Source organism: Ignisphaera sp. (assembly GCA_038831005.1).
In the GTDB taxonomy this organism is placed as follows: Archaea; Thermoproteota; Thermoprotei_A; order Sulfolobales; family Ignisphaeraceae; genus Ignisphaera.
Genome location: JAWBKZ010000004.1, coordinates 115,343 through 230,685 on the forward strand (window position 1 = coordinate 115,343; position 115,343 = coordinate 230,685).

Annotated in this window: 112 protein-coding genes, 10 tRNA genes, 2 rRNA genes and 1 other RNA gene (2 of these 125 running past the window's edge); 69 read left to right on the forward strand and 56 right to left on the reverse strand. The window is 38.1% G+C overall.

Annotated elements, in window-relative coordinates:
• Nucleotides 1-209, reverse strand: partial view of a hypothetical protein gene (locus tag QXK50_05505; GenBank protein MEM2008620.1) — the 5' portion only. Its footprint begins 394 nt before the window's first position; 209 of the gene's 603 nt are visible here — the first part of the coding sequence; its start codon is at nt 207-209; the stop codon falls past the left edge of the window.
• A 43-nt stretch (nt 210-252) separates the two neighbouring features.
• Here QXK50_05505 and QXK50_05510 point away from each other — a divergent pair, with 43 nt between their 5' ends.
• Entirely contained in the window at nt 253-1,098 is an 846-nt protein-coding gene (locus QXK50_05510) for a TIM barrel protein (GenBank protein MEM2008621.1), read from the forward strand.
• A gap of 56 nt (nt 1,099-1,154) precedes the next feature.
• Nucleotides 1,155-1,232, forward strand: a tRNA-Arg gene (locus tag QXK50_05515).
• A gap of 197 nt (nt 1,233-1,429) precedes the next feature.
• Here QXK50_05515 and QXK50_05520 read toward each other — a convergent pair.
• A tRNA-Lys gene (locus tag QXK50_05520) sits at nt 1,430-1,521 on the reverse strand.
• A gap of 144 nt (nt 1,522-1,665) precedes the next feature.
• Here QXK50_05520 and QXK50_05525 point away from each other — a divergent pair.
• The 5 genes from QXK50_05525 (at nt 1,666) to QXK50_05545 (ending at nt 7,558) form a co-directional block, all read left to right on the forward strand.
• Entirely contained in the window at nt 1,666-2,127 is a 462-nt protein-coding gene (locus tag QXK50_05525; protein ID MEM2008622.1) for a hypothetical protein, read from the forward strand.
• Between the two features lie 161 nt (nt 2,128-2,288).
• Nucleotides 2,289-2,933 (forward strand): DUF4443 domain-containing protein, encoded by a 645-nt coding sequence (locus tag QXK50_05530; protein MEM2008623.1) that lies wholly within the window; start codon nt 2,289-2,291, stop codon nt 2,931-2,933.
• A 41-nt stretch (nt 2,934-2,974) separates the two neighbouring features.
• A complete protein-coding gene (locus QXK50_05535) occupies nt 2,975-4,252 on the forward strand; it encodes a hydroxymethylglutaryl-CoA reductase, degradative (GenBank protein ID MEM2008624.1) in 1,278 nt (425 codons plus the stop codon).
• A gap of 353 nt (nt 4,253-4,605) precedes the next feature.
• On the forward strand, nt 4,606-5,508 hold the full coding sequence (locus QXK50_05540; GenBank protein MEM2008625.1) for an RIO1 family regulatory kinase/ATPase: 903 nt from the start codon (nt 4,606-4,608) through the stop codon (nt 5,506-5,508).
• Between the two features lie 67 nt (nt 5,509-5,575).
• Nucleotides 5,576-7,558 carry a DUF460 domain-containing protein gene (locus tag QXK50_05545; GenBank protein ID MEM2008626.1) on the forward strand — a complete coding sequence of 661 codons (1,983 nt, stop codon included), beginning with the start codon at nt 5,576-5,578 and terminating at the stop codon, nt 7,556-7,558.
• 43 nt (nt 7,559-7,601) lie between these two features.
• On the opposite strand, the gene QXK50_05550 is transcribed toward QXK50_05545, so the two are convergent.
• Both QXK50_05550 and QXK50_05555 read right to left on the reverse strand, forming a co-directional pair.
• Nucleotides 7,602-8,816 carry a methionine adenosyltransferase gene (locus QXK50_05550; GenBank protein MEM2008627.1) on the reverse strand — a complete coding sequence of 405 codons (1,215 nt, stop codon included), beginning with the start codon at nt 8,814-8,816 and terminating at the stop codon, nt 7,602-7,604.
• Nucleotides 8,817-9,080: 264 nt separating this feature from the next.
• Nucleotides 9,081-9,374 (reverse strand): U6 snRNA-associated Sm-like protein LSm6, encoded by a 294-nt coding sequence (locus tag QXK50_05555; protein ID MEM2008628.1) that lies wholly within the window; start codon nt 9,372-9,374, stop codon nt 9,081-9,083.
• Between the two features lie 66 nt (nt 9,375-9,440).
• Between QXK50_05555 and QXK50_05560 the strand changes: the two genes are divergently transcribed.
• The 3 genes from QXK50_05560 (at nt 9,441) to QXK50_05570 (ending at nt 12,854) form a co-directional block, all read left to right on the forward strand.
• Entirely contained in the window at nt 9,441-10,160 is a 720-nt protein-coding gene (locus QXK50_05560; protein ID MEM2008629.1) for an RNA methyltransferase, read from the forward strand.
• Nucleotides 10,161-10,441: 281 nt separating this feature from the next.
• Nucleotides 10,442-12,430, forward strand: coding sequence for a ribosome rescue protein RqcH (rqcH, locus tag QXK50_05565; protein MEM2008630.1), 1,989 nt, complete (start codon nt 10,442-10,444; stop codon nt 12,428-12,430).
• A gap of 16 nt (nt 12,431-12,446) precedes the next feature.
• Nucleotides 12,447-12,854, forward strand: coding sequence for a CBS domain-containing protein (locus QXK50_05570; protein ID MEM2008631.1), 408 nt, complete (start codon nt 12,447-12,449; stop codon nt 12,852-12,854).
• A 179-nt stretch (nt 12,855-13,033) separates the two neighbouring features.
• On the opposite strand, the gene QXK50_05575 is transcribed toward QXK50_05570, so the two are convergent.
• From QXK50_05575 to QXK50_05590, 4 genes are all read right to left on the reverse strand, one after another.
• The gene (locus QXK50_05575) at nt 13,034-14,167 is read right to left on the reverse strand and encodes an AAA family ATPase (GenBank protein MEM2008632.1); all 1,134 of its coding nucleotides are present in this window, start codon (nt 14,165-14,167) and stop codon (nt 13,034-13,036) included.
• A gap of 72 nt (nt 14,168-14,239) precedes the next feature.
• The gene (locus tag QXK50_05580) at nt 14,240-15,106 is read right to left on the reverse strand and encodes a hypothetical protein (GenBank protein MEM2008633.1); all 867 of its coding nucleotides are present in this window, start codon (nt 15,104-15,106) and stop codon (nt 14,240-14,242) included.
• 38 nt (nt 15,107-15,144) lie between these two features.
• Nucleotides 15,145-15,843, reverse strand: coding sequence for a CdvA-like protein (locus tag QXK50_05585; GenBank protein MEM2008634.1), 699 nt, complete (start codon nt 15,841-15,843; stop codon nt 15,145-15,147).
• Between the two features lie 96 nt (nt 15,844-15,939).
• Nucleotides 15,940-17,649, reverse strand: a complete 1,710-nt coding sequence (locus tag QXK50_05590) for a DUF2070 family protein (GenBank protein ID MEM2008635.1) — start codon at nt 17,647-17,649, stop codon at nt 15,940-15,942.
• A 146-nt stretch (nt 17,650-17,795) separates the two neighbouring features.
• Between QXK50_05590 and QXK50_05595 the strand changes: the two genes are divergently transcribed.
• Complete coding sequence (locus QXK50_05595; GenBank protein ID MEM2008636.1) at nt 17,796-18,143, forward strand: hypothetical protein; 348 nt, start codon at nt 17,796-17,798, stop codon at nt 18,141-18,143.
• A gap of 27 nt (nt 18,144-18,170) precedes the next feature.
• Here QXK50_05595 and QXK50_05600 read toward each other — a convergent pair whose 3' ends face one another.
• Nucleotides 18,171-19,112, reverse strand: a complete 942-nt coding sequence (locus QXK50_05600) for a KaiC domain-containing protein (protein MEM2008637.1) — start codon at nt 19,110-19,112, stop codon at nt 18,171-18,173.
• 188 nt (nt 19,113-19,300) lie between these two features.
• Between QXK50_05600 and QXK50_05605 the strand changes: the two genes are divergently transcribed.
• Together QXK50_05605 and QXK50_05610 are read left to right on the forward strand one after the other, a co-directional pair.
• Nucleotides 19,301-20,047, forward strand: a complete 747-nt coding sequence (locus tag QXK50_05605; protein MEM2008638.1) for a DUF434 domain-containing protein — start codon at nt 19,301-19,303, stop codon at nt 20,045-20,047.
• Nucleotides 20,040-20,243, forward strand: coding sequence for a hypothetical protein (locus QXK50_05610; GenBank protein MEM2008639.1), 204 nt, complete (start codon nt 20,040-20,042; stop codon nt 20,241-20,243). Before QXK50_05605 ends, QXK50_05610 begins: the two co-directional genes overlap by 8 nt.
• Before the next feature lie 366 nt (nt 20,244-20,609).
• Here QXK50_05610 and QXK50_05615 read toward each other — a convergent pair.
• A tRNA-Ile gene (locus QXK50_05615) sits at nt 20,610-20,683 on the reverse strand.
• A gap of 218 nt (nt 20,684-20,901) precedes the next feature.
• Here QXK50_05615 and QXK50_05620 point away from each other — a divergent pair.
• Nucleotides 20,902-21,708 (forward strand): PAC2 family protein, encoded by an 807-nt coding sequence (locus QXK50_05620; GenBank protein MEM2008640.1) that lies wholly within the window; start codon nt 20,902-20,904, stop codon nt 21,706-21,708.
• 44 nt (nt 21,709-21,752) lie between these two features.
• Here the strand turns inward: QXK50_05620 and QXK50_05625 are convergent, their stop codons facing one another.
• Complete coding sequence (locus QXK50_05625) at nt 21,753-22,082, reverse strand: hypothetical protein (protein ID MEM2008641.1); 330 nt, start codon at nt 22,080-22,082, stop codon at nt 21,753-21,755.
• 109 nt (nt 22,083-22,191) lie between these two features.
• Here QXK50_05625 and QXK50_05630 point away from each other — a divergent pair, with 109 nt between their 5' ends.
• From QXK50_05630 to QXK50_05640, 3 genes are read left to right on the forward strand one after another with little or no spacing between them, the layout of a single operon-like run.
• Entirely contained in the window at nt 22,192-24,606 is a 2,415-nt protein-coding gene (locus tag QXK50_05630; GenBank protein MEM2008642.1) for a hypothetical protein, read from the forward strand.
• Nucleotides 24,599-25,162 (forward strand): hypothetical protein, encoded by a 564-nt coding sequence (locus tag QXK50_05635; GenBank protein ID MEM2008643.1) that lies wholly within the window; start codon nt 24,599-24,601, stop codon nt 25,160-25,162. Before QXK50_05630 ends, QXK50_05635 begins: the two co-directional genes overlap by 8 nt.
• A 1-nt stretch (nt 25,163) precedes the next feature.
• Nucleotides 25,164-26,258: a DUF87 domain-containing protein gene (locus QXK50_05640; GenBank protein MEM2008644.1), complete on the forward strand. Its 1,095-nt coding sequence runs from the start codon at nt 25,164-25,166 to the stop codon at nt 26,256-26,258.
• Between the two features lie 28 nt (nt 26,259-26,286).
• Here QXK50_05640 and QXK50_05645 read toward each other — a convergent pair whose 3' ends face one another.
• On the reverse strand, nt 26,287-26,955 hold the full coding sequence (locus tag QXK50_05645) for a 50S ribosomal protein L15e (GenBank protein MEM2008645.1): 669 nt from the start codon (nt 26,953-26,955) through the stop codon (nt 26,287-26,289).
• A gap of 89 nt (nt 26,956-27,044) precedes the next feature.
• Between QXK50_05645 and QXK50_05650 the strand changes: the two genes are divergently transcribed.
• Genes QXK50_05650 through QXK50_05665 form a run of 4 tightly spaced genes read left to right on the forward strand, consistent with a single transcriptional unit; the run spans nt 27,045 to nt 29,868 of the window.
• A complete protein-coding gene (locus QXK50_05650) occupies nt 27,045-28,262 on the forward strand; it encodes a redox-regulated ATPase YchF (protein MEM2008646.1) in 1,218 nt (405 codons plus the stop codon).
• A gap of 9 nt (nt 28,263-28,271) precedes the next feature.
• The gene (locus tag QXK50_05655; protein ID MEM2008647.1) at nt 28,272-28,739 is read left to right on the forward strand and encodes an RNA-binding domain-containing protein; all 468 of its coding nucleotides are present in this window, start codon (nt 28,272-28,274) and stop codon (nt 28,737-28,739) included.
• A complete protein-coding gene (locus tag QXK50_05660; protein ID MEM2008648.1) occupies nt 28,732-29,373 on the forward strand; it encodes a hypothetical protein in 642 nt (213 codons plus the stop codon). Before QXK50_05655 ends, QXK50_05660 begins: the two co-directional genes overlap by 8 nt.
• Before the next feature lie 15 nt (nt 29,374-29,388).
• Nucleotides 29,389-29,868 carry an Rpp14/Pop5 family protein gene (locus tag QXK50_05665; protein MEM2008649.1) on the forward strand — a complete coding sequence of 160 codons (480 nt, stop codon included), beginning with the start codon at nt 29,389-29,391 and terminating at the stop codon, nt 29,866-29,868.
• 30 nt (nt 29,869-29,898) lie between these two features.
• On the opposite strand, the gene QXK50_05670 is transcribed toward QXK50_05665, so the two are convergent.
• Entirely contained in the window at nt 29,899-30,228 is a 330-nt protein-coding gene (locus QXK50_05670; protein ID MEM2008650.1) for a PadR family transcriptional regulator, read from the reverse strand.
• Between the two features lie 73 nt (nt 30,229-30,301).
• On the opposite strand from QXK50_05670, the gene QXK50_05675 reads away from it, so the two are divergent.
• The 6 genes from QXK50_05675 to QXK50_05700 all read left to right on the forward strand — a co-directional run bounded on the left by QXK50_05675 (nt 30,302) and on the right by QXK50_05700 (nt 38,242).
• Nucleotides 30,302-31,423, forward strand: a complete 1,122-nt coding sequence (locus QXK50_05675) for an inositol-3-phosphate synthase (protein ID MEM2008651.1) — start codon at nt 30,302-30,304, stop codon at nt 31,421-31,423.
• Between the two features lie 470 nt (nt 31,424-31,893).
• The gene (locus tag QXK50_05680) at nt 31,894-32,970 is read left to right on the forward strand and encodes an ATP-binding protein (protein MEM2008652.1); all 1,077 of its coding nucleotides are present in this window, start codon (nt 31,894-31,896) and stop codon (nt 32,968-32,970) included.
• A 382-nt stretch (nt 32,971-33,352) separates the two neighbouring features.
• Complete coding sequence (gene pyrH / locus QXK50_05685) at nt 33,353-34,030, forward strand: UMP kinase (protein ID MEM2008653.1); 678 nt, start codon at nt 33,353-33,355, stop codon at nt 34,028-34,030.
• A gap of 921 nt (nt 34,031-34,951) precedes the next feature.
• On the forward strand, nt 34,952-35,125 hold the full coding sequence (locus tag QXK50_05690) for a hypothetical protein (GenBank protein ID MEM2008654.1): 174 nt from the start codon (nt 34,952-34,954) through the stop codon (nt 35,123-35,125).
• 567 nt (nt 35,126-35,692) lie between these two features.
• Nucleotides 35,693-37,072 carry an ATPase domain-containing protein gene (locus QXK50_05695; GenBank protein MEM2008655.1) on the forward strand — a complete coding sequence of 460 codons (1,380 nt, stop codon included), beginning with the start codon at nt 35,693-35,695 and terminating at the stop codon, nt 37,070-37,072.
• A gap of 21 nt (nt 37,073-37,093) precedes the next feature.
• Nucleotides 37,094-38,242, forward strand: a complete 1,149-nt coding sequence (locus QXK50_05700) for a glycoside hydrolase family 5 protein (protein ID MEM2008656.1) — start codon at nt 37,094-37,096, stop codon at nt 38,240-38,242.
• Nucleotides 38,243-38,302: 60 nt separating this feature from the next.
• On the opposite strand, the gene QXK50_05705 is transcribed toward QXK50_05700, so the two are convergent.
• The gene (locus QXK50_05705; protein ID MEM2008657.1) at nt 38,303-39,376 is read right to left on the reverse strand and encodes an mRNA surveillance protein Pelota; all 1,074 of its coding nucleotides are present in this window, start codon (nt 39,374-39,376) and stop codon (nt 38,303-38,305) included.
• A 24-nt stretch (nt 39,377-39,400) separates the two neighbouring features.
• Nucleotides 39,401-39,710, reverse strand: an RNA gene (gene ffs / locus QXK50_05710) — signal recognition particle sRNA.
• Nucleotides 39,711-39,938: 228 nt separating this feature from the next.
• Here ffs and QXK50_05715 point away from each other — a divergent pair.
• Both QXK50_05715 and glyA read left to right on the forward strand, forming a co-directional pair.
• Entirely contained in the window at nt 39,939-40,127 is a 189-nt protein-coding gene (locus QXK50_05715; protein MEM2008658.1) for a chromatin protein Cren7, read from the forward strand.
• A 116-nt stretch (nt 40,128-40,243) separates the two neighbouring features.
• A complete protein-coding gene (glyA, locus tag QXK50_05720; protein ID MEM2008659.1) occupies nt 40,244-41,527 on the forward strand; it encodes a serine hydroxymethyltransferase in 1,284 nt (427 codons plus the stop codon).
• Nucleotides 41,528-41,548: 21 nt separating this feature from the next.
• Here glyA and QXK50_05725 read toward each other — a convergent pair.
• Nucleotides 41,549-41,635 (reverse strand) — tRNA-Ser (locus tag QXK50_05725).
• 97 nt (nt 41,636-41,732) lie between these two features.
• On the opposite strand from QXK50_05725, the gene QXK50_05730 reads away from it, so the two are divergent.
• Entirely contained in the window at nt 41,733-42,896 is a 1,164-nt protein-coding gene (locus QXK50_05730; protein MEM2008660.1) for an RsmB/NOP family class I SAM-dependent RNA methyltransferase, read from the forward strand.
• On the opposite strand, the gene QXK50_05735 is transcribed toward QXK50_05730, so the two are convergent.
• The 3 genes from QXK50_05735 to QXK50_05745 form a co-directional block, all read right to left on the reverse strand.
• Nucleotides 42,893-43,300, reverse strand: a complete 408-nt coding sequence (locus tag QXK50_05735; GenBank protein MEM2008661.1) for a DNA-binding protein — start codon at nt 43,298-43,300, stop codon at nt 42,893-42,895. The genes QXK50_05730 and QXK50_05735 overlap by 4 nt on opposite strands.
• The gene (locus QXK50_05740; protein ID MEM2008662.1) at nt 43,290-44,126 is read right to left on the reverse strand and encodes an NAD(+)/NADH kinase; all 837 of its coding nucleotides are present in this window, start codon (nt 44,124-44,126) and stop codon (nt 43,290-43,292) included. The genes QXK50_05735 and QXK50_05740 overlap by 11 nt, the downstream gene beginning before the upstream one ends.
• A gap of 156 nt (nt 44,127-44,282) precedes the next feature.
• Complete coding sequence (locus QXK50_05745; GenBank protein MEM2008663.1) at nt 44,283-44,741, reverse strand: DUF371 domain-containing protein; 459 nt, start codon at nt 44,739-44,741, stop codon at nt 44,283-44,285.
• Nucleotides 44,742-44,811: 70 nt separating this feature from the next.
• On the opposite strand from QXK50_05745, the gene QXK50_05750 reads away from it, so the two are divergent.
• Nucleotides 44,812-45,486, forward strand: coding sequence for a protein-L-isoaspartate(D-aspartate) O-methyltransferase (locus QXK50_05750; protein MEM2008664.1), 675 nt, complete (start codon nt 44,812-44,814; stop codon nt 45,484-45,486).
• A gap of 214 nt (nt 45,487-45,700) precedes the next feature.
• Here the strand turns inward: QXK50_05750 and QXK50_05755 are convergent, their stop codons facing one another.
• Nucleotides 45,701-46,534 (reverse strand): hypothetical protein, encoded by an 834-nt coding sequence (locus tag QXK50_05755; protein ID MEM2008665.1) that lies wholly within the window; start codon nt 46,532-46,534, stop codon nt 45,701-45,703.
• Nucleotides 46,535-46,696: 162 nt separating this feature from the next.
• Between QXK50_05755 and prf1 the strand changes: the two genes are divergently transcribed.
• Nucleotides 46,697-47,770, forward strand: a complete 1,074-nt coding sequence (prf1, locus tag QXK50_05760) for a peptide chain release factor aRF-1 (GenBank protein MEM2008666.1) — start codon at nt 46,697-46,699, stop codon at nt 47,768-47,770.
• 3 nt (nt 47,771-47,773) lie between these two features.
• Here the strand turns inward: prf1 and QXK50_05765 are convergent, their stop codons facing one another.
• Entirely contained in the window at nt 47,774-48,154 is a 381-nt protein-coding gene (locus QXK50_05765) for a hypothetical protein (GenBank protein ID MEM2008667.1), read from the reverse strand.
• 203 nt (nt 48,155-48,357) lie between these two features.
• Between QXK50_05765 and QXK50_05770 the strand changes: the two genes are divergently transcribed.
• On the forward strand, nt 48,358-48,678 hold the full coding sequence (locus QXK50_05770; protein ID MEM2008668.1) for an ArsR family transcriptional regulator: 321 nt from the start codon (nt 48,358-48,360) through the stop codon (nt 48,676-48,678).
• A 213-nt stretch (nt 48,679-48,891) separates the two neighbouring features.
• Here QXK50_05770 and QXK50_05775 read toward each other — a convergent pair whose 3' ends face one another.
• Nucleotides 48,892-49,983, reverse strand: a complete 1,092-nt coding sequence (locus tag QXK50_05775; GenBank protein ID MEM2008669.1) for a tyrosine-type recombinase/integrase — start codon at nt 49,981-49,983, stop codon at nt 48,892-48,894.
• Nucleotides 49,984-50,098: 115 nt separating this feature from the next.
• Here QXK50_05775 and QXK50_05780 point away from each other — a divergent pair.
• A tRNA-Ser gene (locus QXK50_05780) sits at nt 50,099-50,186 on the forward strand.
• 249 nt (nt 50,187-50,435) lie between these two features.
• Nucleotides 50,436-50,594: a hypothetical protein gene (locus tag QXK50_05785; protein MEM2008670.1), complete on the forward strand. Its 159-nt coding sequence runs from the start codon at nt 50,436-50,438 to the stop codon at nt 50,592-50,594.
• A 209-nt stretch (nt 50,595-50,803) separates the two neighbouring features.
• On the opposite strand, the gene QXK50_05790 is transcribed toward QXK50_05785, so the two are convergent.
• From QXK50_05790 to QXK50_05800, 3 genes are all read right to left on the reverse strand, one after another.
• A complete protein-coding gene (locus QXK50_05790; protein ID MEM2008671.1) occupies nt 50,804-51,223 on the reverse strand; it encodes a type II toxin-antitoxin system VapC family toxin in 420 nt (139 codons plus the stop codon).
• 26 nt (nt 51,224-51,249) lie between these two features.
• Complete coding sequence (locus tag QXK50_05795; protein MEM2008672.1) at nt 51,250-51,501, reverse strand: hypothetical protein; 252 nt, start codon at nt 51,499-51,501, stop codon at nt 51,250-51,252.
• Nucleotides 51,502-52,272: 771 nt separating this feature from the next.
• The gene (locus QXK50_05800; protein ID MEM2008673.1) at nt 52,273-53,214 is read right to left on the reverse strand and encodes a DUF1295 domain-containing protein; all 942 of its coding nucleotides are present in this window, start codon (nt 53,212-53,214) and stop codon (nt 52,273-52,275) included.
• A gap of 572 nt (nt 53,215-53,786) precedes the next feature.
• On the opposite strand from QXK50_05800, the gene QXK50_05805 reads away from it, so the two are divergent.
• Nucleotides 53,787-54,182 carry a hypothetical protein gene (locus tag QXK50_05805; protein MEM2008674.1) on the forward strand — a complete coding sequence of 132 codons (396 nt, stop codon included), beginning with the start codon at nt 53,787-53,789 and terminating at the stop codon, nt 54,180-54,182.
• 1,163 nt (nt 54,183-55,345) lie between these two features.
• On the opposite strand, the gene QXK50_05810 is transcribed toward QXK50_05805, so the two are convergent.
• Entirely contained in the window at nt 55,346-56,260 is a 915-nt protein-coding gene (locus tag QXK50_05810) for a hypothetical protein (protein MEM2008675.1), read from the reverse strand.
• A gap of 348 nt (nt 56,261-56,608) precedes the next feature.
• On the opposite strand from QXK50_05810, the gene QXK50_05815 reads away from it, so the two are divergent.
• Nucleotides 56,609-57,538, forward strand: a complete 930-nt coding sequence (locus tag QXK50_05815; protein MEM2008676.1) for an NAD-dependent epimerase/dehydratase family protein — start codon at nt 56,609-56,611, stop codon at nt 57,536-57,538.
• 767 nt (nt 57,539-58,305) lie between these two features.
• Here QXK50_05815 and QXK50_05820 read toward each other — a convergent pair.
• The 17 genes from QXK50_05820 to QXK50_05900 all read right to left on the reverse strand — a co-directional run bounded on the left by QXK50_05820 (nt 58,306) and on the right by QXK50_05900 (nt 74,562).
• On the reverse strand, nt 58,306-59,205 hold the full coding sequence (locus QXK50_05820; GenBank protein MEM2008677.1) for a hypothetical protein: 900 nt from the start codon (nt 59,203-59,205) through the stop codon (nt 58,306-58,308).
• A gap of 730 nt (nt 59,206-59,935) precedes the next feature.
• Nucleotides 59,936-60,508 carry a hypothetical protein gene (locus QXK50_05825; GenBank protein ID MEM2008678.1) on the reverse strand — a complete coding sequence of 191 codons (573 nt, stop codon included), beginning with the start codon at nt 60,506-60,508 and terminating at the stop codon, nt 59,936-59,938.
• A 17-nt stretch (nt 60,509-60,525) separates the two neighbouring features.
• The gene (locus QXK50_05830) at nt 60,526-61,170 is read right to left on the reverse strand and encodes a hypothetical protein (GenBank protein MEM2008679.1); all 645 of its coding nucleotides are present in this window, start codon (nt 61,168-61,170) and stop codon (nt 60,526-60,528) included.
• A complete protein-coding gene (locus QXK50_05835) occupies nt 61,164-62,192 on the reverse strand; it encodes a glycosyltransferase family 4 protein (GenBank protein ID MEM2008680.1) in 1,029 nt (342 codons plus the stop codon). The genes QXK50_05830 and QXK50_05835 overlap by 7 nt, the downstream gene beginning before the upstream one ends.
• 10 nt (nt 62,193-62,202) lie before the next feature.
• The gene (locus QXK50_05840) at nt 62,203-63,402 is read right to left on the reverse strand and encodes a glycosyltransferase family 4 protein (GenBank protein MEM2008681.1); all 1,200 of its coding nucleotides are present in this window, start codon (nt 63,400-63,402) and stop codon (nt 62,203-62,205) included.
• A 45-nt stretch (nt 63,403-63,447) separates the two neighbouring features.
• Nucleotides 63,448-64,566, reverse strand: a complete 1,119-nt coding sequence (locus tag QXK50_05845; GenBank protein MEM2008682.1) for a glycosyltransferase family 4 protein — start codon at nt 64,564-64,566, stop codon at nt 63,448-63,450.
• Nucleotides 64,567-64,729: 163 nt separating this feature from the next.
• Nucleotides 64,730-64,942: a hypothetical protein gene (locus QXK50_05850; protein MEM2008683.1), complete on the reverse strand. Its 213-nt coding sequence runs from the start codon at nt 64,940-64,942 to the stop codon at nt 64,730-64,732.
• A gap of 159 nt (nt 64,943-65,101) precedes the next feature.
• Nucleotides 65,102-66,160, reverse strand: coding sequence for a glycosyltransferase family 4 protein (locus tag QXK50_05855; GenBank protein ID MEM2008684.1), 1,059 nt, complete (start codon nt 66,158-66,160; stop codon nt 65,102-65,104).
• 5 nt (nt 66,161-66,165) lie between these two features.
• Nucleotides 66,166-67,371, reverse strand: coding sequence for a glycosyltransferase (locus QXK50_05860; GenBank protein ID MEM2008685.1), 1,206 nt, complete (start codon nt 67,369-67,371; stop codon nt 66,166-66,168).
• An 85-nt stretch (nt 67,372-67,456) separates the two neighbouring features.
• Nucleotides 67,457-68,344 carry a hypothetical protein gene (locus tag QXK50_05865; GenBank protein MEM2008686.1) on the reverse strand — a complete coding sequence of 296 codons (888 nt, stop codon included), beginning with the start codon at nt 68,342-68,344 and terminating at the stop codon, nt 67,457-67,459.
• Complete coding sequence (locus tag QXK50_05870) at nt 68,337-69,377, reverse strand: Gfo/Idh/MocA family oxidoreductase (protein ID MEM2008687.1); 1,041 nt, start codon at nt 69,375-69,377, stop codon at nt 68,337-68,339. Before QXK50_05870 ends, QXK50_05865 begins: the two co-directional genes overlap by 8 nt.
• 398 nt (nt 69,378-69,775) lie before the next feature.
• Nucleotides 69,776-70,465: an FkbM family methyltransferase gene (locus QXK50_05875; GenBank protein ID MEM2008688.1), complete on the reverse strand. Its 690-nt coding sequence runs from the start codon at nt 70,463-70,465 to the stop codon at nt 69,776-69,778.
• Nucleotides 70,466-70,853: 388 nt separating this feature from the next.
• Nucleotides 70,854-71,759, reverse strand: coding sequence for a glycosyltransferase family 2 protein (locus QXK50_05880; GenBank protein MEM2008689.1), 906 nt, complete (start codon nt 71,757-71,759; stop codon nt 70,854-70,856).
• A 41-nt stretch (nt 71,760-71,800) separates the two neighbouring features.
• Entirely contained in the window at nt 71,801-72,250 is a 450-nt protein-coding gene (locus QXK50_05885; protein MEM2008690.1) for a hypothetical protein, read from the reverse strand.
• Nucleotides 72,251-73,059: 809 nt separating this feature from the next.
• Nucleotides 73,060-73,344 (reverse strand): hypothetical protein, encoded by a 285-nt coding sequence (locus tag QXK50_05890; protein ID MEM2008691.1) that lies wholly within the window; start codon nt 73,342-73,344, stop codon nt 73,060-73,062.
• Entirely contained in the window at nt 73,301-73,564 is a 264-nt protein-coding gene (locus QXK50_05895) for an AbrB/MazE/SpoVT family DNA-binding domain-containing protein (protein ID MEM2008692.1), read from the reverse strand. Before QXK50_05895 ends, QXK50_05890 begins: the two co-directional genes overlap by 44 nt.
• Nucleotides 73,565-74,394: 830 nt before the next feature.
• Complete coding sequence (locus tag QXK50_05900) at nt 74,395-74,562, reverse strand: hypothetical protein (GenBank protein ID MEM2008693.1); 168 nt, start codon at nt 74,560-74,562, stop codon at nt 74,395-74,397.
• 348 nt (nt 74,563-74,910) lie between these two features.
• On the opposite strand from QXK50_05900, the gene QXK50_05905 reads away from it, so the two are divergent.
• Nucleotides 74,911-75,180 carry a hypothetical protein gene (locus tag QXK50_05905; GenBank protein ID MEM2008694.1) on the forward strand — a complete coding sequence of 90 codons (270 nt, stop codon included), beginning with the start codon at nt 74,911-74,913 and terminating at the stop codon, nt 75,178-75,180.
• Nucleotides 75,149-75,604 (forward strand): type II toxin-antitoxin system VapC family toxin, encoded by a 456-nt coding sequence (locus tag QXK50_05910; GenBank protein MEM2008695.1) that lies wholly within the window; start codon nt 75,149-75,151, stop codon nt 75,602-75,604. Before QXK50_05905 ends, QXK50_05910 begins: the two co-directional genes overlap by 32 nt.
• Before the next feature lie 948 nt (nt 75,605-76,552).
• On the opposite strand, the gene QXK50_05915 is transcribed toward QXK50_05910, so the two are convergent.
• Together QXK50_05915 and QXK50_05920 are read right to left on the reverse strand one after the other, a co-directional pair.
• Nucleotides 76,553-76,876 carry a nucleotidyltransferase domain-containing protein gene (locus tag QXK50_05915; protein ID MEM2008696.1) on the reverse strand — a complete coding sequence of 108 codons (324 nt, stop codon included), beginning with the start codon at nt 76,874-76,876 and terminating at the stop codon, nt 76,553-76,555.
• Nucleotides 76,845-77,243: a HEPN domain-containing protein gene (locus QXK50_05920; GenBank protein MEM2008697.1), complete on the reverse strand. Its 399-nt coding sequence runs from the start codon at nt 77,241-77,243 to the stop codon at nt 76,845-76,847. The genes QXK50_05915 and QXK50_05920 overlap by 32 nt, the downstream gene beginning before the upstream one ends.
• Nucleotides 77,244-78,534: 1,291 nt before the next feature.
• Between QXK50_05920 and glmS the strand changes: the two genes are divergently transcribed.
• On the forward strand, nt 78,535-80,361 hold the full coding sequence (glmS, locus tag QXK50_05925; GenBank protein ID MEM2008698.1) for a glutamine--fructose-6-phosphate transaminase (isomerizing): 1,827 nt from the start codon (nt 78,535-78,537) through the stop codon (nt 80,359-80,361).
• A 277-nt stretch (nt 80,362-80,638) separates the two neighbouring features.
• On the opposite strand, the gene nagA is transcribed toward glmS, so the two are convergent.
• Both nagA and QXK50_05935 read right to left on the reverse strand, forming a co-directional pair.
• Nucleotides 80,639-81,805: an N-acetylglucosamine-6-phosphate deacetylase gene (nagA, locus tag QXK50_05930; GenBank protein ID MEM2008699.1), complete on the reverse strand. Its 1,167-nt coding sequence runs from the start codon at nt 81,803-81,805 to the stop codon at nt 80,639-80,641.
• 46 nt (nt 81,806-81,851) lie between these two features.
• Nucleotides 81,852-82,808 (reverse strand): GNAT family N-acetyltransferase, encoded by a 957-nt coding sequence (locus QXK50_05935; GenBank protein ID MEM2008700.1) that lies wholly within the window; start codon nt 82,806-82,808, stop codon nt 81,852-81,854.
• Nucleotides 82,809-82,939: 131 nt separating this feature from the next.
• On the opposite strand from QXK50_05935, the gene QXK50_05940 reads away from it, so the two are divergent.
• The 4 genes from QXK50_05940 to QXK50_05955 all read left to right on the forward strand — a co-directional run bounded on the left by QXK50_05940 (nt 82,940) and on the right by QXK50_05955 (nt 86,948).
• Nucleotides 82,940-84,637 carry a beta-N-acetylhexosaminidase gene (locus tag QXK50_05940; GenBank protein MEM2008701.1) on the forward strand — a complete coding sequence of 566 codons (1,698 nt, stop codon included), beginning with the start codon at nt 82,940-82,942 and terminating at the stop codon, nt 84,635-84,637.
• A 563-nt stretch (nt 84,638-85,200) separates the two neighbouring features.
• Entirely contained in the window at nt 85,201-85,584 is a 384-nt protein-coding gene (locus QXK50_05945; protein MEM2008702.1) for a HEPN domain-containing protein, read from the forward strand.
• On the forward strand, nt 85,574-85,972 hold the full coding sequence (locus tag QXK50_05950) for a nucleotidyltransferase domain-containing protein (GenBank protein MEM2008703.1): 399 nt from the start codon (nt 85,574-85,576) through the stop codon (nt 85,970-85,972). Before QXK50_05945 ends, QXK50_05950 begins: the two co-directional genes overlap by 11 nt.
• Nucleotides 85,973-86,015: 43 nt before the next feature.
• A complete protein-coding gene (locus QXK50_05955; GenBank protein MEM2008704.1) occupies nt 86,016-86,948 on the forward strand; it encodes a DUF523 and DUF1722 domain-containing protein in 933 nt (310 codons plus the stop codon).
• 479 nt (nt 86,949-87,427) lie between these two features.
• Here the strand turns inward: QXK50_05955 and QXK50_05960 are convergent, their stop codons facing one another.
• Nucleotides 87,428-88,519 carry an ATP-binding protein gene (locus QXK50_05960; protein ID MEM2008705.1) on the reverse strand — a complete coding sequence of 364 codons (1,092 nt, stop codon included), beginning with the start codon at nt 88,517-88,519 and terminating at the stop codon, nt 87,428-87,430.
• Nucleotides 88,520-88,782: 263 nt separating this feature from the next.
• Between QXK50_05960 and QXK50_05965 the strand changes: the two genes are divergently transcribed.
• The 22 genes from QXK50_05965 to QXK50_06070 all read left to right on the forward strand — a co-directional run bounded on the left by QXK50_05965 (nt 88,783) and on the right by QXK50_06070 (nt 108,266).
• A complete protein-coding gene (locus QXK50_05965; GenBank protein ID MEM2008706.1) occupies nt 88,783-89,547 on the forward strand; it encodes an alpha/beta fold hydrolase in 765 nt (254 codons plus the stop codon).
• Nucleotides 89,548-89,955: 408 nt separating this feature from the next.
• Nucleotides 89,956-91,500, forward strand: coding sequence for an alpha-L-fucosidase (locus QXK50_05970; GenBank protein ID MEM2008707.1), 1,545 nt, complete (start codon nt 89,956-89,958; stop codon nt 91,498-91,500).
• Between the two features lie 459 nt (nt 91,501-91,959).
• Nucleotides 91,960-92,313, forward strand: a complete 354-nt coding sequence (locus tag QXK50_05975) for a hypothetical protein (protein ID MEM2008708.1) — start codon at nt 91,960-91,962, stop codon at nt 92,311-92,313.
• Nucleotides 92,314-92,327: 14 nt separating this feature from the next.
• The gene (locus tag QXK50_05980) at nt 92,328-92,606 is read left to right on the forward strand and encodes a hypothetical protein (GenBank protein MEM2008709.1); all 279 of its coding nucleotides are present in this window, start codon (nt 92,328-92,330) and stop codon (nt 92,604-92,606) included.
• A gap of 133 nt (nt 92,607-92,739) precedes the next feature.
• Entirely contained in the window at nt 92,740-93,468 is a 729-nt protein-coding gene (locus tag QXK50_05985) for a hypothetical protein (GenBank protein MEM2008710.1), read from the forward strand.
• 1 nt (nt 93,469) lies between these two features.
• A complete protein-coding gene (locus QXK50_05990; GenBank protein ID MEM2008711.1) occupies nt 93,470-94,189 on the forward strand; it encodes an NAD-binding protein in 720 nt (239 codons plus the stop codon).
• A 6-nt stretch (nt 94,190-94,195) separates the two neighbouring features.
• On the forward strand, nt 94,196-94,948 hold the full coding sequence (locus QXK50_05995; protein ID MEM2008712.1) for a mechanosensitive ion channel family protein: 753 nt from the start codon (nt 94,196-94,198) through the stop codon (nt 94,946-94,948).
• A gap of 69 nt (nt 94,949-95,017) precedes the next feature.
• A complete protein-coding gene (locus QXK50_06000; protein ID MEM2008713.1) occupies nt 95,018-96,208 on the forward strand; it encodes an MFS transporter in 1,191 nt (396 codons plus the stop codon).
• A gap of 74 nt (nt 96,209-96,282) precedes the next feature.
• Complete coding sequence (locus QXK50_06005) at nt 96,283-97,026, forward strand: 5-deoxy-glucuronate isomerase (GenBank protein ID MEM2008714.1); 744 nt, start codon at nt 96,283-96,285, stop codon at nt 97,024-97,026.
• Nucleotides 97,027-97,319: 293 nt separating this feature from the next.
• Nucleotides 97,320-97,393: transfer RNA gene (locus tag QXK50_06010), tRNA-Ile, on the forward strand.
• 97 nt (nt 97,394-97,490) lie between these two features.
• A tRNA-Leu gene (locus tag QXK50_06015) sits at nt 97,491-97,602 on the forward strand.
• 280 nt (nt 97,603-97,882) lie between these two features.
• Nucleotides 97,883-98,083 (forward strand): hypothetical protein, encoded by a 201-nt coding sequence (locus QXK50_06020; GenBank protein MEM2008715.1) that lies wholly within the window; start codon nt 97,883-97,885, stop codon nt 98,081-98,083.
• A gap of 42 nt (nt 98,084-98,125) precedes the next feature.
• Nucleotides 98,126-98,201 (forward strand) — tRNA-Ala (locus QXK50_06025).
• A gap of 431 nt (nt 98,202-98,632) precedes the next feature.
• Nucleotides 98,633-100,138: ribosomal RNA gene (locus tag QXK50_06030) — 16S ribosomal RNA — on the forward strand.
• Nucleotides 100,139-100,285: 147 nt separating this feature from the next.
• Nucleotides 100,286-103,374: ribosomal RNA gene (locus QXK50_06035) — 23S ribosomal RNA — on the forward strand.
• The 16S and 23S rRNA genes sit together here with 1 tRNA gene alongside, the layout of an rRNA operon.
• A 204-nt stretch (nt 103,375-103,578) precedes the next feature.
• Nucleotides 103,579-103,875 carry a hypothetical protein gene (locus QXK50_06040; protein MEM2008716.1) on the forward strand — a complete coding sequence of 99 codons (297 nt, stop codon included), beginning with the start codon at nt 103,579-103,581 and terminating at the stop codon, nt 103,873-103,875.
• A gap of 12 nt (nt 103,876-103,887) precedes the next feature.
• Nucleotides 103,888-105,813, forward strand: coding sequence for an arginine--tRNA ligase (locus QXK50_06045; GenBank protein ID MEM2008717.1), 1,926 nt, complete (start codon nt 103,888-103,890; stop codon nt 105,811-105,813).
• 16 nt (nt 105,814-105,829) lie between these two features.
• A complete protein-coding gene (locus QXK50_06050) occupies nt 105,830-106,063 on the forward strand; it encodes a hypothetical protein (GenBank protein MEM2008718.1) in 234 nt (77 codons plus the stop codon).
• Nucleotides 106,064-106,227: 164 nt separating this feature from the next.
• Nucleotides 106,228-106,512, forward strand: a complete 285-nt coding sequence (locus QXK50_06055; GenBank protein ID MEM2008719.1) for a DNA-directed RNA polymerase subunit M — start codon at nt 106,228-106,230, stop codon at nt 106,510-106,512.
• A gap of 104 nt (nt 106,513-106,616) precedes the next feature.
• Nucleotides 106,617-107,459: a hypothetical protein gene (locus QXK50_06060; protein MEM2008720.1), complete on the forward strand. Its 843-nt coding sequence runs from the start codon at nt 106,617-106,619 to the stop codon at nt 107,457-107,459.
• Nucleotides 107,450-107,522 (forward strand) — tRNA-Asn (locus tag QXK50_06065). Before QXK50_06060 ends, QXK50_06065 begins: the two co-directional genes overlap by 10 nt.
• A 96-nt stretch (nt 107,523-107,618) precedes the next feature.
• Nucleotides 107,619-108,266 (forward strand): UbiX family flavin prenyltransferase, encoded by a 648-nt coding sequence (locus QXK50_06070; GenBank protein ID MEM2008721.1) that lies wholly within the window; start codon nt 107,619-107,621, stop codon nt 108,264-108,266.
• Here QXK50_06070 and QXK50_06075 read toward each other — a convergent pair.
• From QXK50_06075 to glyS, 6 genes are all read right to left on the reverse strand, one after another.
• Complete coding sequence (locus tag QXK50_06075) at nt 108,217-108,711, reverse strand: hypothetical protein (GenBank protein ID MEM2008722.1); 495 nt, start codon at nt 108,709-108,711, stop codon at nt 108,217-108,219. The genes QXK50_06070 and QXK50_06075 overlap by 50 nt on opposite strands.
• 58 nt (nt 108,712-108,769) lie before the next feature.
• A complete protein-coding gene (endA, locus tag QXK50_06080; protein ID MEM2008723.1) occupies nt 108,770-109,336 on the reverse strand; it encodes a tRNA-intron lyase in 567 nt (188 codons plus the stop codon).
• The gene (locus tag QXK50_06085) at nt 109,309-109,989 is read right to left on the reverse strand and encodes a hypothetical protein (GenBank protein ID MEM2008724.1); all 681 of its coding nucleotides are present in this window, start codon (nt 109,987-109,989) and stop codon (nt 109,309-109,311) included. The genes endA and QXK50_06085 overlap by 28 nt, the downstream gene beginning before the upstream one ends.
• 101 nt (nt 109,990-110,090) lie before the next feature.
• Entirely contained in the window at nt 110,091-110,522 is a 432-nt protein-coding gene (locus QXK50_06090; GenBank protein ID MEM2008725.1) for a hypothetical protein, read from the reverse strand.
• Nucleotides 110,523-110,534: 12 nt separating this feature from the next.
• The gene (locus QXK50_06095) at nt 110,535-110,927 is read right to left on the reverse strand and encodes a hypothetical protein (protein ID MEM2008726.1); all 393 of its coding nucleotides are present in this window, start codon (nt 110,925-110,927) and stop codon (nt 110,535-110,537) included.
• A 48-nt stretch (nt 110,928-110,975) separates the two neighbouring features.
• Entirely contained in the window at nt 110,976-112,742 is a 1,767-nt protein-coding gene (glyS, locus tag QXK50_06100) for a glycine--tRNA ligase (GenBank protein ID MEM2008727.1), read from the reverse strand.
• A 113-nt stretch (nt 112,743-112,855) separates the two neighbouring features.
• Between glyS and speB the strand changes: the two genes are divergently transcribed.
• The gene (gene speB / locus QXK50_06105) at nt 112,856-113,794 is read left to right on the forward strand and encodes an agmatinase (GenBank protein ID MEM2008728.1); all 939 of its coding nucleotides are present in this window, start codon (nt 112,856-112,858) and stop codon (nt 113,792-113,794) included.
• Between the two features lie 5 nt (nt 113,795-113,799).
• Here speB and QXK50_06110 read toward each other — a convergent pair.
• Nucleotides 113,800-114,030, reverse strand: a tRNA-Gln gene (locus QXK50_06110).
• A gap of 117 nt (nt 114,031-114,147) precedes the next feature.
• On the opposite strand from QXK50_06110, the gene QXK50_06115 reads away from it, so the two are divergent.
• Nucleotides 114,148-115,095, forward strand: a complete 948-nt coding sequence (locus tag QXK50_06115) for a transcription initiation factor IIB (protein ID MEM2008729.1) — start codon at nt 114,148-114,150, stop codon at nt 115,093-115,095.
• A gap of 9 nt (nt 115,096-115,104) precedes the next feature.
• Here QXK50_06115 and QXK50_06120 read toward each other — a convergent pair whose 3' ends face one another.
• Nucleotides 115,105-115,251: a DNA-directed RNA polymerase subunit P gene (locus QXK50_06120; protein MEM2008730.1), complete on the reverse strand. Its 147-nt coding sequence runs from the start codon at nt 115,249-115,251 to the stop codon at nt 115,105-115,107.
• A gap of 86 nt (nt 115,252-115,337) precedes the next feature.
• Here QXK50_06120 and QXK50_06125 point away from each other — a divergent pair, with 86 nt between their 5' ends.
• Nucleotides 115,338-115,343: the start of a translation initiation factor gene (locus QXK50_06125; protein ID MEM2008731.1), read on the forward strand. The gene runs 315 nt beyond the window's last position; 6 of the gene's 321 nt are visible here — the first part of the coding sequence; the start codon lies at nt 115,338-115,340; its stop codon lies beyond the right edge, outside the window.

Consider the following 115,343-nt stretch of genomic DNA (forward strand, 5'->3'; position numbering starts at 1 on the left):
TGGTCTTCTCTATGCTTCTTAATATACTCAATCCATATTCTATCAAAAGCCTTACAACCTGGACATTTCCTGTTCCTAAAGTACACTACATGCAGACCGTCTTCGCGTGGTACATATGGTTCTCCTAGCTTCAGTCTAGTCCATGTTAAGGCATTTTTATTATACATGTAGACTCCGTCTTCATCTGTATTCATTTGAAGCCACATCATATTTATCACCTCTCAAAAGTTATAAAATCTATGGTGATGCATTATGTTTGAACCTAGTAAGCTGCACTTTGGTACAGCAGGTATACCAAACTCCACGGCTAGGAAGAACACAATTAATGGTATTAAGAGGATAATCGAGCTAGAACTTGATGGTATGGAGATAGAACTTGTACGTGGTATCAAGATGTCTCTAGAGCTTGCTGAAGAAGCGAAAAATGTTGCTAAAGAATTGGGAGTACTTCTTACAGTTCATGCACCCTATTACGTAAATCTAAATTCTTCAGATTCATCAAAAGTTCAGGCAAGTATTCAAAGAATAGTAGAAAGCGCTAAAATAGGATATGAGGCTGGAGCTTGGAGTGTTGTATTTCATTCAGGTTACTATGGTAATTCATCTCATGAAGCAGCATACAATAACATTAGGAATGCACTAAAAGTTGTTACAGATATGCTTAGAAATTCAGACATCAAGATATGGCTAAGACCTGAGCTAATGGGTAGCATAAGTGAATTTGGATCTCTAGAGGAGGTTATAACTTTGAGTGAAGAACTCGACTACTACGTGCTACCATGCATAGATTTTGCACACCTTCATGCTAGAACAATAGGAAAGTACAATACCTATGAGGAATTTAGAGAAGTACTAATAGTAATAGAAAACAGATTAGGAAGAACAGCACTAAATAATATGCATATACATGTAAGTGGAATCGAGTACGGAAACAAAGGTGAAATAAAACACCTAAACCTAAATGAATCTGACTTTAATTATAGAGACCTCATGAAAATACTGAAAGAATTCAGCGTAAAAGGCATAGTTATAAGCGAATCACCAAATCTAGAAGATGATGCATTACTAATGAAAAACACGTACTTAAAGATAACATAAAATATATACACCACGAATATTTATAATCATGTATTCAGACCGTTATTTAGGTACAAGGGCCCGTAGCTCAGCCAGGATAGAGCGCCGGCCTCCTAAGCCGGTGGTCGGGGGTTCGAATCCCCCCGGGCCCGCCACACAATAGAATGTTCTTTATTCTAATGATTGTTTAAATATGTCATATACAACAGATATTATACTCGGTATTTCTATATCTATAATAATGTTTTTAATGATGCGGCAAGCCGCTGTACGTACAATTCATTATGGCTGATTCCTGGAATTGATAGCAATAGTTCAAGTTAGTACTAAATTGAGTAAGAATTGAATTATGTGGCGGGCCCGCCGGGATTTGAACCCGGGACCTCCGCCCCTTTGGTCTACGGGTTAAGAGCCCGCCGCTCTACCTGGCTGAGCTACGGGCCCAGATGCTGATAAGTTTAAGACTCGTTTTGTTAATAAGCTTATCACAGGCTGTTTAACTATATCAGTAATAGTTCTATCACGCTGTTTCTTAATGAATACAACAGTTATTAAGTTCGGAAAGCAAAGTATTTATGGGGGGGTGGCTTGAGTTCTACATTGAAATTGCCGCCACGCATCAAAATCTTAGAGGCATTGGGTTGCATTGGCGATAAAAGGATTAATTTAATAAACGATAAAAAAGCTATAGTTATATCATCAGATGGATCCAGGAGATATAATGTTTATGTAGATCTTGATAGAGGTGTAGCATATAGTGATGACAATGGTACTAAGCTACGAAGATATATTGGTTATCCTATATTAGCATTGCTAATGATTAAGGGTGTTATACCTCATGATAAGGACTTAGCTAATGCTTTATCAGGTATTCAGTGGAAAAGATTAAATGAATACTATAAGAATTATCATGTTGTAGAGAAGATAGTTCTAGATGTCCTTAAATCAAAAGGGATAAGCAAAGATAGAGTCAACAAATTTATCGAGAATACTATAGATAGACTCCGTAAAATTACATTGCATTACACATATCCTATATCAGAAAGCTGATAACATAACGTTTACTAATTCTTCTATACGATGATCGATATTTTCTAGCTAAAAATATTTTTATTTCGACTCTATTTAATTTCAGGAAAAGATATTAGTGTTTCTAACTTAATGTAAAGTACGTGAGAAGAGAATCGACAGTATAGAACGTGGGGAACCTCTTGACCCTACCACTAAAGGACATAATAGCTAGAACATTATCGTCTACAAAAGGGGTGAAACCCTCATTTGATGATTATCATGTTATAAAAGCACTCTTAATTCTATATGAAAAGGGTCCCATGGGACGTCAGCTACTATCTAAAAACTTAGGTATAGGAATAACCCCTGTTAGAACCTTAATAAAACGATTAAAGTTATTTAATATAATTGAGGTAGATCCCGTAGCTGGATGTTTCTTAACATCACATGGATATAAAATCGCAGAGGGTATTCGAAATACTATTAGCAACGTCATTGAAGCAAGTAATATACTTGACAAAGAATTTTTACTGTACAAAAAATCATACGCATTTTTGATAAAAAAAGGTACGGTAATACTTAGCCAATTTAATGTAACAAACATAAGAGATCACATCATCAGATACGGTGCCAAGGCAGTTATAATAGTATACATAGATAATGATTTGGCATATATCCCACCCTATAGAGAGTTCAACGAAAACGAATATCTATCGTTAAAGAAGTTAAGATCTATACTCAAAGCTGAAGATAAGGATGCAATAATTTTAGTGTTTTCTGATTCAGATACTGAAGCAGAAAAGGCTATATATAGTGCATTATTAGAGCTTAATATACTCCGCTAACATAGTTAAGAACGGTCAGTATTTAGATAAATGGTGATAATTTGAGTTCAAATGTGATGAGTTCAAGAATTCCAGGATTTTATAATCTATCAATCGATGAAAGGTTGAAGATAATTAAAGAATGGGCAGGACTTAGTAATGAAGAAGTAGCACTATTACGAAACTTTGGAAACCTAGATTCAAGAATCGCTAATTCTATGATAGAAAATGTTATAGGAGCAATCTCGTATCCTTTTGCTGTAGCAGTAAACTTTAGAATAAATGGAAAAGACTATATAGTGCCTATGGTAACCGAGGAACCTAGCGTAGTGGCTGCCGCAAGCAATGCTGCTAGATTTATGAGGGAAGGTAATGGTATATGTGCTAATGCTGATAAACAATACATGATAGCGCAAATCCATATAGTAAAATCGTTAACACCGCGATATAGCGTTATGGAGATTTTGAAGCATAAAGATACATTAATCGATATGGCTAACGCTACTAATAACACACTAATAAAGCTTGGCGGTGGTGTTAAGGATATCGATGTTCGTGTAATTGAGACGAGGCGGGGACCTGTTATAGTTGTTCATCTTATTGTTGATGTTCTAGACGCAATGGGCGCTAATACTGTTAACACCATGGCTGAAGCTGTTGCACCATTTCTGGAACAAATAACTGGTGGCGAAGCTAGACTGAAGATAGTGTCTAACTATGCTACATATAGATTAGCACGTGCATGGGTCCGGATACCTGTGCAAGATATAGGGCGCGATATAGCTGAAAAGATAGTTGATGCTTCTGCTATAGCTGAAGCTGACATATATCGCGCTGTAACACACAACAAAGGAATAATGAACGGTATAATAGCTGTAGCCCTAGCTGTAGCTCAAGATCATAGAGCAATAGAGGCTGGAGTCCACGCATATGCTGCAAGAGACGGTAGATACAGACCCCTTAGTTACTGGGATCTAGAAGGCGAATATTTGGTTGGAACATTAGAACTACCTCTTCAGATAGGTACAATAGGGGGTGCGGTGAAAACTCATCCCATAGCACAAATAGCCCTCAAGATACTTAAGGTTACAACAGCAAGAGAGTTAGCCGAGGTCATGGCTGCTGTAGGACTGGCCCAGAATTTTGCTGCACTAAAAGCTCTTGTTACTACTGGTATACAGGCAGGACACATGAAACTTCATGCTAGAAATCTTGCTGTAATGGCAGGCGCTAAAGGCGAATTAATACACGTAGTTGCTGAAATGATGATCAAAGAAGGTAAAATATCATACGATTATGCCAAACTGATCCTTAATGAACTGCAAAAATCTAAAGACTAGGCATAGAAAATTATATGACTAGTGGATACATGAAACTCTTATCTCTTCAATAAATTCGATAAATTTCTATGTAACAAATTATGTACAACAATGTAAAGCTTAATTAATGGAAATAATCCTCAGCTAGAAATCATCGTGACTAAAATATATAAACTGATCTTAACACGTATCATTTATTTGGATGAAGAATCCCGCGCTCTCGATCCATAATAAATGAAGAGAATCGCGGCCGCCACTGACACACCTAAATAGTTTTATAATATCCTGTGCATTATTATTCTAATTAACCTCATAAGATATACTCTAAAGATAGCTAACACCAGTACTAAATTATGTGACTGTAGGGTGGGCTATTGGCAAAAATAGGAATTATCTACCGAAAACTTGTTCCAGAGGACTTCATTTTATTAAGGTTCTTGGTCAGAAACTTAAATAAATTTGAGTATGTACCTCTAGACTTCGTTGTTAGGAAATTTGAAGAAAGATACACTCAAAAAGAAATAGTAGCCAGAATTAAGAAATTATTTCAACTGAAATTGTTAGTTAAACATCCAACAATTGAATCATATAGAGTAACTTTTCTGGGACTTGATTGTTTAGCTCTTAATATTCTTGTTTATAAGGATGTGATCAAAGCTATAGACGACAGGATAGGTATAGGTAAAGAAAGTGAGATATATAGAGGCCTCGGTAATGACGATAAGCTTATCGCAATTAAGTTTTACAGAATTGGAAGACAGTGTTTTAGGCATGTCACAAAGTATAGAGGATACTATGAAAATATTGAACATGGTAGATGGCTCCATAAGAGTATTATAGCTGGAAAAAGGGAAAGAGAAGCTCTCTACCTTCTTAATAAATATTTAATAGGGAACATTCCGAAGATATATGGAGGTATATTGCATACTGTTGCCATAGAATTCATAGATGGTTTGATGCTTTACGAAGTCAAAGAACTCATTGATCCATATAACGTATTCAATCAGATAATAAATACTGTAAAGACTATCTATAGAACCGTAGGTATGGTTCATGGCGATTTAAGCGAATACAATATCCTAGTGAATTCTAGTGATGACGAAGAGAAAATATATATAATTGATTGGCCTCAATACACATTATCCACAGATCCTATGGCTTTACGGTTACTAGAACGTGATGTTAAACACATAGTTGGATTCTTTAGAAGACGTTTCCATCTAGACATAAGTTTAGAAGAAACACTTAAATATGTGCTAGAAAATAACAAGACTTGAGTACTGATTATGTTAATGTATTTATGTACATTATCGATGAGCTAGAGTTCCACATAGGATAAGATATATGAAGATACTTGGACTAGATATAGTTAAGGGAAGTCCATTATCACGTACAGTACCTCCTAGATATTCTGTAGTTATTATAGATGATGAAGGGAAGGTGATGTATGAATCTCCCGAAGCCTCACTAAGCACAATAATTAAGCTATCTTGGGAATATTCGATAGACAGAATAGGTCTTGACAATATATATGAACTTGCACCAACGTCTCAAGATATAGCTAGAATTCTTTCATTATTTCCAAGTCATACAGAGGTCTACCAAGTTACTTTAAATGATAACGTTTTTACTAGTCTACTAAATCAAGTTTCTAAGTTAGGTATATCTATATCATATAAGCCTACATCCCTTCAAACAGCATATTTATGTGCATTAATAGCTCTTCAAGGTTTAGGTACACCGATAAAGGGTGTAGAGCGTAAGACGAAGATCATAATATCTAGGGCAAAATCTATAGGACCTGGCGGCAGTAGTTCTAATAGATTTGCTCGAGGCATGAGAACAGCCATACTAGCCACAGTTAAGGAGATTAAATCATTATTAGAAAGAGAGAAACTAGATTATGACCTAGTAATCCGGAAAGGTAGTGGAGGTCTTGATAGTGCTGTTTTTACAGTATATACTGATAGTGAAACCGTGAGAAAGGTTATTAGACCATACAAAGGTAGAGATATACGTATCATAGTAAGACCTATATATTCTAGCATTACAACAATATCAAATGATGATATAAAACGAAGACCTCTAATAATCGGAATCGATCCTGGAATAGAAACAGGCTTGGCTTTAATAGATCTTTCTCTTAACATAGTGTTATTGGAATCGTCAAAAAACTTGGATAGAATTGAAATAATAAACAAGATATATAATCACGGTTTACCGGTACTTGTCGCTGTCGACACTAATCCTCCACCAGAAAGCGCGAAAAAGATATCATCGATACTTGGTGTACCGTTATATACACCCTCAGAATCTCTAACAATAGATGTTAAAGATAAATTGATTGAATGGATCAAGAGAAAAAAACGTATTGAATTAAACATATCAACTTCACATGAAAAAGACGCTCTTGCAGCTGCAATAAAGGCCTATAAATCCTATGAGAGAAAGCTACTAGAACTCGAGAAGAAGCTACTAGAACTCGAAATAGATGTAGATCTGGACGAACTTAAAGCAATGATTCTAAAGGGTAAGAACATTAATGAGGTAATAGAATATTCCATAGAGAAACATCTAGAGGGACTCTTAGAATCCAATAGTTCACCTAAGGATTATTCTAGACAGACAATAGAATCTGATGAAAGAATAAAGAATCTCGAGGCAAGATTACTTGAACTCACAAGAGAAAACGAAAGTTTAAAACTTAAGTTGCGTGAATTAGAGAACAAACTAAGAGAGCTAGAATTTGAAAAAAAGTTCCAGATATCAGCTAGCTTAGATCTTGAAGCTCATCGTGATAGAATATTAACAATGTTGAAGGAACAAGTAAAACAGTTGCGCAATACAATAATCATACTAAAAAATGAAAACGAGAAATTAGTTAATGAAAAAATGAACCTGATATCTATAATGAGTAAAATTATTTCAGGGAGATACATAGGTATCCCAAAGATTAAGAACCTAGCTCTATCTAATTTGCATAGTTTGAAAGAATTAGTCTCTAGAACAAAGATACTGGCTGTTAGTGAAGACACAATATCTCTTGAGGTTATAGATATACTTAAACAATACAAAATTTTAATACTATTCGAGAAATGTTCAGAGAATGTTAAGCAATTACTTCTCAAAAATGATATACCTGTAGAATGCAATATCAAGATTAATCATATATTTGATGATTTCATTTTAGTAAATAGTGACGATCTAGAACAGTCATTATTTGATGCTGTAAGTACTCTTTATTCTAGTCGTGGAGAAAAACGTTTGGATCTAAACGATATTATTAGAATAGTATCAGAGTATAGAAATTATTTATACTCTAATTAAGAATGCTACAGGGTACACTATATAGAAATAGATTGAGATTACATTAAAATAATGTTACTTTGCCCTCAACTATATCCATAGTTACCTTATGTATATTCTCTAGAGCCTCATTAGCTATAGCTTTTGCTTCATTCATCATGTCTGATGTTAATGTTTTCTGTGGTACTAATTTGATATCTACGGCTAGAGGATTATCTATTGGTTGACCTATCTGACTAAGCAAACTCACATAGACCTCAGTTACATCATTTATTTGTCGATATATCTCATTAGCAATGTTACGTGCAAGAACGTTATATATCTTACCTACATGACTCACGGGGTTTTTGCCTGCCGTAGCTTCTAAACTCATTGGTCTCATAGGTGTTATTAGTCCATTAACCCTATTCCCCCGACCAGTAGCTCCATCATCACCGTGTTCAGCTGAGGTACCCGTTACAGTTAGGTAGAATACATTTTTCTCAGGTTTGTCACCCACATTAATCTGTACCTCAACTTCATAGTTTTGCGCTATTTTTGAAATTTCATCTATTACTAAGTTCTTTGCATCCTCCTTGATACTCATATATTCTTTTTTATCTTTAACCTGTTGAGAAACCATAGCTACTGCTATTGTTATCTTTATTTTTTTACCTACTCTTAACCCCATGACCTTAACATCTTCGCCTAAAGCTGGCATTAACTTCTTAATGCGTGAACTATTCAACAATTGCTCAACACTTAGAACTACTTCTTCTAATGTCGATAATGGAGCATATCCTATACCAAAACTTGTATCGTTAGCCAAGGGAACTTTAGATATGCCAAGCTCATATATACCTACAAGATCTACACTACCTTGACCTATTTTGTAATCTATAATTACATGTTCTCTAGGGTCAAGGTATCTAAAGTTAGATTTTATCCATTCGTTAGCTGCCTTCAATACTATGGTGCCTATCGGGATAAATTCTAGATCTGAAGCTGTTTTTACATAAGATGTAGCTCTTCCTGATACAATTATATGGATTGGATGTAGAACCTCACCACCACCAAATCGTGGATTTGATTGACCCCCAATTACGAGGACTTTATCTATATTGTGATGAAGAATGGTTCCATAATTCTTCATGTAATATTTACATAACTCTCTGCTTACAGCTTCTGCTATACCGTCAGCTATATAGTCTGGGTGTCCAAGTCCCTTTCGTTCAACCATTTCTATTGTTAGGTTCTCTACCCCTTGCCATGGATATTCGTATACATATATATTCTTCATATTACTGACCTCATCTGGGGTTATCAATATTCGTAGAGATTATGTATAATGTATATTGACAGCGTTTTTATTTTATCTTGATCTATCACTATACTTCTTTAGCTAACTTCTTTAGCTAGTTTGTATGCCTTCATGAATATGTTTAAACATGATTCAAATTGGCTGCATATTTTGCATTCTATTCTATCAATTGAGAATTCAAAATTTATTGGACAGTTACTGAATTTTCTTGGCTGATTTTTATTTTTACGTTTTTGAATCAACCTATACCTCCTTAGCTAATACTTGTCTTAATTTCGCTTCTGTAAAGTCTACTGAAATATAGAGTATTTGACTGCCCCTTATAAATATCCTTCCATATTTTGCAACAGTTTCCCTACCCCCATCATTGTATTCTGTAGCCTCTTCTAGTACTACATTCATTGTAGGATCTGTAAGCACTAACCTTCCCACGAACTCTGAACCTTCTTTTACTTTAACCATTACAGTTCTGTTCATAGAGCCTCTAAGCACGCGTAGAGGTGTTATAGATGGTCTCGTCTGTGGTTGCGATGCCAAAATTTCTCTCCCTAACAATGAACTACGTATTTTTGGCGGTATTAAAAGTTTAGTGGGAAATAGATAATGAATAGTTTAATAGCTCATTCAATTATCAAAATCGGTAAGGATCTAAAGAATGTGATACTAATTGGTGTACCAATAATGTCAGGTTTCCTGGTAGTTGTAGAACATTTAGAGCCATGCTTAAATAGATGGATATTAGCAGAATACGAGTTTGTAGCAAAAATTTATGGATCTAGAGTCATTTTTACAAATATCAAAAACAAAGAACATTACAGAATATTGTCGCGCTATGCTAAAGTATATAACATATCTATAACAGATATGCTGAAGGATTGTGATCATGTAATCGTTCTGGACCCTGAAGCTGATAAAGAACTAGAGCCTGAAGAACTAGCAAGCATAGAATATGTTATTCTAGGAGGTATAATGGGCAATCATCCACCTAGAAAAAGAACCAAGCTCTATATAACTAATAGATTACCTCATTCTAGAGCTCGTAATCTTGGAAAACTCCAGTACACCATTTCTGGAGCTACATATGTTTTAAGGCAAATTGAATTAGGAAAGAAAGTACGCGATATAAAGTTTATTTATGGATTAAACGTGAAAAAGATTTTAGGAAATAACGTAGAAGTGGATATTCATCTTCCTTACGCTTTTCCTTTAGATGAGTATGGAAATATAGTTTTACCTGATGATTATCTTGAGATAGTTACGAACCATCTCATAGTTCATGAGAGTCGCATCTTAACCACAACAGTTAAGGACAACATATGTTAAAATTGATATAGCAAAATAAACAGAGCTCCCACGAAAGAGCAGATCAAATTTTGTATCTACTTTTACAAGTAATTTAATAATAATTATACTAGGTATGTATAAGAGAGGCAAATATATCCATGTAAAATACGGAGCCAAATCATTAAAAATATTGTAAAGTACTGAAAGAAATAATCCTGTGTTGACTAAAATAGATATTATGATTCCGCATAAAACTCCATATATCCCTCTAAGAAGTATTATAATAAACTGAATACTTAGCTTCATTGAAGTGCTGCTATATGGATTCAGCATATACTCACCGAAAAAAATTAAGTATGAGCTGGCTAGATTTAAAATTATGGTTAAAAGAGCAAGGCGGTATCGTGACTCATTCGTATATAGATAAATTGTACTATATTCCAGAGGGACCTATACTTCTAATGAAACTATACAACAGTGGTAAATCTTTATCGTTCTGGTTGATCGTAGAGCCATCAAAAAGGGTAAGTGTATCTTTTAGTGATCTAGCACCTGAAACCTACCCTGAACCTCCCCAGAAGATATGGAGATCTCTGCTTAAGGACTGCTACATTAGTGATCTTTCCCAAATCACTTGTGAGAGAATATTCTATATAAATCTAAACTGTAGATCTACAACCAGAAAAATTGTTGTAGAGCTTCTACCTAGAGGAAGTATATGCGTACTAAATGAGGATAACAGAATACTTTTATGTAACGAATACAAACATATGAAGGATAGAGAATTAAAACCAGGTCTAATATATGTGCCTCCTCCTTTGCAACATTTTTGTATGAATCTTTCTGAGATATTTTATAAGGTTGGTAGAACAACCAATCTAGATGTTACCCGAATTCTTGTTAGAGAATCTGGAGTGCCACCAGAGATTGCTGAAACTATATCAATTCAATGCTACGTAAAAGGTAAAAAATTGGGGGAGCTATCGGATTCAGAAATCCAATGCTTAGCCACAACATACAAAAATATTATTGATGCTATAGAGAATAGCTATAAAGCATGTATAGTTTATGATGAAAATGGTGTACCTATAGGTTTCTACCCATATATTCCGTTGCAGTTTACTAATCATAAAATCGAATATTATTCTACACTTAATGATGCAATAAACAGGTATTATGAAAACGAATTCAAGGAGATACTATTAACAGTATATTCACATAATCTAAAGAAAGAAATTGATAGTATGAAGAAAACCATAGATAGAATTGATTATATGGTACAAGAGTTGAGGAAGAAATCTGTAGAACTAGAAAAGAGATTAAAAATAATAGAGGAAAACTATGACTATTTCGAGCAGCTTCACAAATGTATTCTTGATAAAATAAAGTCTAACGGTTGGAATGAAATTCTATTGTGTGGTTCTATACACGATTTTTCTCCATCGTCAGGAACGTATAGAGTAAAACAAGGAGAAATTATTTTGGAACTCGACGTCAGAAAAAGCTTTATTGAGAATTACAATAATTTACGTAAGTCTCTGGCATCAATTTATAAATCTATCAATCGAGCAGAAAAGGAAAAAAATGATATTCTAAACAGACTTCAGGAGCTATATAAACAGATAGAGTATAAAGAAAAAAGGATTAGCTATAGAATGAAAAAAGCAAAAGAATGGTACGAGTCGTATATATGGTATATTACATCATCTGGATTCTTAGTAATTGGTGGAAAAAATGCTTCACAAAATATGAAAATTATAAGAAGATTGGTTGATTCAGATGATATAGTGCTTCATGCTGATGTTCATGGTGCAAGTACCGTAGTTATAAAAACCTATGGAAAGAGTGTCGATTATGATAGCATTAAGGAGGCATCTCTAATAGCAGCTTGTTATAGTAAAGCATGGAAGAATAAGTTATTTAGTGTTGATGTTTTTTGGGTAAAAGGATCTCAAATATCGTTATCTCCACCCTCAGGAGAATATCTTCAGAAAGGTTCGTATATGATTTATGGAGAGAGAAACTATTTAAGAAACATTGAACTTAAGTTAGCTATAGGTATTGAGATAGTAAATGAAAATTTGATTAGAATATTGATAGGTCCTGAAGATGTGATAAGTAAGAGGACTATAGCATACTTTGTCATAATTCCGGGAGATGATGATCCTCAGAGCATTGCAAACAATTTCATTGAATTCTTAAAATCAAAAAAACTTGATGAGATAGCAATAACAGTAAATATTAATGAAGTCGTTGATAAGACGCCTGGTAGAAGTAAAGTAGTTAAACTGGTAGTAAATTATAAGTAAGATTTAGGTGACTAATGTGCTAAAAGCTTCAGATATAATGGTTCCGAATCCCATTCAAATCAGGGGTGGAGCTACGGTATATGAAGGTATAAAACTTATGGAGCAGTACAATATAGCTTCATTAATAGTAATAGATGATAACGGTGTAGTTCTGGGTATTGTTACAGCTAAAGACTTGATAATAAAGGTTATAGCTAAGAATCTCGATACAAAAGCTGTGAAAATGATAGACATAGTCTCAAGACCTGTAACAGTAGTTGAACCGGATACCCTCCTCAAAGACGTCATAATGTTAATGATAGGGACGGGACATGGACATATCCCAGTAATAAATAGATCTGGAAAAGCATTAGGAATAGTTACCATAGATGATGTCCTCAAGTTTGTCCCGGAACTTCTTGAACTAGTAGAATTGCGAAGATAAACAATAATGTGATGTATGATAATACAGAACTATAATAATCTATGTACCTTATGTGCCACTAACTATACTAAAGGTGGATTACTAGATTATTAGAAGAGTTTTACTTAAGTATTTCTAACTAGAATTGGTGAGGATAATGTTTGTTTTGTAGTTCATATAATAGACAATATAATACAAAATCATGTTCCATACTTCTTTGACCATTCTTCATATTTTTTCAATAGCTCTAGAGAAATACTGGGTTTTCTATTTTTCAAAACCTCTGTAAAATCGTTCATGGCAATAGGTCTTGGATTTCCATCTATTTTTCCAGATCGGAATAATTCCCTTATAGTTCTAAGATACGATTCTAAAACTATGTCTCTTATATCACTAGCAGAATAGCCTTCCGTAAGTACAGCTAATGTTTCAAAATCAACATCATTTGACACATTTAAAGATTTCGTATAGTATTCAAATAGATGTTTTCGTGTCTTTGTATCTGGAGGAGGTATGTATATTCTTTTTTGAAATCTACGTAGAAATCCTATGTCTAGCTTCCATGGTTTATTTGTGGCTGCAATAGCATATATGAAGTATTTTTCCCCTTTTTCAGTAAGCCCATCTAGTTCTTGAAGGAACTGATTTCTGACTCTCACTTCCCCGCCAATTTCATGCTCATACATACCAAGCAGATCATCAGCTTCGTCAAGAAATACTATAACAGGTTTTTCTCTTCCTACTTTACGAGCATAATCAAAAATAGCTGACACCTTTCGCTCTGATTCACCAAGCCATTTAGATAACAAGTTCGATGACTTAATATACATGAAAATCCCTTCAATTTCATTGACTATGGCTGCAACCAGTAGTGTTTTACCACATCCTGGAGGTCCATATAAGAGTATTCCTTTGTGCCATCCAAAAGGAAATAGATCTGGTCTTTTATATGGATATATTACTGATTCTATTATTGTCTGCTTTACTTCATCAAGCCCCACTACGTCTTCAAATCTTATGCTAGGTTTTTTATTTACAATGAACTCCTTGATTGATTCTTCTATATCGGCTTTGGATTCGTTATCTCCTCCTAATGGTATAGAGATTTGCGATTCTTTTTCTAGTTCTTGAGCCTTTCTGATATAGGATTCAGCAATATTTCTATACATATTGCTAATAGTATCATTCCTGTAATTGTTTGCTAGCATGAATAGAATCTCTGCCGCTTTTCTATAGTTTTTTGCAGCATCTAGTTTATTACCCATTTTTTCATTAATTAATGCCTCATTTAAGTGTTTCCTTGCCAGACTTTCAAGGTATTCCCTACTACTCATATACTCACCAAGTGGTACTCTTCCACCCCAGAACTATATATACTGCCTAACTCTAAGAGTAAATAATAAAAATCATGTAATTCTTATAAATCCTTTTTCCTCTAATCTTTTGAGAATTTTTATTACTTCATCCTTCGTTATACCAAAAGTCTTTGCACATTCATTTATATCTAACATTCCATTCTTATTCAATATATAATGGTATATCCTTATTTCTAAATTGTTACTAGCATTATGATTATAATAAGATGTGGGTACAGCCGTAGGAATAGAACTTCTATTACTTATGAATCTCTCTTCTCTTTGTATTCTATTAACTACTTCTCTGTTTACTGAATCAATCATATTCTTTAGCTGTATAGGTAAAGGCTGTAGACTCGATCTCATATTTTCTTCAGCTTTAGACTCCGCCTCTTTCATTATTTCTTCTACTTCTTTTGTTTTAATGAATATATTCACACTTGGTTCAGGAGCTTGTGTAGACGATACTAATGAGTTTGTATTACTAACTATAGTATCGAGCATTGATGCTAATTCTGGCATAGTGGGTGTAAACATATTCTTCAATTCATTAAGTATGCCGAGAGCTGTAGAGAGAGTCTTCATGTCACTAACTATATCCATTGTTCTTAATCGCTCTAATACCCTTTCTATAGCTAGCAAGGCTATATTGACAAATTTTACTAATTTCCTAACCTCAACAATTTCTGATGCATATATAGCTGCTCTTTCTCTATCGTTATAACTTAAAGCTTTCACAGCATTAGCTAATAGCTCATCATCTCTTTCCTTCAACCTTCTCTTGACTTCCTCGAGCCTTAGTTTAAGCTCATTAATAGATGATGATAGATATATAAGTACCCCCTTCTGTTTATCTCTGGATGATGATATCTTTATTAGTTTAGCAAAAGAGTCAAAAATTCCTGCGGGTGTTGACATAAATTCCTGCCTCGTAATATTGTATTCGTTTATGTTCTCTAGCTCGTAACCTTAACAGCTATTGGTCCACTTTGTATGTTTACATTCACTATTTCATCAGCTTTTTCAGGTTCGAAAGATTGGAGTACCGAAGTAAGTTCTTCTTCGAGTTTGGAAAGTAAAGATGTGTGCTTCTCGATATCCTTTTTCTCATCTAATGCTGTTTGTTTTGCATATCTCATAAAGTCTGCAGAAACTTTGAAGCCATTTTCGGGTAACTCGCCTGAAGTATAGCTTATCATCAAGTTTGTCATAGCCTTCTCTATGTGTATAATGAAGTTCTCTATATCGTATTGTCTTTTCCTTATGACATCTTTAAGTGATTTTGTTTCGATCTTTACTTTATTTATTTCCTTATCGAATTTCTCCTTAAGCTCTTTATATGCATGTTGGGGAACCTGGTTCTTTTTATAGAGTTCCTCGAGAGCTTTTATTCTCTTTCTCAAGATATCAAGCTTTCGCTCAAGCTTTTGAGCTTCTACGAGCCATTCAGGCAAAACCTTTATTCCGTCATCTTTGTTTTCTAATCTTTCTGCAGGTATAGTTTCATATGTGGAATCATTTATCATAATCTCTACTCCTGTAACTTTGCCATCAATTTCGCTGTATACACCTACAACTACACCAATCTTTCTACCATAGACATCGGATATTGATTGACCCAAGCATGTAGCAATTTTTTCTATCGTTATACTCATGAATATCACCCTGATTTATTTGCTTACAGCATAATATTTATAAAAAGTGTGACATACATAGATCATTCAACTATATGTATATACATATAATATAATTTAGTGAAATAATACTGATGTAAGACATAATATTAATGTTAATATATATACAAGAGAAAATGATGCTAGCAGATACCTAATGATCTTTTGGCTTACAAGTTTAGCCAATTCAAGAAGCTCGAATATTTTTTGACCTACAATTTTACTTTTAACTGCGATTTTAGATGAATATATTGTAGCATCCTCAATAGAGCTTAGACTCATCTTTAATGCTAATTCGACAGCCTTAACTAGATGGAAATTCAGTTCTATTGCTTGATATGGTTCTTTAAATGTAATACCTGAACATGTATGATCATCAGCCGTAAATATCTCTGCATCAGTATATCCCATATCCATTGCTAGTTTTCTCAATGTTTCTCTAACACCAATTAGGGCATTATTGCCATACAAATATATGATAGCGTACATGGAGTTGTTACACTTGATTGTCAAAACCTTAACTTTGTTACTACATAATCCACCTACATATCCTTTAACATATGCTTCACCATAACCTGCGCCAAGTCCTTTACAGACTCCCGTACTTCTTGATAACGATGACAATATTATGTTTTCATATGCATTTGAATCCTCTATAGGTGTTCCTTTAACATTATGACAATCTATTATGGCTACATCTCTTAATCCATACATTTTTCCAAGCTCTAAAGCCCTTAGCTGAACTTCAAATGGGATATCATCATTACCTACTATTGGTGTTGAAATAGCTATAAAGGATGCATTATTTGTTTGAAATACAAACGCCTCGAAATGATTATCATGAACCCTAAAGGGTCTATACAGTATGTCTTCTGTAAATTCGTCCATTGAATTCAATCTATCAACAACTTCCTTAACATATCGCTGACTTTCATTAACGCTAACTATGTTTCTTTCATGAGATCCCGCACCATGGAAAACTAGGGGAACTATGGTGGTATCTCTTGTTAGTTGATCAAACATATGTGGTATTGCTGAGCTACCAACATTCCTAAAGGGTCCAAAATGAATCTCTGGTACTAGATATGCAATTGTTTTTGATTTTGTTCTAAATAATATTATATGTGTAACAATGTTTGATTCCTGACTTATAGAATTGAGTGCTAATGAGAAGTCTTCATCAGTATTTAAAAGCATTGACTTTATCCAAGCATTTGCTATCTTAAATATATCTAGCTCTCTATGGCTACTAGATATGATTTTCACAAAATACAGTGATATAGCTATTGGCAGAGACGATATGATTAACCTAACAACAATTCTATATAACATAAACCTATCCGTAAATATCATGAACAGAAATTCCGCGGTTAATGTGTATACAATTACCGTATATGATTTGTACCGCGATCCTGTAAAACTCCTTAATACAATAACACCTAACAATGGTATGACAATGTAGGCCAACCCATAGATCCCTGCTAAAGCTCCCAGCAATTCAAGAGGTATTCCCGGAACCAGAAGAAAAAAAGCCATATTTATAGCCTGTCTAGCTCTTGTGTAAGGTATTAATAACTTTATGTAAAGTGGTAAGAATACAATAAACATTGTATGAATTATAGATGTTGATGCTGTCTCCTTTAGATCTATTCTATTGCTATACCACATTAGTACATAGATTAGAATTAATACTGTCAGAATGAATGTATAGAGGTATTTTGAAGGACTAGAAAGACCCGACGGTATCCTTAATGTTCTATAGTACTTTAAGGCTCTCTCGTCTAACATTGATCCCTACCTGTACATTAAATGTATATCAATAGCTTACAGTTATTACTGATTACTAAAAAGACGTCCTTAGATTAAGTTTTTAAGTATTAAAACTGTACTGAGTTCTATCAGAACCCAGAAAACTTCGATATTGGTATAATAACATGAACTATAATTCGGTCTATATAAGAACACTACTAGAAAAAAGCTTTAAGAAGGTTTACGTAATTGAAGAAGGGGCTAGGTGTATTCTCTTCTTAGCTTTGCATAACAATGCACAATACCTGATAACCGTAATTAATGGTGATTACTCTATATATTCTAAGGTTGTTCCAGCAGACCTCTTGATCGAAACTTACTGGAATTGTAATTACGTACTATACACTCCACAAGGTCTTTACGCTTTTGCTAAAAATGTCGAGGAACTCATAAACAAAATTATTGCTATAGTAATGAAGTATGATAAAGCATACCATCATAGCACTTCTCTACATTCTGAACAAACCGGCTAAAACAACTTCTAATATTAACCTAATAGTCTATAGAGGTGAAAGTACAACACCTTTATCTGGCACTATATCCAATTTAAATGCGTGCCTCTCATGATTTGTCATCCTCATTTTCTTGATTATCATATATCTCCTAACCTCCTTGCTACTTTCTACATCGTCCATCCATAGGTGTAGTACTCCATCGGCTATGTGCTCTAACCCAAACCCAAATGTTGATCTCGTAGTCATTGCGTACTGACTAACTAGATATGCTGTTACGTTTTCTCTATGTGTAGATACTTTTAGATCATAGCTATATCTTCTAGCCATAGCAGGTTTATCGGCCCAAAAGGCAGACATCGAATCTATAATCAATCTGATATGTCTTATAGGTGATCTTCCACCTTCTTTCAGAACGCCAAGGATTCTGTAGGCCTTCCTTATGGATGCTATAAGTGTCTTTACATATAGTGCTGCAAATCTTCTCTTTCTAACAAACTCAGCATCTACCGATGTAGTCTCGCTAATCTGTTTAGCTACCCTAAGTAGACCAAAAATATCTATAACAACTATGTTTGGAGTTTCTTGAGGTTCTTTAGAGCTCGATATATCGTATATATTGTACTGCTCAAAATCCATACCGAATTGTTTAGCCTGCCTAATAACGTCTCTAAATTCTGCTTCTGTTGTAATATAGACGGCAGGATCTCCCGTCTTTAAACCAGCCCAAGCGAAATGCATACACAAAATAGATTTACCTGTACCAGGTTCACCGGTTATAGCAACCCAAGACCCTTTGGGAATGCCACCTTCAAGAGCTTGATCAAGTTCAAGAATACCTGTAGAAACCCGTGTTATACCTGTAGACTTTGAGGTCTGTTTTAACGATTTATCAACTTTATGTTCTTGATGCTGGGTTTTTGTTTCGTATTCTCTTAATTCTTCTTCGATACGTTCTAGTTCTTCCTCGAACTCGAGTCCATTAAACATGATTTCTCCTCTTTGTACATAGCTTAGTTTAGTGATGCTTACAAGACTGAAAAACTTATTGTTGTAATACCTTTATGTGACGACTTAATGATTCTTGATACTATTTTTTACAGAGCTACAACATTAAACACCTAGTGCTAAAATTTTTGAGAAAAGTAGAATGAGTTCCCAATGGTGAGGTTTATATAATGGAAACTCCATCTAAGTTTGATAAAGAAATATACGAAGCTGCCTATGACTATAGATACCTACTAACAAAGCGCTACCCTGTTAAAGCATCATTAAATATTGTTACAGCTAGATATACATTGAGTAGCAAAGATAGATTGCTTCTCTACCGATGTGTACATTCTGAACATTATGTAGCTGAAATTAATAAGAAGTTTTTCTGCAAAAAATTGAATGGATTTAAACTAATCGTAGATTTTTACAATGTTTTGATCTCATCTATAAATATGCTTCAGAAAGGAGAAGTATATTTGTGTGATGATTGTGTTCCTAGAGATTTAAGGGGATCAAAATTACGTGTAGAAGATTCTAAGTATATCGAGAAAGCTATGAAGATCATTGCAAACATTATTCTAGACCTTAAACCCAATGCCATAATCCTTGTTGCAGATAAAAATATCAGTTTTAGTCTTAATCACGTACTAAGATTCATCGAAATTCTAGGCTATGGTAATATACCATCTTCATATGAATTGACTTCAACACCAGATAAGAGAATAATAGAGTATTCGAGAGAAGAAAGATCTGTAATAGCTACAACAGATTCTGTTATAATGATGCAGAGTTCATTGATTTTTCCTCTAACCTACATTATTATGTATATTTTGAAAATCTCTCCCGCCTATAATTTCGCTAGTTTGTTCAATAGTGCGTGTTCTGTATGTTACAAAGATCTCGTACACGATATAGATGAATATTGTGAATGAAATTCCGAGAGGTATGCTTATAGTTAATGCACCAAATGTACCACAGCTAGGTTTTACACTACATTCAATTAATATAAACGCTGGTGGAATATATATAAAGCTTTGTGGCATAAGTCGAGATATGTCTATCAAAGAACCCAAGAATGAATACAGTGATGATACTATGAATAATATAATGGATACAACCTCTCTATAAAGAGCCTTTATCGAAACTATATCACGAATAATAAGTAGAGCAATTGAAAAAAATAGAAGGATGTTCGTTATTGGCATTAACTCTACAGTCATCCTTCCTCTTAGTAATTGAATATCACTAAAGTATCGTAACGTTAGCAAATAAAAAGTAGATAATGTCAAAGTTAGTGAAACAATAATTCTCACAAACTTAATCTTACTTAATGATACTATGCTGGTCACCTATGGTTTACAAATAGAGTTGAGCTTAAATTTTTGTAGCAACATTACATAGATGTTGCTCTCAATTAACATAAAGAATCTTTGTGTTCTATATTTACATACTAATGCTACTAATGACCTTAGAACACATATTAAATAAAAGTTATGGGCCCGCGGGGATTCGAACCCCGGACCACCCGGTTATGAGCCGGGCGCTCTACCTGGCTGAGCTACGGGCCCATATCCAAAACACTACTCTATATGCCAGAGGTTTTATACCTTACGTTCTGATTAAATTACGATCAGTTTACACTGTATTGATCAGCTGTGCATACTTAGGTGAATTGCATATCATTTCCACTAATAATATTGTAAATCATTACACTACTATAAATTTTACTATCACTGATTCGTCTTATTTCGTGATAGAGTCTTTAGTATGGTAAATTACTTTATCTATGTTTTTAAATTCTGAAAGAACAGCTCTATACAGTGTATATGTTATGTGGGTGCTAGAGAAGCTTAAAAATACACCTCAGAATAATAATACAGTAGCTATAGCTGGTTTTCCGGGTATGGGATTTGTTGGCAAGACTGTAGCCGAACATATTAAGAATTACTTAAATACTGAAGTAATTGCCCGTATATACGGTTACAGCTTTCCAGCACATCTAATTTCAAATGATAAAGGAGAGGCTGATGTTCTTAATATAGAGATTAGTTTTGCGGAAATTAACAACCTAGGGATATTGGTGATAACAAGTGAAATGCAGCCTATAAGCGATCAAGGTCAGCATAGCTTAGGCAGATTCATAGCATCTAAATTAAGTAGCTTTGGTGTTAAAGAACTTATAACAGCTGCTGCTTTCGTTTCAGAAGCTATAACACATCTAAGAAGAGTATACATTGTAGGAAACGATATAGAAACCATTAAGAAGTATATAGCTAAAGGAGCTGTACCACTAACTGGAGGTGTTATAAGCGGATTAAATGGAATAATGGTTGGATGGGCTAGACAATTCAATATAAAAGCTGTCTGTCTATTGGGTGAGACTTGGAGAAGTATTGTTGAAATGAATTATATTGATTATACTGCAGCCAAAATGATTATAGAATTGTTAAATAGCGTCTGGCAGTTAGGCATAGATACAAATGAGCTTGTAGAGAAAGGAACAACAATAGAGAACAAAATTCAAGATATAATAAATCGATATGTACAGAGACAGGAACAAACACAAGATAAAAGGCCTTACTACATAACGTAACCATTGATGATCAATTATCATGAATAAACAGTTTTTATTCTACATCAAGACACAGCTTCAGCAATATTAGCATTATTTTGTTCTACTTCTAGTATCTCTACATTGTTTCCTCCATCAGTAGACTTTACCTCAATACTACACCTTTCACCTTTTTCTAGAACCTTAATCAGCTTCTCTCCTTCACTAGATAGCTTGTAAAGCTTATAATTTCCTCTGATATAGACTAGTTCAACAATATTTAATGCTTCAAGTATATGGAATGCCGCTAACACTTCATACCTTGGCAAACCTGTTGCAGCTATTATATCACTAGGAGATGCTATCCTGTCTTTCAATGAGATAAGTATCTTGAGTAGCTTCTCACGAGCATCCAAGGATTTCACCAATGTTTTCTCACACCTTTGAGAACTATTTTAGATAAACTACAAATAAAAGAATTGATTTAACATTATATAAATGAACATCTATCTCGGATTGCACACTATGCCTACATTGCCTACAATTATAGAATTCAAGAAAAAACTGATAGACCCTCAGAACTTAGATATCAAGCTATATAAGACTAGCCGATACGTGCTTTTAGAACTAAAGAGCACTACATTGCATCTTCATCCTCCGATATTATACGACAAATATAGCGAGGAAATAGATATTGCATTAACCCCCTTTATTGTTGCAGAACCACACGGTTATATAACGTTATACTCTATAGCATCAGATCACTTTTCCAATCCTTATTACAAGATACCGTGTAACAACTGTAAAGCGATAGTATTAGACAAGTCATCAGCTTTAATAACGGACATAACTACGAACAAATCCATAAAAGTCGTTAGAGGATCCATCGATAAAGGAATACATGTCTTTGATGTAGATAGTATAGACATAGATATACGCTACATGCATCCTCTGATTAATCATGCTATTTATGTCTCGAATGATAGAACGTTGTACAAACTTAACGTAACTGAAGAAGGTATCTATTTCGAGCCACGTAACCAATGCAACAAACTCTACCACAGTAATAATTACCATAGAATTTCTTTATGTGTCTGTGATTCTTCTCTATCAGAAATATTCATTAGTAATAAAATTTACGGAATGAATTTAAGATCAAATGCCTTCCGTGATTATGAAAATACCAAATATATTCGCGGATACATGATCAATAACGTTGGATCTATAGAAATAGATAATGAAAGAAATTATGTGTATGATCTAAAATCAATGTCGTTAGTGGATGTTGTACATGGGTTTAAGCCTCTATCATTATTAGAGAACAACATTATCTTAGGTATATCGAATGGAAATATCATGGCTTTATACGATATCGAGAAGAAGATTTTAAGAAAAGTAGCACGAATAGATGTTAATAAGCTAAAGGATTTTGATGTAAACGAAAACATGAACAGTATTTTAGTGGTTTATGAAGGTTTTGTCTACGTATTTAATCTCATGAATAATCTTGTATACCTGAGGCTAAAAGCTGAAAATGTTTATTCTGCTACTCTAGTGGACACCTTTTTGTTTATATTTAAAAAGAATTGTATAGATGTATATAGTGTCGATCTAAACCATAACGGTATATATCTAGAAAAACTATCATCCATACCTAGATACCTTGTTAAGTGCAGACCTCTTACTGATAAAAGTGTCGTATGTATTGATATACTAGGAAGGATTATTATTGACAAAGCTGAAAACATAGCCTCAAAATACAATATAAAGAGTACAGTCTTGCGCAAAAACTATGGTAAGTCTATATACATGCGGGGATACATTACATCAATTCTACTCAATAGAAATTTTGCCTCTCTTACCAGATTCCATAAAGTAGATGCATTTAGCGTAATAGCTGATGGTGAGAGCATTGAAAACTACATTCCTACACCATGCAAACCTTATACCAGTGATTACATAGATAATTCTAGACAAAATACTTCATTATACTTTCAATCTATTCCTAAAGTGTATAAACTCTTGGTTATTGACGAATATGTGATACCCATAGAAGCTAGTAATGTAGATAATAACCTAAATTTTTTGACTATACTGTGGAAAACAGAACATATAGAAAGGAGGATAGGTTACGATGCAACTAACTTTAGGAAGTTTATTAGACTTTTAAAGGAGGGGTATACCGTTTTTCTATCTAGTAAAGGTAGAGATATAGATTTTGGGTTTGCAATAGACAGATCGAATATAGAGAACATTAATTTAGCTAACTTTCTAGAAATCGAAAACAACCTCCTATGCGTACTCGAGAACTTCAGCGAGTTCAAAGACGTACTAGATCCTGTAAATCTTTTAGTAGTATGCACTAATACTTTATTAGAACAAAAAGGGAATATGTGTGTTGATCTTACTCCCTGTGAAAAAGTACTATATTTTGATATAGAGTTCAAGATCAATGACGCACGAAAACACATTATCATACCTCCATATAAAATACTTGAGTTTAGAACCAGTATAGAAGAACATAGCAATAGGATTCACGTAAAGTATGCCTATGGTGTACCCCACATATCGATACCTAAAAAATGTATTGATCTAATAAACCCTAGACTTACTCTGAATAACAAACTTTGTCTAGAATTAGGCATTGTTAACCATTGCGAGAACGTAGGGACAACCATTGTCACCAGTAGAGGTACAGTGGAATATATACAACCGAGCACACAGAAGAACCTAAAAATAGATGTAGATCTATACGACCTTGTGGGATCCAATCTTCAACTGGTAGCATATGAATCAACCGGCAGAATAAGTAACTACATGATTCCTATCAATCTGCGTGAAATATTCAGAAGAGCTTACGCTAACGCTTTAAAACTTTCTAAGGTACTAGGGATTAGAAACGATTACAAATTACGTTACAATGTACTTCATCATGATTAAAGATATGCTAAAAAAAGGATTAAATCTAATTACAGGTTGTCGAAGTGGTAGAACAAGTTGTAGAGGCATCAAGCCCGGAGTCTTCAAATGTAATGAGTATCTTGTCGCATTGTATAGGATTAAGGACTGGTCTATCAATATACATGAACTAACTTATCTAGACTATGTATACAATCTAAAGAAGTTTCTTGATGTATTTAACACAGAATTCTGTCAAACAATCTTCTATACAGATATTCAACCTGTAGATGTCAATAAATACCTCTCTAAACTAAATCACATGATGCAAATGAAGCTTGTAGAACTTGAACTTGATAAAGCTAATACTAGATTGCGTAGCTACATCGAGAAGTTGCTTGATATTAGGAAGCGAGTGTTAATGGGTATAAAACCTGTAAAGAGCTCAAACATTATTGCTATGATATGTAGTAATAGAGTTGATTCAGACAATATCAACAATGTGGCTTACAAAGCAAAAAATGTTCTCGATATAGATCTAGAACCCTTACTTGAAACTCATTATGCTGAAATTTTCCTCAATTTTCGTTCACCATAGATTGCGTAGAAAAATCGCTCTTCTCGATACTATCTCTATACCTTTAACGCTATTCATGAGCAATAAAAATGATTATAATGGAATATACGTAGGTATAGATATTGTATCAGGTAGCAATATATACTGGGATATATCTAGATCTTTTTCACCTCATATCCTTGTTATAGGGCCTACAGGTAGTGGAAAAACATTGACTCTAGCAGCTATAGCTAACAGGTTTAAGAACCGTTATGCAGGATGCGCAATATTTATGGATGTAAAAAATGAGTATTCAGATATTTTAACCTTATATAACTATAAAGATATCTTTGTAATAGATCCTGTTAAAACATCCTTACCTCTCTGTTTTTGTCATGACGATAAACATCAGAAGCTAGAGTCTGTGAATACTGTTGTTGATGTACTTGCTAAGGTGTTTTCTCTACACCCAACAAAACAGAGAATTCTCCAAAAAATTCTTCTAGAAACATGTATTAAGTGTAGTGATATTAATGATAGTTTAACGATTAGTGAGGAAATATTGTTGGATAGAGATATCGAGGAGGCTTTGGAAACGGCTATGAAACTGTTTAACGTATATCTTGATGTTAATGAGCATCCACTGGCTATACAAAATAGTAAGAAAACTTATGTAGTTAACTTAAAGTCTCTCTTCCTTAGAAATAAAGTCGATAGCGCTGCAGTCATTCTATACACGACGAGATTTATTCTGGAGGAACTCGGTTACAGCTTGATTACAACTCCTAAAATCATTATGGTTATTGATGAGCTCTGGCATGCTTTACCATATTTAGCTGAAGATTTTATCACAGTATTGACGAGATATAGTAGAAGTTTTGGTTTGTCCATACTTATGGCTACACAAGGAATTGATGATCTTTATCCTTATTCTGATACTATAGTTAATAGTTGTGGAGGTCTTATATCTATGGCATCAAGTTCGATAGCGTATTGGCAAAGACTTAGACGATATCTTAATCTTTCTAATAAATCTATCGAAAAGGCCCTCACACTATGTAATCAAGGTGAAGCTGTAGCTCGTTTCTCACCACAAAATGTGCCACTATTTCTGTACATAGACCCATTAGAGCAATGAGGTGTAGTAAAGTCAGTTAAAATAAAAGTTATTTCTTTATTCCTAACTCTTTATATACCTCTTTAGGAGCAACAAGACTTGCACCACGTCTGGCTTCATGTCTTTTCTTGAGTATCCTCTCTTTCTGCTTCTTTCTCCATTTGTGTCTATGGGTTTCTCTAATACCTCTGGCTCTTATTAAGCCTCTAATCTTTCTACCAGCTGATGTTTTTCCTCTAAACACTCTACCTCTTTGACTTGGATTAGCTATCCAGTTTATATCTGGATCATTAAGTATCGCGGGATGATGCGGATCCACTAATATTACTTCATAATACTTATATAGACCATCTTCACCCACATAGTAACTATTCAAAACCTCAAGATTTCTGTATCTACGGGCAGCCCTTTCTTCGGCAATAAGTCTTAGACTCTTTTTAGGCGAATGACCATATACACCCATTCTCTTAGGTCTTCTACCAGATCTAGGTCTAGGTTTTCTAAGACCACCTTTTCTTACTCTCACCCTCACTACTATGAATCCAGGCTTAGCTTTATAGCCTAGTTTTCTAGCTCTCTCTAGTCTCGTGGGTTTCTCGATTCTCACTATTGACGGTTCTCTACGCCATTCAATAAGTCTACTTTTAATCAGTTTTTCATGTTCTTCGCCATGTTCCCTCCACAGTACAGCTATGTAGTGATACATGGATTTTGTCACTAGCTTCACCCTACAGATGCTTAGACTGAACTAAGCATGTAATAAGTTTTAAGCTGTGATGAAACTGTAGATATGTGGTGCTAGACATATTGATACCGAAAATCTCGATAGGGCTACTGGGAAAAACAAATGTTGGTAAATCTACATTCTTTTCCGCAGCTACACTTATACCTGTTGCTATAGAAAATAGACCATTTGTTACATTAGATCCCCGTAGTGGTGTAGCATACATTAGAAAGAAATGTGTTCATCAAGAACTGGGTTTACCTAAATGCGTACCAGTATCGTCTTTATGCATAAAGGGAGAAAGATTCATACCTGTAACCCTAGTCGATATACCTGGTCTTGTCAAAGATGCTTCAAAAGGGCGTGGATTAGGCAATAAGTTTCTTGATGTTATTAGACAGGCCGACTCATTAATACATGTCATTGATATCTCTGGTTCTACAGATGAAGATGGAAAACCTGTTAAACCTGGTTATAGAGATCCCTATGAAGATATAATCTCGATAGAACTTGAGTATGATGAATGGATGTACAGCATAATTTCGAGAGATTGGTCTAGATTTGCAAGATCTCTAGACAACATGAATATAGGACAAGTTATAGATGCATTAACACAAAGGCTTACAGGCCTATCCATAAAGAGAGATCATGTAGCAAAAACATTAACGAAAACAAAATTGGATTCTGTTAAACCTTCTAGCTGGAGAGAAGAAGAGCTAAGAATGTTCGTATATGAGCTACGTCTAGAGGCCAAACCCATAGTTATAGCCGCAAATAAGATAGATATACCTGAGGCAAGAGATATGCTTAAGAGCGTTATTAGGCGATTACCTAATAGATTGATAATACCTGTAACCGCCTTAGGTGAACTCATATTAAGAAAAGCGGTAACTAAAGGTTCTATAGACTACTTACCAGGGGATCGTGAATTCAGGATCGTTGATAAGAATAGTCTCACTCAACACGAGATAAAGGCTCTAGAAATAATTAAGGAGATAATGGATTTCTATGGAAGTACAGGTGTGCAAAGAACTTTAAACGAGACTGTATTCACAGCTTTGAACATGATTGTTGTGTATCCAGTTGAAGATCATAACAAATTTACTGATAGTAAGGGCAACATATTACCAGACGCATACCTAGTACCACGTGGTACAACAACACTAGATCTAGCCTACATGGTTCATAGCGACCTAGGGAAACACTTTATATACGCTATAGATGCTCGAACAAAACAAAAATTAGGAAAAGACTACATACTGCAAGATGATTCTATAATAAAGATCGTTGCCTCTGTATAGATGATCAACATGCGCAAAGCAACTCTATCTAGAATTATTATAACGACACATTGCCACGCAACAGAAGATGTGGAGAAAGTTAAGCAAGCGTTACTCAATGTATTTCCTCCAAACTTGAGAGATAGTATTAATATAGAGCAGGAAACGCTATACGGATATCATGGTAATCCCATAATTAGGTTCAAGATAGTTCTAGAAGGAGATGAAGCTGTAGAGATGCTAAAATATCTATTGAAAATGTTGAAAGAAACAGATAGGAATCTGATCATTAACACGATTGATGTACGTTACAACAAAAAGTCCAATGAGTTTTTCATGAGGTTAAGCAAGCAGGAAGCATATATGGGTAATATAGCTGTATACGATGGCGATGATGCTATTAGAGTCTCTATCTCATTTTCAGTTGAAAAATCGTTGGAGGCTGCTCGAAATCTTCTAGAGAATCTGATTAAAGATGGTGTATATAGAAGTGTTTAACTTGTATTTAGCCTACAGCGAATGTCTAGACATGATTAAGCATTTAGAGATAGATAGTGCAATAATTTTTGGATTCAATTCAGAACTTCTAAAGAAATGCATAGATACACTAAATAGCACAAGGGTAACCATAGCCATAGTTCCACGAGCTATACATCAAGTATCTGAAGATACTATAGATACTTGTTTAAAAAAATCGAGATATTTATTGAATGGTTGTATACCTAGTGATACTGTATCAGCTAGGAGATTAGCTAAACTGGGTACAACAGTAACGATAGTTTTAACTCCAAACAGTCTTAAATTTATTGATGAGTCTCAGATAAATGTTATGGCTCAAACTCCTACGCCTAGATACATAGAGATACATCTATATCAATTCCTTACACATCTAATAAATCATCCAAATATTGATGTAGAGAAGGAGTTCTACTATTTAGGCACAGTAATCGAAAAAGCATTAAAAAACGATGTGGCTGTAATTCCTTCAGCCTCTAGCCCAAACGTTAGGAAAGCCATTCTAGTTAATCACATAGATCTTGTTCTATATTCTATGGGTTTCTCTAGAAGAGAACGTAGGTTAATGCTAGAGCTCTACCCAATGGATCTCATACAGAGATGGTTAAAGACTTAGTGGTGTTGATACACCATGGACATAGACATGAATAGTACAACAGTTGCATATCTAGCGTTAACTTTATCATTGATATCAATCGTATTAACTGTTATAATGAATGCTAAATTCTACAGATACACTAAGGTTTTGCTAGATGAAATAGGATTCCATATAGTTCTACATAAAAAGTATAGAAGGATTAAACGTTATGTCCTTGTTAAGTTCGTTTGCTTAGATAGTGGTTTTGAGACGTTATCGGAACACGTAAAACAATCCATAGATAAGTTGTTAGGACCTATACTTAGGTATAGGTGTAACGTAGATATAGTTTCATATAGACCTGAGAAAAAACGTGCAATAATTAGAGTTCGAGGCGAAGCTATCTGTGTTATATATACACTTCTAGCTTTAACGATAGGACATCTAGAGAAGGACAGTGATTCATGTATTGCTATACCTATAAGGACGAGTGGACTCATATCAAGACTTAAATACAGATATTTAAAGAGCTAGTGATGCTGATTGTGCTTTCAGATCATCGATCTAGATCTTTAATTTATCTACAAGTTTTTCAAGAAACTCTAGAGCTTCGTAGAACTCTTTTCTTCCTCTATCCGATAACTTGTAGAGTACCTCACCACCAATTCTAATGGTGTCTAGAAGACCCTCCTTATTCATTCTGTAAACTACTGTGTAGACGGTTATTGTTGGAGGATTGATATTGAAAACTTCCTGCAACTTCTTCTTAACATCGTAAGCTTTCATAGGCTCAGAATCATGTAGTATACGAGCTATGTAAAGCCAAAGAGTCTCTATTGTTACCTTTCTAATGAGTCTCTTTAAAGCTTTAGATTGAACCATTACGCTCAACAAGATTAATACTCAAGAAAGCTTTATATATCTTTTGATACAGTATTTATCGCAGAAAATATTTGTGGGTAAAAATATGGTTAGAGTAGGAATAGTAGGTGTAGGAAATATAGCATCTATGTTTATCCAAGCAATAGAATATGCTAAAACCCGTGAGGAAGTTTTCGGTACCATACATGAAACCATAGGTGGCTACAGACCCAACGATATAGATGTTGTATATGCCATCGATATATCTAAAGAGAAGGTAGGAAAAGACCTAGGGGAAGCGATATTATCATACCCAAATATGGTTCCAAAGCTGGTCGATATACCTAGAAAGAACGTTATTGTTAGAATGGGTAAAATACTAGATGGTGTGGCAGAGCATATGGTAAACGACTTTAAACCTGCTGAATATCCAGAACCCACATCTGATGAATTAGTAGATGAGCTCAAGAGCTATAGAGTAGATGTACTTGTAAATCTACTACCAGTAGGGAGCGCAAAAGCTTCTAGATTCTATGCTGAAGTAGCAGCAAGAGCTGGCACATCTTATGTAAACTGTATACCGGAGTTTATAGCAAGTGATCCTGTATACCAGAAATTATTCGAGCAACATAGAGCTGTTGTACTTGGAGATGATATAAAGGGGCAGCTAGGTTCTACAATTATCCATAGAGCTCTTGCAAGCCTTATAGCTATGAGAGGAGCTGAAATAGTAGAATCTTACCAACTTAACGTAGGAGGGAACACCGACTTCAAGAACATGCTTGCCCATGAGAGATTGAAAAGCAAAAAGGTATCAAAGACTATGGCTGTAGCTTCAACACAAAATAATCCTGAAGCAGTTCTAGACAATCTATTTGCAGGACCTAGCGGATATATACCTTTTCTAGGGAACACTAAGGTATCCTATATATACATTAAGGCTAGAACATTCATGGGAATGCCTATAACAGTGGACCTGAAGCTTGTTGTAGACGATAAAGCTATGGCTACATCAATACTTATAGATACTGTAAGACTGGCTAAAGCCTTAATGGACAAGGATGTGTATGGATCACCAGAGTGGGCTTCTATGTTCTACTTCAAGTATCCACCAAAACAAGCTAAAAGCGATGAAGAAGCCTTGCTTAATCTCTACATGAATTTAGAGAGACTGGGAATAGATGTAGAGCCAAAGAGGCTCTACTTATGGAGATACATCAATAGATGATGAATTCACTATGTATCAACCCTTTAACACCAATATTACACCCTATCTATAGCTTAATATCCTTGTAACCAGTAGTTAACGTGATGATGAAGCCGCTCCAAACCTAGACAAAGAGATGAGGATCCCGTGACGAACTGAATCTTTATGTAGATCCAAGGACTATTAGACATACATCATTTATAGGCAGTTGAACTTGATGTACCAATAATTGGGTTCTTACATCTTGAACATTGCTTAGAGTGCTCCGTAATTAATAAGGTACCTAGGTCGGATATCTTCTGATTCAATTTTCTCTAAATGGATAATGATTACTCATAAACTAAATTAATCATTTTACAGTATTTCTGGCAATAATGCAAGAATTTGATTTTCTTTCACCCAGAATGATGATGATTTCGATTGACACATATAGTTATTTAGTGTTACAGATTTTAAGCTTTCGGTACGGAAGCTTATTCTGGTGCGAAAGAATGTTATTTGACCCAAAACCTAAGAGGAGAAAAGAAGATCTCTTCGATTTTGATGAAGAGTTCAATATGTTGAAGAAGTTTCTGGGGCATCCTCTACTTGTTGTTACTGGCCTTAGGAGAACAGGTAAAACATCTCTGATACTGACTGTTCTTGAGGAGTCCAGTATCCCTTACGTATTTGTTGATCTAAGGGGATTTGTTAGATCTTGGAGAGATCTCTACGAAACCCTTTCTGTAAGTATATCGGAATTTGTTTCAAGGATATCTAGGTTTAGAGGTTTCTATGAATCGTTGGTAAAGATCTTGAGTATTGTGAAGGGCGTCTCTATTTCTGGGATAAGTATAGAGTTTAGCTGGGGTCGAGATAGACCCCTTCTTACACAACTGTTTACAGCTCTAGATAGAGTTGCTGAAGAACATGGAGTGAAGGTGGTGATGGTTTTTGATGAACTTCAGAGAGCTGTTGGAGGTATAGGGATGGCTCTTCAAAACGCTTTAGCATATTCTTACGATCACCTAAAGAATATCTCGTTCATTATTAGTGGTTCAGAGATGGGTATTATATACCGTTTCTTAAAAGATCCTGAAGCACCTTTATATGGTAGAGCTTATCTAGAGGTTAAGACTAGGAGACTTAGAAGAGAAGAAGCTGTAGAATTCTTAGTGAAGGGCTTTAATGAAGTAAACTATGATGTAAGTATAGACAGAATCAATGAAGCAGTGGATAAATTGGATGGTATAATTGGTTGGCTTACATACTATGGTTATTCAACTGTATTTCAAGGTAAGAATATGGATGATATATGGAGAGATGCTGTAGAAATGGCTAAGAAAGAGCTTGAGAATTTTATCAACTATAGAGTAAGTAGAGAAAGGTATAGGATGGTTTTAAGGTTGCTTTCGTTAGGTGTAAGAGAATGGGGAAAATTGAAGAAGAAGCTCGAGGAATCTGAGGGCAAGTCTATAAGTGATAGAGTTATATATGAGATTCTATATACACTAAGAAATCACTCTATAATAGACAATGAAAATAGATTCCTTGATCCATTACTAGAAGAAGCTGCAAAAGTTTTGTAGACATATCCTAAACTACATCATTATATTCAGAAAACTAGACACATATTTTATATAGATAGCATTAATGTAATTCTGTGTTCTCAACAAATCTATTGAATCAATCTCAATAGATTTGTGAGATCTATTGTTTGCTCTCTAAACATTACCAAAGCTTTTAGTAATGTTTTTAGATGGAATGGTTAGCCACTATTCATGACTTCTAGACATGGTATCAATAAACGTTTCGTCAGCCAGCCACCGCAACCTCATCTTATCGGGAGCGGTCGGGATTAACATCATCCAGTATGGATCTAGCAACTGTACAGCATATAGAGTTTTCGTGATTCATTAGATACTGAACATATTTATAGTTCTCAATACTCTCCACAGTCTGGGGCTGGGATTGACTAAAAAGATCTTGGTAAAAATATCTGGCAAACTCTTGAATCCTGAAGCTCCATCTATAGTCAAAGACTATGCAAATATAATGAATAAACTATATGGTGAAGGCTATCGTATAGCTGTTGTTGTTGGTGGTGGAAGATATGCTAGAAACTACATAACTTGTGCTAAAGCTCTAGGACTTAACGATGCTCAAGCCGATATAGTTGGTATAGAGATTGCGAGAGTCAATGCACTTCTACTAGCTCTAGCTATAGGAGACAATGCCTATACACCTATACCGAGAAATATAGATGAAATCCAGAGAGCTTGGAACACAAATAAGATAGTTGTTGTAGGAGGTCTTCAGCCAGGACAATCGACAGCAGGAGTAGCTGCTGTTGTAGCAGAATCTCTTGGGATAAAGAGGTTACTTTATGCAACAGATGTAGAAGGTGTATACGATAAAGATCCCAGAAAGTATAATGATGCAAGAAAACTTGATGTAGTAACTGTTGATAAGCTTGTAGAAGTGCTTAGTCAGAGATATGAAGCAGGAGGATATGAATTATTAGATCCAATAGCTATACAGATTATAAAGAGAAGCTGTATAGAGGTAACAGTATATAATGGAATAGATCCTACCAATATATACAGAGCTTTAGAAGGTAGTATAGGAACAAAGATACAGTCCTGTTAACGCGTCTTATTTTAATTTAGACCCCCTATACATATTTCCACGAAATTCTCGAGAACTTTGTAGATCATATATCAAGAGATACGTGTTGTGTATAAGGTTCATCACCATACAGGCTACCAATATATCAAGCAGTACACCAACAATATACTGAACCAGTAGAAGAACAGATGAGATGCTCTTTCTATCCTGATTACTCAATTCAAAATAGTTGTACACATTCAACTGTATACATAGTAACACAGTAAATGAGCTCCAGAGTTGTAGATCTAGCACAACTACAAGATAGATAAAGTACTTAGAGTTTCTAACCAGATCAAGAATTGTGGATATGGAGATCTACAGAAATTAGCTAGCGAATAGCTTAAGTATACTCCATAGCTACTACTGTAATCTTTTTCTATACATTCTATGTATCAATTGATATACCCACTAGTATATTGATTAGTGTACAAATATATGAAGTATTTAACAAGATACTTCTGCTAGAAATCGATAATAAGTAGCCTCTGTGTATAGACATAGTTCGATATCCAAACAGATTAAATTTAGAGACTGCAGATCTAGTTCTAAACAATTAGTAGCTAAATAGAATCTGATTATAGATAGAATTCAATTTTCTGTAGTATAGATTTTGTATCACAAACTATATAGATTCTGAGACCAATAGTTTAAATTGAGCTCCATCACTGTCATTAGGATCAGTGAAGCTCCATAAACTTATGGTGTGTATTGAGAGTCAATGACTTCTGCTTAAATTTACTGAAGTAAGGTTAAGCACCACTTAACTACACCATCAAGCTACGAACCCCCGAAAGGCGTCCAAAAACTCCATTAGATACACTATTAAGTGATGTACCTCCATGAGATGATGAATCTGCATAGAGCCTAAAGTAACTATATCGAGTCTCATATCTGTCCAGATTGGTTGATGTTGATGAAAACACTTGTAGATACCTTACACATGGTGATGAAGGTGGTTTCGATGAGAAGGTTGAGAGTTCATTGAGGGTTCTCCCTGAGTTACTCAAGATATGGAATGTCTGGAGTCATACCCTCAACACCTCTAAGCCCAATGAAAGACCAAGTAGAATGTAGAGAAAGAGAGATGAGGTGATGAACTCAACCAATATAGACCTATATCAGAGCTGGGCCTTTCAATAAGTTTAGAGAGTTGTTGAAGTTGTGCTCTAGATGACATCATCTTTTTAATCCTAATTATATGGTATGTTGAACTATATTATTTCGTTTAGATGTGTTTCCACAAATCATTAAAGCTTGCATACATAAGGCTTCAGATTAATCTGTATCTAAGATAAGCTTGGATATTAAGTGTATCGAGTAGTTGATCTACTAGTTTGCTAACAGTCGTAAGTACTAATAGCACATATATAGCTCTATTCAATCTAGTTGATAGGTATAGAATTTATCACCAATATCGCCATGTTATGTAGTCTCTATAAGTATACATTAGTTAAGTATAATAGGCATTATCTTCATTATCTTGGTTGGAGCTGTGTAGTTAGCTATAGGTGTGTATTGAGAGTTTTGTGTATCTAAAAACTTATATATTTCTAACAAAGTACAATTACTTGTTATCGGAGATGTAAAAATATAATGATAGGTAACAATTGTTAGTAACAGTATAGTGGGAGGAGAATTGAGATGGAGTTTGAGAAGAGTGGTGCTACAGGTTTTGTATTTAAGGATGAGGTAATAGCTGATTTGCTTGGAGATATCGAACCTGGTTCTGTTCTACTAGTTCTTGGTCATCCTGGTGCAGGTAAATCAACTTTTGCAGCTGGTATACTTTTTGAGAATTGTTTAAGATTCAATGTTAAGGGTGTATACATAAGTCTTGCAGAAACAAGAGAAAAATTCTATAACTACATGAAGAAATTCTCCATGGATTTCGAATATGGCGAAAAAAAGAATCTCGTGGAATTCATACACATGCCTACTCTAGCAGGTAAAGAATTGCTAGAGGCTATAACTTCTACATTAAGCACCAAGATCTTTACCGAAGGCTACTCTATAGCTGTTGTAGACTCGATAACACCTATACTAAACGTGCTTACAACAGATGAAGCTAGATCATACCTACATTCAACACTATACAACTTATCATCAGTAGCTAAAGCTCTTCTAATATTGATATCCGATCTACCTTTTGCTACAGAGACTGTTGATCTAAAGGGGCTAGAATTTATTGCTGATGCTGTTTTTGTATTCAAGACAAGAATAGAGAAGAGAATGATAAGCAGATTTATGGAGGTTAGAAAGTTTAGAGGAAAATCAATACCTATGGCAGAAATGCCGTTCGTAATAGAAGAAGGTAAAGGTATTAGATGCTTATTACCTCCAACAACAGCTGAAGTACCTTACTCTATGGCTATGACAAGCTATAGAGATGAATGCACCAATTCTGTTTGGGGCTCAATACTCTCAGGTACATATGTAGGTATAGTATCTAGATGCAATATCATACCCTTCTCTATATGGCTTCTCTTAACAAAGCTCATAATGAACTATGGCTTAAACTATGGAATTCTAAGCTTTAGAGAATCCAAAGAAGTTACCAAAGAAGTGATAAGTAAATCAGCTCAAGTCCTAGGCATTCCTCCACACTATATTCTACAGAAATCCGTATTTATCGAAAGCCTTAACCCATCAATATTCTCTTCTCAACAGCTGGAGGCTATGCTTTATCGATTTGCTGAACAAAATATAAACTTCTTTATAATTGATGGAGCTGAAGCTCTATATCTACACCATGATCCGCTATATGTTGATCAAATGCTTAGATCTCTTTCTACATATATTAAGAATGGATTGATAACGGTATTCGAGCTAATCAATGGTGTATATACTCAGACCCAGACATCTAGATACGATATAGTTCATGAAATCATATGTAGAGAAAATACTGTAGAACACAACGTAGTTAGGGGACGTATCGCTGCTATCGATATAGCTTCATATAATCTTGTAACAAGAATTAGTGAAGAATCTATACTCAAATGCCTAAATATTGTTCAGAGATGATGAAGAGAGGTTCAAAACAGTATGGATATTTACTACAGAGTTCGAGATTCAGAAATATATGTTGTTAGAGATGAAAAAGAAGACCCTCTATACATACTAGGTGTAACATGGGTTGGTTTTGAGTATCGTAGTTATGTAGTTCATGGGCTCCACATCAGAAATTGGGTTGAGATACTCCAGACAATTAAAAGTTTAGGTTTTAATGCAATAAGGCTACCCTTCTGTGCTAATTCTGTGAGACCTGGTGTTAAGCCTGCTCCTAGAGCTATAAGTTATGCCTATAATCGAGATCTCTATGGACTAGACTCTATATCTATAATGGAGAAGATTATAGCTAAAGCTGCTGAACTAGGTATATACGTACTTCTATGTTTTCATAACATAAGCTGTATAATTATGGAGCCTCTATGGTATACACAAACATTTAGTGAACAAAATACAATAGATACATGGATAGCCATTGCTAAAAGATTTGGAAAATACTGGAATGTTATAGGAGCAGAATTGTTTAATAATCCCCATGGTATTGGACCTAGACAAGCATACTATACAAGAGGTGATAGCGCTACCTGGGGTATGGGTAACCCGAAAACTGATTGGAATCTAGCTGCTGAAAGAATAGGTAAAGCTATACTAGAGGTGGCACCTCATTGGCTAATAATAGTTAAAGGAACACAGTACACCAATACACAATCAGATAATGTACCACTGTATCCTGATTCAACGTTCTGGGGCGAGGATCTGAGAGCAGTGAAAGATTATCCTGTGAACTTACCTAGAGATAAACTAGTCTATGGTGTTAATACCTATGGACCTGACATGTTTGTTCAATCCTATATCGATGATCCTAGCGTATTTCCTGATAATCTGTACCTTATATGGGATCAGAACTGGGGATATGTGAAGAAGCAGCTAGGATATCCAATAGTTATAGCTGAATTTGGTGGTAAATGTGGTGAAAGTGATCCTAGAGATGCTGTATGGCATACCAAGTTTATTGAGTATCTTATCGATAATGATATGTGTTACTGGTTCTATCTTGCTCTAAATCCTGAGCATCCTGAAACAGGTGGGCTACTTAATAATGATTGGGTTACAGTAAAACAGTATAAGTATGTTCTATTAAAGAAACTCATGGATTATTGCATAAATAGGTATAGCAGGAGGTAGTTAGCAGGTTTTGTGAATAAAGTATCACATGTACATGTAGTTGTCTATATCCTATCTCTATCAGTTATAGTCTTTGCTATTCTTGAGCCACTCTGTATCTAGAGCATATCGAAGTATTGCCATAACTCCTCCCAACATCTTCACTCTCTCACCAGGAGGTGATTTGCTTGGAACTATCACTATATTACCATTTTTCTCAACCACATTCCTTAAAATCTTATCAATTTTTTCTCGTATCTCGCTAAATCCGCTGAGCAGCTCATCTATTATTAGAAGCTTTTCTACAGCACCTACCTCTGCAGCAATCTCTACATGATCTATACCATATGCAACTCTACCTATATCTTTAACTATAAGCATATCGAAGTATTCTAGAATTTCACTAGCTTTCGCTATAGCTGTATCCTTTATAACAGATCTGACTATATCTCTATGGAGAAGTTCTTGAAGACCTGCATAACCACCATTTGCAACGCTATCAGTATAGATCCTAAGTTCTCTATCGAGAGACTCTATAACCTTCTTAATACGATTCTTCAGATCCCCAGGAGAACCTATTACAACAGCTTCAACTCTATATCTACGAGCAGTTTCAACAATCCTTCTAGCCAGTTCATCAACAAGATCTTCTACAGCTTCCTCAAAACCTTCATCACTTACAGGAAGAGACACATTCTTTTCATCAACAATCCTAAGCCCCTGCATCTGGAGTAAAGCTATAGAATATTCATCAAAATCTACAGAAACCAGAAGAAGATTCATAGGTTTCAAGAATTTGAGCATATCCTCCACAGTCCTTCTATTCCAAATACTTTTAAATATTACCACCTCAGAACCAATACCAACAGAAACAGTATGATGAGAACCCAAAACACCAAAACGATCAGGACCTTCAACAACAATACCATGAATCCTCAACCTATTTGTAAAAGGCTGAAACTCAAGCCTCAACACCTTTACCGTTAAAACCATAGGAAGCCTTCTCTTCTCATCCCCAATACTAACATCTCTTGTGGTTAAAGCCTTAACAAGATCACCAGAAGAAATAAATAAGCTAAGAAGCCATAGATCATCCTCAGAATCAACTCTAACCCTAATCACACCATGTTTATCATCTAAAACATCTAAACGCAACAAACAACACCACAACACAAGCGGTGCACAGCCCTCAATACTGGTGTATATAGGTGTATATAGCCTACTACACAATCGAACCTCGACCCCGTAGACCCATGAACGCTGGTGTCAGAGGTTAGGTTGCTCCCTTCCGGACCTGGCCGCTTTCCCCCTGTAAAGATGGTGGCTACCTCCCTCCAGAGATAGCCCCACCACCACCAGCCCCATGGGGCGGGGGTCATCGCGATTGTGTAGTAGGCTATATACACCTATATACACCAGTATTGAGTTACTGGCCCCCGTAACCCGCCGGGTTTCAGAGGGTGGGAGACCCTCTAGCCCTACCTGTGCACCGCAAGATATAGTGTTGGACATGACGGTTTAAAAGTTCTGTTCGTCTATAGATCAACACATTAGTATTACTTTATTCTCTATTCAGTTTATTCTTTATGCATACATGATGATCAATACCTTTTCTCTTGGAGCATTATTTGTACAACGACCTACGCATTGGTTTCTATGATCCTTAACGTCATGTTTATATATTTTGTTTGCTCTATTTCTGATTTGGGTATATGTTATGGCTGCATGTAGTAAATCTGTAAGTGTTAAAACACCTGAAGGAGCTGAAAAAAGTCTTGTGCCTAAGAAGGTTTGGAGTTTAGCACCTAGAGGTAGAAAAGGAGTAAAAATAGGTTTGTTCCAAGATCCAGCATCAGGAAAATACTTTAGAGCAAAAGTACCAGACGACTATCCAGAATGCGGATAACCAAACACAAATAAAACATTTTTTTAAGGATTGTCCCTACCTTTACATCTTCTATGTATATATAGACTTATATACCCGACTATTGCTATACGCATATACGGTGATAACAATCGGTATTGCCTCTGAATGTTAAATCTGTGGTTGAGTTAGTCCTAAGGCATAACAGTTGGAGAAGATTTGAAACAATAAATCTTATCGCTTCTGAAAATGTTATGTCTCCTCTTGCTGAGGCTGTCTATGTTAGCGATATGATGCATAGATATGCTGAAGGAAAGCCGAAAAAACGATACTATCAAGGAAGTCTATATGTGGATGAAGTCGAGCTTCTAGTTCAGAGATATATGTCTGAGTTGCTTTGTGTAAAATTTGTTGAGCCTAGAGCTATAAGTGGAACTATAGCTAATGCTATTGCATTTACTTCAGTTGCTAAAGCTGGAGATAAGGCAACTATTTCTACTATCCAGGCTGGAGCACACATATCCCATACGAGGGAAGGAGTTTTAGGAGCTCTAGGTATAGAGCATATCGAGATGCCATTTGATTTAGAGACATGGAACATCGATATCGATTCTTCTAGAAAGATAATCGAGAATATTAGACCTAAGCTTGTTGTTCTAGGAGCTTCAGCATATCTATTCCCACATCCAACAAAAGCTATAGCTGAAATAGCTCATAGTGTTGGAGCAGTAGTTATCCATGATGTTGCTCATGTGCTAGGACTTATAGCGGGTAAGAAATGGCCTAACCCGGTACATGAAGGAGCTGATATCGTTACCTCTTCTACCCATAAAACATTCCCAGGACCGCAGGGAGGTCTACTCTATACAGATGATCCACAACTCTATAAACTGATCTCAAAGAACGTACTGAAATTCGTAAGCAACCACCATCTACACAGATTGCCAGCTCTAGCTGTAACAGCTCTAGAGATGATGTACTTCGGGGAAGCTTATGCAGAACAGATTGTACGGAATGCAAAACGATTTGCAGAAAGTCTAGCAGAAGAAGGATTCAACGTTGTTGCAGAACACCTAGGGTATACTAGCTCCCATATAGTTCTAGTCGATATACGTAAACACTATCCTGCAGCAAAAGCAGCTAAACTTCTTGAAGAAGCAAACATCATAGCAAATAAGAACTTACTACCATGGGACTCTCTAGATCCTGAAAACCCAAGCGGGCTACGTTTCGGTGTCCAAGAGATGACTAGGCTCGGAATGAAGGAAGAAGACTTTGCCGAGGTAGCTAAACTCATTAGAGAGATACTTATAGATAGAAAAGATGTTGACGAAATCAGGAAGAAGGTTATAGACTTCCGCAAACAGTTTACATCAGTACACTACGGCTTCAAGTTACCTGAAGAACTATACAGTGATCTACTCATATCATTCAGATTATAAGCACCAGAACTTAATGGTATTTGGCGCCGGGGGCGGGATTCGAACCCGCGCGGGGAAACCCCCAGTGGGTCTCGAGCCCACCGCCTTGAACCACTCGGCCACCCCGGCACATATCTTTTTACACTAATAACCTAAGCTAGAATCTAGACTATAGGTTTTATAAAGGTTTTATTAGGTCTATAGAATCTAGTTGTAAAGGATTCACATGCTACTATATGATGAATTGCTTATTGGGGCGCTCTCTAAGGTATTTAAGGATAGACTTGAAGAGTTTCTGAACTCTTTAACGAGTCCTGGTAAAAGGTATTATGTACGTGTAAATACTTTGAAGACTTCTCCTGAACATATTGTGGAATCCCTTAGATCTAGAGGCGTAGAGATATACAGAGATGAAGATCTCTACGAAGCTATATACTTTCCTATTAAAGGTCCATACAAAGTAGATCCTAGGGATAAGGTCGTGGTGGTAGATAAATATACTGCTGAATCAGTCTACATAGGCTCTCATCTATATGGTCCTGGTGTTATCACTTGCTCAAGAGATATAGAGCGTGGAGATACCGTAGCTATTGTATCTGAGAACAGCGTTGTTGTGGGTGAAGGTACAGCCATGATGAGTTGTAGAGAAATGCTTATGAAAAGAAAAGGTGTAGCAGTACAGGTTACTGCTTCTGTTTATAGAGTTCCATCCATAAGAAGCTTCCCAGAGTATGAGAAGGGTATGATTTATCCACAAAGTCTTGCGGCTATGTATGTAGCCCATATTGTTGATCCTAGACCTAGAGAGCTTATACTTGATGTTTGTGCTGCACCAGGAGGTAAAACAAGCCATATAGTTGAACTCTCTAGAGGTAGGACACATGTTATTGCATTAGATCATTCAGCGAAAAGGTTAGAGAATATGAGGCTAGAGATGGATAGACTAGGGTGTACCCCTTTCATAGAGATATGGAGATCTGATTCACGATATGTACATGTAGATTTCGGTGGAATGAAGGTAGATAAAATTGTTGTTGATCCTCCTTGTAGTGCTTTAGGTGTAAGACCAAAGATCTACGATATTAAAAGCTATAGAGATGTGGTTACAGCTGCAAAATACCAGATACAGTTTCTAAGATCTGCTACAAAACTACTTAAGAGAGGTGGCGTAGTGGTGTATTCCACTTGTACAGTTACATTAGAGGAGAATGAAGAAATAATTGAGAAGATTCTTTCTGAAGATAGATGTCTAGAACCTGTACCTATAGATGTTAAGAGAGGTTCAAGAGGATATAGAGGCTCTGTCTATGGTGATGCTTTTCTTAGGTTCTATCCACATGAACATGACACTACTGGTTACTTTATAGCTAAACTCGTTAAGAAATGCTAGATCCTCTTTCCACTGTGTATACCTAGGTTCTTGATAGATCTAAATTCTATACCAATGGTTTTTAGTATCTTCTGCATATCGTAATCATCTGTAAAGACTATGGGTCTACGGCCTCTAGATCTATACTCTATAGCTAGTGCTAGAACTTCTATATCTGTTTCAGACAGTTCTCCATAGAGATTCATTCTCTTAGCAATAGATTTTGCTTCCTCAATGTATCTAGCTGAAGGCTCCTCTACATGGAATCTATCTACAGCAGCTGCTACATCAAGTCTAGCAATGCTTTCGCTATCCTTAACCTCCTTAACTACACTAGGTGTTGTAACTATCTCTCCTCTGTATATGTAGAGCTGAAGAGCTGAGAGAAACGCAGCTGTATCGAATATATATACCTCAGAATTCACAACTCTGCACCCTTCTATATGTTTCAAATCTCTTAAATCTGACAAACCTAACCCCAAACTCAGCTCTAGATATAGTGACTCTTCCTCTAGGCAGTAGTTCGGCTACAGTATCGCCATCAACTATACATGTAGCTGTATCACCTTCACTAACATTCTCTATTTCTAGAACTCTGTTAGCTGATAAGACTACAGGTCTAGCATTAGGTTGAAGTGGAGCCAGAGGAGTGATAGTTATTGCCTCAACATTAACATCTACAACAGGACCTCCAGCAGAAAATGTGTATGCTGAAGAACCGAGCGGTGTTGCAACTATAGCACCATCACCATCAAATCTGTAAAGAATATCCCCATCAACTCTAACCTCAAGCGATATAACTCTAGACCCAAGGTATCTAGAAACAGCTACAACAACATCATTTACAGCATAAGGTATATGTTTCTGTTCTACACCATCTATAGCGATCTTAAGCATCATATACTCATGTATGGTGTATCTACCTTCAACAAGATCTCTAAGTCTGTTTCGTACTTCTGGGGGATCCACATCGAATAGGAACCCTCTACGTCCAGCTTTAACGGTAACTATAGGGATTCTCATTGAGCCGAGTTTATGAATAGTTCTAAGAAGAGTTCCATCTCCACCTACAACTACTAAGAAATCTATGCTCTCGATCCCTAAAGAGAACGTTTTACTCCATTCTAGATCTTTAGCAATATCTTCATCAACAAGAACCTCAATACCAAGAGTTTCACAATACCTGAGTATCTCTCTAGCTATTTCGTAGGGTATTCTACCACCTTTTTTAGCTGTAAGACCTATAATCATTAGCTATCCTCCAATGCAACAAATGTTATTCTGTATCAATCTTGTTGTTCCCAACATTTATTTCTTTCTCTATAAATCAGAAAGATCCCATTGGCATATTCAATAGCGCGGATGAGTTGTTGATGAACCATATAACCGGCTACTCATTATAATCAGCTACAATATGCCTATAGTTTCTAGATCTAGAACATAGATATCCACCACAAGTGTTGTATCTTGTCTCTTTAGCCTCTCTATTAGATCTCTTCTTATATGTTTCGATCCTTTATTTGCATTTATAGCTACTGTTGCAGAATCTATGTAGCTGCTCCTTCTCACCACTATTTTCCTAGGATCATTGAGAACCAGATTCTTATTCCCTTGAGCTACCACGATATCTGTGACATTATCTACATTCAAGACTATTAAAGCAATTGATGTATCTTTCTTCAACAATTCTCTAATTCTTGGATCTAGTTCTGATGCACTTTTATCGAGGTTTATACCTATTATGCAGTCTCCTCTCTCCGTCAGATAATCATCTTTCGTGAGTTCAAATGTTGTAGGATGTAGTGCCTTAATGTTTTTGTGTCCTTTTGCTACGACTCTATCTCTGTATACAGAGATATAGTTCATAGATACACCATAAAGATAATATCTTGGTGAAGCTATTAGTATATCGAGTAGTGTATCTAGGGATAATGCTATGAGCGATGTATATAGCTATGAGAGGAGACAGCTTGTTGAATATCTAAAGCGTGCAGGTATAATCAGGAGTAGAAATGTTGAAGAAGCCTTCTTATCTATTCCTCGAGAACACTATGTACCTGAACACCTCAGAGAATACGCTTACCAAGATACACCACTCCCCATAGGCTCTGGACAAACTATTAGTGCTCCACACATGGTTGCGATAATGACGGAAGAACTTATGGTAGAACCTAACCACAAGATCCTGGAAATAGGTACAGGTTCCGGTTATCAAACATCCATACTTGCCCATATAGTCTCGAAAGGCTGTGGACATGTATATACAGTAGAACGCATACCTGAATTAGCTCAAAACGCTTTAATAAACATATCGAGAGCTGTACCCCATCTACTAAAATACATAACCATACATGTTGGTGATGGAAGTAAAGGGCTACAAGAATTCGCACCATATGATAGGATAATAGTGACTGCAGCTGCCCCAAGAATACCTGAACCTCTTATAAATCAGCTAGCTTTAGAAGGAGTAATGGTTATACCTGTAGGCAATAGATATGAACAACTCCTTACTATAGTAACTAAAGACAGAAGAGGTGATATATTGATTAGACAATCAATACCATGTGTGTTTGTTCCTCTCTTGGGAGAATATGGATGGAGAGAAACATAAATAGATAACACAAATATCGAATTGACTAACTCCATAGAATAGGTACAGGTAGCATCATTATATATACTACAACCACAGAACCTGAAAATATATATGTATTTCATAAGGGTTTGTATAAAGTAGATCCTGGAAACAATTTCCATGGCACTGTACATACATTAGGTGAAAATAAGCAGATGTTAGAAGAGGTTGTAGATATTCTTGCTGGATATGTTTAGACTGTTTTAGTCATACATTGATCTAGAATGTACTTAAAGCTTTTTCCAAGCCCTACACGAATCCCAAATCTTCTATCTGTGTATAGGTAAACAAGCTTCTTTGTTTGAAGTTTTCTAAGGATGTTCATTAGTTCGTGTGATGGGTAGTGAAGTTCGTCAGCTATTTGATCTAGGTAGAGATATGTGCTATTCCACTCTACATAGTGTTTGATTAAGTAGTTCAGTACAGCGATCTCTTCTTCGAGTAGATCTTTAGTCTCGAGAACCTTTTTCACACAATTTAACGCTTTTTCAAGTACTGATTTCGTGTCTGTGGGTGCGTTATGGGAATGTTTACCCACGTTTTTAGGTGTATCTGAGACAATGAACTGCTGTATTTCTGTACCATATGGTGCGTTCTTTAGCTGATTCTTGTTGTTTATTGTTGTATGTATTTGTTCATTTATCAGTTTGTGGGCTAACAGAACCACATCTCGAGGAGTAGCTATAGGTACTCCTATAGATTCGAGAAGGGTCTTCACATACTCTTCTCCTAGTTTTGTAAGCATCCAGTAACCTGTTCTATATACCACATATCTTCGTGTCTTCCAATAACTTAGATAGCTACTAATCAATTTGCTTGACTTGTTGAGTATTTTTGCTATTTCTGAGCTTTTCATTGGTTTTACATAGAGTAGAAGGAGTATAGCTTCAACTACTCTAGATCTAGGTCCTCTGTCACTAACTATAGACTCTACCGCTTCATCACCTGAGCTATGCCTCGTTATAGGTGCTACAAATTCGATGAACTCATTATCTACTTCATCTTCAGAATACCTGTTTAAATTCAAAAACTGCACCTAAAAGAGACAACGCTAGAGTATATTTTACCTCTCAGCATAATGTTTATAAACAGAGTTTATGGATAAGCTTTTAGCTGTTCTAGGATGTTTATGTGTAATAGGTGAGGCGTATTTAGCGAATGGGAATCAAAGCTATCTGTAGATAGAAGGATGCTGAAGCAGATTATAAAGGAGTTGAAGAAGTGGCGTGCTCATGCAACAACACTACTTAGCCTATATATACCACCAGGCAGACCTATAAGCGATGTAGTGAATCTCCTTAGGCAGGAGCTAGCTATAACAGAGAACATAAAGCTTAAGAAAACACGTGATGCTGTGCAATGGGCTCTATCTACAGCTATAGATAGACTCTCAATGATAAGACAGGTACCTAGAAATGGTTTAGTCGTGTTTAGCGGTATAAATGAGGATACAAACGACACTATAACTCTTGTATTCTCACCACCTGATCCCATACCTGTGTTCTTCTATAGAACTGATAAAGAGTTCCATACAGAATTTCTAGAGCCTATGATAGAGGAACAAGATATATATGGTATAGTGATAATAGAGAGAGATGAAGCTACAATAGGTCTTCTAAAACCTTCAGGAGTACAGATTCTAGATGAAATAGAGTGGTTTATTCCAGGTAAACATCATAAGGGTGGCCAAAGCCAAAGAAGATTCGATAGAATTATTGAGCAAATGGTTGAGGAATTCTATAAACATGTAGCCGAGAAAATAAATAACTACTTTGTTCCATTAATTGAAGAAAAGAAGCTCAAAGGAATCATAATCGCTGGACCTGGTTACGCAAAACTAGATTTTCTGAAGGAAGCCGATAATCTAGACTATAGAGTGCGGAAAATGATTATCGGAGAACCTATAGATGTCTCTTACCAAGGTATTGTAGGTCTTAGGGAAACTGTCTTTAAAGCAAAAGAGATACTTGCGAAACACAGGTACTTCGATATACTTAACACTATAGAGGAATTCAAATACCATATAGCTAAAGATGATGGGTATATTGTCTACGGTGTTAAAGATGTTGAAGAAGCTTTAAACAATGGAGCTGTAGAAAAGCTCTTGGTATGTGAAGACCACCAGGATATTGATAGACTTGAGAAGATAGCTCAAGATAGAGGTGCATCAGTAGTAGTTATACCGTCTTCAGTAGATGAGTATGAATGGTTTAGAGATACCTTTGGATGTTTAGCAGCTATAACTAGGTATCCTATAGGATAATATTTATGTAGAGATAGAAGAATATAGTCTGTATGGACATTCTCTCCAGTATCTACTACATAGATACACATCATATCGTGTTAAATATCTATCGATAAGCTTGCAGTAAGCAAATCTAACACCATTCTCTGTACTACTGATATCACATTCTGGACATCCACAGTTAAGTTGAGGAGGTAGCGCATGGATAGGTGCATATATCTTTACTCTATCTTTTTTAGTTTGATGTTCTTTTCTAAAATGTTTTACAGGTTCTTCTACATAGTATACACAGTTTATGTATATGTTCTCAGAACCACATCTATCGATAGCTACTACAGTATCTACAGGTTCAGGTAGTTTTGGAGAGGTACACATACCGTGTTGATACCATGGACAAGGCAAATATTTACACCACAAACAAAAGCTGTTTGTTTACTCATTATATAAAGGGTGAGTATAACTGGTATCAACTAATTAAAACAGTTAAACCAGTAAATATAAAAGCTGCTGAAGAAGCTAACCTACCACGAATCTGACCCTAATGAACTATATGCATTAGCTATGTACAACACCGCTCTATATGTTTACGAGGTGAATACATCTATATGCAAGAAAGATATGTTGAAAGAAATGTACTTGAATTAGATAAAGACCTTAAACTCAAGGTACTCTATGAAGATCCAGAAATAGTTGTGACAATGGCTCCAAACGAAAGCGAGCTTAGAGAAATTGTTCTAGAGATGCTTAGATCAGGATCCAAATCTATTAAAGAAATACATTCAAAACTCGCAGGTATAGCAAGTGAAGATAAGATCAGGAAATGCTTAATCAAGTTGATGGATGAAGGTATAGTGGCTATGGATGAAGAAGGTAGATACAGCATAATAGGTTCAGATGGATTTGATGAAAAAGAGCTAGAGTATTAGAGATCTAGCAACAGACCTATCACCTGATCCTCATACACAAGCCATTAGATTAGCTGGAAGTACTGTGTATTGTAGTTGTATGCAGTAGATATCTGTATCATGTTCTTTACTTAGATGTATCTATATGTATTAATGATACTTCTATAGTTCTCGATATCTCTAAACCATAGTGTTGTGATGAATGTAGTATAGATTTGATAAAGAAGTTAAGTATTATTGTTTTGTGCCACAATATGGACAAAATCTAGCTGTATATGGTATCTGTGTACTACAGTTATGGCATATCTTTGTGGTATTGGATGTGTATGGATCTAGATTAGTGTATGGTGTTTGTTGATGTATGTAGGGTTGGAGTGGATATGGGTTTATGTTTAATGGTTGCTGTATTAATGATTGTCTTGGTTGTATATAGCTTGTTGTGCTGAAGATTCTTAGGTACTGTTCCTTTATATCGTCTCTAAGTATGTGTAGATATATCTGTGTTGTCTTTAGGTCTCTGTGTCCTAGTAGTTGCTGTAGGAATACTATGTTCAGTCCTTTCTTTAGAGCTTCTGTAGCGAATGTGTGTCTAAATATATGGGGCCTAATTCTTCTGGGATCTATACCTGCTCTTTTAGCTAGGCTTTTGAGTCTTTTGTAGAGTCCGCTATAGCTTATAGGTAGAACTCTTTCTGTTGGTGATGGTCTTCTCAACCCTATTATGTGGGTAAGTATCTGTGTTGTTAGATCACCTATGAATACTGTTCTTTCTTCATCATATTTAGCGTTTCTAATCCTAATTTCTCTAGCAGCTAGATCTATATCCTCGAACGTTATGCTCAACGCTTCTTCAGCTCTTAGACCTGTTTCTAGAAGAAGCGATAGGATTAGTAGATCTAGATGATCTCTAGAGGCATTAAATAGACGCACTATTTCTTCAGGTTTGAGTATAGGTATATCTCTTCTCCTAGGTCTTTTGACAGAAGGGATAACTATATCTATCCCCATCCAGTTGAAGAATCTTTTAATAAATAACGTGTAGTAGTAGAGTGTAGCTTCTCTAGACCTTCTATCACCATATTTAGCATTAGGAAAACCATTCCTAAGCCTCTCAACTCTCCACAAATAGAAATCATTTACAGTAACATCTCTAACAGATTTCCACCCTATAAAGCTAAAGAAATCATATAGAGCAGATCTATAGCTCTTCACAGTCTTTTCATCAGCACCTGAAGCCTCTAAAGCCATTAAAAACCTCTCAACAGCCAACCTAGAATCAGAACCATCAACATCACTAGGAGCTCTACCAACATCAATCCTAGGCATCACAATCCCTAAAAAAGCTACCCAAAGTAACAACATATTAAAACTAAACCAAATAAAACCAAAACCTTATAACACCCATACAACAAAAACTATACAGAACCTAAACACAATCAAAGCCGGGGTCGCCTAGCCTGGTAGGGCGCCGGCCTGCTAAGCCGGTGGGGGAACACCCCGCGCGGGTTCGAATCCCGCCCCCGGCGCCACTCCTCCACGCTCTCTATAAACGATTACCGTTTTCATGGGTTAGTGTTCTCTCATGTTAAGCATCTTAATCACTTATTCTCTCAACAGTTTCCTACATGAGCTCATCTTCGAGAATACTTCTACTAGCTACCGAGGTTCCATGGACTTTCCCTTGGAGAGACTGAAGCATTTCTGTGAAAAGCTTAAAATCTCTTCAAGTAGAACACAACTACGAGATACAAAAAAGACTATAGGCTAAGGGTCTTCTTATGGAGAAGTTTATGGTGGATCTAGAGGCTGTGGTCAGAGAGCTCGTTAATGAGTTAGATATGGAGTTGGATTTCAAACCTGTTAAGGCGAAGACTCTTGTTAGTGAACTTGTTAGAGAGATACGGAATGAGAGAGAAGATAGTTTACTTAGACATTAGTAAGTTGTTAAGATGTATATCGAAGAATCTGGTAGCGAATATATACAAGAGCTATACATATGCAGGCTTACAATAGCTTGATCAAGATATTCTTAAGCTTCTAGAATATCGGTGAAGTATCTGGAGTTATGGAGATAAATATGCATGTAAATGCTTGAAGTTGATCACTAGATATCACCGTATTTTAAATGTGGTTGGTGTTTATAGAGTTAAGTCTTCTTTGGTGTTAATATCTCTATACCTAATGTTTTTGAGATGATATCGGATTTCTTGATTATATCTGTATCTAGTGTAGCGAATTTTCTGCATTCAGTTAGTAAGCTTGCTACTAGGTGTAGTAGGTCTAGTGTTCTAAGCCTTAGAATAGGTGCATATTTTACTGCTTGATTCAAAAGCTTATTGAAGTCTACTTGAACTATATCTGCTCTAACGCTTCTTATAGAGTAGAGTGCTAGAGCTATGGGTTCTTCTAGTCTAGCTCTCGAGAAAACAGATGCTAGTTCTACAAGTGTTAATCTGGATACAACCCTCCTACCCCCTAGTGTTTTAATTAGTTCAACAGCTTTCTCGTGATTGGGGTCGGCTTCATCAATATAGGATACAATTAGATTAGTATCTACGTAGATCATTTAATCAATCCAGCGTAATACCGGATCTACCTTGCTCTCTCTTCTTGTAAGACCTGGTTTAAGCCACCATGTCTTAGTTTGTATCCTTGCTTCTCTAGCTCCTCTACTTTTCTGTAGATGCTATCCCAGTACTCAACCTCTCTAGTAACCTCAGCTAAACCCTTCTCTATCATTATGTTGAAAGCATGTGATCTACTTCTAGCAATACCGTATTTAACCATTTTATCAGCTAGTTCAACAAGCTCTCTACGAACCTTAATAGATACTGAGACAGCCATATAGTGTACCCAGTATACCTAGTAACATAGTTACTTAAAACTTTTTCGCCAAACTTATTCGATTCACTAAGTAGAGATTTAAATTTACAGTTGTGTGTATACAACTCCTATTCCAAAACATCTCTAGCGTTTTAAACGATAGTACTGAGTCTTAATTAAAAACACGAGTGCATTCGACTAGAAGTATTCCATTAATGGTGATTAACAGAGACGATTAAGGCTTACAGTCACCAAGTATTCTCATACGTGTCCTGAGGAGTTTCGACATCGAGATTGCTAAAGCTTTTAAAGAGTTAAACAAGAAAAAGCGTAGACCTGTTTAGTCGATTGTGTGGCTCAATTATCAAGATAATATAAAGACTTGTTGTGAAGCCGTTTCCAACTAAGGTTTAGGGATAAATTGAACGAAGAATCATCCTACGAAATCTGTGATATAATCTTCTATGCAAATCCTAATCTACGATACCTGTTCATATCTTTTCATAAACACATATAACATTATTAACAAAAATAATTATACGTTCGTTTCTGTAAGATGATGTATCCGCCCTTCGGATAGCGCTTTCCAAGTCTTCAGCTTTTAATAAATTGGAATATCATTAGAGTTGTTAAGGTAATTCTCTGTGAAATATAGCTAAGTTTCTCATGGAAACTAGTCAAACTTAGCTATTAATGATTAACGTTGGGATAAGAAGATGTATACGCTATAAGGTAAAATGTACCTAGTGTGCTTGCGATGTTTCTGGGTATTATTCTCTCAAGTATCTAGAATTAACAAAGCGACATTAGCATGAGAATGTAGGAGACTGCAATGAATATAGTTGTGTACAGGGTTATTGCAAAAGCTATTTCTCTTATACTTCTTAGGTATCCACCTATGAGTTTTAAGGGTGTTTTTATGGCTCTAGTTAGTATTCCTGGTAGAGGGATCATGAATGGGGTTTTCCTACAGTACTCTTCGTATTTCTCTCCATACTTCTTCTTCATTTCGAGTTCCTCGGTTAGTGCTATCTCTATCACGAGTATTGTTGATATGAGCCATATGAGTGCTGGTGGTGTTGTGAATGCTCCTCTCACGTAGGCTTTGTTGCTTACGAATATTAGTAGACCGTAGCTCCAGAGTATGAATCCAAGGTATTGGGGATGTCTACTATATCTATAAATCCAGAAGTCTATGATTTCGTATCCTTTGAATCTTCCATAGAGCCATGTAGTTACACCTAGCAGGAATACAAAGAGACTGATAAACGTAATAACCAGCCCTATGAGAGGTGCATGTGGAACAACCGAGAAGGGTAGATACACTATACACCCTAGTTTTAAAGTTGAGGGAGAGAGTTCGAGTAGTGGTAGCCAGAGAGTTCTTAAAACCCCTAAACCTGTTAGAAAGAACATAGCGTATGCAAAATAACCAAACGTAGGGATGTACAAAACTAGAGAGCCTAGAGAAGCTAAGATACCTTTCTTAATCATGAAACCCAGTAGTATTAGAACAATGGTTATAGCTAGTGTTATGTAGCCAACAGGCCTCAGTATACTGGGGACTCTTTCTATAGCCTCTACATCGTAGAATACTTCGGGAAAGTACTGATGAAGCACTTTATCTAGAAATATTGGTGCTTCAAAAGTAGAGTAGAATAGAGCTACTGTGAATATAGCTGATAAAATGAGAGCAAAAGCGAATTCTTTTCCACGAAGACTATTCGAGAGCATTACTAATACACCACCTCACACTACTTTAATAGCTAAGAATAGGTAATAAATATCTCAGAGTCTGTGTAGAGCTCTAAAACTAGGGATATTGGATCCCATGCTGGATCATTTGGCATAAAACGAAGGAGTGGATAGCGAATATGTTGCAGTCAACCCCAGCGAAAACCTCCTCAAGTCTACAGTAGTACACCTGATCACCGTGGTTAAAGCTGAATAGGTAACCCAGATGTGGAGCAAATAATCATAGATCTCGCTCTTACGCCAAATTCATTATTTAAAGGGGTTTCCTACATTAGTTTAGCATGATGAAGATCTAAGTTTTACAGCAGAGTTTTAGCAGAGTGTTGAAGCATAAACCAGGGATCTTATTCTTAGATGGGTGTACAATCAGTTAGGCAGTCAACCTGATTTTCTCATAAATAAAAACATGACCTATGGTTAACGAATTTAACCCTACCTCTATGATGTATAGTTTGTTCATCGTTTCCTCAGAGTTTCTACTTAAGACCTTAATAACCCCAAGGCTACTAAGATTTATTACTATGTTTGTAGGTTATAGTTGGGGTTGTCCCTTGGGTAAGCGGTATGCGGCTTTACTTGAGGTTTGCTTAGTCTCTCTAGTTCTAGCTTTTATTGTGTGGCTTCACGAGGCTTATTTAAGTGGTATACTCCTTGGTTTTAGCTTTAAAACATTCATGGTGTTCGTAACCCTACTAGCTATTGTCTTACCCAGGAGGAGTTTTAGGGTGTACGGCTTCATACCCAGAAGCCTACATTTCACGCTGAAGTGGAGCTTAGTGTTTGTAGCGGTCTTCATCGTACCCGCGATAGTCTCGATCGCTGTATCAGTAGCTCTAGGTGTTGCTAAGCTTGCTAAGCTGTCGCTGCTCGGCATAGCTCTAAACGTGGTTTTCTTCATGGTTTTCGTTGGGCTTGTTGAGGAGGCTTACTTTAGGGGCTATGTGTAGTCTAGGCTTAACGAAGTTTTTGAGAAGCGCTGGCATAGGCTTGTCTTTAAGACTTGGAGAATTGGTTATGGAGTAGGTCTACTTTTAGCCTCCACAATCTTTGCTCTAATACATATAGTTAATTACTGGAACCCAAGTACATCGAGATGGGAGCCGATTTAGTGGATGCCTATACACATCCTCGGGTGCTTCGCCTTTGGATGTGTGGTCGGGGCTATAAGGGAGGCATTAGACATCTACGTTTCGGCATCACTACACGGAGGCATAATAACCGTCTACACATTCCTATCCATTTATACAAACGAATTAATACTAAACATTAGCTTATTCATTAGCTGGTTTATCTTCTTCCGTCTTCTAGACGTCTTCTTCCGCGAATCCGAGAACTTAAAGTTCAGAGACATGGAGAGCAAAGCAACGAAATGAGGACAGCACAGAGAAAAAGATACCGGGATAGGTATTTCAATTATCATAAATTTTCCCTCTCCTCCCCATCTAAGCCTCATAGCCACAGCTACTGCTTCACCAAGATCGAAGAGAAAGCTAGAACCTAGATCAGTAGAAGCATGGATATATTCTCTAAAAATGTGTTTATCAAAATAGGAGATTGTGTATAGACATTGTGGTTAGAGGAGTATTTATGTTGTGTACCTATCTATGAATTGAATTACCTATCACGAAAACCGTCTACAAGGTTTTCCAGCTCGATAATTATTCTTATCGGATTCTTTTCTAAGTATGATAGGATATCCTCTTTGGATGAGATAATGCGGTATCTCTCTAACACTAATTGAAGGATCTTTATGTAAGACTTCACCCTATAATGGATTAGGAACACACATTAAAACTCTCTTAACGTGGTGTATCGTTAACTAAGAAGATATTCTAGTGCAGAGGCTCTAAAGCATCTATTACTCTCCTTAACTGATGGTTTCTCTCCTTCAACAAACACTTTTATACCAAGAAAACAGCTTTTACATCTCTTCCCAAACCTCAAGACAACTAGTTCTATAGTAGAACCTAGAAACAATAGCCTTATCTAACTAAGATAGCACAGAATAAACCCCTAGAGCTACACACCTCTATGAATCTCTTCACGCGACCCAAGGTATAGAAATCCTCAACTCTCCTCGTTATACCGCTCTTCTTTTCACTACAAATAGTTACGTAGAGGATGCCTGCATTTCCTTCGCGTAATCGCATATCTCGTTCAATGGGCACTTTTGACACTTTGGAAATCTTCCTTTGCAATACGTTCTACCTATATTCCAGAAGATCTCGTCAATAATCATAGGTATATCTGGAAAAGCAAGTTGAGAAAATGCTTCTATATCCTGTATCAAGTCTGGATCATTTTTTGCTTTATTCCAATTCCTTAGATTTTCCCCAAAGATTCGGCAGAACACTTTAACTACATGAACATCTATAGGCGGCATTATTACCCCCAATACTTTGAATTCCGGATTCTTTGCTTTTATTTGATCAAACCAAGGATAGTTTTTAAGAATATCCATGCTAGTGAAAAGGAAGTACTTCGTGATCATCTTAGCTTTCTTAGAACCAATACCGTTAAATTGTCGAAGCATGAAGTAAACCTCAGCTGCCTTATATTCTCTATTTTCGAACATAGTTATCGGTGTAACTCCTCTTTTCTTAAGAAAATTCATGGCATCTACTATGTAACCTGATATATCATTCAAGTAATCTTCTCTATCTTCTTTCTTCATTCCGCTAGGCCATTTGTTCTTGAAGTATTCCTCTAAGTATTCTCTAACCCCTTTCTCACCTAATTCAATGATTTTCTCTAAGGTTATTCCACCCAACTTACTGTTAAGCCATTCTGGAAATCTCCATGCATATTCTGTTCTCACTCTTTCATCACATATTGTTCCAATTAGTGGTGCATACTCATTTCTATAGAGAAAGGTAAATTCAGCTTCCGGAGGCCTTAACTCCTCTTTAAGTCTATTCCAGATCTGCTTCAGGAACTCTGCTTTCTTCTTGATTTCATCAAAGCTCTTGTCCTTGATACAAGAACCCTTACAAGTACTATTCTCACATTTTCTACGAGAACTCATAATTCTCCCAAATAAGATTATGATTAAGATATATATAAGCTTTCGAGATCATTAATTAAACTCTTAGTTTAATATGAATTGCAGGTTACATTGATTAAACATTATGAATACTTCGTATTGTTTTAGGGTAGAACATTAACCAATTACTATGACTTCTCAAGAGTACCATACTACTTGTTAATAGTTTTTACCCTTTTATTAACCTTCTAGGTATAAAGCAAAGTGGTTGTGTTGCAATGTATACATCTTATAAAAATGTATTGAGAGACTTGATGAAGGGTAACTCTATGCTAACTTTGGGATTTCGTAAAGTGTTGGGGGCTAGATCTACTTACTGAGGTGAGGTTTGTGAGGGTCTTGATCACCGGGGGTGCGGGTTTTATTGGTCATAATGTAGCGTGCTATCTAGCTAAGAGGGGCTACGATATTGTAGTTGTTGACACTATGGAGAGATCGAGTGCTTTTGCTTTGAGGAGACTCGAAGAGCTTGGGATATCTATCGTGAGAGCTGATGTGAGAGAATACAGTAGTTATAGCGTTGTCGATGTAGTAGTCCACGCTGCGGCTTACATAAGTGTTGAGGAATCAGTTAGAGAGCCCATCAAGTACATAGAGAACAACGTCTTGGGTACTGCTAGGGTTGGCTATGAGTGTGGGAAGAGGGGTATAAAGCTAGTGTACCTAAGTTCAGCAGCAGTCTACGGGGAGCCGCTGAAGTTACCCATAGATGAAGACCATCCAACAAGACCTCTATCTCCTTATGGGTTGAGCAAGCTTCAGGGAGAGGAAGTGCTGAAGGTCTTCGCATCTACGTACGGCTTAAAATACGTAACCCTAAGACTATTCAATGTGTACGGACCTGGTCAGAGCTCTTCATACGCCGGTGTTGTAACGGTCTTCTCGGAGAAAGCCTCGAGGGGTGAGCCACTAGTAATCTACGGCGACGGAACTCAGACTAGAGACTTTGTGTACATTGAAGACGTAGCTAAAGTGATCGAACACATAGTTAGGGGAGATGTCTTCGACAACGAAGTCTACAACATCGGCTCTGGAAATCCTACCACTATCAAGGAACTCGCTAGAACCATCATGAAGCTATTGGGTAGAGAGCTACCGATAGTACGTATGCCACAAAGACCTGGAGACATAACACATAGCGTAGCCAACATCAGTAAGATATCGAGGCTTACTCAATTCAAGCCAACACCACTCGAAGAAGGACTTAAGAAGACCATAAGCCAGCTAAAAACATACAGTACCCCAGAACCACAGTTCTAGGTTACCCAGAGGTCGAGAGAATACTAACGGCATCAACTTTCTCGCCTCTCGGGAGAAAACCAGTGCGGATACTAGACGAAGTTAAACTTCGCATAGAAGTATATAAAAACAGCCCAAATCTGCCGAGACTAAGCACCAGTTCAGTCTATCTATAGCCAACAGGATACAGGTTATCAAGACATATAGGGGAAACAACAGTATTGCACATGATGAGGTTGCAACAATGAAGAGAGCCAAAGAAGATGGTGTGGAGGTATGCTTGATTGCGTTAAAAGAACCGATCAACGAGGTTATAGGATATTAGTATACTCAGTTAAGCTATACTAAGCTGTACTCGGTAGAGACCCTCCCACACCTCTCCTAAATTCGAGGTTCAGTAACGTTAAACCAGTTATGTAATCTTTAAACCTACTTAGATATTTCTGTGCTCTCGTACTATACAAGCCTAGTTTACAGGTGACCTGAAGGGGTTTGTAGAGGGTTTTCAGTAAGCTAGGCGTATGATCCCCCACTATGTGAGTTTATCGGCACTGATGTATTTGAGTTGTTGCTTTATTGATGTGGTTGAATTATAGTTTATTTGTGCTTGCTATATTTGTATTCTCATGGTGGAGAACGTGGTGTTATTTTCGTGTTACACCACGTGGTTATCAGTATGTTTTCTCTTGATTCTCCAGATCAGTTGCTGCATAGTTCTTTTCTTCATCGCGAGTCTTAATATATATTTGTCTATCGTTGTTGTTCTGAACTTTTGTGATTATCTTGTATTACTCATGGAATTCATACAAAGCAAACAGTTTAACATCAAAAATTCTTCCATATCGAAGTTCTTCAGTAAAATCTGTATAGAATATAATATCACAAGGTGGTCCATTGTAGCCTAGTACATGAGAAGCTCCATATACTCTTAACACAAAAAGGTCTATTCTCTCGGGTATAAATCCATATATAAACCCATTAAAAAGATCACTTACAGGTATTCCTGGGGCTTCTGCTGTGACACAGATTCTGAGATCGTGACGTGGCAGAAAAGGATTTATAGCCTTAGCCGTCATGTAAGGAATGTAATAAGAAGGTTCTAACCCCTTTAAAGAAGGTGGCAAAAGATTTGGATAAGTCGCTACACTTAAAGCGATAGTTATTATCGTGAACAGTAAGAAGAACCTTTTTCTTGCATCGTAGCGTACCCTCATACTTTCCATACTCTTCGCAACCCTTATAAAGTAAAGTAAAAGTATATACTGACTAGCCCTTAAACCTATGTTAACAACATAGAGATCTTGTAATGTTTTAAATAACAGAAGTCCGTAGTAGGAGAAAATTAACGCTAGATTGAAGGAAAATTCTCTTAACGATGTTTTATTCCTTGAAGTCAAGATATGGGGTATGTAGATAATAAATAAAGCCAATGGTATGGATTGGTTTACAATGATACCCAGTTTGTCGTATTCAGGAAGTTTTACGCCAACTGTTGACACAGCTTCTCTTAGAGGACTTGAAATATCAGCTACCATTAACTTCTGATAAATATTCATTATCTCTTCTATATAGTTCAGGGGTTTTAGAGTAAGAGCATATGAAATTGCTATGTATAGATCGTATGTCACTATTAAGCTAAATATTAATAATATCAATTTGTTCAGAGCTGGCAAGAACCTTTTCTGCAACTTAACACATTTATATGAAGTATATACAAGAACATGGAAAATCAATAAAGAGACATAGCGTAAGTAAAAGTGTGAGAAGATAAATGAAGCCGTCAAGATGATTAGTAATATTAGACCAGAAAATGAGCTGCCCTCATTTCCTGAGACCATTCTCGCTATCACCAGGATAAGAGAACAAAGAATAAGAAACGAGTAGACCTCTCTAATATATTGGGTATGAAAGATTGAGAAATAACCATTCGTAAGTAGGAGGAGTAATAAAAGAGCAACAGTTACATCTTGTTTAATGAACCGACGTAAAAATGGGAACAGAAGAACAGGCTCAATTATAGGTATGAACATGGCGGCACATATTTTGCAACTGGTAACGATTGATATGGCTGCTCCAGTAAAATGTAGGGCTGGATAGTAGGCATACTCCGGCAATCTCGGAATAGATAACTTATGCTGAATGTAGTTTACTGGGATAGACAACTCTTGTATACATCTAGTTAAAGCGTGATCAAAAGCTTGATCACTACCTGTTAAAACAAAGTCTTCGTTAAACGACATTGTGAGCAACACAGGTATAGCTCTAGCTAGTAATGCACTAGATAATAAAAGTACACGAAGTAGTTGCAAGGACTTTGTTGAAAAGGGTTTGAAAGTATAATATGCGCTAGCTAACAGACAAGTACTGCTTAATAAAAGGTAAAAAAGGTAGATATTGATAGCACTCATGACTTTTACTCTATTTCATAATTTCAGGTTCACAAGTATATGAATAGATATTGTATTCAAGGATATATACATCTGGAAAGAAATGTATGCGACGTGTAATAAATTTGAAAATCCATATACGTAGGTGTATGAACAGTACATATGCTGAAAAGTAGGATACAGGTACTATAGTTACATCTACGTCACGCACTTGTTGTGCGTAGCAAATACTACCAGTTACATAAACCTTATTGAGATACCTATTAACCTTAAGTAACATTTTTGCGAGAACCTTTAGCGCCTCTTCCCTTAGCACAGGCTTCAACTTATTTTTAACACCTAAAGAATTATAGAGGGCGGGAGAGAATAAGGCATACATTACATGTACTATCCCAAGTGAAAGTATGAAAGAACTTAAGCTGTCAAGCTTATTAATCATTACTAATGATATTGTAAGCAGGAGTATTACGAAAAGTTCTTCAGTTATTTTTACGACTGTATATCGAGGTACTTTTCCCGTTTGTTTGTACCCCAAAAATAAATCCTGCAAAATCAACGATCTTATGAGCGACAAGGCCCTTTCTGCAACTTCTTTAGTATTCATGTGAACACCAAAGTGTATCAAAACCTGCGGAGTCTACTAGAAACCACACACCACAACTTCATAAAGGTAGCAGTTATGTTGTCATCAGACGATACTACGATGGCGCCATATAGATTGGCTAGCTTTAGATAACCTTTTCTCAGGAGCCTTAGATAAGATAACGATTTCTCTCCTTTTCTACTGTAAGCGATCCCTTCATCCAGGTCAAGAACGAATAACACATCTGGCTTAGGTGCTATCATAAGAAGTATTCTCGATAAAGTATATGAATGTGTTCTTGAGAACGCTATGTGTGAGAGTATATAGTCAAGTATATAGTCATATACATATCTATCAGCTACAGTAACTTCAAAAAGAATCCGACATATAAATATTTTAGGTAATATTAATAGAATGTAGTTTAAGAATAGCAGGAACTCTTCAAGCTTCATTAGTTTAGGATATCTCTCATAGAAATCTTGTTTTTTCATTTTCATTATTCTATGAATAAATATGTCAAGAGGTAGAGAAAGGTAGAACGAATACTTTCTACCAAGTGCTATGCCAGTGTTTCCGGCATAGATGATCTTAACTCTATAGCCAGTTTTTTTGAGGTTTTTGTAGAGTAACTTGGCTTGAGTAGTTTTACCGGAACCATCAATACCCATAAATACTATTAACATGGTTCTTTATTACGTAAAATCTCTAAGAATTCTAAGTATGCTTTTTCAATATTTTCGGGAGCGAATTTCTCTAGAATCTTTCTTCTGGCGTTTACAGAGATTTTATCTTTATTTATCATGGCCTGCAACATCTCTTCTATAATTATTCTTAATTCCTGAGGAGTGCTGAAAAGAAAGCCATCTCGTCCGTTCTGTATTATTTTCTCCGTGATCGGGGTTCTAAGAGCAGCTACTGGCGTTTCACAGCTCATGGCCTCTAATACTGTTAGAGGGGGTTCCACGCTTCCTTCACGCTCTACAGGATACACTACTAAGTCTAAGGCTGAAAACAAAGTTCGTACATCATTAGTCTTAACAAACTTTAATGAGATCTGAAACTTTCTACTCTCCTTTAACATAGAGACAAGGTCTTTTCTCTGAACATTTGTTAAGGCCATCACTAATACTATATCTTCGTGTTTCACATTTTTTAATGCTTCAAAGATGATACCAAGTTTCCTATGCTTATTAATCGTTCCCGAATACCCTACATAGATTTTATCCTCTTCGAATCCTAGCAATGCTCTTGCCTCATCTTTGTCTAATGGCTTAAAGTAGTCTATTGGTATTGGGGGAGGTAACAAGAAAGGTTGCTTACCGGTAAGTCTAGTCAGCTCTAGCCTGAGTAAGTCAGTAGTTACCACCATAATATTCCACAGTCTTCTTCTCAACATTATCGTTTTAACCTTAGATTTGAACCCTAGGTCCAGCTCTCTTTTAGCTACCTCCTTTATTATTTTCACTTTCTTATTTATTCTCATAAGGCTTAACAAATTATGGATCGTCTTAACAGTTTCTGGGTAATTGAAGATCCAAATCACATCATAGTCCTTTAGCTTGCTTATGCTAGCCCTATCCTTCTCCAGTACTTCGATGCTAGTATGCTTCTTTAAAATTTCGTAGATATATCTAGCTAAATTTTTATAACCCTCATTCCAAGGTTCACCCCAACTTTCTACTAGAAATGCTATTCTTAAATCCATCATAGATTACCTATAACATTTTTCTTTTCATTGTTTCACACAGATGTTTTAATAAGGTAAGGGTGTATAGCCTAATATCAAATTTAGTTATTGCTCTTTCACGCGCTCTTCTCTTCAAGTTTTGATATTTTGCATAGTACTTCACCACATCCTCTATCTTATCAGCCAATGTATAACAATCGTTAGGTTTGATCAAGATGCCGGCATCACCCGCAATATCTGGTATCCCTCCCGCATAAGAGGCTATTAAGAGTGAACCTGTAGCAAGAGCTTCTAGCGCGACATTTGGGCTTCTATCACTACTCGTATTTTTGAGAAACCTCGATGGAAGAACTACTATGTCGGCTGAGCAGTATAATATAGGCATCTCGCTGTATGCTAGTGGAGGATATAAAACAACATAACCTTCTCTAACTAATTTGGATAACTTTCGTAGATAAATGTGCTTAAGATCGTATCTATCTGGGAAAAACCTGGATCTTCTAGGCAAGAAGAATACGCAGTTATATTTGCGCAATATATTTCTTTCTTTAAGAATTTCTATTGCATCAATCAGTACATCAGCACCCTTACAGTAGGATAGCTCTCCTATAAAGCAAATCCATAGCTTTTCAATTAAGTCCTTTGATAAACCAAGACTTCTCAACAGTAGCTCTTTTGCTTTCACGCCATTCTTAGAGTAATTGTTTTTAGAAGAAAAATGTTTTACGTTAACTCCATGAGGATGAATATAGAAATGTTTAGTCCTTTTTACATGAAGCATCTCCTCGACATATCTTTTTGATGCCGAGGATTCTGCGATTATTATATCTGAGAACTCATAGACAAACTTGACTATCGCTCTTTTAATCTTTTGAATAAAGCTCAAGATGATGCTATTAAGCGAAGTTATGTTATTCTCCTCCACTATGACAAGCGTTTTAGCACCTATAAGTTTGGAAATAAAGAAGATGCATAGACCTGAAATACTTTCCGCACCGTAAATTATTACTGCGCTAGGCTTCCACCGAATGAATCTAAGTATATCCAAAGGCGAGAACATTGGTTGACCTAATACTCTAATAACAGGCTTAAAAAGTGCAGTGTATCTCAAAAATTCTTCGAAGGGATAGTTGCCATAGATTCCAAGAGTAAAGAGTTTTGTTGAAGTTATCCTTCTCAGAATCTCCAGCATATCTATTTGGAATGGATAGAGATAAGGAGTAAACACAGCAATTCGCATATGAAGTTGACGGCTCAGGTAAAGCGTCTTCAGCTATCTCCCACTCAAGTTGATGTATATTCTTTCAAGCGCTTGACACACAGCTTTGTAATCATGCTCTCGTGCATACTCTTGAGCTCTTCTAGCAATAATTTTAAACTCTGAACCCATTGAGATAATTTGATGAAGATTTTTAACTGCATCTTCAGAGGACTTAAATAGGAAACCATTGTATCCATGTTTTATGTAGAGGTTTATAGGATATATATCGCTAGCAATGACGATCTTTCCAGCTGCCATACCTTCTAAAACAGTTATAGCACCAGTTTCGATTAATGATGGCACGACTAGAACATCAATCATTTTGTAGAACTTATGAGGAGTAGCTACTTCACCTATATAGAAAAATTTCTCTTTTAATAGTTTGCTTAGATTAGTTAGTACTTGAAAAGCGTATCTCTGATGATCAATTCTTCCAGCTAGTAATACTCGAATTTTCTTAAATATCTCTGGTGATGAGTTTTTAACTTTTTTCATTATTGCTATTAATCTATGCAAACCTTTCTCTGGTGAGATCCGGGCAATGACGCCGATAACTATTTCATCGTTAAGTTCGGATTTGCTTAATCCCGAAAATACGTCATAATCTATCATTGGCTTTACTATAACTATTTTTTCCTTTGGAAAGCCCAAGAGCTCTAAACTCTTTTTCTCTAATTCATTGTATACTGTGTAGTAATCGTAATATTTTTTATAGTAGTTTATTAACCGAGAATAAATGGTACCTTTACTTCGTGCTTTAAGGAAAGTTGAACTGCCGGGGTATGATATCTCGCTTCTAATTAATTTAACCATTCCACGAAAAGCTAGGGCGTATATGGAGGAAAAAGTGAAGAATGTAAAAGTATGAATCACATCAAAGTTTTGAAGCAGAGGTTTAAACATACTTGGGTGAAAGTAGATAAGGGCTCCTTTAAAACGACCTAAAATAGGAAAACGTAATATCCTCGCTTTTGGAAGTACTAAAGGATCATGGCGTTCAAATCTCGGGTCTTTAGAGGTTATAATAGTTACGTTATGTTTTCTTTCAATCATATACTTAATTATGTAATTCTGGTCCCTCGGATAGGTTGTCTCAAATACATCTATTAAGTAAAGAATATCAATTGGCATTCAAAACTTTCCTACTACAGAATTATTCCTTACTTCTAACAGGTCCTAATCTTTCTGGTTTGCTCCTTCAAGCTAAAAGAGTGCTACTTGAAGTGCTTGTAGTCACCACTGAGTATTATCATCAAGACCTTCATAGAATCCAAGGTCCTAGAAAACCAATGTTCTACCATCTCACAAGTTTTCGAGGCTCAATACAGCCGGTACTCTTAGCAACAACTACTATCAGCATTATCAAGCTGGGAACGGCTTTGACCAAGGGGCATGCTAGAGCTCTCACTATGTTTAGCTTCGTGGGTTTTCTCGCGGCAAGCTTCAGTAGGTCTAGGTACGACTTGAGCTTCACGTACTCTCCAGGTTCCGCGTCCACGTACGTCAAGTCGTTCACCTCTGAGTAACGCGCTTCTAAAACCCTAAACCCATACCTCTTGAGGAGTTCTACAACCTCCTTCTTAATACACTCACGCACGTGGAAGAAATGTTTAGAACGAGCCTTCAATCGATAGGGTACCTTACAAGCTCTCTGAGGTAAGCGTGATTACTGGCTGTACAGAGTTTTAACGTAGAGGTCTAATACTTGGTTCCAGCTTGGAACCTTTGGTTTGGGTTGCTTCTTGGCTTCATCCAGGAAAGTGGCTACCTCCCTGGCTATCTTCTCATCGCTCATGCTTAGATTTACTATCAAGGTCCTGGTTCTTCCCTTGAAGTTCAATCCCCAGGGTTCAGTTACTACTACGGGTACGCCTATAGCGTTCGCTTCGTTTACCGTTTGTCCAAAGGCTTCCCTCTCTGAGAGTAGTCCGAAGAAGCTGGCTCTTGAGAGGTAGTTTATGTACTCATCGTAGCGTTGCGGGGGTTTGAGCTCATACTTGACTCCAAGTTTGTCGAGGTATCGCTTGAGCTTTTGCTTGAAGCTTCCCTCCCCGAAGACCTTCAGCTCTAGGCTTAAACCCATTTCGTTTAAGTGCTTTACGATGTTCGCTAGCCTATGGACGTTCTTGTACTTCTCGATTCTTCCACTATACATAGCGTAGCCTGAGGGGTTCCAAGGTACCTCCAGAATCCACTCTTCGACACCGTGCTCTACAACGACGGGTTTAATCCCGAAGTCCTTTGCTAGTATCTGCTTCTCGTACATCGAGACCGAGTGAACAAGATCGACGCTCGCTAATGCTCTCCTAACGTACCTTCTCCAGATCACCCACAGGGTTCTCCTGAAGAATGTGTGTCCAGTACCATGGTAATGAGGAGTTAAAACCCTATGCACACCACTCTTCCTCAAAACACTTAGAGAATACATCGTGAACACGCTGTGAACGCTGTGGAAGTGCACTACATCGCTTCCCCTAGCTGTATTGAGAAGCCATTGCTCGAGAGCACTCCTCATTCTCGGAAAGTGGTAAGCACCACCTGGGGCCCATACAGGCCATCTAACCACGTGAACACCATTAATCCACTCCTCCCTGGGTTCACCAATGCCTGCTTCACCGCAGAGCACCGTAACCTCGTGTCCTCTCCCAGCGAGCCTCTCAGCTACGGATTTAACAACGTACTCTATGCCACCAATGTGGGGGTAGTAACTAGGCGATATAAACAATAGCCTCACTGCTGTTTAGCTTCGACGATTACTTTTGGTTTACCGCCAAGTTTGATTAGGGATTTCCTCTGAGTGTTAGTAGTTCTCATGGATGTTGGGTGTTTGATTTTTTCTAAAGACCTTAAGATATTGAGATATTCTCTAGAGCTTCGTATGGCTTCCCATCCCTGGCGTTTCGAGGGCACAAGAGTTCTTATAAATGCTATAATAAGAACAATATTGCTAATCACATAAAGCGCTATGAAGCGTCTAGCACTTATAGAAGCCATCGTAATAGCGAGGATAAGTAAAGTAGAAAGGGTCAGTGATATTTTACTAAGCTCGATTAAGAAATAAAGAGCTAAAGGAACTAATAACATGAAGAAAATCAATGGATTTACAAAGTGCTGGTAAATATTTGCTATAAGTATGGATTTGGGAATATTCAATACTCCCTTAGCCAATAATTTGAGTCTAACAAAGAATTCTCTTTGAAGATGTGCGGCCCTTCTGATTTTAACCCTCAGGTAGTCTATTAGGTTGCAAGGTACAGCATCATAGAAAATGGCTTCTGGTATAAATAAGCATCTCTTTCCTTTTCTGAGAATCTCAGTTACAGCACCATTATCATCAGACCTTCCAGGGTCTTCAACAAATAACTCAAGTAAGTTACGTTTGTAGGCGGCGAACTCGCCTTGAAATATTTGAGTTGAGTGCACCTTGCTTTCCCCTAGTCTCAGCATGTAGTAGATATCTCGGTAAACGCTTTCCATTTTAGCTATGAAGCAGGCATTTGCGTTTACGATTCTTTCTCTACCGCTGATAGCTTCAACTTCCGGATCAGCTAAATAAGGAATAGCCTTTATCAATATATCGGGGGTCAGAATGGCGTCAGCATCTGTAACTACTATAATCTCCCCATTAGCATACTTTAACGCATAGTTCAAAGCGTGTGATTTAGATATCCTTATGGGCTCCGATAAAAGAATAATTTTGAACTTGAAGTTATTTCGAGTCAACCATTGCCTGCACAAATCCAATGTACCATCAGTTGATGCACTATCTACAACAATAACTTCTAGCTTATCTTCTGGATACGCTAATGAATTAAGGTTTTGTAATTTCATTTCTATGACCTTAGCTTCATTATACGTTGGGACAATAACTGTAATCCTAGGTCTATAGTTTGGGTCTATTTTCACATTCCAAGGTCTACGCATCGCTCTTTTCATGTACTGCAGGTAAGCGATGTTAGGTCCAACCTGTAGGGCAATTACAAATACTAACGCTATAAATGCCTCAAAGGCATCCATATTATTAAGTGATCAAGTTACGTAGTAAAGCAAACACGGCAATTGCTCTTTGCGGTTTCGATGTACCTACGGCAACAGCGTATATGTAATCTCTAAATTGTTTTAAGTAGGATATTACTTCATCCATGGAACCAACAGCTCCAGAGGCTAAGATATTTATCGCTATGACTTTAATACCCCAAGTAGATAACTTTACTATAGCTCTTTCGGCATCCTCTTTAGATGGCGTCATCTGATATCCCAACGGATTTAGCGGGGTCATTACATAGTCGACTTTGAGGTCGTTTTCCATTAGAAATTCCATCGTACGTAGAACGTTCCTTGTCTCTAACCCAAAACCGATGTTTTTTCTTCTAAAGTGCTTAACTAAAGCTCTTACGATTTCAGGGATGTTGAATGCTACTATAAGCTCTGTGAGAGTTTCATGTAGTAGTACTGCCTTTACATTATTCCTAGGAAGTATTTTCATATACTCTTTCAGCTCACTATCTAAGAATAGTTTTACTATGTTAACCGGAGTTGGCATCATCATAGACAATAAACCATCCTTGCTTAAGCTAGTCGCTAACATTCTCTTTATCAGTTTCTTTATCAGGCCCGGCATTCCTGTTCTTGTTGCTTCTCTAACGTAACCTGCTACGTATGGTACGAGAATGTAAAAGCTGAGTTTATTAAGAATGTTTGATTGATACCGCTTAACGTAGTTAAGTAGCTCAAGGTTTGCTGGATGAACCGTGAAGGTAAAACCTACAGCACCTGCATCTATGGCAGCATTTAATACTTCTACTTTTCTCTCAATTAACAACTCTCTTTGAATTTCGCGTGCTTTCTCCTGTGCAAGATGCGAGACGCCTATAAACGGGTTATCCCCTAATAGCAGTTCCTTAACCACGGGAGGCCTTCCTGTAAAGTTCTTCTAATAGAATCATAGCACATTTACACGTTTCAAGACTCGTAATAGGCTTTATCTTATGCTCAATAACACTCAGAAAATGCATGTCCTCAATAGTGTATTCATGGTTAGCAACCAGTACAGGCGGAAAGCCCTGATAATAGTATGGCGCGTATAGTAATGACTCACTACCGTTTACGCTCTTGCCATGTTCGTATATCCTGATCTTTAAATAGTCTTCGCTAACTTTTAGTTCGCCCCGCGAACCCTTGACTTCTATATACGTTTCTGGCATTCTATACAATGGATCGCTCCAAGTCGTTTCAAAGATTATCTTTACATTCCCTGTATTCAGCACCGCTTCAAAGTGGTCGTCTACTCCTGAGTAAATAATCCTATACCTTGCCCACTCAACCTCTGGCTTTTCGTCTAAAAGCCAACAAAGCAGATCGAGTACGTGGACTCCCAAGTCGAGCAGTGCACCCCTACCGAGATGTTTAAATGTTTTGTTAGGCTCAACTATGTCTCCGGACTTTATAGATGCATATATGCTCCTAAGATCGCCTAAAACACCTTCACTCAGCAGTAGTTTTGCATGTCTTAATGGTAAAGCAAATCTTTTTTGGAATCCGATCATGACATTAGACCTTTTACTTAAGTCGAGAAGATCGTTGAACTGTTCCAGGTTTTGCACGGGAGGTTTTTCAATAAAGATGTTTTCAAATCCAGCCTCTAAGAGCCTTTTTGCTATGTAGAAATGTGTCTGTGTAGGGGTTGTTACGAAGACAGCATCAACCCTTTCTCTTAAGTTAATAAGCCTTTCAATACTATCTAAGAACCTAACGTTTTTAATGAGAAGTCTTCCACCAACTCTAATCAGTTTGCTCCTATCTATGATGTATCTTACAGATCCTCTACAAAGTAAGTTCAGTATCGTAGAATGTAACAAACCCATTTTACCTAAGCCTATCACAACTATTGAGAAATCTTTTCGTGTGAAGTCAATGCTAACATCTTTTAAAAGCTCAAGCAAGTTAAACAACTATTAATTGCCAGTTCGTACTGGAGAGTTCAAGTATTTCAACAATCCGTACTTTACATCCATCAAGTTCATGATTAAGGCGAGTATTAGGGACGGTACGAATCACTTTAACTCAGTCTTCGCTTACCATGTTGTGTACCTCGAATAGATTTCTAGACCTCTTCCAGGCGACTAGCGATGACAGGTTCATCGGGACTCCAGCATCCTTGAGGTCTTGGGAGATTGTTATGTACACCTAGTAGATGCCGCAGAGACATCATTAGTAACGAGTGTTTCGGCTTCATATAGGCCGAACTCTCATGATCGCTATATGAATATGGATAACCTCTTGGTGATGGATTTAACTCCACCAACGTTAGGGTAGTAACGAAATGATATAAATGGCGGCTTTACCACTGATCAGCCCTAACGATAGTTATTCTTGGTTTAGCTATGGATGATGCTATAAGCCGGTAAGAGGCAATAATGCTCGTATAGAGCCTTGGTTGACACTTCAGCCATCTTAGGCAGAGTGTAGGATCTAGCAGTATATTCTGAACGCTGACCTTAAATCCTAAGTGCTCAAGCGCTTTCTTTATTTGATTGAGGTTTCCGTGGGGTTCAATAGCTATGGCTTTACACATCCCTAGGAACTTTAAGGATATTTCATCCCTCAATAAGTCATGTTCCGTGCCTTCGATGTCCATCTTTATTAGGATTTTCGGGTCTTTAAGGTGTTGAAAGATGGAAAAGAGTTCTCTTAAAGTTATTGTTTGAGCACCTAAGTCTCCAGAAGTAGATATGTATGACGTTTCGCTATGTTTCGTTAATTTAAGTTTTACGAATTTTTTGGATATGTAGACTGCCTTATTTATAGCTACGAACTTCAAGTTTTTCTTCATTATAACATGTTTTAAGAGACGAATATTTTCTAACAGAACGCTGTATGCTTTCGGATTTGGCTCAACTGAAATCGGTATGCTATGAGGCTTCATGTTAAGAACAGCGTATGTCGTGAACGTGCCTTGATGAGCCCCTAGGTCTATAATTACGTCTGCATGGTATATTGTTTTAGGCTCAAAATATATCCGCTTGAAAATATTTCCTCAAAGCAGCCGAAGCCGTCTGGCAACATGATGTGTGTAACTTCATTACATTCTAGGCGGATCAGCCCATAGACTCCCAAAGTCTGGAAAAATAATTCTCTCAAATTAGAATAGAATCTCCCTAGCAACCCTTTATCCGTCCTCCTATAAAGGGACATTCCAATTAAGCAGGTAAACCTTCATTTGCCTTGTTTGCCCAAACAATTTCCTTGGTGTAGAGGTTTCTGAAGGCTCCTACTATTAGGCATAGCTGCATCGTTACCCACGTCCTATAGTGCTTTAAAGCTAGAAGTTGGAGCCCTAACGCCAGGATCGTCCAAGATACCAGGCTATGGTAAGCAATCGCCGATGCTGTGAGCAACACGGTTGCTGCAACCAGGATTCACGGATTCACTAGATGTAAGTAGTCTTCAACTAGTAGAACCCGCTTAAGCCTTCTATGCGCCTTCTTAGTCCTCAACGCCTTTATGAAGTGTTGTATCAGGTGCTGGGCTCTCCTAATTCTCCACGAGAAGTACTTTTCCTTTGGAACTATCTCCTCAACGCATAAATCATCTGGGATTATCGCTCTAAAGCCCATGAGAGCTATCTTGGTGGCCGTGTGGCTGTCGTCTGCTCCTATATCTGTGGGGAACCCTCCTACTTTTTCCAGCAGGTCTTTCCTGAAGGCTGCTAGCTCCCCGTGGAATATTGGGGTAGAGTAGGCTTTGCTCTCAGCAACTCTCAAGACGTTGTAGTACTGTCTATAGCCTACCTCGATACTGGTTATGCTTGAACCCAGTGGTTTCTTCAGGCATGAGAGAGCTCCAACTAAAGGGTTCGATAGCCACTTAACTGCCTTGGTTAGAGCTTCCCTAGGCCACAGTGCGTCAGCGTCGGCTATCACTACTACCTCACCGCTTGCGTACCTCAGGGCGTTGTTTAACGCAAACGCCTTACCCCTCCTCTCGCTCTCGACAACTAGCTTGAGCTCAACATCCTTGTGTCTAGAAGCCCACTCCTCGACTAGCCTCGGAGTTCCGTCCGTGCTGGCTGAGTCTACCACTATTATCTCCATAAGCTCCTTGGGGTAGTCTTGTTCGTAGATGTTGTCTAGCTTCTTCTCTATGAGTTTAGATTCGTTGTACGTAGGTATGATGACGGTGACCTTGGGCTTGTAGTTCTCGTCTATACTGAGGTTCCACGGTCTTTTAAGCCACTTTAGCTTAGCGTATGCATAGTACGCTAGTGGGACTGTGGAGTGTGCTAGTGCTAGTGTGAGTCCGAGTACCTCTAGCGCATTAAGCATAGTCCTGCGGTCTTACACGTCCCTGACGTGTAGCTGGCTAGCTATCCGTGTATTCTGTAGAGTAGTGGTAGGTTCATGTACTGTATTCCCATAGCGATTATCTTAGATAGGTTCCTCGAAAGGTCTGAGAGTATCTCTCTCGCTCCTCTCATGGCCTCTAGTATCCCATAGAATATCGCCTTCCCCCTAGTAGTGTGTAGCTCTATCTCAACGAATATCCTGGTGAGTATAGACCGAAGAACTAGTGACTTCACGCTCCTCTTCCAGCTACGTAGTGCGAGTAGGAGTGCACGCGACTCAGGCTTGAGGCTCCTCCAAGCACCAGTTCGAACAGCCTTGCGGATGTAGGTCTTAACCGTGCCACCCACCGAATCGAAGCTTAGAGCTATGACCTTAGTCATTAAGGACTTAACATGCTCTACGAGCCGATTTTCGAGACCCTTACTAGACATTTCAGCCAGCCTTGCGGTGGGCGGCACGTAGTAGATCAAGAAATCACCAAGATACTAAAACTACGGGTAAGGAATATAAGCTTTACCGTAAACCATGGAACTATTCGGAGCTCTAGCTATGCTCAGCAAGTATAATTAAGAGTGTAAATAATAACCTAGTTATCTTCTCTCCTCAGCTCGGCAATCACAGTACCGCCAGTAGTGTAGGGTCTTCCAGGATCGGCGAGAATATGTCCTCAAAGAGTGTATTTGTCAAAGTAGGAGTGGAGAACGTCCAACCTCCTCCCAACCTTAAAATATTGGGTTCGAGGGAGGTTTAAAGCTACATTCTCAGCTCATGCTGGGTTCAGCTCTTCGCCGGTCTCAGGCGCATTATCTACCCCGCATAGAGCGGACTTGGGGTTAGGTATGTACTTTACAGGTGTTTGTCTCATCTTGAATCACTATCTCTACTACCGCTTGAGCCGTGATCCTCTGTTATGTAATTACTCAGTAATTTAGTAGTTTAGTAGTAGCGGACAGGTTTTAGAGTTGTTGTGAGAGCGGTATCTATCATGTCTAGATGTTTGAGACTTTGTTTCTGTGTTGGCTTTTTGACTGGTATTGCTGAGCCTGATCTTAATGTTATTTGAGTACGTGAGTGTGTTTTTTAATTAACTTGAAAAGCCTCTTATCGTATAATTGACTTAAGGTCTTCTGGTGTGTATATAATTCCCTCTATCTTGTAGTTGTGTTGTTTCAGAAACTCGATGAACTCTTTGTATATTGTTAGCCATGGAGTATTGGCTATCTTAGCTGTAGAGTAGTATGGGGCGTCTATGTAGTCTTTATGGTCCTCGTTGTAGATTCTATAGGCCTCTATGTATGCTTCTATGGGTATGTCTAGCATGTTGTATGTTGTTTCTTATAGAGTCTAGACCTACTTTGACTACTTCGAGATGTTCTAGTGGTATAGCTTTGATTACTTTCCACATCGCCTCTAGGATTCCGACTTCTAAGTAGTAGATTTCTAGCTTTCTAAACAGAGCTATAGCTTTTAAAGCGTCTTCCTCAATCTCTACGCCTAGAGCTGGTAAGAGGAATGTTGTATCAACTAGTACTCTCGGTTTCCGCGATATACTTCTTCTGCTCACGTATGCTCTCCCCCTCAAGTTCTCTCAGAGTTATTCTCGCAACCTTCTTATCCTTAAGCGAGAGAGTTATAGCGTCCGGTAATGGTATAACCTCCAGCTTGTTATTACTTACGGCAAGCACAACTCTACTCCCCTCATCAATACCCAACATATCTGCAACCTTCTTCAGAATAACTATAGTCCTCTTCCGACCTACACGCACTATCAGACTTTCAGCCATTTCAGACTATCAATAAGTTCCAACCTACACTACCTAATAAACACAGTGAGCAACAACACCTACAGATAGCAACTCTAGAACTATCGCATGGGTGAGTACCGACCGTTAGGACGGCCTTCGGGTTAGGTACCTAAGCTCTATCCAATGTCGTCTATATCGAGACAACAAACATCAGTAAGGCAGGAACCGTGGAAAGGAGTATGTAATAAACTCCTTAATTGACATACTCTACTCCATACTCTACGGAATTCTGTCCACAGGCATTGGTTGTCTTTGGGTTAGACCTATTCCATGGGGTCATATATGCCTTGAGAAGCTACCACATCGCTAATCTACGATCTATCCAGGGTATTCAAGTCGTTGACTGTATACGTCATCATTTAAGCATGGAAAGGAAGATTAAGAGCTCTAAGAGGCTCGAGAATGCTAACACCTAGAACTATCGAAGCACTACTAAGCCACCTTCATGGAGAGCTGTCGCATGAATCCTAGAAACTATACATAGAAGTTAAGGTGAATCTTCCGGCGCATAACATGAAAGCAAACTAATCTTACGAAGACTTGCTAGAGAGATAGGTTTAGTAAAGAACCCTAAACCTGAGGTCAGCAAGATATAGCGCTAGGGAGACATCTACGTAATATAAGACAAAACGATCTGAAATAATCAAGAAAACAGAAGAGGAATAAAGAAACTGTGAATATTCATAAATGGAAGTTTCAGTACTTGAAAGTACCGAGACTTCGCCTACGTCCTCAACCGTTATGTAACTAAAGTTTAGTCTTTTTCAGTAACTCACAAACTACGGTAGGCACCTCTTCTCACTCCAATCTTAGTAAGTTCTTGAATAAGTTCTTTCAAAGTTTTCCACAGGATCCCCGAAGAAATCTTCTGAAATCACAGCTCCTTTCATCAAGTCCTCAAGGATTTTAACACATACTTTGACTATCTTACCGCTGGAACTTTTCTTCTCATCACAAACTACCAAGGTTTTACTCAAGACTAAGCATCTCAATAAACTTTTCTTGTTTTCTGAGGTCTTGCAATTTCTTTTCAAGGCTTCATATTTTTTCGCTGCTGATAAGGTCTCCTACTTTATCAAAGTACTTGAGGTTCCACTCGAGTGTTGCGTACTTCTTCTTGTAGAGGGCAAGAGAGTACCCGTGGGAGATGTGCTATGTTGATGAGCTGATTATGCGGGTTTCTGGCAGTTAAGTATGTTGTCGGTTAGTCGATCTATATGAGGTTTAGTGTGAATGGCTTAATGGATAGGAAAGTAAGTTAGTATAGAGGTTGTAACATCTAGACTTATATACCGATATTAGTATATCTAGGTATGGGAATTGGAATGGGTAAGGTTAAGACTAGTATTTATGTTGATGAGGATCTCTGGAAGGAGTTCAAAAAGATTGCTTCTTCAAGGGATCAAGAGCTTAGTGAAGCTCTAGAAGGCCTTCTTAGAGAAGAGCTTATGGTGGATCTAGAGGCCGTGATTAGAGAGCTCGTTAATGAGTTAGATACGGAATTGAATTTCAAACCTGTTAAGGCGAAGGCCTCCGTTAGTGAACTTGTTAGAGAGATGCGGAATGAGAGAGAAAGTTGTTTACTTAGACAGTAGCGTCATTGATAAGAGGTATATCGAAGAACCCGGTAGCGAATACGTAGGACAGCTATACGTGCAGGCTTACAATGGCTTAATCAAGATATCTTTCAGTCTCTGGAATATCGGTGAAGTACTCGGAGTTCTGGATAACTCGAGGACAAGAGAGATCATTACAGCTGAGGACTACCAAGTGGTTAAGAAACGATTCTTAAGTGAAACTCTAAGGCTTACTAAGCTTGGGTACCTGGTTACTGTACCAGTTAAATTATCTACGCTTAGAATAGCCTGGAAAATCGTCGAGAAACACCACATATACCAAGCAGATGCTCTACAGATAGCCTCAGCAAAATCAATAAATGCAGACGAATTCCTAGTCGCAGATAAGAGGCTCCACCAAGTAGCACTAGAAGAAGGGTTAAACTCTAGCTACATTACTTAACAAGTCTCCTTCAAGAAGTGAGGAAGAAAAACTATAGCCTGATAATAATCTATTCTTGATAAACGAATAACGCAAATGCTTAAAGCCTATTACTAGATGTTGCTGTTGTAGTTTAAACATGGTTAGTGTTTATAGAGTTAAGTCTTTGGTGTTAGTACCTCTATGCATAGTATTTTAAGATGATGTTGGATTCCTTGATTATATCTGTTGCAACAAATTTTCTGCATCCAGCTACAAGCCTGTTGCTAAGTGTAGTAAGTCGAGTGTTCTAAGCCAAAGGCCAAGAGGCTTGTTGAAGAGGCTTACTTTAGGGGCTATGTGTAGTCTAGGCTTAACGAAGTTTTTGAGAAGCGCTGGCATAGGCTTGTCTTTAAGACTTGGAGAATTGGTTATGGAGTAGGTCTACTTTTAGCCTCCACAATCTTTGCTCTAATACATATAGTTAATTACTGGAACCCAAGTACATCGAGATGGGAGCCGATTTAGTGGATGCCTATACACATCCTCGGGTGCTTCGCCTTTGGATGTGTGGTCGGGGCTATAAGGGAGGCATTAGACATTTACGTTTTGGTATAACTACATGGGGGTATAGTATCTGCCTACGTTCCTATCATACTATACAAGTGAGTTGATCCTAAACGCTACTCTATTCATCAGCTGGTTCATCTTCTTCTACCTCCTGGCCATATTCTTCCACAAATCTGAGAATCTAAAGCTCAGAGCTTAGTAATTAGGTACACTATCTCTGCTTCTACTCAATAACACACGATAAGCATCCTCCTATCGCTTTTCAACCTCGTTAGAGATCGAACGTCTACTTTCTTTCTACTAAATTCTTGTATGTTTTACCGTATTGCTGAAATCTATGGTAGCTTCTTATGACAGAGGTTGTCTCTTAGTTTAGAAAGCCTTAAATTTAAGGTTGCTATAAGCTTGTGATCGTCGTGTTTATGGTTTTATCTCTATCCAGTACTTTGATATGTCTCTGAAGAACGCTTTGCTTAATCTACTCTTGAATTCTTGTGGTGTTAAGGCTACTATGTCGAATCCAATATCCAGTGGTAGCTTTGTTCTTACAAATGCAACTCTATCTGGGTAGCTCATACTCTTGAAGCACTCGCATACAACTACTATATCAACATCGCTTTCAAGCGTGTGATCACCTCTGGCGTAGCTCCCAAATAAGTAGATCGTGGCATTGATCTCTCTAGCAAACTTTCTGAGGATCTCTACAATGTTACTACGGGTCTTGAATAGCTTTTGAGACCTCATCTACTACACCCCTGGCAATTGAGACAGCTTCCTCGGCATGCTCCCTCGAGATCTCCTCTGATGGTCTCTCTAACCCAGCGTTGGGGTATCTAGCTAGAGTGTAGTATGCAGATAGCTTAGCGAGCACAACTTCACTAAGTGAAGTAGTAGTAGAGCCCTTGACTCTACGATAGAGTTTAACAAGGTCGTGACCCCGTGGATACTCACCTAGAACATGAAGCACTAAGGCTTTCAGAGCTTTCTCAGCAGCTTGTTGAGCAGCAAAACAGGCCCAGTTGTACCCACCTATACTAATGCTTACCTCAGCGTGCCTAAGATCAGCTCTAGCCTCTGCTAACCAGTTGAGAACCTCCTCTCTTACTGGCATACTATCACTTCAATGGTATCCATGTATACCACAGTTTTAACTGTTTCCCGCCATAGGTTTTTGTAGATTTCCTGAGACGTATCATTATGGTTCCCTAAAGCCCCTCCCCCATGGTCTTTCATGGATCTCGGGAACACGGGGGCACCGAAAGGTTTGTATATATTCATTGATTTATAGGTTTTGTTGAATTGTATCAAGAGTTCTAAACATCCTAAAGAAATCTACAAAATTACGTGTTTAGAAAGAGGGGACGTAATGCTATATATCTAGTACCTAGAAAAAAGAATAGCTAACGAATTCTTCTTCAGCTCGAGAAACAACTTCAACTTAGTGGATCCATAGCGTTTTGCTTCATGGATTTAGTGCAATGGTAGCTCTGGATATCTCTTCCTAAAATATTTGTATAGCTCTTTCTTTACTTTCACCCATAAGGCTACATTCCTGGAATACATATGTTTCTCTCAGTATCCAGTGAAACAGTTTTCTCAAGAATCCTTGCTGACTCCTCAACACACTTCACTAGTTTTCGTATTTGTGGCTTCTCTTACCATATACTCTCGTCGCAAAGGATGTAGCTATCTCGACCATATCCTTAACAAGCTCCTACATATAGTTCTTTGACTTTTCCAATCTATATGCGATCTAGCTTATACATTTCTTTCTCAAACTTCTCATATAAAACAGATAGATAATTCTGTATTTAGACTTTGATTAGATCTAAGACTAAATACCGTTAAACCAATGATTCCAAGAAAACCCAAGTGATTCAATAAGATTCTCTAGATTCTGTTCAAAACCTTTAAAGGTCTACCTCTATTCAATTTACATAGCTTTAGTTTATGATTAATACTTAATCTTGTTATCTCACCTAGAGCAGATACACTAACATATACCCAATACCTAGACTAGGGTGACTGAAAATTAATATAGTATTCATTTGTTTAGATAGTTGAAATCTCTAGAACAGATCTCGATAATAGAGTTCGAGAGGAGAAGTTGTTGAAGAAATGTATTCAAGGTTAATAACTATGCTGTTCATCTATAGCGGTAGTGGTTGTCTATGTCCATCATCTAGGTTGTTTTAGTTTCTTAGGTTTTCTGATACAGAAATAACCAGAATACCAAGAATTGAACAATCTATGTATAGTCTATATAGTTTTTTGCAGTAGGTTACGGTATATACTGAGTCTTCTAACCGTCTTAGATATTCATTAATATCTGCTACATCAATTATGTTGATTAAAGGTTAAGATTTTGCAGAAAATGTATTGTGAGTGTATTGGGTGGTGATATGGGTGGAATTTTTGGTATTGTTTCTCGTGATAAACGTAATATTGTTGATATAGTTGTTCGTGGGGTCAAGGTGCTTGAGTATAGAGGTTTTGATGGTAGTGGTCTAGCTGTACTAGTTGATGGAGATATCAAGATATTTAAAGATGCTGTAAAAATCGATATACTGAAGGAGAGGTACAGGCTCAACGAAATCTCTAGTTGGATTGCTTTAGGGCATACTAGGTATGCTACTCATGGAAAACCGCATAGAGAGAATACTCAGCCTCATAGCGATTGCTATAACCGTATAGCAGTTGTTGGAGATGGCGCTATTGCAAATTATGAGAAACTGAGGGACGAGGCTATATTTAGAGAACATAGAGTTGTTTCACGTTGTGATTTCGAGATTGTTGCTCATCTAATTGAGGATGAGCTTAAGAGAGTCTCTAGTTTCTTAGATGCATTGATTAATGTGGTGAAAAAGGTCTCAGGCTTCAATAGTTTTGCTGTTCTATATCCTAAATGCAACTGTATTGCTGTATATACATCATTAGCACCAATATTTTTAGGAGCATCAGGTAATTTGTTTGCGGTATCCTCTGGCAAAGGCGCTCTATATGGTGTAGTAGATTCGTATACTGTTCTAGAGAGAAATGAGGTAGCGATAATTACTGAAGAACGTATCGAGGTTTATAGTGCTCTAGATGCTAGAAGAATACAGAAAGACTTTAGGAAACTCGATATAGATCCCAACTACATCGATAAAGATGGGCATCCACATCACATGCTTAGAGAGATATACGAAATACCTTACTCTATATCTAGAACAGTATCATCTGTACAGGAAAAGTATCTAACACTTGCAGCAAGACTTATTTCAGATGCTAAAAACCTCTTCATTATAGGTAATGGAACAAGCCTTCACGCAGGTCTAGTTGCATCCTACTATTTCTCTGAACTTGCTGACATAAACTCAATTGTTGTAAGTGCAGCAGAATTCCCGTTATACTATGTAGATAATGTTTCTCCAGGTACTGTAGTTGTAGCTATTTCGCAATCGGGTGAAACAAGAGATGTTATACAGTCTGTTTATGAAGCTAAGATCAGAGGCGCAACTATTGTGGGTATAACGAATCATATAGGCTCTAGACTAGCCAATCTATCTAACCTCTATCTACCTGTAGCAGCAGGACCCGAAATCGCTATTCCTGCTACAAAAACCTTCACATCAACACTAGCTCTTCTCTATATGCTATCACTAAAAGCCTCAAGCTATATAGGGAAGATGACTGAATCTGAATATAGAGAACGTATAGATGGATTAAGATCTTTTAGCGAAATGCTGATGAATCATATGCATAGAATAGATGTAGAATCATCAAATGCAGCTAAATATATAGTTGACTGTAGAAGTGGGTACATCACATCAAGAGGCATAACCTATCCAATAGCTCTAGAAGGAGCCTTAAAGTTTAAGGAAACAGCATATATCCATGCTGAAGGTGTAGAAACTGGCGAATTTAGACACGGTCCTCAGTCACTGATAGAGAGAGACATATTTACAATATTTCTTGTACCAATTGAGAAATCAGCTATACCCTCTACCTATGAGCTTATCCAGCTTGCTCTCAATAGAGGTGCTAAAACAATTGTTATAGGATTCAATATAGAACAACAGCTAGACAACATTCAGAAAGGTATCGTGATCCAGGTACCATATTCTGAAAGACATCTAGCACCTATAGTTATGACACTACCGCTTCAGTTCATGGCATATAGATTAGGTGTATTATTGGAAAGACCTATAGATACACCAAGATATTTATCAAAATCTGTAGCTCACTAGAAATACAAACCATTTTAAATCTATATTTTCTGGAATTCCACAACTTTACCAAGACTCTGAGACTTAGAATCGATAGCTGGTTCTACTACCGAGGGCTATTCTTCAGAAGGTGCAATATCTAGAGACAATCACATATAATGTTTCAATAGAAAGAGGAATTTAAATGCTTAGCTATATACTATAGGATAACTGGTTAAAGCTCTATAACAAGCTCTATCTACTGTATCATTAGTGGAAGGATCTTGTGTATTGTAGAGTAGATAATGTAATGCTTAGTTTATTTATCTAGTACTTTCTCGCCTTCGATATAGACTTTTCTAATCCTATAGTTTTCATCTATAGCCACTATATCGGCTAGATACCCTATCTCTATCTTACCTATCTTAATCTTTGATTCTAGATCTAAGCTTTTAACTGGTATTGTGCTACTCATTTTAGCTACATCTACTATGTTAAAGCCTAGATCTAGAAGATTTCTAAAAGCTTTATCCATGGTCAGTACGCTTCCAGCTAACACATCTCTGTCAATTAACTTAGCTACTCCTTGTTCAACACGTATCTTTAGATCTCCAAGACTATACTCACCATCGCTTAATCCTGTAGCTGCTATAGCATCTGTTATCAATACTATTCTATCTGTACCTGCATACTTTACTACATGTCTAATTATAGCTGGATGGAGGTGTACATAATCAGCTATAATTTCTAGATATACTGAAGGATTCTCGATTAGAGCTAAAGCTATACCTGGGTCTCTGTGATGAAACTTCTTCATACCATTGAATAGATGTGTAGCCTTGGTTACACCACTCTCTATAGCCTTGACCCCTTCTTCATAAGAAGCATTTGTATGACCAGCACTAACAACTATACCGATCTGTTTTACATAACGGATAAAGTCGAGAGAGTTCTCGATCTCTGGAGCTACTGTGACTTGGATCACACTATTGTTAGAAGCTTCAACAAGTTCTCTAAGTTCTTGAATACTTGGCCTCCTGATGTATCTAGGGTTATGTGCTCCAGCCATTTCCTTATTGATGTAGGGACCTTCTAGATGGAGACCAAGGATTCTAGCACCATGTACTGGTCTCCACATAGCTTTAGCGTTATGTATAGCTTTACATACAGCTAGAAGAGTATCGTGAGGTGCAGAAATAGTTGTTGGAGTAAAAGAGGTTACACCGTATTTGACAAGTCTATGCCCAATCTCTAGAAGAGCTTCAGGTTCTGAATTCCATGTTACATCAATTCCTTCAACTCCATGTATATGTGTATCAATAAATCCTGGTAAAACAGTATAACCATCTAAATCTTCACTCTCGATGTTTAGGTATGGTGGAGATCCTCTACCTATATCTATGATTCTACCTCTATCTATCACTACATATCCATTATCAATAACTCCACATTCTCTAACTATTTTAGTATTCCTCAACACATACATATACGCAACACTACATCTATATCGTTTTAACCGGTTTACAGCCAATCTATACTTCTAGACTCATTATCAAGTAATGCTTTATCCGCGTAATACCGGGGACTTGGGTATAGAAGAACAAGTGTGTAGTCCAGGTTACCACAGAGTATCTATGGCCAGCAAGCTTCATCTCGCTTAACGCTCTAAACAGCAAGACACTACCGATACCTAAACCCCTAAACTTTCCATCAACACCTATAGGCCCAAACTCGTTTCTCCCCATTCTGTTATATACGGCAAAACCTATGAACTCGTTATTTGTTTCAGCCAACAATATTGATGGAGGATTATTCCTAAATGCATAAAGAGTCTCTACACCCCAAAACGGGTTACCAAAAGCCTCCTTAACCCATTTAACTATAGCTTCTTCATCAGATTCGCTACCTCTTCTAATCGTTATCCCCTTACTTCTTATAGCCTCTTCTATCTTCATGATTCTTCGTGGGTAATAGAATTGCGTGAGATCAACTTCATAATTCACATTTTCTGAGATCTTATTATAGCCTAGTTCTTCGAAGAATTCTATATAGTCTTCATATAACACGTTTACTCCAGGCATGAAATAGAATGGTGCGTAAGCATATAGAATCACCTTCTTCTTACCTAAGCCATCTAGTGAATTCAGGAAGAACTTCATAAGATCTAGCTGTATATTCTTCAACAGATCTCTATCTAGATCAGGATCTACAGCAAAATCTTTAATCCATATAGTGTCTCTAGAACTCTCTACAACTTCTATAGGCTCCTTCGATACATCTACCCCTACCAGAAACCCTAGAACATGGTCCTTACCATCTATAGCTATATATATTAGATCTTCTCTAGCATTAGGATCTTTAGTCACAAAATTTAGGAAAGAGTATGTATCTACAGTATCGTAGGTGAATGCTTTATTATGAATTCTACACATCTCTAGAAAAATATTCTTATCTCTCAGCTCCAGATACGTAGATATCCTGTAGCGCATATACTCGAAACCCTTTAGAGAACTATGTTCAGCAAAATTAAAATAGTTATTTTATCACTATAGATACGGTTTTAGTTTAGATCGAAGATAGGGTACCTAATTATTGTAGCTTTATATGGTGAGTGTAGAGATTGAATAGAGGTAGACCAATTCTAGTCCCTGAACCTAAGAAGATTAGATTTAGCGGTAGATGGTATAATTTCAATGGATTTACGAATATGTCTAGTTTCCTGATGAAGGAGTTTGGTGTTTCTTTAGGTAGATGGGAGATAGTTAGAGAAGGAGTTGATGTGGATAGAGTCTATATAGTTGTTGAAGAGAATAGGGTTAGATTCTATGGTGATGAGAGAATAGCTTATGCAACAATACTTCAGCTTGTTAAACAGTATAGAGATAGGTTACCTGAGGTAGAGATTGAGGAGAAGATGAGCTTCAGGTTCAGAGGTTTTCATCTCGATGTTGCTAGAGGAGGTGTTCCTACTGTAGAGACTTTGAAGAAAATACTTAGGTTGCTTTTCTTATTGAAGTACAATTATTTTGCACTATACCTAGAAGATCTGTTTCCTTGGAACAAGTATCCAGATATAGGTGTTCTGAGGGGGAGGTATACTGAAGATGAACTTAGAGAAGTAGTAGAATATGGTCTCAAACTCGGTATAGAAGTGTTCCCGTCTCTAGAACTCTGTGGACATATGGAGAACATATTATTGTTACCTTCATACAGTATGCTTAGTGAGTGGTGGCACCCTAGAGAAGGAGTGATAAATGTTATCGATAGTAAAGCTAGAGAGTTTGTTCATAATCTTCTTGAAGAAGTTCTGAACTTTTTCCCAGGAAAGTATATACATATCGGTGGTGATGAGGTATGGGCTTTAGGTAGAGGAAGATCACTAGATATACCAAGAGAGTTCAGAGGGCCACAGCTATATGAGGAATACTATAGAGAACTAATCAGTATAGTTAGATCAAAAGGCAAGATTCCCATGATATGGGGAGACATGATAATGTCTGCTTACATGAGGGAAGATGAAGCTAGATACTGGAGAAAACTCATAGAGAGTAGCATTTGGAGAGACACAATAATCGTTAACTGGGACTATGGTGTTAATCCCAAGAATTATTTTGTGGAGAAGATAAGAATCCTCAGCACAAGAGGATTAAAACAAGTAGTGGCTCCAGGTCTCTGGAACTGGAATAGATTCTATCCAGACTTTATAACAGCATTAAGCAACATAGAGAGTTTCTTATCAGCAGCTAGAGAAGAAGGTGTAGAAGGTTTTCTAATTACTGCATGGGGAGACGATGGAGCAGAATGTCTCTTCTCTTTTCTAGAACCTCTACTACTAGCATCAATCGAGATAGCAGAAGGTACTGGTGAATGGGAAGATAAGTGGGTATCACTAATAGGTGAAGATCCCAAGGTACTCAATGTTAGAAAGATATTCGGTAAAGTTTCTACAGTAGTCCATAGATGGAGAGAGTATTGGGGCATATGGCTTCCAAAACATATACTACTCAAAACCGATATACTTAAGCTTGTAAAGTACTACAGTAGAGAAGATATAGAAAAACTAGTGCCTCAGCTCGAGGAAGCTATAAATACGTCGAAAGATGTGGAACTACCACCCGATCTAGATTTCATGAAACGGTTCTATATAGCTACACTAAAAGCTATCAAGAACAATATATCTGTTCAAGATTACATAGAGCTCTCTAATATCTATACAAGACTATGGCTTAACGAGAGAAAAATCCAAGGACTTGATTCAATAATCAAGAAGTTTTGGGGTGCAGCAGGAGTAACAAGAATAGAGAATATCAATGCTTAAGATCTATAGATACTGAAGCCACGTGAAATGATGTTTAACAATATAGCAGTAGATTCTGGTTAAAGACACTTACACGTCTCTTAATATATCGGTTACTGTGAGTTGTTTTAAATTTTGTTGATTTCTGGGTTATATTTTGTTATTGTTTTTGTTAGTTTATCTACTTTTGTTGTTCTTTATCTTATTTTAGAGATATTTATTTGAGGTAGTATGTTAATGGTTTAAGGTTTATTTAGATAGTTTTGTTGGTTGATTCTCTTATGCTTGAGGCTAATGTGTTAAGAAGCTTTACTCTAGTTACTGAATTACGTGTATAACTTATGATGATGGGTTTCATTGCCGTAATTCTATATGATTTATCTTTGGAGAGAATATGCTTTTGCTAGGTCTTGCTCTTTTCATTGAATAGCCTCTGCATCTCAATGTAGATAATTTATAAATGCTTTGATAAGAATTTATGTAATAGGACTTCTAGTTTGGTTTGAGATTTTAGAGATAGATAAACAGTTTAATACTACTTCAATCTGTTATACATTATGTGGATAACCAGTATCGTGATATATATGGTATCTCGCTTTAGGGATTGGTTAAGACAGTCAGAGAGAAATATGGCATCTGCTGTAGCTAACTATCGTGAAGGAATATATGAGGAAGCATGTTTTGAATCACATCAAGCTGCTGAAAAAGCTATAAAAGCGCTTTTGAATTATCTCAATAAGGAAAGAAGAGGCCATTCTTTGCTATTCCTTGTATCAGAAGCATCAATTGAAGTTCCAGAAGAAGTTAGACGATGTATTTTAGATCTAGATAAACACTATATTCCATCGAGGTATCCAGATATATTTGATGAAGGAGCTCCACTAGACTACTATACTAAAGAAGATGCCGAGAAATGTCTTTCTTGTGCAAATAAGGTAATTGAGTGGGTGAAATCTATTGTTAAATGATTTAAATACATTATTAGAGAAATATAGGAAGAAACTAGCATTAAGACTTGTGATACTCTTTGGCTCTAGAGCAAGAGGAGACTATACAGATAGAAGCGATATAGATATACTAGTGGTTGCAGATGATCTACCTAAAGATCCTAGAGAATCATTTGCACTACTTCGCGATACTAGTTTCGTAAATGTTAATCCAATTGGCTTCAATACGGAAAGCTTTCTTAAAAAACTTAAGGATGGTAGTGTATTTGTTATTGAGGTAATAGAGGATGGAAAGATACTATACATAGATAACGAATTCCTAGATAAGGTAATGAAAATATATAGAGATGTAAGAAAAAGATACGCTAGACAAGGAAAGACATGGTACTTGATTTCATCGAAACAATAAGGCTATAGATTAAGTTATCTAAGTGTCTAGGATAGTGTTGCATATGGCTAGACCAAGGATAATGCTTAGTGAGTGCTTAGGAGTAAAGTCTGTGAGATATGATGGAAACATAGTGTTTGATTCATTTATAGAAATACTTAAGAAGTACGTAGATGTTGTACCTATTTGTCCCGAGGTAGGCATTGGGCTTGGGATTCCTAGAAACCCCTTAGTTCTGAGTAAAGAAAACAACAATATTGAGCTAATTGATACAGGAACAGGATCTATATACACTAAGCTTTTAGAGAAATTCGCTATAGATGTTTTAGACAAGACAGATGTCGATGGAGTTGTACTAAAGTCTGCTAGTCCTTCTTGTGGTGTAGGTGATGCTAAAATATATGGACCAGATAGAAGGGTTGTAGGAAAAGGAGATGGGATATTTACAGCTACAATAAAGAAGCTTATACCATGTATTCCGATAGAAAGTGAAAAGAGGCTCTATGCTTACGAAATTAGGGTCAGATTTCTGACGAAGATTTTTTCGTTTGCTGAACTTAGATCAACACTATCTAACTTAAAATCTATTGAGGAACTTGTAGACTTCCATAGAAAATACAAATACCTAATTATGCTACACAGTCAAGAGAGTTTAAAAAACTTAGGAAGATTAATTGCAAAAAGAAAAGAATACGTATCTGAGGAGCTAGCTAATAGGTACAGAAAGGAGTTTACGAAGGCATTGTGTAGAAATCCATCACGAAGATCTTACGTAAATGTGTTCATGCACATATACAGTCATTTAAAGAAAGATTTGAATACAAATGAGAGGAGATACATCATAGATTTGATCGAGAGATACGGAAACTGTAAAGAAAATCTGAAAACCATTATGATATACTTTCGGGGCTTTATACACAGATTTGAGGATAGTTATCTAGCAGAACAAAGATTTCTCTTTCCATATCCTGAAGAACTAGATTCTATCTCTCAATAAGCTTAAACGTTTAAAATCATTATACTACTAACATTAGATTCAAGTAGATGGGTAAATTAGTAAAAAGGCACTCTATAGATGTACCTCGTATAAAATCATTACGAGATTCATACAAATTTAACTGGAGCTATGATTCTAGAACCCTCGGAAATCGTGTCATGGAAATCTTAAGAATATTAAGAATATCTAGAGAAAGTTATTACGAAAATAGGAAGTTTTATTTTTCTTCAGCGGTATCGATAATGTGTAGACATGTAGTTGATCAATTCAGATGAACTGAGCTTCATGGGACTAGCCACAAGATGGTACCAGTAAAACTGGTTTGATCACGAGGTAGAAGGTTCGGGATACAGATAGTGTCTAGATTTAAGAACGTGAACGAATACAATGGAGTTCGATCTATGGTTTGTCTAAATTGCGTGGTACTGAGTGTGATTTGTGTTGCAGTCTCTTTGTTTATTAAGAAACGGTATCGATCATTAGAGTCTCTTTGAAGCTTCCCTATATATTGGGTCTAAGAATACATATTCATCATTTTCCTTAGTTATTATGCTGAAATTCTCTAGGTTTTTGAGTATGTAGTATAGTCTAGCGTTTGCTAATATCTTACCGGTTTTTGTCTCGATGTAGTTCTTAATACATTTCCAGGTATTACAGTCTATAGCTATAGCTCTAAGAACGTATAGATAGAGTTCTGAGTATTTCTTGAGTTTCGATATCTCTGATAACGCTAATGTGATAGCTTCCTCAAGTACTTCTTCAAGTACATCAAATCTTTTCTTTTGAGCAACTGTATAACCATATAGTGCTAACCAGCCTGGTATACCATCAAGTTTCTCGACAACAGTCTCTAGGACTTCTTTTGGCGGCGAAAAACCTATCTCATTGAAGCCTACCTCGAGAAACTCTAGTGATTTTTCTTTTGAGAACCTATCTACTGTTACCATGTTTTTTACTCTTCCATAGAGCGGGCTTTCAGGATCGCTGAAACCTAGAAATTCGTGTAGTAAACCTACTTCAGAACCAGTTAGAATAAACTTTATGTTATGTAATGTATCGTAACTCCATGCAATAATTTTCCTTATATCAAGCCTTCTATAACCAGAAAGAAACCTAAGCTCTTGAGCTTCATCAAAAACAACTAGAAATATTGTTTCATGTTTTTCTGCATATCTATCTAGTTGCTCTAGTATGGAGGAGAAAGATACATCTCTAGAACTATATTCAAACTCTATACCTATCTGCGAAATTCTAACACCTTTAATCTTCTTAAGGTGATCCTTAAGCTTATCCACTAAACCTCTATACTCGTTAAATCCATCTGCTATAAGTCTAAGAAAACCAGCTCTAGAGTAACCGTAATCAGAAAGTTTTCTAGCATCTAGATAGAGAGAGGGATATCTATACTCATTCATAAAGGTCCTAATTAGAGAAGTTTTACCACTACGTCTAACACCAATACAAAGCGTTATTAGAGGTCCCTGTTCAATACTATTCTTGAGCTCCATTAACTCGTTCTCTCTATCGAATAGATCTTTTCTAGACTCTTTTGGCTTAGGATCAAAAAGCATTAACTACACCAGTGTAACTAGTTACACTAGTGTAACTACTTCTCAACTCGCTTAAAATACCTTTTAATATATAAGGATTAACATTGGTAGTTTCATCTAGCTAGAGACCAAGGAGCTACACATCGATACGCTAGCACCCAGCAACCCATATTATTGAAACACCTTAATACTCTAACGTGCTTATTGACTATTCATGTTGTAGTGTACTGAGATGGGATGCAAATGAAGAAAGTTTTTATATCGCGTTTTCTGTGGCATGTAATGTGATACCGTTGATATGTATTGAGAAACCTCTAACTTTCCCAAGTAGCGGCTATGAGCTTTCAGCATACATCCATATATCTACACAAAACCCATCATCAGTTGTATTAATGCTTCACGGATTTACTGGCAACAAAATAGAAGCAAATAGGTTATTCGTAGATATTTCAAGAGCTCTCTGCAATATAGGTTTAACTGTTCTTAGATTCGATTATAGATGCCATGGCGAAAGCCCATTACCTTTTGAAGAATTCAAGCTGGATTACGCTATCGAGGATGCTGAAAATGCTCTGAAATTCATTGAGACTCTCTATAAACCTAAGAAGATAGGTTTAATTGGGCTCAGCATGGGTGGCCATATAGCAATTAAAATCACGGCAAAATACCAGAACAAAATCTCGTCAACAGCTCTTCTTGCACCAGCTATAGATTTCACCAAACTTATTGAAGCGAAAAACATGATACCAAAAATTAACGGGTACTATATCTTTGGCCCTCACCGTCTTAAGGAAGAAGGGTTAATGAGTATAGCTAAATCAAATGCTATGGATTTAGCAGAAGCAATATCTACCCCAATGCTTATAATACACGCTAAAAACGATAGCGTTGTACCCTATACACAGTCTGAAGCCTTCTTCAACAAGCTAAAGTCTACTGATAAGAGGTTAGTGTTACCTGATGAAGGTGAACACGTATTTGTTACATATAGGGCAAGAACTAAAGTTATTGAAGAACTTATTGACTGGTTTAAATCAAGAATGGTGTAGCTACAACTATTTTCTATAGCCACATCAATTTGTTTTTTATCACTTGTTATGAGCTATACCATAATCATATATTGTTTCTCATTCTACTGCTAAAATAAAAGTCTGTGTAATGATTTTGATTCTTTATCACAGGTATTGCTCTATCTTAACAAGACTCTAGATCATTGTCTATTTAATATTCAGTTCGTTTCGCTTCTTAAACTTTCCTTCACAAAGCTTAGAGTAACTTGAGAACTTCAAAATCGCGATATAGCGCTAGAAGAGCTGTATGCACTAATTCTGATTATTTTGTATTCTTAGAAGCTCTCAAGATGAGTTATTATGTAGATACAGGAAAAGATTTTAATCATTGCACAATATACACATTTTATAAACAGAACGTCAATGGTATCTATAGGTGTAAAGAGAGTGTCTCTAGATATAGATCCTTTAACCATAATGCTTGAGAATATTGCTACAAATCCCTACGATATTTTGAAGTCTATTCCAGCTCCATGCAAAGGTCCTTTTAAACCTTCCTGGAGTTCCTTGAAGAACTATAGAGTCCCTAAATGGTTTATGGACTCTAGATTTGGTATATTTATTCATTGGGGTGTGTATTCTGTTCCTGCTTTTGGTAGTGAATGGTATCCTAGAAACATGTATATACCTGATAGACCTGAGCATAGATACCATGTAGAGAATTTTGGTTCTCTAACCACATTTGGATACAAAGACTTTATACCGATGTTTACAGCAGAAAACTGGGATCCAGATAAATGGGCGAAACTATTTAAGAAGAGTGGAGCTAGATTTGTTGTACTTGTTGCTGAACATCATGATGGGTTTGCTCTATGGGACTCTAGCTACACTAGATGGTGTTCAGCTAGAATAGGGCCTAAGAGAGATATTGTTGGAGAACTTAGAGAAGCTGTTGAAAGACAGGGATTAGTATTTGGTATATCATATCATAGAGCTGAACATTGGTGGTTCTTTGACCAAGGCATGAAGATAGAGTCTGATGTTAAAGACCCAAAGTACTTCGATCTCTATGGTCCTGCACAACCTGCATCACTAGACCCTAGAGCGCCTCCATCAAAAGATAACATTCCTCCAAACAAAGAGTTCCTTATGGATTGGCTCTTCAGGTTAGTAGAAATCGTTGAAAAGTATCGACCATGGCTAGTATACTTTGATTGGTGGATTGCAAACCCATCTTTTCAACCCTATCTAAAAGCTCTTGCAGCATACTACTACAACAGGTGTTATAGATGGGGTATAGAGCCTGTTATAGTGTATAAACAGAAGGCATTTGAGGAAGGAACAGCGATACCAGATCTTGCAGAACGAGGTACGATAAAGACTATATATCCATCTATATGGCTTGCAGATACATCAGTAGACTACAGATCTTGGGGATTCATAAAAGATGCAGAATACAAGTCTCCCGAAATACTGATAACACATATGGCTGATGTTGTTAGCAAAAATGGAGTATTTCTTCTTAATATAGGGCCTAAACCAGATGGCGAAATAGCTGAAGAAACTAAAAGAATACTTTTGGATATCGGAAAATGGTTCAAAACATATGGAGAGAGCATCTATGGTGTAAAACCATGGAAAGCCTATGGCGAAGGACCTACAGAAATAGGTGAGGAAGGATTCTTCATAGAGAAAAAACTTGTATTTACTGATGAAGATGTTAGATACACAGTTAGAGAACACTATCTTGGTTACAGCCACATATATGCAATAATACTTGGAAAACCAAAAGAAGAGATAATGCTAAAGATTTTCACAAAATACATCAAACTAGTAGAAGACGAGATAGTAGGTATAGATGTAGTGGGTGTTGAGAAGAAAGTAGAGTGGAATATAGATACAGAAGGCTTAAAAATAAGGCTACCAGTAGATGAAATCAAGATATGCCCATACGCTATCAGGATTATTGTTAAGAAAAAACACTTAACCTAAACACAAAATCCCTACCATCCCACGCAGATCTCGACATCAATACTAGATCCTATAGCTCATTTTCATAACATTTTTCAGAATTAGTACATATATCACATTTAATTAAATCAATAAACTCAGATGTTCCAAATTATTCAAATTGACTATAGCCATAGGGTTTCGAATAACTTAGACATTCTAGTCATATAGCGAATCTAAACACTTGCTGTTACCCTACTTCAATATAAGCTAAATGAGTTAATGGTGTTAATTGAGAAGAAAAAAGTGGAAAGAAATAACAATTCTTTTCGAATCTGTATAATATTATCATAGGTGTTATTAAATTAGTGAATATTGATATGAGGAATAATATCACGATAAGAAAAACGTCATTCTTGCAAGATTGAGGAAGACAACTTGAATAACCAAAAGTTTAAATTTGTGCACTTATTTCTGTATTAGTGTGCACTGGTGAATAATGTGGCATGCTTCATTACACCACTACTAGTTGGTATTAGTGTGTATATTCTAGGAAAGAGATTAAGGATATACAATAGGTTGAGACTCAATATACTGGTTTATCTCTTAATTGGTGGAGCTCTAGTTCTTGCTGCTGAACATGCTTGGCATGGCGAGATAGTTCCATATCCACCATTTTTAACAGCTATGAAGAGTGCAGAAGAGATCTCTATAGCGTTACATGAAATTAGTACTGTAGGGAGTACAATGACTTTTGCTGTAGCTATGTTGTGGCTCGGAACTTTATACATCTCAAGAACTACTGTAGTTAAAACCTCATCTATAGCGAAGATTGGTGCAACCTCAAGAGCCTAGTGAACGGTGTGTCTATGTATTTTATAGCACTTTCATTACTTGCAATTATTTCAGGATTTCTATGGTACAGGAATAGGGAGAGCAATAGGTATAGACTAGATATATTATCCTTAATATCTGGTGGAGCTACAGTAATGTTCTTAGTTGATTCTCTCTATAGATACCTAGAGGAAGGTATCTTTATAGAATTCTCAACTGAAGCACTAACATTAAGTGGGCTACTTGTGTTGGTGGCAGTTTCTCTATGGCTTGTGGTGCTCATAATTAAAAGAATACAAATTAAAAGAATATAAATAGTATAGAGATCAATCAATATCAACACGATAGTAATATCGATGGCTTATTGGTATAGATATTTGTGTCTAATGTCTGAGGTTCATAATGTTTATAGCGTAGTTTTGTGTGGAATCGGTTAGGTGTAGATACTTGTTGGAACGGTTTTCTAGAAAACATCTAGGCAGAGTTACAGGTGTTGGTTACACTTTGGAAGGTAAGTACGATAAAAGAATTCTCGATGTGCTAGCTGATGAATATCTATTCTATGAATCATTCATAATTTTGTATGGTTTTGCTAGACAGAAGATCTATACGAAATTGAAGACATTCTATACGAATACTCCATATGATCGGGGAGCAGTATTCCTATATGGTTCTACAATAGCTCAAACACCTATAACACTTTTCGTAAATCTTGAGTCTAGATGTATTAATAGAAGTGATGCTGAAAGAGCTATTGAGCTAATTAATTCTGGTCGTTATTCTCTATATATCTCTACACCATTTACAAGTAATGAGTTAACATCATTATATAGGGAGAGGATACATGGTATGCTGAAGGATCTCGGTGTAGGGAGAGAATTGATACATCCTTCTTATTCACTTGTGGTAGGAAATAATAGACTGTTTAGAGATTCATTAAATAGTCTATTAGGTTCAGAAATCTTAGTAGCCTTAATGACAGAAGTAGTAGTAGGTAGAGATAGTATTATGATTGAAAATAATGAATGTATAGATCAAGTATCTAGAAAGATTAAGGGTTTTGAGAAAATATATATTGAAAAACTTGCTAAAGATGTACTGGATATGCTTGAAGCCAGAAAAGTTATCGATTTAGAGCAGAAGAAAAGTTACTTGAACATGTTGGTGAAAACATAAAATGAAGATATTTATCGCTGTCAGTAGAAGATATGCTAGATCGTTAATTGAAGCAATATCTTCACTCAAACCCAAGCCTTATGTAGTAGTAATGAGTTATGATGATGATGTCGAGATTCTAGCTAGATCTATGGGTTTTGAGTTTATGAAGATAAAAGATATAGAGAAAATCTATACATATGAGAAGCTAGAGGAGTTTGATGTAGCTATAGCTGCTTTAGATGATGATGTAATGAATGTAGCGTGCATAAGGATTGCCAAATCTATGGGTATACCTATAGCTATGTCTCTTATACATAACGAGATGAATAAAGATTCTCTTATTAGAGAGGGAGTACAAAGCATTCTAAACTTGAACAATTTCATAGCAGAGAACATAAAGTTTGTCCTAATGTCTGATGTATGGATAACGATAGAGATAGTACCTATGTACAGAATAGTTGCAGCATTACATAAATTAGTTAAAAGAAGTGTACTTGGGCTAGATTTAAAGGTGCTGAAGGAAGCTATAGATATTCGAGATGTAAGTGTGTTTGCTATAGATAGCGCGGGTAGATTTATAGGTGAGGATAGGGTTCTAGAAAGCGGCGATATAATAATTGTTATTGGTACTAAAGATAAGGTTCTGAAGACTGTTACTGATATCGAGAAAATTTTCAGAAGATATGAACAGATCTACAGCATTAGGTATTCAGATATTCAGAGGATTGGTTATGGGTGAATCCTAATGAACGAGCTGTGGCACATGTTTTCACCTTATATCAGTAAAATTATAGCAATTGCTGTAGTAGTTATTGTGGTGTACATTCTAGTCAAGGTGTTAACGAAGCTGGTGAACCTCATCTTGAAGGGTGTTGAGCCTAGCTATACTGTAAGAGTTGTAGAGTCGATTAAGATAGGTCTATATGTAATGGCTGCGATAATGGTTGCAGCTATTCTAGCACCTGAAACCCAAGTGTTTGTTGGTCTTCTCTTTTTGATAGGATTGGCATTAATGTTTATGTTCATCGATGTTTTAAGGAATCTCGGAAGCGAATTCTATATAAGGTCCAAAGGTATTGTTAGAAGAGGTGAATGGATAGAGGTAGATGGTGTAAGTATAAGGGTGATAGATTTTGATGCTGTAGGTATTCTAGGCGAAACTCAAAAGCTTGAGAAAGTCTTCATACCCTATACAAAACTTTTGAACAGTATCACAATAAATAGGGTTACACCATTTGGTTTACTTGTCAGAATTTTTGTAGATATTCCTCAAACCTATGGTATAGATAGTGCAAGAAACAGCATGATTGAGGCATTGAAAATAGTTGAAGAGGATCTAGCTACAGAACCTGATGTAACCTATATAGGAAGTAAGGGAGGTATACTGAATTTTGTTGCAGAATTCCATATAATAAACTATAGAAAATTAACAAAAATACTTTCGGTAATCGAGAAAGAGATTAAGAACAGAATACCTGAAGCAGTTATACGGATATAGCTACGATATAACACTACTGTTATTATTGAACATGGGTGAATAAAGTTACCGAGCTCTGATCATAGAGAATTGATATGGATTAAGTACTACTGGATATGGGTTATACACTCAATTTTCTACAGCTTTGCATTCACATTTTCTACAGCATTCTATCAAGCATATGCTATAAGGGTTTTAGGCTATAGTGTAGATGAGTTAGGCAATATAACATTCCTGAATCTTGCAGCAATATCTTTGGGTAGCTTTGTATCACCTATTCTTGTAAATAGGTATAGGCATAGAAGAGTTGTTTTATGGAAGGTTTTCACATCGTTAAACATAATTTCGTGGTCGTTATCTGGATTCTCAGATATTGTATCACGCTATATGTTATTCTTTTACATAGCTTTAGCACAATTTACTGGTGCTATAGGTGGAATGGCTTATTCGGATCTAATAGCAGATATAATACCAAAGGAGAAATCTATAAAGATCTTCAGCAAAGTGAACACATATACAACGTTATCTTCATTAGTATCTCTATCTATATCAGTATCTATATTTGTTGTTCTTGGAAGCTCTATTGTGTCATACAGAATATGCTATTCTATAACTATAGTATCTGCAATAATCTCTGCAGCATTTCTATGGAAAATGAAGGATCTAGTCCAAAAGAAGAATGAAATGACATCTGTAAAATATGTGATTAAGGTATACAGAGATATTGTTCGCAAAGATGTTGCTAGAGGCTATATAGTATTCATTTCTTTATTTACATTCTTCGCTAATATGCCGGCAGCTCTATGGAACTACTACATAATAAAGATATTCAATGGAACAGAACTATGGATCTCGGTGAATAATATAATGAACTTAGTTGCAGGTACGTTAGGTAATTATCTTTTGAGTAAGATTTCACATAGACTCAATCCGAAGAAGACAATAGTATATTCAATCATACCTATATCTTTTGTACCCACAATCTTTCTGTTCTCGTCTACATTATCTGCACAAGCTGTGATGAACCTTTACTCAGGTTTGAGTTGGACTGGATTTAATCTGATTGTGAATATATACAACCTTTATCTCGCCGGAGAGAAAAGAGTGTACATGATAGCTCTTCTAGGTGTTCTAAACAATCTAGCAGCTTCTATAGCCTCAAGATTAGGATCAGCTATAGCTTCTATAAATCTTCTAACAATGCAGATGGTATTCATAATGTCAACCATAGGTAGATTGTCGATGTACTTCTACGCTAGAAAAAACCTGCCCAACATATAGTGTAACACTATCCAGCTACCCTAAGAAGTACATGAGGTAAGTTTTAAGTCTCTGTATCATGCTATCTAGGTGTAATGTATGGAGCAGTAAGGATGAACAAGATGCTGTTTAGAAGACCAAACATATGGGATAAACCTATCACATTGTTTACCATAGATGGGATCACTGTACATATTGTTCAGTCAAGAGATTCCACTCATACCATTTTTAAAGCGACATATGGTGCAGAAAAACTTTTGATACCATTGAAAGGGTCTGTAGAGTTTACGGATATATACGCTAACGAGAAAGATATAATCTATGTTCCAAGAAGATATAGCGATGTAGAGTTATCATATGAAAGAGGTTCAGTAATATATTTAATTGAAGTAATATCAAATAGCGATTTCGAGCCTTATGTCAAGAGGTTTAGCGAAGCTCGGTACATAGATGTAGGTGACGGTTTATCGCGTAGGAGAAGGTACATACTAATCGATGTAAATGACAGATCAGAAAAGTTTTTAGCGGGATTTACAGAATGTTGCTCAGGTTGTTGGGGGTCATATCCACCGCATAGACATGATGATAAGTATGAGGTATTTGTTTACTATGGTTCTGAACCTGGTTTCGGAATCCAGCTACTTATTGATGAAGATCTCCAAGAAGCATACATAGTAAGAGATTTTGATGTATTTCTAGTTAGATATGGATACCACCCAAATGTCTCAATACCTTCAACAAGACTGAATTATCTCTGGGTAATGATATCTATTAAAGGTGCTAGAGATTTTTCCATGGATATCCATCCCATGTTTAGTGAAAATAGAAGGCGTAGGTAATGTATTTTGTGTGCATATGTAGAGAAACCTAGAAGGGTTAACTAAAATACCTAGACTTAAGCCATCCCGGATTCTTAGAAACAGATCAAACCATTAAACATATAACACACTAAACATATATTGTGTATCTAGAACGAATGATACACAGCGTCACTTCAACATGATAGAACCGCAATGGCTAATGAGGTTCGATGGGCGAACTGAGAGATGATGAATTACTGTAGAACTAAAGCCGCGGAAATAGAGAAAACCTAATATAAAGATTTTTAATTTGAGTCCAAGAACAGATGTTAGGGCCCGTAGCTCAGCCTGGTGGAGCGCCCGGCTGATAACCGGGAGGTCGGGGGTTCGAATCCCCCCGGGCCCATTACTTTCAATAAATATATCAAGATACTTAAGTAGCATTTATAAGCCACTCACCAGCAACACATATATGGTTGTCTAAAGAGGTACCAGAAGATTATGCGGGGGTGCCCGAGCTCGGCCAAAGGGGGCGGGCTCAAGGCTTTATTACCTAATGTGGGAGAGACCCGCTGGCGTAGGCCTGCGTGGGTTCAAATCCCACCCCCCGCACCACAATTTCTGAAATCATTGCAAACTCATTATACATTTTATTAATTTCATGTCACATGCCTAGCGTATAGTGATACAAGAATTATATTATCAACATAATCGTTTTAGTAAGAGGTTCCAGATATCTGCAATGCTGTTGTCACTGAATTTCAGGTGATTTTATGCTATCTTTATAGATGAGTTGATACTTATGATTATTGTGGATCTGATGAAGTGATGCGGCATTGATATTAATATTTCTGTATCTCTCAGCAGACTAACTTTAGATCGAGTTGGTGTAGATATGAACTATAGTCAGGAAAGTGAAGAAACTTGTGGATGGATAATGAGATGCACTATATGTGGAACAACCTGGATTCTAGAGGTTAGTTTTGATATAAGGGATACCAAAAGACTTTATCATTTTTGTAGAAAATGTAGATCCAATACATTTCACGAAGTTCTAGAGAGAAAGGAAAAGAGATCAAAATCTGAAACCAAATAATGCTTTTAACCCTGTTTATATCACTAACAATACACTTGTGGTGGGCCGGTAGCTCAGCTGGAAGAGCACTCGGTTTGCACCCGAGAGGTCCCGGGTTCAAATCCCGGCCGGTCCACCAAATATCGCTCTATAATACAACATTATGGAAGTATACCTCACAGCATTCTGTAGTATTGCTATGTTCATGTAAACAAGTTTTAACCTAGCTAAACTTTATCCAGATATGGATATCATCATATACAGTTTAATTGTTTTTGTATAATAAAGCTTATAAGGTTGTACACACAAAGTTAGGTATCGCGACATATAATCGCGACATATAATCCCGCGGTCCGGCGGCAAAGCTGGACGCGGAGCCATGCTCCGTGAATGAAGGGCTTGAACTCCAGCCGCGGGTATAGTTACTCATCAAAGCATAAAAAGAAGATATAATCATGGGGATCCGATTCAACCCGGGAAACTAACCCGGGGAGATCGGATCTCACAGGATGTTCGCAATCCAGATCATATAGCAGTACGCTACCGCAGCCCCGCGGCCTTGCGGCCGCGATACCGGTTGATCCTGCCGGACCCGACTGCTATCGGGGTGAGGCTAAGCCATGGGAGTCGAACGCCCCACAAGCGTGGGGAGTGGCGGACGGCTGAGTAACACGTGGCTAACCTACCCTCAGGACGGGGATAGTCCCGGGAAACTGGGACTAATCCCCGATAGGTAAGAAGGGCTGGAAGGCCTTCTTACCGAAAGGGTCAGATTGCTGTGAAGATCTGACCGCCTGAGGATGGGGCCACGGCCTATCATGGTAGTTGGCGGGGTAATGGCCCGCCAAGCCGATAACGGGTAGGGGCCGTGAGAGCGGGAGCCCCCAGATGGGCACTGAGACAAGGGCCCAGGCCCTACGGGGTGCACCAGGCGCGAAACCTCCGCAATGCGGGAAACCGTGACGGGGTCACCCCGAGTGCCCCGAAGAGGGGCTTTTCCCCGCTGTAGAAAGGCGGGGGAATAAGCGGGGGGCAAGTCTGGTGTCAGCCGCCGCGGTAATACCAGCCCCGCGAGTGGTCGGGACGCTTATTGGGCCTAAAGCGCCCGTAGCCGGCCTGGCAAACCCCTGCTGAAATTCCTGGGCTCAACCCAGGGGCGGGCAGGGGGACTACCAGGCTAGGGGGCGGGAGAGGCCGAGGGTACTCCCGGGGTAGGGGCGAAATCCTATAATCCCGGGAGGACCACCAGTGGCGAAGGCGCTCGGCTGGAACGCGCCCGACGGTGAGGGGCGAAAGCCGGGGGAGCGAACCGGATTAGATACCCGGGTAGTCCCGGCTGTAAACGATGCGGGCTAGGTGTTGGGTGGGCTTTGAGCCCACCCAGTGCCGCAGGGAAGCCGTTAAGCCCGCCGCCTGGGGAGTACGGCCGCAAGGCTGAAACTTAAAGGAATTGGCGGGGGAGCACCACAAGGGGTGGAGCCTGCGGCTTAATTGGAGTCAACGCCGGGAATCTTACCGGGGGCGACAGCAGGATGATGGCCAGGTTAAAGACCTTGCCTGACACGCTGAGAGGAGGTGCATGGCCGTCGCCAGCTCGTGCCGTGAGGCGTCCGGTTAAGTCCGGTAACGAGCGAGATCCCCGCCCCCAGTTGCTACCTTGGTCTCCGGACCGAGGGCACACTGGGGGGACTGCCGCCGATAAGGCGGAGGAAGGAGGGGGCCACGGCAGGTCAGCATGCCCCGAATCCCCCGGGCTGCACGCGGGCTACAATGGCGGGGACAGCGGGTGCCCGACCCCGAAAGGGGGAGGTAATCCCTGAAACCCCGCCGTGGTTGGGATCGAGGGCTGAAACTCGCCCTCGTGAACATGGAATCCCTAGTAACCGCGCGTCAACATCGCGCGGTGAATACGTCCCTGCTCCTTGCACACACCGCCCATCGCTCCACCCGAGTGGGGGAGGGGTGAGGTCTATTTCCTTCGGGTTTCCGAAGGGGGTAGATCGAACCCCTCCTCCGCAAGGGGGGAGAAGTTGTAACAAGGTAGCCGTACCGGAAGGTGCGGCTGGATCACCTCCTATTAGGGTATGTGGTAGCGTACTGCGTGAAGTTCTGGATTGCGAACATCCTAGTGAGGTCTAGAACCCCAATTTTATGGGGGGTTTAGACTGATATGCGAGTATTATGCGATGAGCGCTATGCAGATCCAGTGTAAACCAGCTCCGCCTCATGTCGGCTTGAAGCCGTCCGGTGGATGGCTCGGCTCAGGCGCCGAGGAAGGACGCGGCAAGCGGCGATATGCCCGGGGAAGGTGCAAGCGACCGTTGAACCCGGGATTTCCGAATGGGAATTCCCGCTACAGGTATATGCCCTGTAGCACCCGGGAAACCCAGGCAACTGGGGAGTACTGGGAGGGAACCCCCCGAACGGAAACATCTTAGTAGGGGGAGGAAGAGAAACTACTAAGGATCCCCTGAGTAGGGGCGACCGAAAGGGGGGAAGCCCAAATTAAATCCTGATGGGATAACCATCAGGAGATGTGATGTTGAGGCTATCCATTGATGCCGAGCCCTACCCACGGTAGCCGAAGTGGGCTGGAACGCCCCGCCGTAGAGGGTGACAGCCCCGTAGGCTAAACCGTGGAGGGACAAGGTGGATAGCCGGAGTACCACGGCTTGGTTTTGCCGTGGGAATCTAGGGGGCACCAACCTCTAAGGCTAAATACGTCCTGAGACCGATAGCGAACTAAGTACCGTGAGGGAAAGCTGAAAAGTACCCCGGAAGGGGGGTGAAAAGAGCCTGAAACCGGGCGGCTAAGCACGATGCGGCCTGCAAGGAGTGATGTTCTCCGAAGGAAACCTGGGTGACCGGGGAGTACGAGGAGAACAGACCAAGGTCGCATCGTCCGTCTTGAAACACGGGCCGGGGAGTTCACAGCCGTGGCGAGGCTAAGGGGTTTACCCCCGAAGCCGTAGGGAAACCGACAGGCCCGCAGTCGGCTTTAAGCCGACAAGGGGCGGGGTCCGATCAGGGCCTGAAGTCACGGTTGTGAGACCAGAAACCGGGCGATCTAGGCGGGGGCAGGGTGAAGCCGGGGGTTAACCCCGGTGGAGGCCCGAAGGGGTGCTGACGTGCAATTCGCTCCCATGACCTCCGCCTAGGGGCGAAAGACCAATCTAGCCCGGTGATAGCTGGTTCCCCCCGAAGTGCGTCTCAGCGCAGCCCCACTTAAGGGAGCCTACGGGGTAGAGCTACGGATCGGGGGTGGCTGGTGGGAAGACCGCCAGTGCCTCTGGTCCAACTCCGAACCCGTGGGCCCTGTAGATGGTGGGAGTGGGGTGCCCGGGGTAAGCCTGGGCGCCGAGAGGGGAACAACCCAGACCAGGGTTAAGGCCCCTAAGTGCCGGCTAAGTGCCAATCCCAAAGGGCGTCCCGGGCCTTAGACAGCGGGGAGGTGGGCCTAACAGCAGCCATCCTCTAAGGAGTGCGTAACAGCTCACCCGCCGAGGCCCGGGGCCCCAAAAATTGGTCGGGGCTTAAGCCGGCCGCCGAGACCCTGGAGCAGAACCGCTATGCGGTTCTGATCTGGTAGGGGGGCGTCGGGGTGGGGCAGAAGCCGGGCCGTGAGGTCCGGTGGACCCGCCTCGAGTGCGGATCCCGGCGGTAGTAACAGCAAAGAGGGGTGAAAACCCCCTCCGCCGGAAGGGCCAGGGTTCCTCGGCCACGTTTGTCGGCCGAGGGTTAGCCGGTCCTAAGCGGGGCCGTAACACGGACCCCGCGAAAGGGAAAGGGGTTAATATTCCCCTGCCGCAGGGGTAGGTGCGGTAACGCAAGCCCCATCCCCGAAACCTCGTGGTAGACCGACCAGGGTTATCATACCCTGGTTAACTACCCGAGGACCGGGGAGTGCCGTAAAGGCGAGAACCGGTCTAAGGGGGGAATAGCCGTCCGTTAGGACGGTTCGGTCGAGCCATGGGGTCCATGAAAAGGGGATGGGGAACGATCCCCTGCGTCCGTACCGAGAACCGACACAGGTGCCCCTGGGTGAGGAGCCCAAGGCGTGCGGGGGCTAACCCGGGCTAGGGAACTTGGCAAATTGGCCCTATAACTTCGGGAGAAGGGGTACCTGCGGATTTGGGGATTTACCCTGGATCCGCAGGTCGCAGTGACTAGGGGGTCCTGACTGTTTAATAAAAACATAGGTCCCCGCTAGCCCGAAAGGGTGTGTACGGGGGCCGAATCCTGGCCACTGGCGGTCCGTGAAACCGGGGTTCAACCCGGCGAAGCGCCGCTGAAGGCCGGGGGTAACTCTGACCCTCTTAAGGTAGCCAAATGCCTTGCCGGGTAAGTTCCGGCGCGCATGAAGGGATCAACGAGGGCCCCACTGTCCCAGCCCGGGTCCCCGTGAAGCCCACGGAGCCGGTGCACAGGCCGGCATCCCCCCGTAGGGAGAGAAGACCTCGTGGAGCTTTACCGCAGCCCGGCGTTTGCTCCCGGGCTTTGGTGCATAGTGTAGGCGGGACCCAATGTAGGTAGGCCTCCGGGTCTACCTGAGGGGCCAATGAAACACCGCCCACTAAGGCCTGGGAGCATTACCCCGGGGATACCCGGGGGACAACGTCGGGTGGGCGGTTCGGCTGGGGCGGCACGCCCGCGAAAAGGTAACACGGGCGCCCAAAGGTCGGCTCAGGCGGGTCAGAACTCCGCCGTAGAGTGCAAGGGCAAAAGCCGGCCTGACCGGACCCTTGACAGTAAGGGGTCTGGGCGGGAAACCGTGGCCTAGCGAACGCTCGTGCCCTCCTTGGTGGGGGTCGGGCATGACAGAAAAGTTACCCCGAGGATAACAGGGTCGTCGCGGGCGAGAGCCCACATCGACCCCGCGGTTTGCTACATCGACGTCGGCTCTTCCCATCCTGGGGGTGCAGCAGCTCCCAAGGGTGGGGCTGCCCGCCCATTAAAGGGGAGCGTGAGCTGGGTTTAGACCGTCGTGAGACAGGTCGGACTCTACCCACGGGGGGTGCGGGCCGCCTGAGGGGAAGGTGACCTCAGTACGAGAGGAACGGGTCGCCACGGCCACTAGTGTAGCGGCCGTCCGGTAGGGCGTAGGCCGCGTAGCCACGCCGTAGGGGGTAACCACTGAAAGCATCTAAGTGGGAACTCCTCCCCGAAAAGAGGCGGCCGTTTCCAGGCGGGTTTCCGCTTGGAACGAGGGCTCCCGTAGAAGACGGGGTTGATGGGGTGGGGGTGTAAGTCCCGAGGGTCTTTTGACCCGAGGGATGAGCCCACCACTCCCAATCGCCCGAGGCCGTTATGAGGTGGGGCTGGGCATATTTGGGTCTGCATAGCGTGAGTAATGTAATGGGATCTAACTCCATAATCTCATTTCTGTTGGCTTCTGTCTGCTTTTGGTTTCGAATCGCTTGCTATGAACTTATTACATACCTAGTTAATATTGATTGTTATGTGTCTCTGTATATTTTTAAGTTGGGTCAGCCCTACATGTGATAGGTGGTGAAGAGATGTCGATGAGTACATCGAAGAAGACAGTAGATGAAAAACATAAAGAGGCTAAAAAACAGTGGGTTCAGAAGATGATCAGAAGTGCGAAACTTCATCACAAAGTATGTCCCTTCTACGATAGGAAGAAGAAGTTCTGCTTTATTAAACTTGGCGAAAGATGTCCTTATGATGGTAAGTTCGACAACTGTTCAGTATTTGTTGAGTTTTTGGAGAAAAGGTATGACGAGATTGTTGAATCGGGTAAACCTTTACCGATAGATTTTGAGGATCCCTTGGTTCAATTTGGTGTTACATAGGTAGATAAAGAGATGGGTATAGATATTGACAATTCTTTTGAATATGTTAGACTATGTATAGCTCAAGAAGTATCGAGAGCTCTAGGGATATCCATAAACAATATACTTCAAGGATTTGAAATTCCTAGAGAAGAGTATGGAGATCTTTCCATAGTGCTACCTAAAGCAGGAATCGATCCAAGTCTAGCTGAAAGAGTTGCTGAAGCTACTAGAAAATGTAATGTTGTCTCTAATGTTCATACAGTCGGTATATACGTGAACATACATTTCGAGAGAAGGCTCTTCACCAAAGCGCTATTCAACTCGCTAGTCAGTAATAAAGAGCGGTTCGGAATCTATGTAGATCCTGAGCCAAAGAGAATTGTAGTAGAATTTGTTTCAGCAAATCCTCTACATCCTCTACACATAGGTGCTGCAAGAAATGCTGCTCTAGGCTGTTTTCTAACCAACATACTTAGGTTGTGTGGAAATAGAGTTCAAGCGAGATTCTATATCAATGATGTTGGTAGACAAGTAGCGTTACTAGCTCTAGGAGCTCTACAGCTTCGTAATGCTCTACCAAACAAAATGAAGCCTGACCACTGGATAGGTCTTGTTTATGCTATAACAAATACTGTAGCAGAGATTAAGAACATAAAGAAGAAGCTAGAGCATGCTAGTGTTAGAGAAAGAGAAGAACTACAGAAAGAGCTAGATGAGCTTCTAGTTGATGCATCAAAATTGAGGAAACAAGCACCAGAGATATTCGACACCATAGCTGAAAAACTGAAGGATATTGATGTAGATGCCGAAGTATCCAAGATAATGAAGAGCTACGAATCTAGAGATCCTGAGATAAGCAGGTTCATAAGAGAACTCGTATCTACGTGTATAGATGGCTTTAAACAGACTTTGAGTAGATTTGGTGTAGAGATAGATGTTTGGGATTGGGAAAGCGATCTAGTCTGGAGTGGTGAAGTAGATAATATAATAGACTCTCTAGAGAAAAGCCCTCTAATAGTTGTACATAAAGGTGTCTCAGCTCTAGACATAGGGAAAATAGCTGAAGATCCTGCTCTAAGGAAGGCTTTGTCGATAGGTAGAGACCTAGAGATACCGCCACTAATATTCAAGAGAAGTGATGGAACGACACTCTATACCGTAAGAGATATAGCGTATACATTAAGAAAGTTCCGTGAATTTCAGGCAGATAAAGTCATAAACGTTATTGCATCAGAACAAAAGCTACCACAAGCACAACTAAAATTAGCTCTATACGTCCTAGGGTACAAGAGAGAAGCAGAAAACCTCATCCACTATAGCTACGAGATAGTTACTATTGAGGGCACGAAGATGAGTTCGAGAAGAGGAAGACTAATTTCGTTGGACGAGATACTAGATATAGCTAAAGATAGAGCACTAGCAGAACTAGAGGCAAGAGGAAGCAAATCTGAAGAGAAAGCCGAAAAAATAGGTGTAGCAGCTGTAAAGTTCTATCTGTTATCATCATCGCCATCAAAACCGCTTAAGTTCTCATGGAAATTAGCTCTAGACTTCGAAAAGAATTCAGCTCCATATCTGCTATACACATATGCCAGAACTGAAGGAATATTTAGAAAAGCTTCAGAATACGGTATAGATATAGATCCTGTAAAACTTCTAGACAGAGCTGACGAAGGTTTTGCGTCTACAGATCAGAGGAGGTGGAGGTTAGTTAAGCTTGTGGCACAGTTCCATGATACAGTATACAATACTTACATGAGCCTAGACCCATCAATTCTAGTCGTCTATACCTTAAAGCTAGCAGATGAATTCAATTCGTGGTATAACGATGAACCCATACTGCTTGAAGAAAATGAAAACATAAGAGCATCAAAGTTATTGCTTACATATGGCGTGAATATAGTCCTTAAGAATTCGCTTAGAATCTTAGGTATAGAACCTCTTGAGAAGATATAGCATGAGATGTTTAAATATGGTTAATAGAGATTCATGTTCTGAGACAAAGTCTATACTCGATATAGAGGGTTATAGTCAAGTTGGTATGGTAGTTGGTATAAAGATGGATAAATGTGGTAAGAATAGAATTAGACTTATAGTAGAACTTACAAATAAGCAGAACATATGCAGTCCATGTATTCCAGAAGCTGTAGCTAAGCAAAGTATGAAGGTTCTAGAGCTTTATTCAAAAATTATAAAGCTTGTATAACGGTGATAGATATAGAGATAGGTGATGATTGGTATTACCTCGTAGCGTAATATGCGCGATGAAGAAGATACCAGAAGCTGAAGCAGTGTACCATGATTTAGATATGTTTTTAAACCTAGTAAGTAGAAAGGATAAAGCCCAGTCCAGATTCGAGGTGTCTATCAATGCGATTCTGCCCTAAATGTGGAGGTCTATTAGTACCTCAAAAGAAGGGTGAGGAAGCGGTTCTTAGATGCTCTAAATGTGGGTACGAAATACAGCAACAGGGAACAGGATACAGATTAGCTACACAACAACCGCCACCAAAAGTTTTAACAACATCTGTTGTAAGTGAAGAGAAAAAGGGAGGAAGAAAGAAGGAGGAACTAGAGCAAGAGAGGGAAGAATACTATAAAGAGCTCTTCATGGAGCTCCTCCGCGAGGAGGAGTACGGTGGTGAAGAAACATAACGTTAAAGCATGTAATAGATCTTGTTGATAAATCAGAAAGAATATCAAGCAACATAGCGCAAAACATCAAGGACCATTTTTCCAGATATGAGAAAATAGTTATAATGTATTGTGGTACAACAAGAGGATTAGCGACCTATATAGGTATTCTTCTCAAGATCTCTAAACCTAGTCTCAACATACTTACGCTAGATGCTGAATACTGTCACAATATTGTGGTGCCATACATAGCTGAAGACATAGATAAAGTTGTTCTGGTGTCAAGTCCAGCAAGCGTCAATTGTGTGTATAGAGTGGCACAAACGGTATCAACTATGGGATTAGATACCTTAATGTTTTTACCAACAACTGTAGCATCGTTAATAAGAGGAAGGGTAGACGTCAGTTCAGAAAAGTTAGAGATTATAGAAATAGAGAGCACTATTTATAGGGTAACAGTTCTGCAGACTTTCTTGCGTATAGCTCTATATATTGGTGGAAAAAGTGTAGCAAGAATACGCAGGATAGAAAAAGAGCTAGAGCTAAAAAGTATCGTTAATGAACTCGTAGAGAAATATGCTCATGAACTATCTATGTATAGAGATGTGAAGCATATAGCAGTATCTAAAGCTCTTACTATTGTAGGAGAAGAACTTGTTGATAGAGGTGTACAAGCATTTATCATAAATGAAAGCTTTGGTATTCAAAAAATTGAGGCACCCCTTTTTCTAATATATACATCAGTTGAAGAACACATAGTAAACGAATTTGTTTTAAACCTAGTGAGAAACGGTGTAGAACGGAGTAACATTATGCATTTAAGAATAAACGTAGACCCATTTACTGCACCCATATACAGCATTATAATCATGTGCTACATAATGTCTAGTGAGGATAAGGTCAACGATAAACTTAAAGCCTCAGAGTACGGATCTAATATGAATGTGACAACATCGGTGCCGGGGTAGCTCAGCTGGTAGAGCGCGGGGCTGTTAACCCCGTGGTCGGAGGTTCGAATCCTCCCCCCGGCGCCTTAAACCCGCATCCATAGTGTCTGTGTCTTGATGATCTTTTTCCATAAAATTCGCTTACATGTGTCTGATGATGAAGCTCGAAAGGGTTGAAATGTGATAGACTCGCGCAGGTCTGAAGTATTGAAGGTTTTTCTTGGGGTGACTGGTGCTAGTGGATGTGTGCTTGCTATAAGGTTTGCAGAACTACTGAAGAAACTGAATTCATATATAGTGGCATCGTACACTTCTAATGCTCTTCTTGTAGCAGATAGCGAGTGTGTATCTAGAGAATGGTTCATATCTAAACTAGGTGAATATGTGGATGAGTTGTATGATGAAAATAGAATCGATGCATCTGTAGCCAGTAGTAGCAACACTCTTGATGCATATATACTTATTCCTGCATCTATAAAAACTCTAGCACTGATTGTAAACGGAATTGGATCAAACCTTATTACCAGAGCCATACTTAATGGGCTTAGAATGAAGAGAAAAGTAATAGCCATTGTTAGAGAATCTCCTCTTGGCGAAATAGAGCTCAAGATATTGTATAGAGCAGCTAGAGCTGGAGTAGCCATTATACCAGCTGTGATAGGTTTCTATGCATATCCACAAAATATAAGAGATGTGGTAGACTTTATCATCGGTAAAGTATTTGATGTTCTTGAACTACACAGCAATCTCTATAGGAGGTGGAAAAGTGCTAAGGAACCTAAAATACAAGATCCTTGCCAAATCCTTTACGGCTTAAAAGATTCTTGAGATTCCTGTTGTCCTCGCTTCTCTCCAACTCCTTCAGAAACATATCCTCCTTCTGGGTATCACTTTTTGCAACAGCAAGACATTTACCATCGGGCAACAAGTATCTTTGTAAACATGATGAATACTGACACTTATACGAGATACAAGAATCTTTAACCCATTTACAGAAAGCCGTAGATCTTCCATTAATAAGTTTAACCTCAAGCGCTTTTTTAGTACACCTAAAGAAGGAGCACATAGGGTTACACATACCGTTTACAGGTTTTGGTTGAACGTCTTTACGTTCTTCATATTGTTGCTGCCTAGGCAATCTAGTGAAATGATTATCTCTATATCGATGTTCCTCTACACGTTTTCTTTCTCTATAATCTTTAAAGTGTTGAGGCTTTTGTTGGCTGTATCTACTGTCTTTAGAATGCTTTATAGCTGATTCATCGTCTTTCAAAAGGATTCACCATGACTTTAAATACCTAGACTTTCGGGTTTTCACCTAAGGTCTACTTCTACAACTTAATCCACTTAAAAACTATATAACGTATATTGTTGTCATCTCTATCCACGATAGCTAGTACAGAGTGCTTCCTTACACTGTGGCTAACTCTACCAAGAGCTACTATATCTGTAGGCTTAATTTTGTGTTCTTTAGATACAACAGTAACAACATAGGGTGCATGTTCGTATCCTGGTCCCACAGTATATACAGTAAAATCTGCTCCATATTTAGTTCCACCCCTTATGATATAGTTACGATCCCTTAGATATTCATAAACATGATACTTAATATCAAAATCATGTGAAACATCTCTACAAAAACTCCATAGTTTATCACAGTCGATAGATTCGCCATTGATACTTACCTCAGCTAAACCTTTCCTACACATGTAGAGAGTTTCGTACATGGATAAAACTAAAGGTTCTTGATAGCTCTGATCAATCTTAGGTTTTGAGATAGATAGTGGTTTACCGTAGAATCGTTTGAAGAGGACATCGCTCTGGATTTTATCTAATACTAGGGACTTTCTACCAACAACATCTATCTTGGCTATGTAGTTCTTATCGTATACAGCCATACAATTTTTTCACCTAGATTAACAAGGTCTTGTATAATGTTGCCAAGTGATAGGATGAAGGTGGTTATTTGGATAGAGCTGTGCTTAAGATCATATGGCTGGCTTAAATAGATACCTCTATACATTTCAATTATGGTATCTCCATCTCTAAAGATCTTCGATATCTGTTGTACACCTTTAACAGGGCTCTCTATGAAGTATCTAAGTATATCACTTAAACATGTTAGGTAATCTACAATGCTTTTGATAATATTTTGGATAGAAAGTATTGTTGATTCATCTATTGCTATCTGTCTCAAGCCAAGTAACTCCAACTCTAGGATGAATTTGTATAAAGAATTTGAAAGAACTGTTATAGAATCCAGTAGACTTACATAGTAGTTGGTACCTATCATCGAAACCGCTACCTTGGCTACATAACGAGCTAGATTATAACGTATATCGCGAACTGTTTTAAACTCTTCAACTACTTTACTCGCTCTAGTTCTAGTAGCTTCAAATTTCTGGTTGAATAAATGGTTCGCAATGTGTTGTGATTCTTGAACAATCCATAGAAGCTTAACTATATAGTTACGTATCTGCTCGATCAGATTTTCTTCAGCTAGAGAAATCTTTATTCTCTCGATTTCAGGTTCAACTATTTCGCTAGTCATTATTGAAGCACCATTCTATGGAACAAGCCATCTAAGCAAAATAGTGTGAACATAGTATATAAATTTTTGGATTAGAACAACCTAGATCTACAATATAATACTCATCTAGATAGAAAAGCACTACATTTTTCAACATTCTCTAACACTTCTTTGGCCACGTTCTTTAGTCGATCTAGACGCATAAGGTGCATATTCACGTCTTCGAGATGATGCTCATCAGAAAGTTCTCTACTGTACCTAAGCCAAAGTATACGTTCTTCTTCTATAGATACCTCATATATGTAGAAGGTCATTATAGCTATAGATTCAATTTCTTCAATCGTTAGATTTTCCAAAGAAAGTGAATTATTTATGAGTCTAAGTATTTCTTCTAGTCTCTTAGACAATTTCACTAGGTTTGAAAGACCTTCGTTTAGTTTATCTAGCTTCTTTTCTTTAGATATCCTTTTTAATACGATTTTACATCTTTCTATATACCTACTATGTCTGTAGACAGCATTTTCAAGCATCTGGACAATATTCGTTTGATTCATTTGGATCAACTTCTATGTGCTTCTTATTGTACAAATACTCTTATCAGCTACGCCGTGTATTTTCATGAGTTCTGGATTAACGTGAACAACATCACCAGATACATCATCAGCTATTAGAGCCCTGAATCTAAATCTTTTACGTCCTGCAATAGATATTTCGATAAAGTCTTTTACTCCAAGCTCCTTGGCCAAACCACTAGGTATTTTAGCCTCATCTTTACCTATAGAAGAATCGTAGACGAGTCTGATTCTTTTCTCCTTAACAACTTTCCTATTCTTTGAGAGAATAGCGCTAGGTGGAGGCACTACAGCTAATAGCTTCTTGATATCTGTTTTTTCCTGTTTTTCCTCATATTCATAGCTCTTTGCTTCAACATTCTCGAAATCTTCTTTAACTGTATCCATATACATCCCGATACATATACCTAGTAATGGATACACACTATAGAGATTTTAATCTTTTGGTTCAATAACTTGGTAACCCAAGCCAAATATATCGCACTCTTCTAGACCTATATCTAAAACCTTTACAAGATCCTGTAATGGAATTCTTATCTGTTTTCTACTGTCCCTATCCCTGATAGTTACCGTCGATCCTGTGCTTATACTCTCATAATCTATTGTAACAACAAAAGGTATACCTATTTCATCAGCTATAGCATATTTCTTACCTATCGATTCTCCCTCTAATATGAGTGCATGGTGCTTAGATTTTATTGTCTCGTAGATCTCGCTTGCCATAGATTTAAAGGGCTGTTTATCAACAAGTGTAGCTATACCCACCTTTATAGGTGCTAATTTTTTTGGTAGAGATAGAACAATTCTTCCGTTCTCTAGCTCTTTGTATGCATACTCGAGAACTATATACATAAGTCTTTCAGCTCCAAATGAGGGCTCAGATACATGTGGCACAAATTTCTCTACCCACACTTTTTCCACACTATCCTCAACAACAAATACCGACTTTGGTATAGTAACACCATCAATAACTACGTTATCGCCTACAGTCGATTCCAGTACTTTAAGAAGTTCTTCTGGAGAATAATTAGAGAGGACCCTGAATACCTCTCCTGCTTGCTGACCATAGATATTCAGAATAAGCTTCTTATCGTATCTAGCTGTACGTTTTTTGATTACTAGGGGCTCTTTAAGTTGCCGAAGAGCGTAGAGATCAGCTCCACTATACTTAGCATGTCTCTCAAGATCATAGCTATGTCTATAAGCATGTCCTGAAATCTCTAGTTTACCCCATTTATCTACAATAACTATCTGATCGAATGTTTGCTTAGAATAGTGTGCTCTTTCTGAAGGCAGTTTCTCCTCAAAATAGCTATTTTCATCAGGTACACCCATCATTGATATAAATCTCTTCGACACACACATCCAGTAGGCAAGCCACGGACTTATAATTATGTTCTCTCTAAAGGCTTCGGTAGGAGAAATGGTTATGGGTTTGGATTCTCCGCGAGTTCTCTCTTCAGCCGTCAAAATCCTTATCTTCTCATTATTGCATTTCTCCTCAAGAATAGAGCAGTCCGGATTTTGTGCATCATAGAAGAATTCTATCTCCATTATCGTAAACTCTCTTAACCTTATAGGTCCTTGTCTAGGGGAAATCTCATTTCGTGCAACTTTACCTATCTGTACAATACCGAATGGAAGACGCTTCTTCATTAACTCATAGACGCGTTTGAAGTTTATGAACATTCCTTGAGCTGCTTCAGGTCTTAGATAGGCTAAGTTTTCTGGAGAGTAGGGTCCTACAAATGTTTGAAAGAGTAGCAGGAAACGTCTAACTTCTGAGAATTTTCCTCCACAAGCAGGACAAACAATACCATGTTCTTCTATAAGTTTTCCTAACATTATCTCGTTTAATCCTTCAGCTGATATACCGAGTCTTTCTTCAATAAGGTGATCGGCTCTATAGACACGGTGGCAAGAGAGGCATTCTACAGCATAGTCCGTAAAACTTTCCTCATGTCCACTTGCTCTAAAAACTATAGCGGGATTTATTATAGGGGTCTCCACCTCTACAACAATATCTTGGTGTTGTTTAACAAACACTTCACGCCATAGGCTCACTATATTGTTCTTAAGCAAGACACCGAGGGGTCCTAAATCGTAGAACCCAGCTTGACCTCCATATATCTCGAATGAAGGCCATATAAAGCCTCTTCTGAAGGCTAGGTTCATGATTTTGTCGTACTTTGATGTACTCACGCATTTACACCAGTATATACCGTTTCTGTAAAGCTAAAATTATACTGAACAGAGTATTAAGGCTATTATAGGTAACAATGTCGAGAGAGGCACTGTAGTACGAGGTATCGATCATGTGCTCCAAGATGTACTTAACAGGCACGGGATCTGGAGAAGCATTTCTAGGTTTTAACAAGAACAAGAATGAAACACCGTTTACGATCTTGGGCGTTCCTTTAGATATGTCTTCATCGTTCAGGAGCGGATGTGGTATAGCGCCAAGAAGGATTAGATTTGTATCTAGATCACTAGAGTTGTGTTCGATCATGACGGGAATAGATATAGAGTCTATAGGATTTGAGGACGTAGGTGATGTAGTGTTATCCCCAGGTGATATGCAGGGTTCGCTGAAGAGAATAGAGTGTGTGGTAAGCGAAATCCTCAAAGATAGAGATAGGATACTAATCGCCATTGGCGGTGAACACACAATAACTCTACCTATCTTCAAGAGTCTGGCTTCAGAGAGATCACCATGCCTGGTTGTACTAGATGCACATGCAGATCTAAGAGATGAATATCTGGGATCCAGATACAATCATGCTACAGTAATTAAGAGAATTATTGAAGAGACCAAGAGCAGGATAATACTGTTAGGCGCTAGAGCCTTAAGCAGAGAAGAGGTAGAAGCATACCGTCAGCTAAAAGACTATATAGATATAATTAGTGTATGGCAAGGAAATGCCCCCCCAAATATAGAAAGAGAACTAATGCATGAGTTAGAGAGTTGTAGTGGGCTATATGTATCAATAGATATGGATATACTTGATCCAACATATGCACCTGGTGTACAAACACCAGAACCTCTGGGACTTGATCCAACTACACTACTCAAAATACTGTCACTGGTTGCTAACAATAGGATACATGTAATCGATCTAGTAGAGATATCGCCTATATATGATCAATCAGATATAACATCATTTCTTGCAGCAAAAATAATCATAGAATTAACAGCAACAATCTATAGAAACATTTATCGAGATAGAGCAGAAAAGCACATGTGTAGGATGTAGAGATATGGTAGCCGGGCGGGGATTCGAACCCCGGTCACGGGGGCTCTTTTCTTAACCGCCGCTACCCAGAGAGCTAGACAATACCAGTATAGATTGAAGGTATTTAAGTTTTAATAGATCCTCTAAAAATTTTTTAGAAATATTCTGCACCGAATAGGGACATAATATGATATGTTGTGTGGGTAGCGGCGGTTAGATCCAAAGCCCCGCATCCTTGGCCGCTAGACGACCCGGCTACTTCAGAATAACTTATCGTTAGCTAAGGTTAAAAATTTTGTAGTTAGTGAGATCCTAGAGGAGATTACAGAAAAATTTATAAGCTTTTCGCTCAAAGAGTTAAGAGGTAAGCTCTTATGGTGATAAGACCTTCAGAACCTTCTCCAGAAGATATTGTTTCGAGATGTCCTAGCGGTAATATTGTGTATGATGAAATTAGTGGTGAATGGATTTGTGCTGATAGTGGTGAAGTTATTTCCGAACATGTTATTGATAGAGGACCAGAATGGCGTGCTTTTACTGCAGAAGAGAAGGAGAGGAGAAGTCGTGCTGGAAGCCCTATAAATATAGCTCTACAAGATAGCGGGCTATCAACTATTATAGACTGGTATGATAGAGATGCATCGAGTAGGAAGCTGGATCTCAAGAGAAGACTCGAGCTCATTAGGATAAGGAGATGGCATAGTAGGACAAGGATTCAGAGTGCTGTAAGTAGAAATATCTTGCAGGCTCTAAATGAGCTTGAGAGAGTGGCAGAACAACTCAATTTACCTAGGTTTGTGAAAGAGGAGGCGGCAATAATATATAGAAGAGCTATAGAGAGAGAACTTGTACGTGGAAGAGCGATAGAGAGTATGGTTGCTGCAGCACTTTATGCTGCTTGCAGAATACATGGTGTGCCTAGAACTCTTGATGAGATTTCGAAGTATACAAAGAGTAGTAGGAAAGATATTGCTAGATGTTACAGACTTCTTGTGAGAGAATTAAGCCTCAAGATACCTATTGTGGATGCTACAGAATATGCTCAAAGAATAGCATCAATGCTGGGTCTTAGCGGAGCTACAGCAAAACTTGCAGTAGATATTATCCAGAAGGCTAGAGAACTAGGTATAACAGCAGGCAGAGATCCTGCAGGAATTGCAGCTGCTTCAGTATATATAGCGGCTCTTATAAATGATGAGAGAAGAACACAGAAAGAAGTTGCAGCAGCTGCAGGTGTGACTGAGGTAACAGTTAGAAATAGGTATAAAGAGCTTACAAAGGTATTAAACGTCCTCAAGATAAATAGTGAGGAAGAGACATAAATGTTGGATTCAAATTGCTTTCAGTATCTTTATCTCACTACTTCTACTTTTTGCTATAACTCTATATCCGCAGTAGGGGCATCTGGTACTCAACATGACCTTTAACTCTGATTCATCAAATTCTTTGTAACACTTTATACATATGTATCTGGTCATAGAGTTCAACCTTGTATGCACATCATATAGAAAACTAGTCAAATTTTTAAACTGTTACGCTAGAAACTGTATGGGCATGCAAACCAATGAAA

Bases quoted from the DNA above. Each gene is read 5' to 3' on its own strand.
- QXK50_05510 (MEM2008621.1), top strand. From the start codon at position 253: ATGTTTGAACCTAGTAAGCTGCACTTTGGTACAGCAGGTATACCAAAC.
- QXK50_05545 (MEM2008626.1), top strand. From the start codon at position 5,576: ATGAAGATACTTGGACTAGATATAGTTAAGGGAAGTCCATTATCACGT.
- QXK50_05550 (MEM2008627.1), bottom strand. From the start codon at position 8,816: ATGAAGAATATATATGTATACGAATATCCATGGCAAGGGGTAGAGAAC.
- QXK50_05560 (MEM2008629.1), top strand. From the start codon at position 9,441: ATGAATAGTTTAATAGCTCATTCAATTATCAAAATCGGTAAGGATCTA.
- rqcH (MEM2008630.1), top strand. From the start codon at position 10,442: ATGGATTCAGCATATACTCACCGAAAAAAATTAAGTATGAGCTGGCTA.
- QXK50_05575 (MEM2008632.1), bottom strand. From the start codon at position 14,167: ATGAGTAGTAGGGAATACCTTGAAAGTCTGGCAAGGAAACACTTAAAT.
- QXK50_05580 (MEM2008633.1), bottom strand. From the start codon at position 15,106: ATGTCAACACCCGCAGGAATTTTTGACTCTTTTGCTAAACTAATAAAG.
- QXK50_05585 (MEM2008634.1), bottom strand. From the start codon at position 15,843: ATGAGTATAACGATAGAAAAAATTGCTACATGCTTGGGTCAATCAATA.
- QXK50_05590 (MEM2008635.1), bottom strand. From the start codon at position 17,649: ATGTTAGACGAGAGAGCCTTAAAGTACTATAGAACATTAAGGATACCG.
- QXK50_05595 (MEM2008636.1), top strand. From the start codon at position 17,796: ATGAACTATAATTCGGTCTATATAAGAACACTACTAGAAAAAAGCTTT.
- QXK50_05600 (MEM2008637.1), bottom strand. From the start codon at position 19,112: ATGTTTAATGGACTCGAGTTCGAGGAAGAACTAGAACGTATCGAAGAA.
- QXK50_05605 (MEM2008638.1), top strand. From the start codon at position 19,301: ATGGAAACTCCATCTAAGTTTGATAAAGAAATATACGAAGCTGCCTAT.
- QXK50_05620 (MEM2008640.1), top strand. From the start codon at position 20,902: ATGTTTTTAAATTCTGAAAGAACAGCTCTATACAGTGTATATGTTATG.
- QXK50_05630 (MEM2008642.1), top strand. From the start codon at position 22,192: ATGCCTACATTGCCTACAATTATAGAATTCAAGAAAAAACTGATAGAC.
- QXK50_05635 (MEM2008643.1), top strand. From the start codon at position 24,599: ATGATTAAAGATATGCTAAAAAAAGGATTAAATCTAATTACAGGTTGT.
- QXK50_05655 (MEM2008647.1), top strand. From the start codon at position 28,272: ATGCGCAAAGCAACTCTATCTAGAATTATTATAACGACACATTGCCAC.
- QXK50_05665 (MEM2008649.1), top strand. From the start codon at position 29,389: ATGGACATAGACATGAATAGTACAACAGTTGCATATCTAGCGTTAACT.
- QXK50_05675 (MEM2008651.1), top strand. From the start codon at position 30,302: ATGGTTAGAGTAGGAATAGTAGGTGTAGGAAATATAGCATCTATGTTT.
- QXK50_05680 (MEM2008652.1), top strand. From the start codon at position 31,894: ATGTTATTTGACCCAAAACCTAAGAGGAGAAAAGAAGATCTCTTCGAT.
- QXK50_05695 (MEM2008655.1), top strand. From the start codon at position 35,693: ATGGAGTTTGAGAAGAGTGGTGCTACAGGTTTTGTATTTAAGGATGAG.
- QXK50_05700 (MEM2008656.1), top strand. From the start codon at position 37,094: ATGGATATTTACTACAGAGTTCGAGATTCAGAAATATATGTTGTTAGA.
- QXK50_05715 (MEM2008658.1), top strand. From the start codon at position 39,939: ATGGCTGCATGTAGTAAATCTGTAAGTGTTAAAACACCTGAAGGAGCT.
- QXK50_05730 (MEM2008660.1), top strand. From the start codon at position 41,733: ATGCTACTATATGATGAATTGCTTATTGGGGCGCTCTCTAAGGTATTT.
- QXK50_05740 (MEM2008662.1), bottom strand. From the start codon at position 44,126: ATGATTATAGGTCTTACAGCTAAAAAAGGTGGTAGAATACCCTACGAA.
- QXK50_05745 (MEM2008663.1), bottom strand. From the start codon at position 44,741: ATGAACTATATCTCTGTATACAGAGATAGAGTCGTAGCAAAAGGACAC.
- QXK50_05750 (MEM2008664.1), top strand. From the start codon at position 44,812: ATGAGCGATGTATATAGCTATGAGAGGAGACAGCTTGTTGAATATCTA.
- prf1 (MEM2008666.1), top strand. From the start codon at position 46,697: ATGCTGAAGCAGATTATAAAGGAGTTGAAGAAGTGGCGTGCTCATGCA.
- QXK50_05770 (MEM2008668.1), top strand. From the start codon at position 48,358: ATGCAAGAAAGATATGTTGAAAGAAATGTACTTGAATTAGATAAAGAC.
- QXK50_05775 (MEM2008669.1), bottom strand. From the start codon at position 49,983: ATGCCTAGGATTGATGTTGGTAGAGCTCCTAGTGATGTTGATGGTTCT.
- QXK50_05785 (MEM2008670.1), top strand. From the start codon at position 50,436: ATGGAGAAGTTTATGGTGGATCTAGAGGCTGTGGTCAGAGAGCTCGTT.
- QXK50_05790 (MEM2008671.1), bottom strand. From the start codon at position 51,223: ATGATCTACGTAGATACTAATCTAATTGTATCCTATATTGATGAAGCC.
- QXK50_05795 (MEM2008672.1), bottom strand. From the start codon at position 51,501: ATGGCTGTCTCAGTATCTATTAAGGTTCGTAGAGAGCTTGTTGAACTA.
- QXK50_05800 (MEM2008673.1), bottom strand. From the start codon at position 53,214: ATGCTCTCGAATAGTCTTCGTGGAAAAGAATTCGCTTTTGCTCTCATT.
- QXK50_05810 (MEM2008675.1), bottom strand. From the start codon at position 56,260: ATGAGTTCTCGTAGAAAATGTGAGAATAGTACTTGTAAGGGTTCTTGT.
- QXK50_05825 (MEM2008678.1), bottom strand. From the start codon at position 60,508: ATGAATACTAAAGAAGTTGCAGAAAGGGCCTTGTCGCTCATAAGATCG.
- QXK50_05830 (MEM2008679.1), bottom strand. From the start codon at position 61,170: ATGTTAATAGTATTTATGGGTATTGATGGTTCCGGTAAAACTACTCAA.
- QXK50_05835 (MEM2008680.1), bottom strand. From the start codon at position 62,192: ATGGATTTAAGAATAGCATTTCTAGTAGAAAGTTGGGGTGAACCTTGG.
- QXK50_05845 (MEM2008682.1), bottom strand. From the start codon at position 64,566: ATGCCAATTGATATTCTTTACTTAATAGATGTATTTGAGACAACCTAT.
- QXK50_05860 (MEM2008685.1), bottom strand. From the start codon at position 67,371: ATGAAAAGAGCGATGCGTAGACCTTGGAATGTGAAAATAGACCCAAAC.
- QXK50_05880 (MEM2008689.1), bottom strand. From the start codon at position 71,759: ATGCTTAATGCGCTAGAGGTACTCGGACTCACACTAGCACTAGCACAC.
- QXK50_05895 (MEM2008692.1), bottom strand. From the start codon at position 73,564: ATGGCTGAAAGTCTGATAGTGCGTGTAGGTCGGAAGAGGACTATAGTT.
- QXK50_05905 (MEM2008694.1), top strand. From the start codon at position 74,911: ATGGGTAAGGTTAAGACTAGTATTTATGTTGATGAGGATCTCTGGAAG.
- QXK50_05910 (MEM2008695.1), top strand. From the start codon at position 75,149: ATGAGAGAGAAAGTTGTTTACTTAGACAGTAGCGTCATTGATAAGAGG.
- QXK50_05915 (MEM2008696.1), bottom strand. From the start codon at position 76,876: ATGAGGTCTCAAAAGCTATTCAAGACCCGTAGTAACATTGTAGAGATC.
- QXK50_05920 (MEM2008697.1), bottom strand. From the start codon at position 77,243: ATGCCAGTAAGAGAGGAGGTTCTCAACTGGTTAGCAGAGGCTAGAGCT.
- glmS (MEM2008698.1), top strand. From the start codon at position 78,535: ATGGGTGGAATTTTTGGTATTGTTTCTCGTGATAAACGTAATATTGTT.
- nagA (MEM2008699.1), bottom strand. From the start codon at position 81,805: ATGTATGTGTTGAGGAATACTAAAATAGTTAGAGAATGTGGAGTTATT.
- QXK50_05935 (MEM2008700.1), bottom strand. From the start codon at position 82,808: ATGCGCTACAGGATATCTACGTATCTGGAGCTGAGAGATAAGAATATT.
- QXK50_05945 (MEM2008702.1), top strand. From the start codon at position 85,201: ATGGTATCTCGCTTTAGGGATTGGTTAAGACAGTCAGAGAGAAATATG.
- QXK50_05955 (MEM2008704.1), top strand. From the start codon at position 86,016: ATGGCTAGACCAAGGATAATGCTTAGTGAGTGCTTAGGAGTAAAGTCT.
- QXK50_05960 (MEM2008705.1), bottom strand. From the start codon at position 88,519: ATGCTTTTTGATCCTAAGCCAAAAGAGTCTAGAAAAGATCTATTCGAT.
- QXK50_05980 (MEM2008709.1), top strand. From the start codon at position 92,328: ATGTATTTTATAGCACTTTCATTACTTGCAATTATTTCAGGATTTCTA.
- QXK50_05990 (MEM2008711.1), top strand. From the start codon at position 93,470: ATGAAGATATTTATCGCTGTCAGTAGAAGATATGCTAGATCGTTAATT.
- QXK50_05995 (MEM2008712.1), top strand. From the start codon at position 94,196: ATGAACGAGCTGTGGCACATGTTTTCACCTTATATCAGTAAAATTATA.
- QXK50_06005 (MEM2008714.1), top strand. From the start codon at position 96,283: ATGTATGGAGCAGTAAGGATGAACAAGATGCTGTTTAGAAGACCAAAC.
- QXK50_06020 (MEM2008715.1), top strand. From the start codon at position 97,883: ATGAACTATAGTCAGGAAAGTGAAGAAACTTGTGGATGGATAATGAGA.
- QXK50_06040 (MEM2008716.1), top strand. From the start codon at position 103,579: ATGTCGATGAGTACATCGAAGAAGACAGTAGATGAAAAACATAAAGAG.
- QXK50_06045 (MEM2008717.1), top strand. From the start codon at position 103,888: ATGGGTATAGATATTGACAATTCTTTTGAATATGTTAGACTATGTATA.
- QXK50_06050 (MEM2008718.1), top strand. From the start codon at position 105,830: ATGGTTAATAGAGATTCATGTTCTGAGACAAAGTCTATACTCGATATA.
- QXK50_06055 (MEM2008719.1), top strand. From the start codon at position 106,228: ATGCGATTCTGCCCTAAATGTGGAGGTCTATTAGTACCTCAAAAGAAG.
- QXK50_06060 (MEM2008720.1), top strand. From the start codon at position 106,617: ATGTATTGTGGTACAACAAGAGGATTAGCGACCTATATAGGTATTCTT.
- endA (MEM2008723.1), bottom strand. From the start codon at position 109,336: ATGGCTGTATACGATAAGAACTACATAGCCAAGATAGATGTTGTTGGT.
- QXK50_06085 (MEM2008724.1), bottom strand. From the start codon at position 109,989: ATGACTAGCGAAATAGTTGAACCTGAAATCGAGAGAATAAAGATTTCT.
- QXK50_06090 (MEM2008725.1), bottom strand. From the start codon at position 110,522: ATGAATCAAACGAATATTGTCCAGATGCTTGAAAATGCTGTCTACAGA.
- QXK50_06095 (MEM2008726.1), bottom strand. From the start codon at position 110,927: ATGGATACAGTTAAAGAAGATTTCGAGAATGTTGAAGCAAAGAGCTAT.
- speB (MEM2008728.1), top strand. From the start codon at position 112,856: ATGTGCTCCAAGATGTACTTAACAGGCACGGGATCTGGAGAAGCATTT.
- QXK50_06115 (MEM2008729.1), top strand. From the start codon at position 114,148: ATGGTGATAAGACCTTCAGAACCTTCTCCAGAAGATATTGTTTCGAGA.
- QXK50_06120 (MEM2008730.1), bottom strand. From the start codon at position 115,251: ATGACCAGATACATATGTATAAAGTGTTACAAAGAATTTGATGAATCA.